The sequence below is a fragment of the Aquicoccus sp. SU-CL01552 genome, assembly GCF_040365005.1.
Lineage (GTDB): Bacteria > Pseudomonadota > Alphaproteobacteria > Rhodobacterales > Rhodobacteraceae > Antarcticimicrobium.
On record NZ_BAABWV010000006.1, the window covers coordinates 165,798 to 247,442 of the forward strand.

74 protein-coding genes and 1 pseudogene (1 of these 75 cut by a window edge) are annotated in these 81,645 nt (G+C 66.3%); 30 read left to right on the top strand and 45 right to left on the bottom strand.

Features of this window, described 5'->3' with window-relative positions; all coding sequences use genetic code 11:
- Positions 1 to 544, top strand: the 3' end of a protein-coding gene (locus ABWV23_RS09165; RefSeq protein WP_353347142.1) for a helix-turn-helix domain-containing protein. It extends 857 nt beyond the left edge of the window; only the last 544 of its 1,401 coding nucleotides appear in the window; its start codon lies off the left edge, out of view; its stop codon occupies positions 542 to 544.
- Between the two features lie 19 nt (positions 545 to 563).
- Here the strand turns inward: ABWV23_RS09165 and ABWV23_RS09170 are convergent, their stop codons facing one another.
- The 8 genes from ABWV23_RS09170 to ABWV23_RS09205 all read right to left on the bottom strand — a co-directional run bounded on the left by ABWV23_RS09170 (position 564) and on the right by ABWV23_RS09205 (position 7,056).
- On the bottom strand, positions 564 to 1,055 hold the full coding sequence (locus tag ABWV23_RS09170; RefSeq protein ID WP_353347143.1) for a cupin domain-containing protein: 492 nt from the start codon (positions 1,053 to 1,055) through the stop codon (positions 564 to 566).
- A gap of 112 nt (positions 1,056 to 1,167) precedes the next feature.
- Complete coding sequence (locus tag ABWV23_RS09175) at positions 1,168 to 1,677, bottom strand: GNAT family N-acetyltransferase (protein ID WP_353347144.1); 510 nt, start codon at positions 1,675 to 1,677, stop codon at positions 1,168 to 1,170.
- A gap of 206 nt (positions 1,678 to 1,883) precedes the next feature.
- Entirely contained in the window at positions 1,884 to 2,123 is a 240-nt protein-coding gene (locus ABWV23_RS09180; protein ID WP_353347145.1) for an HP1242/YdcH family protein, read from the bottom strand.
- 121 nt (positions 2,124 to 2,244) lie between these two features.
- Positions 2,245 to 3,753, bottom strand: coding sequence for a choline-sulfatase (betC, locus tag ABWV23_RS09185; RefSeq protein WP_353347146.1), 1,509 nt, complete (start codon positions 3,751 to 3,753; stop codon positions 2,245 to 2,247).
- Entirely contained in the window at positions 3,750 to 4,325 is a 576-nt protein-coding gene (gene betI, locus ABWV23_RS09190; protein WP_353347147.1) for a choline-binding transcriptional repressor BetI, read from the bottom strand. Before betI ends, betC begins: the two co-directional genes overlap by 4 nt.
- A gap of 87 nt (positions 4,326 to 4,412) precedes the next feature.
- Positions 4,413 to 5,444: a DUF1036 domain-containing protein gene (locus ABWV23_RS09195; RefSeq protein WP_353347148.1), complete on the bottom strand. Its 1,032-nt coding sequence runs from the start codon at positions 5,442 to 5,444 to the stop codon at positions 4,413 to 4,415.
- A 63-nt stretch (positions 5,445 to 5,507) separates the two neighbouring features.
- Positions 5,508 to 6,419: a DMT family transporter gene (locus ABWV23_RS09200; protein ID WP_353347149.1), complete on the bottom strand. Its 912-nt coding sequence runs from the start codon at positions 6,417 to 6,419 to the stop codon at positions 5,508 to 5,510.
- 40 nt (positions 6,420 to 6,459) lie between these two features.
- Positions 6,460 to 7,056: a LysE/ArgO family amino acid transporter gene (locus ABWV23_RS09205; protein WP_353347150.1), complete on the bottom strand. Its 597-nt coding sequence runs from the start codon at positions 7,054 to 7,056 to the stop codon at positions 6,460 to 6,462.
- Between the two features lie 96 nt (positions 7,057 to 7,152).
- Between ABWV23_RS09205 and ABWV23_RS09210 the strand changes: the two genes are divergently transcribed.
- From ABWV23_RS09210 to ABWV23_RS09220, 3 genes are all read left to right on the top strand, one after another.
- Complete coding sequence (locus ABWV23_RS09210) at positions 7,153 to 8,037, top strand: LysR family transcriptional regulator ArgP (RefSeq protein WP_353347151.1); 885 nt, start codon at positions 7,153 to 7,155, stop codon at positions 8,035 to 8,037.
- Positions 8,038 to 8,059: 22 nt separating this feature from the next.
- A complete protein-coding gene (locus tag ABWV23_RS09215; RefSeq protein ID WP_353347152.1) occupies positions 8,060 to 8,752 on the top strand; it encodes a nitroreductase family protein in 693 nt (230 codons plus the stop codon).
- Positions 8,753 to 8,909: 157 nt separating this feature from the next.
- Positions 8,910 to 9,320, top strand: coding sequence for a GFA family protein (locus ABWV23_RS09220; RefSeq protein WP_353347153.1), 411 nt, complete (start codon positions 8,910 to 8,912; stop codon positions 9,318 to 9,320).
- 207 nt (positions 9,321 to 9,527) lie between these two features.
- On the opposite strand, the gene ABWV23_RS09225 is transcribed toward ABWV23_RS09220, so the two are convergent.
- Positions 9,528 to 10,268: a YebC/PmpR family DNA-binding transcriptional regulator gene (locus ABWV23_RS09225; RefSeq protein WP_353347154.1), complete on the bottom strand. Its 741-nt coding sequence runs from the start codon at positions 10,266 to 10,268 to the stop codon at positions 9,528 to 9,530.
- Positions 10,269 to 10,373: 105 nt separating this feature from the next.
- Between ABWV23_RS09225 and ABWV23_RS09230 the strand changes: the two genes are divergently transcribed.
- Positions 10,374 to 12,155 carry an SLC13 family permease gene (locus tag ABWV23_RS09230; RefSeq protein ID WP_353347155.1) on the top strand — a complete coding sequence of 594 codons (1,782 nt, stop codon included), beginning with the start codon at positions 10,374 to 10,376 and terminating at the stop codon, positions 12,153 to 12,155.
- Positions 12,156 to 12,194: 39 nt separating this feature from the next.
- Here the strand turns inward: ABWV23_RS09230 and ABWV23_RS09235 are convergent, their stop codons facing one another.
- Positions 12,195 to 12,515, bottom strand: a complete 321-nt coding sequence (locus ABWV23_RS09235) for a DMT family transporter (RefSeq protein ID WP_353347156.1) — start codon at positions 12,513 to 12,515, stop codon at positions 12,195 to 12,197.
- Between the two features lie 224 nt (positions 12,516 to 12,739).
- Here ABWV23_RS09235 and ABWV23_RS09240 point away from each other — a divergent pair, with 224 nt between their 5' ends.
- Positions 12,740 to 14,395, top strand: coding sequence for an FAD-binding dehydrogenase (locus ABWV23_RS09240; protein WP_353347157.1), 1,656 nt, complete (start codon positions 12,740 to 12,742; stop codon positions 14,393 to 14,395).
- Between the two features lie 9 nt (positions 14,396 to 14,404).
- Here the strand turns inward: ABWV23_RS09240 and ABWV23_RS09245 are convergent, their stop codons facing one another.
- The 6 genes from ABWV23_RS09245 to mgtE all read right to left on the bottom strand — a co-directional run bounded on the left by ABWV23_RS09245 (position 14,405) and on the right by mgtE (position 21,133).
- Complete coding sequence (locus ABWV23_RS09245) at positions 14,405 to 15,580, bottom strand: TPM domain-containing protein (protein ID WP_353347158.1); 1,176 nt, start codon at positions 15,578 to 15,580, stop codon at positions 14,405 to 14,407.
- 85 nt (positions 15,581 to 15,665) lie between these two features.
- The gene (locus tag ABWV23_RS09250; RefSeq protein WP_353347159.1) at positions 15,666 to 17,444 is read right to left on the bottom strand and encodes an SLC13 family permease; all 1,779 of its coding nucleotides are present in this window, start codon (positions 17,442 to 17,444) and stop codon (positions 15,666 to 15,668) included.
- A gap of 137 nt (positions 17,445 to 17,581) precedes the next feature.
- Positions 17,582 to 18,394 (bottom strand): TIGR00282 family metallophosphoesterase, encoded by an 813-nt coding sequence (locus ABWV23_RS09255; protein ID WP_353347160.1) that lies wholly within the window; start codon positions 18,392 to 18,394, stop codon positions 17,582 to 17,584.
- A 96-nt stretch (positions 18,395 to 18,490) separates the two neighbouring features.
- Positions 18,491 to 18,976 (bottom strand): fasciclin domain-containing protein, encoded by a 486-nt coding sequence (locus ABWV23_RS09260; protein WP_353347161.1) that lies wholly within the window; start codon positions 18,974 to 18,976, stop codon positions 18,491 to 18,493.
- 187 nt (positions 18,977 to 19,163) lie between these two features.
- On the bottom strand, positions 19,164 to 19,730 hold the full coding sequence (locus ABWV23_RS09265) for a 5-formyltetrahydrofolate cyclo-ligase (protein WP_353347162.1): 567 nt from the start codon (positions 19,728 to 19,730) through the stop codon (positions 19,164 to 19,166).
- On the bottom strand, positions 19,727 to 21,133 hold the full coding sequence (gene mgtE, locus ABWV23_RS09270) for a magnesium transporter (protein WP_353347163.1): 1,407 nt from the start codon (positions 21,131 to 21,133) through the stop codon (positions 19,727 to 19,729). The genes ABWV23_RS09265 and mgtE overlap by 4 nt, the downstream gene beginning before the upstream one ends.
- A 136-nt stretch (positions 21,134 to 21,269) precedes the next feature.
- On the opposite strand from mgtE, the gene guaD reads away from it, so the two are divergent.
- Positions 21,270 to 22,562, top strand: a complete 1,293-nt coding sequence (guaD, locus tag ABWV23_RS09275; protein ID WP_353347164.1) for a guanine deaminase — start codon at positions 21,270 to 21,272, stop codon at positions 22,560 to 22,562.
- Positions 22,563 to 22,796: 234 nt separating this feature from the next.
- Here guaD and ABWV23_RS09280 read toward each other — a convergent pair whose 3' ends face one another.
- The 6 genes from ABWV23_RS09280 to ABWV23_RS09305 form a co-directional block, all read right to left on the bottom strand.
- Positions 22,797 to 23,135 (bottom strand): carboxymuconolactone decarboxylase family protein, encoded by a 339-nt coding sequence (locus tag ABWV23_RS09280; protein ID WP_353347165.1) that lies wholly within the window; start codon positions 23,133 to 23,135, stop codon positions 22,797 to 22,799.
- 69 nt (positions 23,136 to 23,204) lie between these two features.
- Positions 23,205 to 23,867 carry a DUF938 domain-containing protein gene (locus ABWV23_RS09285; protein ID WP_353347166.1) on the bottom strand — a complete coding sequence of 221 codons (663 nt, stop codon included), beginning with the start codon at positions 23,865 to 23,867 and terminating at the stop codon, positions 23,205 to 23,207.
- A 129-nt stretch (positions 23,868 to 23,996) separates the two neighbouring features.
- Positions 23,997 to 25,727 carry an FAD-binding protein gene (locus ABWV23_RS09290; protein WP_353347167.1) on the bottom strand — a complete coding sequence of 577 codons (1,731 nt, stop codon included), beginning with the start codon at positions 25,725 to 25,727 and terminating at the stop codon, positions 23,997 to 23,999.
- The gene (locus ABWV23_RS09295; protein WP_353347168.1) at positions 25,724 to 26,401 is read right to left on the bottom strand and encodes a ferric reductase-like transmembrane domain-containing protein; all 678 of its coding nucleotides are present in this window, start codon (positions 26,399 to 26,401) and stop codon (positions 25,724 to 25,726) included. The genes ABWV23_RS09290 and ABWV23_RS09295 overlap by 4 nt, the downstream gene beginning before the upstream one ends.
- 2 nt (positions 26,402 to 26,403) lie before the next feature.
- A complete protein-coding gene (locus ABWV23_RS09300) occupies positions 26,404 to 26,613 on the bottom strand; it encodes a 4Fe-4S dicluster domain-containing protein (RefSeq protein ID WP_353347169.1) in 210 nt (69 codons plus the stop codon).
- A 276-nt stretch (positions 26,614 to 26,889) separates the two neighbouring features.
- Entirely contained in the window at positions 26,890 to 29,103 is a 2,214-nt protein-coding gene (locus tag ABWV23_RS09305; protein WP_353347170.1) for an NADP-dependent isocitrate dehydrogenase, read from the bottom strand.
- A 319-nt stretch (positions 29,104 to 29,422) separates the two neighbouring features.
- On the opposite strand from ABWV23_RS09305, the gene ABWV23_RS09310 reads away from it, so the two are divergent.
- Entirely contained in the window at positions 29,423 to 31,780 is a 2,358-nt protein-coding gene (locus ABWV23_RS09310) for a Tex family protein (RefSeq protein WP_353347171.1), read from the top strand.
- A gap of 47 nt (positions 31,781 to 31,827) precedes the next feature.
- On the opposite strand, the gene cueR is transcribed toward ABWV23_RS09310, so the two are convergent.
- Both cueR and ABWV23_RS09320 read right to left on the bottom strand, forming a co-directional pair.
- Positions 31,828 to 32,235 (bottom strand): Cu(I)-responsive transcriptional regulator, encoded by a 408-nt coding sequence (gene cueR, locus ABWV23_RS09315; protein ID WP_353347172.1) that lies wholly within the window; start codon positions 32,233 to 32,235, stop codon positions 31,828 to 31,830.
- 14 nt (positions 32,236 to 32,249) lie between these two features.
- Positions 32,250 to 34,760 carry a heavy metal translocating P-type ATPase gene (locus tag ABWV23_RS09320; protein ID WP_353347173.1) on the bottom strand — a complete coding sequence of 837 codons (2,511 nt, stop codon included), beginning with the start codon at positions 34,758 to 34,760 and terminating at the stop codon, positions 32,250 to 32,252.
- Positions 34,761 to 34,922: 162 nt separating this feature from the next.
- Between ABWV23_RS09320 and ABWV23_RS09325 the strand changes: the two genes are divergently transcribed.
- On the top strand, positions 34,923 to 35,123 hold the full coding sequence (locus ABWV23_RS09325; RefSeq protein ID WP_353347174.1) for a heavy-metal-associated domain-containing protein: 201 nt from the start codon (positions 34,923 to 34,925) through the stop codon (positions 35,121 to 35,123).
- Positions 35,124 to 35,143: 20 nt separating this feature from the next.
- On the opposite strand, the gene ABWV23_RS09330 is transcribed toward ABWV23_RS09325, so the two are convergent.
- On the bottom strand, positions 35,144 to 35,821 hold the full coding sequence (locus ABWV23_RS09330; protein WP_353347175.1) for an FCD domain-containing protein: 678 nt from the start codon (positions 35,819 to 35,821) through the stop codon (positions 35,144 to 35,146).
- Positions 35,822 to 35,964: 143 nt separating this feature from the next.
- Between ABWV23_RS09330 and ABWV23_RS09335 the strand changes: the two genes are divergently transcribed.
- The 10 genes from ABWV23_RS09335 (at position 35,965) to ABWV23_RS09380 (ending at position 49,728) form a co-directional block, all read left to right on the top strand.
- Positions 35,965 to 37,086 (top strand): cupin domain-containing protein, encoded by a 1,122-nt coding sequence (locus ABWV23_RS09335; protein ID WP_353347176.1) that lies wholly within the window; start codon positions 35,965 to 35,967, stop codon positions 37,084 to 37,086.
- Between the two features lie 10 nt (positions 37,087 to 37,096).
- On the top strand, positions 37,097 to 38,038 hold the full coding sequence (locus tag ABWV23_RS09340; RefSeq protein ID WP_353347177.1) for a fumarylacetoacetate hydrolase family protein: 942 nt from the start codon (positions 37,097 to 37,099) through the stop codon (positions 38,036 to 38,038).
- A 10-nt stretch (positions 38,039 to 38,048) separates the two neighbouring features.
- Positions 38,049 to 38,681: a flavin reductase family protein gene (locus tag ABWV23_RS09345; protein WP_353347178.1), complete on the top strand. Its 633-nt coding sequence runs from the start codon at positions 38,049 to 38,051 to the stop codon at positions 38,679 to 38,681.
- Between the two features lie 278 nt (positions 38,682 to 38,959).
- Positions 38,960 to 40,015 (top strand): HlyD family secretion protein, encoded by a 1,056-nt coding sequence (locus ABWV23_RS09350; RefSeq protein ID WP_353347179.1) that lies wholly within the window; start codon positions 38,960 to 38,962, stop codon positions 40,013 to 40,015.
- 4 nt (positions 40,016 to 40,019) lie between these two features.
- Positions 40,020 to 42,731, top strand: coding sequence for a ribosome-associated ATPase/putative transporter RbbA (gene rbbA / locus ABWV23_RS09355; RefSeq protein WP_353347180.1), 2,712 nt, complete (start codon positions 40,020 to 40,022; stop codon positions 42,729 to 42,731).
- 1 nt (position 42,732) lies between these two features.
- A complete protein-coding gene (locus tag ABWV23_RS09360; protein ID WP_353347181.1) occupies positions 42,733 to 43,851 on the top strand; it encodes an ABC transporter permease in 1,119 nt (372 codons plus the stop codon).
- A gap of 149 nt (positions 43,852 to 44,000) precedes the next feature.
- The gene (locus ABWV23_RS09365) at positions 44,001 to 44,570 is read left to right on the top strand and encodes a TetR/AcrR family transcriptional regulator (RefSeq protein WP_353347182.1); all 570 of its coding nucleotides are present in this window, start codon (positions 44,001 to 44,003) and stop codon (positions 44,568 to 44,570) included.
- The gene (locus ABWV23_RS09370; protein WP_353347183.1) at positions 44,571 to 45,623 is read left to right on the top strand and encodes an efflux RND transporter periplasmic adaptor subunit; all 1,053 of its coding nucleotides are present in this window, start codon (positions 44,571 to 44,573) and stop codon (positions 45,621 to 45,623) included. It begins immediately after the preceding gene.
- Positions 45,620 to 46,684, top strand: coding sequence for an efflux RND transporter periplasmic adaptor subunit (locus tag ABWV23_RS09375; RefSeq protein ID WP_353347184.1), 1,065 nt, complete (start codon positions 45,620 to 45,622; stop codon positions 46,682 to 46,684). Before ABWV23_RS09370 ends, ABWV23_RS09375 begins: the two co-directional genes overlap by 4 nt.
- Positions 46,681 to 49,728, top strand: coding sequence for an efflux RND transporter permease subunit (locus tag ABWV23_RS09380; protein WP_353347185.1), 3,048 nt, complete (start codon positions 46,681 to 46,683; stop codon positions 49,726 to 49,728). The genes ABWV23_RS09375 and ABWV23_RS09380 overlap by 4 nt, the downstream gene beginning before the upstream one ends.
- Before the next feature lie 235 nt (positions 49,729 to 49,963).
- On the opposite strand, the gene ABWV23_RS09385 is transcribed toward ABWV23_RS09380, so the two are convergent.
- From ABWV23_RS09385 to ABWV23_RS09415, 7 genes are all read right to left on the bottom strand, one after another.
- On the bottom strand, positions 49,964 to 51,109 hold the full coding sequence (locus tag ABWV23_RS09385) for an iron-containing alcohol dehydrogenase (protein ID WP_353347186.1): 1,146 nt from the start codon (positions 51,107 to 51,109) through the stop codon (positions 49,964 to 49,966).
- Between the two features lie 61 nt (positions 51,110 to 51,170).
- Complete coding sequence (locus ABWV23_RS09390) at positions 51,171 to 52,553, bottom strand: aldehyde dehydrogenase family protein (RefSeq protein ID WP_353347187.1); 1,383 nt, start codon at positions 52,551 to 52,553, stop codon at positions 51,171 to 51,173.
- An 8-nt stretch (positions 52,554 to 52,561) separates the two neighbouring features.
- Positions 52,562 to 53,923, bottom strand: coding sequence for a glutamine synthetase family protein (locus ABWV23_RS09395; RefSeq protein WP_353347188.1), 1,362 nt, complete (start codon positions 53,921 to 53,923; stop codon positions 52,562 to 52,564).
- A gap of 73 nt (positions 53,924 to 53,996) precedes the next feature.
- Positions 53,997 to 55,031 (bottom strand): TRAP transporter substrate-binding protein, encoded by a 1,035-nt coding sequence (locus ABWV23_RS09400; protein WP_353347189.1) that lies wholly within the window; start codon positions 55,029 to 55,031, stop codon positions 53,997 to 53,999.
- 54 nt (positions 55,032 to 55,085) lie between these two features.
- Positions 55,086 to 56,408 carry a TRAP transporter large permease gene (locus ABWV23_RS09405; RefSeq protein WP_353347190.1) on the bottom strand — a complete coding sequence of 441 codons (1,323 nt, stop codon included), beginning with the start codon at positions 56,406 to 56,408 and terminating at the stop codon, positions 55,086 to 55,088.
- Complete coding sequence (locus ABWV23_RS09410; protein WP_353347191.1) at positions 56,408 to 57,004, bottom strand: TRAP transporter small permease subunit; 597 nt, start codon at positions 57,002 to 57,004, stop codon at positions 56,408 to 56,410. Before ABWV23_RS09410 ends, ABWV23_RS09405 begins: the two co-directional genes overlap by 1 nt.
- Entirely contained in the window at positions 56,997 to 57,788 is a 792-nt protein-coding gene (locus ABWV23_RS09415) for an N-formylglutamate amidohydrolase (RefSeq protein ID WP_353347192.1), read from the bottom strand. The genes ABWV23_RS09410 and ABWV23_RS09415 overlap by 8 nt, the downstream gene beginning before the upstream one ends.
- A 147-nt stretch (positions 57,789 to 57,935) precedes the next feature.
- Between ABWV23_RS09415 and ABWV23_RS09420 the strand changes: the two genes are divergently transcribed.
- A complete protein-coding gene (locus ABWV23_RS09420) occupies positions 57,936 to 58,799 on the top strand; it encodes a MurR/RpiR family transcriptional regulator (protein WP_353347193.1) in 864 nt (287 codons plus the stop codon).
- 10 nt (positions 58,800 to 58,809) lie between these two features.
- Here the strand turns inward: ABWV23_RS09420 and ABWV23_RS09425 are convergent, their stop codons facing one another.
- The 7 genes from ABWV23_RS09425 to ABWV23_RS09455 all read right to left on the bottom strand — a co-directional run bounded on the left by ABWV23_RS09425 (position 58,810) and on the right by ABWV23_RS09455 (position 67,350).
- Positions 58,810 to 60,207, bottom strand: a complete 1,398-nt coding sequence (locus tag ABWV23_RS09425) for a hypothetical protein (RefSeq protein ID WP_353347194.1) — start codon at positions 60,205 to 60,207, stop codon at positions 58,810 to 58,812.
- 97 nt (positions 60,208 to 60,304) lie between these two features.
- Positions 60,305 to 60,523 (bottom strand): formate dehydrogenase subunit delta, encoded by a 219-nt coding sequence (locus tag ABWV23_RS09430; RefSeq protein WP_353347195.1) that lies wholly within the window; start codon positions 60,521 to 60,523, stop codon positions 60,305 to 60,307.
- On the bottom strand, positions 60,513 to 61,337 hold the full coding sequence (gene fdhD, locus ABWV23_RS09435; RefSeq protein ID WP_502901641.1) for a formate dehydrogenase accessory sulfurtransferase FdhD: 825 nt from the start codon (positions 61,335 to 61,337) through the stop codon (positions 60,513 to 60,515). Before fdhD ends, ABWV23_RS09430 begins: the two co-directional genes overlap by 11 nt.
- Entirely contained in the window at positions 61,334 to 64,234 is a 2,901-nt protein-coding gene (gene fdhF, locus ABWV23_RS09440) for a formate dehydrogenase subunit alpha (protein ID WP_353347196.1), read from the bottom strand. The genes fdhD and fdhF overlap by 4 nt, the downstream gene beginning before the upstream one ends.
- A gap of 97 nt (positions 64,235 to 64,331) precedes the next feature.
- A complete protein-coding gene (locus tag ABWV23_RS09445; protein WP_353347197.1) occupies positions 64,332 to 65,849 on the bottom strand; it encodes a formate dehydrogenase beta subunit in 1,518 nt (505 codons plus the stop codon).
- On the bottom strand, positions 65,846 to 66,322 hold the full coding sequence (locus ABWV23_RS09450) for a formate dehydrogenase subunit gamma (protein WP_353347198.1): 477 nt from the start codon (positions 66,320 to 66,322) through the stop codon (positions 65,846 to 65,848). Before ABWV23_RS09450 ends, ABWV23_RS09445 begins: the two co-directional genes overlap by 4 nt.
- Positions 66,323 to 66,420: 98 nt before the next feature.
- Positions 66,421 to 67,350, bottom strand: a complete 930-nt coding sequence (locus ABWV23_RS09455; protein ID WP_353347199.1) for a LysR family transcriptional regulator — start codon at positions 67,348 to 67,350, stop codon at positions 66,421 to 66,423.
- A gap of 202 nt (positions 67,351 to 67,552) precedes the next feature.
- On the opposite strand from ABWV23_RS09455, the gene ABWV23_RS09460 reads away from it, so the two are divergent.
- The 3 genes from ABWV23_RS09460 to arsJ are packed head-to-tail and all read left to right on the top strand — an operon-like array spanning position 67,553 to position 70,652.
- The gene (locus ABWV23_RS09460; RefSeq protein WP_353347200.1) at positions 67,553 to 68,401 is read left to right on the top strand and encodes an arsenate reductase/protein-tyrosine-phosphatase family protein; all 849 of its coding nucleotides are present in this window, start codon (positions 67,553 to 67,555) and stop codon (positions 68,399 to 68,401) included.
- On the top strand, positions 68,398 to 69,396 hold the full coding sequence (locus ABWV23_RS09465) for an ArsJ-associated glyceraldehyde-3-phosphate dehydrogenase (RefSeq protein WP_353347201.1): 999 nt from the start codon (positions 68,398 to 68,400) through the stop codon (positions 69,394 to 69,396). Before ABWV23_RS09460 ends, ABWV23_RS09465 begins: the two co-directional genes overlap by 4 nt.
- Positions 69,393 to 70,652 (top strand): organoarsenical effux MFS transporter ArsJ, encoded by a 1,260-nt coding sequence (gene arsJ, locus ABWV23_RS09470; RefSeq protein ID WP_353347202.1) that lies wholly within the window; start codon positions 69,393 to 69,395, stop codon positions 70,650 to 70,652. The genes ABWV23_RS09465 and arsJ overlap by 4 nt, the downstream gene beginning before the upstream one ends.
- Positions 70,653 to 70,655: 3 nt before the next feature.
- Here arsJ and ABWV23_RS09475 read toward each other — a convergent pair whose 3' ends face one another.
- A complete protein-coding gene (locus ABWV23_RS09475; RefSeq protein WP_353347203.1) occupies positions 70,656 to 71,132 on the bottom strand; it encodes a MarR family winged helix-turn-helix transcriptional regulator in 477 nt (158 codons plus the stop codon).
- Between the two features lie 250 nt (positions 71,133 to 71,382).
- Between ABWV23_RS09475 and ectA the strand changes: the two genes are divergently transcribed.
- The 5 genes and pseudogenes from ectA to ABWV23_RS09500 form a co-directional block, all read left to right on the top strand.
- Complete coding sequence (gene ectA / locus ABWV23_RS09480; protein WP_353347219.1) at positions 71,383 to 71,913, top strand: diaminobutyrate acetyltransferase; 531 nt, start codon at positions 71,383 to 71,385, stop codon at positions 71,911 to 71,913.
- A 51-nt stretch (positions 71,914 to 71,964) separates the two neighbouring features.
- Positions 71,965 to 73,260 (top strand): diaminobutyrate--2-oxoglutarate transaminase, encoded by a 1,296-nt coding sequence (gene ectB, locus ABWV23_RS09485; protein ID WP_353347204.1) that lies wholly within the window; start codon positions 71,965 to 71,967, stop codon positions 73,258 to 73,260.
- An 8-nt stretch (positions 73,261 to 73,268) separates the two neighbouring features.
- Positions 73,269 to 73,661 carry an ectoine synthase gene (locus tag ABWV23_RS09490; protein WP_353347205.1) on the top strand — a complete coding sequence of 131 codons (393 nt, stop codon included), beginning with the start codon at positions 73,269 to 73,271 and terminating at the stop codon, positions 73,659 to 73,661.
- Positions 73,662 to 73,720: 59 nt separating this feature from the next.
- Positions 73,721 to 75,220 (top strand): aspartate kinase, encoded by a 1,500-nt coding sequence (locus tag ABWV23_RS09495; protein ID WP_353347206.1) that lies wholly within the window; start codon positions 73,721 to 73,723, stop codon positions 75,218 to 75,220.
- Positions 75,221 to 75,751: 531 nt separating this feature from the next.
- A pseudogene (locus tag ABWV23_RS09500) lies at positions 75,752 to 75,919 on the top strand (helix-turn-helix domain-containing protein); the annotation flags it as partial.
- A 79-nt stretch (positions 75,920 to 75,998) separates the two neighbouring features.
- On the opposite strand, the gene ABWV23_RS09505 reads toward ABWV23_RS09500, so the two are convergent.
- The 5 genes from ABWV23_RS09505 to ABWV23_RS09525 all read right to left on the bottom strand — a co-directional run bounded on the left by ABWV23_RS09505 (position 75,999) and on the right by ABWV23_RS09525 (position 80,606).
- Positions 75,999 to 76,646 (bottom strand): DUF1826 domain-containing protein, encoded by a 648-nt coding sequence (locus tag ABWV23_RS09505; RefSeq protein ID WP_353347207.1) that lies wholly within the window; start codon positions 76,644 to 76,646, stop codon positions 75,999 to 76,001.
- Positions 76,647 to 76,675: 29 nt separating this feature from the next.
- A complete protein-coding gene (locus ABWV23_RS09510) occupies positions 76,676 to 77,149 on the bottom strand; it encodes a metal-independent carbonic anhydrase family protein (RefSeq protein ID WP_353347208.1) in 474 nt (157 codons plus the stop codon).
- Positions 77,150 to 77,232: 83 nt separating this feature from the next.
- A complete protein-coding gene (gene thrS, locus ABWV23_RS09515) occupies positions 77,233 to 79,155 on the bottom strand; it encodes a threonine--tRNA ligase (protein ID WP_353347209.1) in 1,923 nt (640 codons plus the stop codon).
- 86 nt (positions 79,156 to 79,241) lie between these two features.
- Positions 79,242 to 79,460: a membrane protein insertion efficiency factor YidD gene (yidD, locus tag ABWV23_RS09520; RefSeq protein WP_353347210.1), complete on the bottom strand. Its 219-nt coding sequence runs from the start codon at positions 79,458 to 79,460 to the stop codon at positions 79,242 to 79,244.
- A gap of 3 nt (positions 79,461 to 79,463) precedes the next feature.
- Positions 79,464 to 80,606, bottom strand: coding sequence for a CobW family GTP-binding protein (locus ABWV23_RS09525; protein WP_353347211.1), 1,143 nt, complete (start codon positions 80,604 to 80,606; stop codon positions 79,464 to 79,466).
- 97 nt (positions 80,607 to 80,703) lie between these two features.
- On the opposite strand from ABWV23_RS09525, the gene hisI reads away from it, so the two are divergent.
- Positions 80,704 to 81,177 (top strand): phosphoribosyl-AMP cyclohydrolase, encoded by a 474-nt coding sequence (hisI, locus tag ABWV23_RS09530; protein ID WP_353347212.1) that lies wholly within the window; start codon positions 80,704 to 80,706, stop codon positions 81,175 to 81,177.
- Between the two features lie 128 nt (positions 81,178 to 81,305).
- The gene (locus tag ABWV23_RS09535) at positions 81,306 to 81,560 is read left to right on the top strand and encodes a hypothetical protein (RefSeq protein ID WP_353347213.1); all 255 of its coding nucleotides are present in this window, start codon (positions 81,306 to 81,308) and stop codon (positions 81,558 to 81,560) included.
- The last annotated feature ends 85 nt before the right edge of the window (positions 81,561 to 81,645 follow it).

The window sequence follows — 81,645 nt, forward strand, 5'->3', positions numbered from 1 at the left end:
CCTGGAAGTGCTCAGCGCCCGCTTCGGCGCCTCGATCGAGCAGGTGGCGCATCGGCTCTCCACCCTGCAACGCCCGGGCGCCAAGGGCATCCCGTTCTTCTTTGCCCGCGTCGACCAGGCCGGCACCATCACCAAGCGGCACAGCGCCACGCGGCTGCAATTCGCCCGCTTCGGCGGCGCCTGCCCGCTGTGGAACGTGCACCGCGCCTTTGAGACCCCGGGCCGTTTCCTGCGGCAACTGGCCGAGACCCCGGACGGGGTGCGTTACATCAACCTGGCGCGCGACGTGTCCAAGCCCGGCGGCAGCTTCGGCGCGCCGGTGCGCCGCTATGCCATCGCGCTGGGCTGCGAGGTGCGCCACGCCGGCGCGCTGGTCTATGCCGACACGCTGGACGTCACCAACGCCGAAGCCTTCGAGCCGATCGGCATCTCTTGCCGGATCTGCGAACGCAAGACCTGCCACCAACGCTCGGTGCCGCCGCTGGAACGCAAGCTGAGCATCGACGCCAACCGGCGCGGCGTGCTGCCCTACGAGGTGAACTGAACGCCCGCGCGCCGCCCGGTCACTTCTTGCCGACGCTGCCGCCCGGGTTCTCGATCGCATCGAGATCGACCAGGTCCCAAGGCATCCCGGCATTGCGATAGATGCGCTTGCCCAGCCGGGGGTAATCGCCCACGTCATGCGCCAGCCGCTCACCCACCACGATGCAGCGCAGCGTCTCTGTGCCCGTGTTGGTGATCGAATGGGCCACCCCGCCCTTGCGGTAGCCGAGGAAATCGCCGGCTTTGATCTCCACCGCCTCGTCGCCGTGATAGGCGGTCGCCCGCCCGGACAGCACATAGACGCATTCGTCCTCAAAATAATGCATGTGATGCTCGGTGGTGTCATGCCCGGGCTCCACCTCGATGATGTGAAAGCCAAAGCCGCTCAGCCCGGCCGCATCGCCAAGGGATTTGTTGATGCGCTTGGCGTTGGGATTGAGGAAATGGGTCTTGCGCACCCCCTCCATCGCCGCGATCTCCTCGCCCCGGATCAGGTAATTGTCCTCGCCCATGGTCGGTCTCTCTCGCTAAAGTCTCGATCGCGGCGAGCCTAGCCGATGACACCGCCCGCGCACAGGGGGGCGTTCATCGACCGAAGCGGGTGTTACCAGCCGCGAGACAGGATCAGGGCAAGCGGTATGAGTACACGTTGTTGAGGTATCCTTCGTCACCGATACGAAAGTGGGTCTCCCCGACGTGCTCGAAACCCTGCGCCAGATAAAACGCGATCGCAGGCGCGTTTTCCGCATTGGTTGTCAGCCAGACAGACCGGGCGGAATGGTCCCTGCAATGCGCCAGCGCGGCACTCAACAAACGCTTGCCGATGCCTTTTCCATGATGACGCGGTTGAACATAGAACGTCGCGATCTCCGTTTCCGAACAGCCCGCCAATGGCGCCGCGCTCGTCGAGGAAACCCGTATGAACCCGTCGATCCCGTCTTCATTCTGGGAAACGAGAAGGAACTGGTCGGGGTCGGCGATGAGCGCCTCGATCTTCGCGGGGGTGAACGCGTTCAAGGCGTAGTCGGCGAAAAAAGCAGACACGCCATGTTTGAGATAGGTTCCGATCCACACCTCGATCGAGATCGCCGCAATGCTTGAGGCATCCGACTGTCTTGCCCTGCGTATCTTCATGACCGATTCATGCCCGTTTTCAGGTGCGATACAAGCGCATCCTTGCCGCAAGTCCGGTATACTCATGACATTCCCCCCGAACGAAAAACACCCCCGCAGATCCCTGCGGGGGTGTTCGTTTTTTGAACACTGGCTTGCACCGTAGCCCTGCGCTGCCCCCGGTCAGGGGCGGGAACCGCTGCGGCGCTTTTACCGAATGAACCGGCTCAGGCTTCGGACAGGATCGTCCAGATCTCGTCCTTCAGCGCCGCGCGTTTCTTGCGCATCTCGCCCTCGACCAGATCCTCGACCGGCTCCACGTTGGTCTCCGCGCGGTGCACGGCGCGGTTGATCTCGTGGTACTCGTCGGCCAGCTTGGCGAAATGCGGGTTGCTCTGCTTGAGTTCGCTGATTTTCTCGGCCTGCTCGGGGAATTCCTCGGACAGCTCATGGGGGGTATGGGTCATCTGTTCTCTCCTACCATTTTGCGTTGCGCTATACCGTATGGAGCGCCCGTGTCCACCACATTGACGCGGATCAAGCCCGCCGTCCGCGCCGGGGTCTTTTTCACCCGGGGCCGGTCGCGCCTCACTCCCCGCGCGGGAACCGCTGGCGCTCTTCCAGGTCGTTCAGGTCCATGTGGTTGCGCATGTAGCGTTCCGAGGCCTTTTGCAGCGGCTGGTAATCCCAGGGATAGTATCCCCCCTGCCGCAACGCCTCGTAGACCACCCAGCGGCGGGCCTGGCTGGCGCGCACCTCGGCGTCGAAGCGGGCCAGGTCCCAGCGCGCCTCGGACTTGGCCCGCAGGGTCTGCAGCGTGCCCGCGTGTTCCGGCACCTCGGCCAGGTTGGTCCGTTCCTGGGGGTCGGCCTCGAGGTCGAACAGCTGGTCCGGGTCCAGCGTGCAGCGGTTGTACTTCCACTTGCCATAGCGCAGCGAAACCAGCGGCGCCTGCGACGCCTCGGCGGCGTATTCCATCGCCACCGGGCTGCTCCGCTCGCCGCCCCGCGCCAGTTCCACCAGGCTTTCGCCATCGGTCCAAGGGGCCAGTTCCTCCATCGGGACACCGGCCAGATCGCCCAGCGTCGGGGTCACGTCGAGGGTCGAGACCGGCGCGTCGATCCGCCCCGTCGGCAGATCCGGTGCGGCGATCATCAGCGGCACCCGCGCCGAGCCCTCGAAAAAGCTCATCTTGAACCAAAGCCCGCGTTCGCCCAGCATGTCGCCGTGGTCCGAGACGAACAGCACGATCGCCTCCTGCCCGGTCTCCTCCAGCACCTGGAGGATCTGGCCGATCTTGTCGTCGAGATAGGAGATATTGGCGAAATAGGCCCGACGGGACCGGCGGATATCCTCTTGCGAGATGTCGAAACCGCGCCAGTCGTTGGCGTCGAAAATGCGGCGCGAATGGGCGTCGTGATCGGCATAGTCCATCGCCGGCACCTCGGGCAGAAGGTGATCGCAATCCGCGTAGAGATCCCAGTACTTCCGCCGCGCCACGTAGGGGTCATGCGGATGGGTGAAACTGACGGTCAACGCCCAGGGGCGGTCGTCCTTGCCGCGCGCCAGATCGTACAATTTCGCGGTCGCATTGTACGCCACCTCGTCATCGTACTCCATCTGGTTGGTGATCTCGGCCACCCCTGCCCCGGTGACCGACCCCATGTTGTGATACCACCAGTCGATCCGCTCGCCCGGTTTGCGGTAATCCGGGGTCCAGCCGAAATCGGCCGGGTAGATATCGGTGGTCAGCCGGTCCTCGAACCCGTGCAGCTGGTCGGGACCGACGAAATGCATCTTGCCCGAGAGGCAGGTGTAATACCCCGCCCGCCTGAGGTGATGGGCATAGGTGGGGATGTCGCTGCGGAACTCGGCGGCGTTGTCATAGACGCCGGTCCGCGAGGGCAGCTGCCCGGACATGAAGCTCGCCCGCCCCGGCGCGCAGAGCGGCGAGGCGGTATAGGCATTGGCGAACCGGGTGGAGCGCGCCGCCAGCCTCTTGAGGTTCGGCGCATGCAGCCAGTCGGCGGGACCGTCGGGAAACAGCGTGCCGTTGAGCTGATCGACCATCAGGATCAGGATGTTGGGCCGGGTCATCGCCTGCGCCCGCCGCACAGCCCCTCCAGCACGCCCAGCGCCTGTGACGCCGCCTCTTCCGGGCTCAGGCGCGGATCCAGCGCGGCACGGATGTAAAGCCCGTCGATCAGCGCCCCCAAGGTGTCGGCGGCATCCTCGGGTCGCGCACAGAGTGGGCGCAGCGCATGGATCAGGTTCGACCGCAGCCGCCGGTGATAGACTTGCCACAGATGCAGCGCCTCGGCGTTCTTCTGCGCCATGCCATAGAAACACATCCAGGCCCCGACCGCCTCGGAGGTGAAGCTCGATTTCGAGAAACTCGCCCGCACGATGGCCGCAGCCCGGTCGGGCGGCGCCGTGCCCGCCAACTCGCGCCGCACATCGCCGGCGAAATCCGCCAGGATGGAGCGCATCGCGGCCAGGAATATCTGGTCCTTGCCGCCGAAATAATGATGCGCCAGCGCGCTGGAGACCCCGGCGCGCCGGGCGATCTGGCTGACGGTGACGTCCAGCGTCCCCGCCCGCCCCAGTTCGGAAATCGTCGCGCGCACCAGCGCCTCGCGGCGGATCGGTTCCATTCCAAGTTTCGGCATAGCCCCCCCATCGCCGGCTGAGGCCGCGACGCTACCGCTCGGAAACTGACCCGTCAATCAAGAACCCGGCCCGCCACAGCCGGCGGCTCAGTCGAGCTTGCGATAGCTGTGGAAATTCGCCCGCGGCAGGTACATCAGCTCCATCTCGAAGGCACTGAGTTCCTCGATCGTGTAGCACAGCAGATCGCCGCTCTCTTCGTCCATCCGCACCAGGATGTTGCCGCCGTCGAAATGTTCGCAGCGGTCGCGCATGCTGAGGTATTCGCGGGCGCCGAAGGCCCCATCATAGATGTTTTCCAGTTCCGAACCGATGATGTTGATCTGGGACTTGGGGTCATCGACCGAATACCAAGTGCCTTGCATCTTGGTCAGCGTGCTGTCCCAGCTGTTGAATTGGCGCGGCAGAACGTGGCGCAGCACCACATCGGCGGTCCGGTCGTGGATCTCTTCGAGATCGCCGCGCACCTCGATCGGGGTGCCCGGAATGTACATCCGCATGGACTTCAGCACCCCCGCCGGCGTGCGCCCGTCGTCATAGACAAAGAACTTGGTCCCATCCGCGTGAAAGGTGCAGAACGGCGCCTCGGTCTCGCTCACGCAGTCCTGGAAGATGGCGGTGTTGGAGGCATAGGGCTCGCCCCAGGTTCCGGGGCCGTCCGCGGGGGCCGCCGCCTCGACCTCGGGCGCGGGCGGGTCGGCCTTGGCCGGGGTCATCACGCTGACCGCGTCGGTAAAGGAAAAGGAGAAATCCCGCGCATCACCGGCGTCGATCTGGCGGAACCCGCCGTTGGAGTAGCCACGATCGGCGCAGTCCTTGTCGCCCTCGATGGTGAAGGCCGCCGTCTGGGTGCAGAACCCGTATCCCTCATGCTCGAAGCTGCGGCCCTTGGCCAGCAGGCGGTAGTAGTAGAAGCGGTGTTTCAGATCGCCGTCGATCAGGGTGGTGCATTTGCCGGGGTCGATGTTCCACCAGCCCTCGGACACCCATTGATCGCCTGACTTGTAGCCCACCGCGACCGATTGGCGGGCGCTGGACTCGTTGCACAGTTTCAGACCTGCCGTCGCAGCCGCTGGTAAAAGCGTGCAGGCCAATGCCGCCGCGCCGATCACGCCCTTCATGCCATGTCCCCTTTTGGCCGTTCGGGTCAGCCTAGGCGCAGGGGGGACGTTGTTGCAAGGGTCTCAGACCTTGGTGGCCGGCGTCGTCGGGGTCACCCCGCGGCGTCGGACCACCGCCTCGCGCCAGGTGATGAACCCGATCGAGGCCAGGATCAGCCCGCCGCCCAGCACCACCCAGATGTCCAGCGCCTCGCCGAACACGACGGCGCCCAGCGCCATCGCCCAGACCAGTTGCAGGAAGGTGACCGGCTGGGTCACCGTGATCGGCGCCGCGCGCAGCGCCAGTGTCATGGTGAAATGCCCCGTGGTGGCGAAACAGGCCACCGCGAACAGGATCGTCAGTTCATGCAGGGTGGGCGCGACCCAGACCGCCAGCGCAAAGGGGGCCAGCCCCAGCGTCACCCAGACCGACAGCATGCTGACCACCACCGCCGGGGACACCTCGTCGGCCAGCACCTTGGCCAGAAGGTAGGATCCGCCGAACACCGTCGCGGTGCCGATCATCGCCAGGTGGCCCGGCGACACCTCGCGGAAGCCCGGGCGCAGGATGATGATCGCACCGACCAGCGCGGCGGCGATCGCGGCGATGCGACGGATCGCCAGCTTTTCGCCCAGGAACAGCGCCGCGCCGATGGTGACGAAGACCGGCGAGAGGTAATTGAGCGCGGTCAGCTCGGCCAGCGGGATCCGGGTCATGGCGAAAAACCACATCATGACGCCGCAGGCATGCAGACCACCGCGCGCGGCGAACAGGCCGACGCGACGGCGGGTAAACCGGGTATTGAGGATCGGCCGCAGCATCGGCAAGAGGAACACCAGCCCCAGCGCATAGCGCAGGAAGGCGGCCTCGGGCGCCGGCACGCGCGGCCCCAGGACCTTGACCAGCGCGGTCACCCCGACGAAACACAAGCCGGTAAACAGCATCCAGAGGACACCGGCAACAGGGCGTGCGGGGGGCGGGGCCATACGGGTCATGTCCCCGGTTCAACACGGTATCGGGGCCGCGCACAACCCTTCACATGGCAATCAGTTTCGCCGCGATCGCCCACATGGTCAGCCCGATCGCCGCGTCCAGCGCCCGCCAGGCGCCGGGCCGCGCCAGCAGCGGTGCCAGCAACCGCGCCCCGTAGCCCAGCGAGAAGAAGAAGACGAAGCTGGCGCAGCCGGCGCCAAGGCCAAAGGCAAGCCGGTCGTCGTATTGCGCCGCGATCGAGCCGATCAGCACCACGGTGTCGAGATAGACATGCGGGTTCAGCCAGGTCAGCGCCAGGACCACGGCCAGCGTGCGCGGCAGCCCATGGCCCGCCCCCTGCCCCGCGGCAAGGCCCGACCCGCCCCGCCAGGCCGTGCGCAGGTTGAGCGCGCCGTACCAGAGCAGAAATCCCGCGCCGCCGAACCGCATCATCGGCGCGAACCAGGGCGCCGCCCCGGCCAGCGTTCCCATGCCGGTGACCCCGGCGGCGATCAGCACCGCGTCGGAGAGCGCGCAGGTCAGCACCACGGCCAGCACGTGATCGCGCCGCAACCCCTGGCGCAGGACAAAGGCGTTCTGCGCGCCGATGGCGAGGATCAGCGAGAAGCCGAGGGCGAAACCGGGGAAAAAGGCGTTCAAATCGTACACTCCATTCCGACGAGGGGGCGGGATTTGACTAGGCCGGATATCCGGATTACTCCAGTTAAACTTTCTTGTCTTGAATTAGAGTTCCTAATGCAGTTCGACGCCCCCCAGCTTGCCGCTCTTGCCGCCGTGCTGCGCCGGGGCAGTTTCGAGGCCGCCGCCGCCGATCTCGGGGTGACCCCCTCGGCGGTGTCGCAGCGGATCAAGGCGCTGGAGGAGCGGGTCGGCGCGGTGCTGGTCAACCGGGCCAGCCCCTGCACCGGCACGCCGGCGGGCAACCGGCTGGCCAAGCACGCCGAGGACGTCGGGCTGCTCGAGGCGCAGCTCAGCCGCGATCTGGCGCTGGACCCGGCACCGCGCCCGGCGCGGCTGCGGCTGGCGGTCAATGCCGACAGCCTGGCGACCTGGTTCGTGGACGCGATGGCGATGGTGCCCGAGATGCTGTTCGACCTGGTGCTCGACGACGAGGAACACAGCGCCGACTGGCTGCGGCAGGGCGCGGTGAGCGCGGCGGTCTGCGCGCTGGGGGCGCCGGTGACGGGCTGCGACGCCGATCCTCTGGGCGCGCTGCGCTACGTGGCGACCGCCAGCCCGGCGTTCATCGCCCGCTGGTTCCCGCACGGGGTGACGGCAGAGGCGCTGTCGCGCGCGCCCTGCCTGACCTTCAACGCCAAGGACCGGTTGCAGCGGCGCTGGATCGAACGGGTGAGCGGCGCGCGGCTGGCCCCACCAACGCATTTCCTGCCCTCCTCTACCGCCTTCGTCGCCGCCGCCGAGGCCGGGCTGGGATGGGGCATGAACCCGCTGCCGCTGGTGGCGGCGGGGTTGCGCGCCGGGCGGCTGGTGGCGCTGCTGGACGGGCAAACGATGGATGTGCCGTTGACCTGGCAGCGCAGCCGGGCGATGACCGGGGCACTGGAACCGGTTACGCGGGCGGTGCGCGCCGCCGCGCGCGACGTGCTGGTACCGGGTTGAGATCGCAGGGAGAAGAGACAGGATGTTTGCCAAGGAAACGCTGAGCTATCGCGCGCTGCCGCTGCCCGACCGCAGCGAGATGACCGATGCCGAGATGATCGCCGCCGCACGGGATTTTCACGACACCATGCGCCGCCGCCATTCGGTGCGCGACTATTCCCCGCGCCCGGTGCCGCGCGAGGTGATCGAGACCGCGATCCGCACCGCCGGCACCGCCCCCTCGGGCGCCAATCACCAGCCCTGGCATTTCGCCGCCATCTCGGACCCGGCGATGAAGGCGCGCATCCGCGCCGCCGCCGAGGAGGAGGAGCGCCATTTCTACGACGGTGGGGCCAGCGACGAGTGGATCAAGGCGCTGGAGCCGATCGGCACCGACGCCAGCAAGCCGCACCTGACCATCGCGCCCTGGCTGATCGTGGTCTTTGCCCAGCGCTGGGGCGAATTCGACGACGGCACCCGCTACAAGAATTACTACGTCCCCGAGAGCGTCAACATCGCCACCGGCTTCCTGCTGGCCGCGCTGCATCACGCCGGGCTGGCGACGCTGACCCATACCCCCAACCCGATGAAGTTCCTCGGCGAGGCGCTGGGGCGGCCGGCCTCGGAGAAACCGACGATGATCATCGCCGTCGGCCACCCGTCCGAGGATGCCACCGTGCCCGAGGTGGCCAAGATCAAGAAACCGCTGGACCAGATCGCCAGCTTTTTCGACTGACCAAGCAGTGCGGGCGGGGATGGCCGGGACAGGTTGTGCCCCGCCGCAACCGCTGCTTGGAGCCCACTTTGACCGTGATCCGGCACGCGGACACAAGGGGGCACTGAAATTGCATGAAACCGACCGCAAGATATTATCATGTCGAGAGGGGGAGTGAATGGACAACAATCTGGCCACCGGACAGTGCCTGTGTGGCGCTGTGACATTCCGCATATCGGGAGAGTTCGAGAGCTTCTTCCTGTGTCACTGCTCCCGCTGCCGCAAGGACAGCGGTTCGGCCCATTCGGCAAACCTGTTTTCGTCCACGGCCAGGATCACCTGGGTGACAGGCGAGGAAAACATCAAGACGTTCCGGCTCCCCGGGTCACGCCACGTGAAGAGCTTTTGCACCCATTGCGGGTCCGCGCTGCCTGTTTCCCAGCCGGAGATTGGTTTGCTCGTGGTGCCGGCCGGGTCGCTTGACAGCCGGATCGACATGCGACCGAACGCGCATATCTGCTGTTCCAGCCGCGCGAACTGGGACAACGATCTGGCCTCCATCGAAAGGATCGACGGGCTCCCGGGTTGAACGGTCCAGCCGGCGATCGTGTATTGAACAACAGCCAGACGACTAGCACGCGACAGTCGGCTTCGTCCGCAAAGCGGCCATGAGGCACGCCCGGGTGGTTGGCTCCCCGCTTTCGCGGGGACGACAGGGGGGCAGACCAAGGGGCACGAAAAACGCCCCTGCGGACCTCCGCAAGGGCGTTCTTTCAGTCTCGTCGGCGCGGCCGGATCAGAGCTGTTCCATCACCTCGTCGGAGGCTTCGAAATTGGTGGTGACGCGCTGCACGTCGTCGTCATCCTCCAGCGCGTCGATCAGCTTCATCAGCTTTTGCATGCCTTCGAGGTCCATCTCGGTGGTGGTGGTGGGTTTCCACACCAGCTTGGTGCTTTCGCTTTCGCCCAGCTCGGCCTCGAGGTTGGTGGCAACCTCGTTCAGGTCGGTATCGGCACACCAGATCACGTGGCCGTCCTCGGAGCTTTCCACGTCCTCGGCGCCGGCCTCGATCGCGGCCATCATCACCGTGTCGGCGTCACCGGCATCGGCGGGATAGCTGACCTCGCCCTTGCGCTCGAACATGAAGCCGACGCTGCCGGTCTCGCCGAGGTTGCCGCCGTTTTTGGTGAAGGTCGAGCGTACGTTGGAGGCGGTGCGGTTGCGGTTGTCGGTCATCGCCTCGACGATCACCGCGACGCCGTTGGGGCCATAACCCTCGTAGCGGATTTCCTCGTAATCATCGCCCTCGCCGACCTGCGATTTCTTGATCGCCCGTTCGATCACGTCCTTGGGGACCGACTGGGATTTCGCCTCTTTCACCGCGAGGCGCAGGCGCGGGTTCTTGTCGGGATCGGGATCGCCCATCTTGGCAGCGACGGTGATCTCCTTGCTGAGCTTGGAAAACAGCTTGGCGCGGACCGCGTCCTGCCGCCCTTTGCGGTGCTGGATATTTGCCCATTTAGAGTGGCCGGCCATGGTGCATCCTTGTGCTGAGTTCTGGGTTGCGGGTCATATAGCCGCTTGGCCCGCCCCTGTTCAAGCGGCGCTTGTCCCTGTGCCGCCAACAGGTAAGGTGCGGCCATGACAACCGATCAGATCCTGCTCTTCGCCGTCTTCGTCGCCGTCTTTGCGCTGCTGCTCTGGGGGCGGTTCCGCTATGACCTTGTCGCCTTCGGCGCGCTGCTGGTCGCGGTGGTGCTGGGGCTGGTGCCGGCCGAGGCGGCGTTCTCGGGCTTTGGCCACCATGCCACCATCATCGTGGCGCTGGTGCTGGTGGTCTCGGCCGGGCTCACACGCTCGGGCGCGGTGCAGTTGATCACCCGGACGGTGATCGACAGTTCGCGCTCGGTCAGCCAGCATGTTGCGCTGATGGGCGCGGTCGGCGCGGTGCTGTCGGGGTTCATGAACAACGTCGCCGCGCTGGCGTTGCTGATGCCGGTCGACATCCAGACCGCGCGCAAGGCCAAGCGGTCGCCGGGCAGCACGCTGATGCCGCTGTCCTTCGCCACCATCCTCGGCGGCATGGTCACGCTGATCGGCACGCCGCCCAACATCATCATCGCCGCGATCCGCCAGGAACGGTTGGGCACCTCGTTCAGCATGTTCGATTTCGCCCCCGTCGGCGGCATCACCGCGCTGGCCGGGCTGGGGTTCGTCACGCTGGTCGGCTGGCGACTGATCCCCCGCGCCGCGCGTGAGACCGACCCGGCCGAGCAGCTGCGCGACACCTCGGCCTTCATCGCCGAGTTGGCGGTGCCCGAGGGCAACGACTGGATCGAGCGCAAGGTGGGCGACCTCTATGACCTGGCCGACGAGGCCGACGTTGCGATCATCGGGCTGATCCGGGGCGGCAACCGCCGCTATGGCAGCGCGCGCGGCACCCAGATCAGGGCCGACGACATCCTGATCCTCGAGGCACAGGCCGACGCGCTGGACGCGTTCCGCTCGTCGGTGGGGTTTTCCTATACCGATGCGGACCGCCGCGAGGTGATCGAGGGCGAGGCGCAGGGGCTGGCGCTGACCGAGGTGGTGGTGCCGCGCGATGCGCGCATCGCCGGGCGCTCGGCGCAGGCGGTGGGGCTGCACTGGCGGCAGCGGGCGGTGATCGTCGGCATCTCGCGCCAGGGCCGTCGCATCACCGAGCATCTGCGCCGCGCCGTGATCGAGCCCGGCGACATCCTGCTGTTGCTCAGCCCGGCGGAAACCGGGCCGCAGGTGGCCAGTTGGCTGGGCTGCCTGCCGCTGGCCGAGCGCGGGCTCTCGGTCACGCAGGAGAGCAAGACCTGGCTGGCCATCGGATTGTTCGCCGCCGCCGTGCTGCTGGCCAGCCTGGGCTGGATGTCGCTGCCGGTGGGGCTGGGTCTGGTGGTGGTGGGATACGTACTGACCGGGATCGTGCCACTGCCCGAGCTTTATGACCAGATCGAATGGCCGGTGGTGGTGCTGCTTGGGTCGATGATCCCGCTGGGCAAGGCACTGGAGGCCAGCGGCGGAACCGAGCTTTTGGCCGGATCCCTGGTCGGGCTGACCGGCGGGCTGCCGCCCTGGGCGATCCTGACCGTGCTGATGGTGGTGACGATGTCGCTGTCGGACGTGCTGAACAACACCGCCACGACCATCGTCGCCGCCCCGGTGGGGATCGAGATGGCCCATGCGCTGGGGGTGTCGCCCGACCCGTTCCTGATGGCGGTGGCGGTGGCGGCCTCCTGCGCCTTCCTCACCCCGATCGGGCACAAGAACAACACGCTGATCCTGGGGCCGGGCGGCTATCGGTTCGGGGATTACTGGCCGATGGGCCTGCCGCTGGAGGTGCTGGTGATCGTGGTCTCGATCCCGGCGATCCTGGTGTTCTGGCCGATGTGAGGCAGGTCGGGAACTCGGCCACGATCTCGCGGAGCGCCTTCAGGAGGTGGAGGAGAGTTTCATCAGGATGATCCCGCCGAGAATCAGCAGCGCCGCGATCACCCGCCCCGCGCTCAGATGCTCGCCCAAGACCGCGACCCCGACGACAAAGGCCCCGAGCGCGCCGATGCCCGTCCAGATCGTATAGGCCGTGCCAAGTGGCAACGTCTTCATCGAGACCGAAAGGAGCGCGAAACTGCCGAGCATGAAGGTCACGGTTCCGACGGTCGGCCAGAACCGCGTGAACCCAAGCGATTGCTTCATCAGGTAGGACCAGATGACTTCGGTCAGCCCGGCGAGAAAGAGTAAAATCCAAGGCATGATGCCCCCCATCGTTTTCGAACCGCCGGGCCGTCCCGGACCTGTCGCCCCGATCGGGGGGAGGTCGTTGCCTTCCGCGGTGGTAATAAATCACCTGCGCCGCGCGTGCAAACCCAAGCGCGGCCATCCGGACGGCCCCGGCGACCCGGCGCAAACACCCGCCGCCCCGTTGCCCCGGAGCGCATCTCCGCCCTAAGCTGGCCCGAACAGGGAGGGGACGGGCAATGAACAGCGCCGATGCAATCGTGGTGGGCGGCGGCTTGGCAGGGCTGGCCGCCGCGGCGGAACTGGGCGACCGAGGCAAGCGGGTGATCCTGCTGGAGCAGGAGCCGGAACAGTTCCTCGGCGGGCAGGCGTTCTGGTCGCTGGGCGGGCTGTTCATGGTGGACACCCCCGAACAGCGCCGCATGGGCGTGCGCGACAGCCACGACCTGGCCCTGCTCGATTGGATGGGCAGCGCGCAGTTCGACCGCGACGAGGACGCCTGGCCGCGCCGCTGGGCCGAGGCCTATGTCGCCTTTGCCGCCGGCGAGATGCGGCCCTGGCTGCGAGCGATGGGGCTGCGCTGGTTCCCGGTGGTCGGCTGGGCCGAGCGCGGCGGCTCTTATGCCACCGGCCACGGCAACTCGGTGCCGCGGTTCCACGTCACCTGGGGCACCGGGCCGGGCGTTATCGACCCCTTCGTGCAGCGCGTGCGGGAGCATGTGGCGGCGGGGCGCATCGTGCTGAAGTTCCGCCACCAGGTCAGCTTCATCATCATGCAGAATGGCGCCGCGCGCGGTGTTTCGGGCGAGGTGTTGGCCCCCGACGATGCGGCGCGGGGCAGACAGACCAACCGCGACGAGATCGGCGAGTTCGAGGTCTATGCCCCCTCGGTCATCGTCACCTCGGGCGGGATCGGCGGCAACTTCGACCTGGTGCGCCGCGCCTGGCCGCGCGACCGGCTGGGCGAGCCGCCGAAAACCATGATCAAGGGGGTGCCGTTCCACGTCGACGGGCGGATGATCGGCATCGCCGAACATGCCGGCGGACAGGTGATCAACGGCGACCGGATGTGGCATTACACCGAAGGAGTGCAGAACTGGGATCCGATCTGGCCCGATCACGGCATCCGCATCCTGCCCGGCCCGTCCTCGCTCTGGTTCGATGCGATGGGCAACCGGCTGTTGCCGCCCTGCCTGCCCGGGTTCGACACCCTCACCACCCTGCGCGAGATCCTCAAGACCGGGTATGACTACAGCTGGTTCGTGCTCAGCCAGAAGGTGATCGAGAAGGAATTCGCGCTCTCCGGGTCGGAGCAGAACCCGGACCTGACCTCGAAACGCTGGCGCGAGGTGCTCAAGGCGCGGCTGATGTCGCGCGGCAAGGCCCCGGCCCCAGTCGAGGCGTTCAAGACCCACGGGGCCGATTTCGTCGTCGCCGACGGGCTGACCGAGCTGGTCTCGGGGATGAACCGGATCGGCGAGGTGGCGATCGACGCGGAGAAACTGCACGCGCAGATCGCGGCACGCGATGCGCAGGTGGCGAACCCGTTTTCCAAGGATGCGCAGATGATGGCGATCCATGCGGCGCGCAACTATCGCGGCGACCGGTTGATCCGCACCGCCCGACCGCACCGGTTTCTCGATCCCGGCAACGGCCCGCTGATCGCGGTCAAGCTGCACATCCTGACGCGCAAGACGCTGGGCGGGCTGCAGACCAACCTGGACAGCCAGATGATCGGGGCGGACGGCGAGGTGATACCCGGGCTGTTCGCAGCCGGCGAGGCGGCCGGCTTCGGCGGCGGTGGCTATCACGGCTACAACGCGCTCGAGGGCACCTTCCTGGGTGGCTGCATCTTTTCGGGGCGCAATGCCGGGCGGTCGCGCGCGGTGGCGTGACGCGCGCCCTTACCAGCTGCCGCTGGCACCACCGCCCGAGGACGACCCGCCGCCGAAGGAGAACCGCCCCGAGCCGGAGGAGGATTTCGAGACCTTGGGGATCACCCGCTGCTCGGTGTCGTGGTAATCGCAGTTCTTGCAATCATAGGTCAGCCGCTTGAGGCCGCTTCTGCTGGTGGTGGCGGACCGCAGGATCTTGGTCGTCGTGGCCAGCGCGCGATAGCCGCATCGCGGACAGGGGCCGTAACCCGAGAGCCAGTTTCGATAGCGCAGGATGTCCATGTGATCGCAGCTCGGGCAGGCCCAGACATCGTAATCCACCGATTTCAGGTACTCTTCCAGCGTCTGGCCGCCGTCGAGATGGGCGTCGTCGGCCTCTTCACCCAGGCGGACCATCATGGTGCCGCATTCGGGACAGGCGCGCGGACGGTTGCGCAGGTAGCGGCGCAACCAGAAGCCAGCCCCGGCCAGCGGCACCGCGACGAGGCCCCAGATCCAGCCGCCCAGCGCGCTCAGCCGCCAGAAGATCCAGCTCCAGCCCTGTCGGAACGTGCCGGCGTCATAGGCGCCGGGATAGCGACCGGTCAGCTCGTGGATCGTCTCGCGCACCCCGGTCTCGATCCCCGCCTGATAGGCATCGGAACGGAAATCGGGCAGAAAGCCCTCGTCGATCACCCGCTTCATCCGCGCGTCCCAGGACGGGTCATAGCCGGCGCCGATCTCGATCCGCATCTCGCGGTCCAGCAGCGAGACCAGCACCAGAACCCCATCGTTGCGCGTCGCATTGCCGATGCCCCAGGCGTTGAACAGCGCGGTGGCAAAGGGTTCGATCGGGCCATAGTGGGAATAGGTGCCGAGGCTGGGGATGGTCAGCACCGTCATCTCGATACCGGTGTGATCGTAAAGCTCGATCAGGTCGTCGCGGATCCGCGCCTCGGCCCCCGCCTCCAGCAGGTCGGCGTAATCGTTGACATAGACGTCGCGGTACCCCGGCAGGCTGCCGCCGGCGGGGTTGGGCAGCGTCTCGGTCGGCGGCGCGGCAAATCCCGCCGGTGCCTGCGCCGGGGCGCCGGGCAGATCGCCCTTGCGCGCCACCAGCAGCCCCGCGCCATAGCCCAGCGCCAGCCCGAGGGCGATGACCACGAGGGCGATCAAACCGGCGATCTTCAGGTCATGTCGTGTCATCGGGTTGCTCTGCCTGCCCAGGAACGCGCGCCCAGCCTAGCAGGCCACGGCGCTCAATCCACGGGGGAAAACCCCCGGCGCCGGATCACAGCGGCCAGATCAGCGGAATGAGCGCCGAAGCCAGTATCCCCACCGTCAGGTTCAGCGGGACGCCGACGCGCAGGAAATCGGCGAACTTGTAACCGCCCGGACCGTAGACCAGCATGTTGGTCTGGTAGCCGATCGGTGTGGCAAAGCTGGCCGAGGCGGCGATCATCACCGCCACCACCAGCGGGCGCGGGTCCAGCCCCATCGCCTGCGCGAGGCCGATGGCGATGGGGGTGACCACCACTGCCACCGCGTTGTTGGACACCAGTTCGGTCAGCACCGAAGTCAGCAGGTAGACCGCCCAGATCACCAGGAACGGCGGCATCATGCCCAGGTAAGGCGCGACCGCGTTGACGATGAGCCGCACCGCGCCCGAGTTTTCCAGCGCCGCGCCGATCGCCAGCATGGCAAAGATCAGCGCCAGCAGCCGCCCGTCGACAAAGGAAAACGCCTCGTCCGCGTCGATGCAGCGCGTCAGCAGCACAATGGCCACCGCCAGCACCGACAGTAGCAGGATCGGCGCCACGCCGAAGGCGGCCAGCCCCACGATCCCGATCAGCGCTGCGATGGCGATGGGCGCATGGCCCCGCCGGAACGCCCGCGCCGAGGGATGCGAGACGTCGACCATCTCCATATCCGCCGAGAGCCTCTGGATATCCGCCGGTGCGCCCTCGAGCAGCAGGGTATCACCGACCCGCACCACCAGGTCGTCGAGTTGCCGGCCGATGTTCTGGTTGCGCCGGTGCACCGCCAGCACGTAGACGCCGTAGCGCCGCCGCAGGCGCATCGCGCCCAGGCTGCGCCCGACCATCTTGCAGCCGGGCGAGATCAGCGCCTCGACCGTGGTGGTCTCGACCGCCGAGATCTGGTCGACGCGCCGGAGTTCCTTGTTGTTCTGCAGGCTCAGAAGTTCGGTCATCTTGGTCCGCAGCACCACCCGGTCCCCGACCTGCAGCGTCACCCCCTCGAGCTTGCGCCGCAGCGACTGGTCGCCGCGCACCACGTCGATCAGCCGCACGCCCTCGCGCTTGAACAGCTGAACCCCCAGCACCTCGCGGCCGATCAGGTTGCTCTCGGGGGGGATCACCGCCTCGGTAAAGAACTTCATCCGCGACTTGTCGCTGAGCAGGTTCGCCATGCTGTCGCGATCCGGCAGAAGGCGCGGCGCGATGAAGCGGATGTAGATCATCCCGTAGGCCACCAGCGCCAGCCCCAGCGGCGTCACCTCGAAGATCGAGAACGCCGGCAGCCCGTGGCTGCGCGCCACGCCGTCGACCAACAGGTTGGTCGAGGTGCCGATCAGCGTCAGCGTGCCGCCCAGGATCGCGGCATAGCTGAGCGGGATCAAAAGCTTGCTGGCAGAGACGTCAAGTGTGCGGGCAATCTGGATGAACACCGGGATCATCACCACCACCACCGGCGTGTTCGACACCACCGCCGAGGCGACCAGGACGAACCCCATCAGCAGGGCGATGGCAAAACGCGGCCGGGTGGCGGCCTGGCTCTGGGCCACGCTGGTAAAGGCATCCAGCGCCCCTGTCCGCACCAGCGCGCCCATGATGATGAACATCGCCGCGATGGTCCAGGGTGCCGGGTTGGCAAGCACCGGCAACGCCGCCTCGTAGGGCAGGACGCCGGTGACCAGCATCACCGCCACCCCGCCGATGGCGACGACCTCGGTCGGAAAGACCTCGCGCAGGAACATGATGAACATGCCGGCCACGATCAGCAGGGTCAGGATCGCGCTTCCGGTTTCGGATAGGGCTAAGAGCTGCATGTCAGGTGATTTCGACGCCTCTACCAAAGCGGCCCCCGCGGGCCGGCGGCCAGTTTCGCCGATCGGCCCGGGCGGGGCAAGCGGTACATGGGGTCGCAGGGAAAGACATGTTCAGCGCCGCCGGAGATCGCCCGGTATCACGGCGCCGCCTGCTCAAGACGACCGCCGACGCGCACCATGCGGAAATCCTTGGCCTTGCCGGTGCGGTCGTCGGTCTCGACGAAGATGCCGGACAGGGTGGCCGGCCCCCTTGCGGGCGAAAACCGCTCCTTGCCCATGCCGGTGACAAAGCGGCGCATCGGCTCGGCCTTGTCCATGCCGATGACCGAATTGTAATCGCCGCACATGCCGGCATCGGTCTGATAGGCGGTGCCGCCGGTCAGGATCTGGGCATCGGCGGTGGGAACATGGGTGTGGGTGCCCACGACAAGGCTGGCACGACCGTCGCAGAAATGTCCCATCGCCATCTTTTCCGAGGTCGCCTCGCAGTGGATGTCGACGATCACCGCCTGTGCCAGCCCGCCCAGCGGATGGCTGCGGAGCACCTGATCGATGGCCGAGAACGGATCGTCGAAGGCCCGCTTCATGAACACCTGCCCCAGTACCTGCGCGACCAGCACCTTGCGCCCGCCGGGAGCCGAGAACAGGCGAAAGCCCTTGCCCGGTGCGGATTTGGCAAAGTTGATCGGACGGATGATACGCGGCTCGCGCTCGATATACTGCATCATGTCCTTCTGGTCGAAGGCATGGTCGCCCAGCGTGAGGCAGTCGGCGCCGGCATCGAGCAGGAGCTTGGCGTGCTCACCGCTCAACCCCATGCCGTTGGAGGAATTCTCGCCGTTGACCACGACGAAATCCAGACGCCACTCTTCGCGCAGGCGCGGGAGGGTCTCGGAAATCGCCGCGCGGCCCGCGCGGCCCATCACGTCACCAAGGTACAGAAGTCTCATGCCCGCTTGGTAGGGCGTGGCGCGACCAAGGGCAAGGGGCGCGCCACGCAGGTCAAGCGATTTGCACCCGCCCGATACGGGCGGGCGCAAGCGGCCTTACTTGGGCAGGATCACCTGGTCGATCACGTGGATCACCCCGTTCGAGGCCATCACGTCGGCGCTGATCACCTTGGCGCCGTTCACCGTGACGCCGCCTTCGGTCATGATGGTCAGGTCACCGCCCTGCACGGTCGGGGCCATCATGTTGTCGGACAGATCCGTGCTCATCACCTTGCCCGGCACAACGTGGTAGGTGAGGATCGCGGTCAGCTGATCCTTGTTCTCGGGCTTGAGCAGGGTTTCGACGGTGCCCTCGGGCAGCGCGGCAAAGGCCTCGTCGGTGGGGGCAAAGACCGTGAAGGGCCCCTCGCCCTTGAGGGTCTCGACCAGCCCGGCGGCCTGAACGGCCGCGACCAGTGTGGTGAAGCTGCCGGCGCTCACGGCGGTGTCGACGATATCCTTGGAATGGCCCCCGGCAAAGGCGGCGGTGCCCGCGGTCATGGCGGCGGCGGTGGCGATGGACATGAAGGTGCGACGAAGCATTGTACGGTCTCCCATTGATTTTGTACGAATGCCGAAGTGACATTCCCCCCTGCTACGCCCCTGCCCCGCGGTTGGATCTGACGAAAAAACACCCCGCGCGCCCTTGACCCGCCGCGCCGCGCGCTAAGCCGGGACACCGCGAATAGTCACGACACGATCATGTGACCCCGCGTGAGGAAAACGCCGCCTATCCGCGTGGAATCGTGAGCACCCGGGTCTCGGTGACGATCATGTCGAGCGGCTGGTCGGTCGGCTCCAGCGGCAGGTCTTGGGCCTGTTGCGCGTCATAGGCAAAGCCGATCGCCAGCGTGGCGCGGCGCGCGCGCAGCCGTTCCAGCGTGCGGTCGTAAAACCCGCCGCCATAGCCCAGCCGATTGCCGGCAATATCGAAGGCGACCAGCGGCACGATCAGGATCTCGGGTTCGAAAAACGCTTCGACCGCCGGGATGCGGGCACCGAACGGGCCATCGACCAGCGCGCAATCGGGGGTCCAGCGGCTGAAGCGCAGAGGCTGCCCCTCGCCCGCGATCACCGGCACGCCCACCACCCCGTGCGCGGCGGCCTCGGCCATCGCCGGGCGCGGGTCGATCTCGGTGCGGATCGGCATGTAGCCGGCCAGCGGCACCGCGCGATAGCCCGCCAGAACCGCGCTGAGCTGCGCCGCAGCACCCGGCCCCGCCGCCGCATGCGCCGCCTTGCGCCGGGCAAAGGCGGATTTGCGCGCCGCCGCCTTGGCTGCGGCCAGGTCGCTCACAGCAGCACCAGCGAGGCAAGCCCGAGGAAGGCGAAGAAGCCCACGACATCGGTCACCGTTGTCACGAAGGTGCCCGAGGCCAGCGCCGGGTCGACGCCGAACCGCTCCAGCGCGATCGGGACCACCGTGCCGGCGACCCCGGCCACCACCATGTTGATCACCATTGCCGCCGCGATCACGTAGCCAAGGTCGAGCGTGCCGAACCAGACCAGGCTGACCCCGCCCATCACCACGGCAAAGACCAGGCCGTTGATCAGCCCGACCAGCAATTCGCGCCGGACCACCCGCCAGACGTTGGCGCGGGTCAGGTCGCGGGTGGCCAGCGCCCGCACCGCCACGGTCAGCGACTGGGTGCCCGCGTTGCCCCCCATCGAGGCGACGATCGGCATCAGCACCGCCAGCGCCACCAGCACCGCGATGGTCGCCTCGAACTGGGCGATCACCAGCGACGCGAGGATGGCGGTCAGCAGGTTCACCGCCAGCCAGGGCAGGCGTTGCCGCGCGGTGGCCGCCACCGTGTCGGACAGCGAGCTTTCCTCGCCGACCCCGGCGAGGCGCAGGATGTCCTCTTCGTGCTCCTCGTCCAGCACGGTCATGGCATCGTCGATGGTGATCATCCCCACCAGCCGCCCCTCGGGGTCGACCACCGGGGCGGAAATCAGGTGATACTGGTTGAAGGCATAGGCGACGTCCTCCTCGTCCTGGTCGACGGGAATGACCTGGAACACCTCCTCGGTGATCTCCTGCAACGCCACCTCGCGACGCGAGCGCATCAGCTTGCCCAGCGTCACGTTGGCGGTGGGGTGCATGCGCGGATCAACCAGGACGACGTGATAGAACTGTTCCGGCAGATCCTCGGAATCACGCAGGAAATCGATCGCCTGGCCGACGTTCCAGTGATCGGGCGCGAACACCACCTCGCGCTGCATCAGGCGGCCGGCGGAATTTTCGGGATAGGCCAGTGCCTGTTGCACCGCGACCCGGTCGGCGGCCTCGAGCGCGCCCAGGATCGTCGCCTTCTGCGGCTCTTCCAGGTCCTCGACCAGGTCGACCACGTCATCGCTTTCCAGCTCACGCACGGCCTCGGCCAGGACGTTCGGGTGCAGCATGCCGATGACGTCCTCGCGAACGCTCTCGTCAAGCTCAGACAGGATGTCGCCGTCGAACGCGCGCCCGTAGAGCCGGATCAGCCGACCCCGGTCATAGGCGTTGATCTGCTCCAGGAGGTCGGCGATGTCGGCCGCGTGCAGCGGCTCCATCAGTTCGATCAGCCGGTCACGATCCCTGGCATCGACCGCGTAGAGAATCGCGGCCACCGCCCGGCGGTCCAGCTCATAGGCAGAGTCATGGCCGCCCTCGTCGGGCAGCTGGTCGTCTTCGCGCTGATCGTCGCCTGTATCCATGGCCCGCCCAATACCCCGAAATGTGCGCAAAATAGAAGAAGGTTCTACGCGAAAACAATGACAATGGCGGAATTTACCAGTTCCTGCGTGCACTCTAGTCTGGCGGCGACATAATGGACCGAAAAGCGGATTTCCGATGAGCGCAGTGACGATTCTGACCGGGCGGGTGCTGTCCTTTGCGACCACGCCCTTTGACGGGGCGCCGGGCGCGGCGGCCCGGCTCGACGAGGCGGTGGCGTTGCAGGACGGGCGCATCCTGGCGCGCGGCACGGCGGAAGAGCTGCGCGCGGCCCATCCGCAGGCGGTGCGACACGCGTACGGCGACAAGGTGATCTGCGCCGGTTTCGTCGACCCGCATGTGCACTACCCCCAGACCGCGATGATCGCGAGCTGGGGCAAGCGGCTGATCGACTGGCTCAACAGCTATACCTTCCCCGAAGAGATGAAATTCTCCGACCCCGCCTATGCCGCCGAGATTGCCGCGCGCTATCTCGACCTGACGGCGGCGGAGGGGACGACGACCATGTGTTCCTTCTGCACCATCCATCCGGGCAGCGTCGACGCCCTGTTCACCGAGGCGCAAAGGCGCGGTCAACGGGTGGTGGCGGGCAAGACCTGCATGGATCGCAACGCGCCCGAGGGGCTCCGCGACAGCGCGCAATCTGCCTATGACGACAGCAAGGCGCTGCTGGAACGCTGGCACGGGGTGGACCGCATTGCCTATGCCATCACGCCGCGGTTCTCGCCGACCTCGACGCCGGAGCAGCTGGAGGCCCTCGGCGCGCTCTGGGCCGAGCATCCCGGCTGCCTGATGCAAACCCACCTGAGCGAGCAGACCGACGAGATCGCCTGGGTCAAGGGACTGTTCCCCCAGGCGCGCGATTACCTCGACACCTATGAGCAGTTCGGGCTGCTGGGGGCCAACGGTCTCTATGGCCACGCCATCCACCTCGAACCACGCGAACGGGATCGCTTGCGCGAGGTGGGCGCGGCGCTGGTGCATTGCCCGACCTCGAACACCTTCATCGGGTCGGGCCTGTTCGACATGGCCGGGCTGATGGCCGGTGGGCATCGCATCGGACTGGCCACCGATACCGGCGGCGGCTCGTCGTTCTCGATGCTGCGGACCATGGCGGCGGCCTATGAGATCGGCCAGTTGCGTGGCACGCCGCTGCACCCGGCGCAGCTGATGTGGCTGGCGACCGTCGGCTCGGCGCAGGCGCTGCGGATGGACGACCGGATCGGCAATATCGCCCCGGGTATGGAGGCCGACCTGGTGGTGCTCGACCTCGCCTCGACCGCCGCCATCGCCCAGCGAGAGGCCGAGGCTGATGACCTGTGGGAGGCGCTGTTCCCGACCATCATGATGGGCGACGACCGCGCGGTGGCCGAGGTCTGGATCGGCGGGCGCCGCGTGAAGGGCGGCTGACCGGCCTGTGAACGCCCCCCCCGGGGGGAGGGGCGTGCCTCCGGCGGGGATATTTCCGGAGAAAGGAAAAGGGGGGGCACAAGGCCCCCGCCCCGAAAAAGAGGTCAACCTCTTCCTCTCACACGGCCATCGGCGTCCCCGCCTGTACCGCGGGACAACCGTGCCGATGCTGGGTTACGATTTCCTTGCTTCCGTTCTCTTCAAATACCCCGCCGGAGGCTTCGGGGCAGAGGGTCACGCGGCGCTCAACTCGTCGAAACATTCCAGCGCCTTGGCGGCGTACATCATCGACGGACCGCCGCCCATCTGGATGCACATGCCCAGCACGTCGGCAACCTCTTCGCGGCTGGCGCCGGCCTTGATCAACGACTCGACATGCAGCCCGATGCAGGATTCGCAGCGATCCGCCACGGCGATGCCGAGAGCCACGAACTCCTTGGTCTTGAAGTCGAGGACGCCGCCCTCCTTCACCGCCTTGCTCAGCCCGCCAAAGCCGCGCGTGGCCTCGGGGTTGGCGCGGTTCAGGTTGCGCAGCCCGTCGCGGATCTTGGGCAGTTTCTCTTTCCAGCTCATTTTCATGCCTTTCATGGTCCGGTTTCGCGGCCAGTGACCACGCGCCGGACCGAGCGGCATTGATCTTGATCAGAAAGAGGGTTTTTCCGCGATCAGGGCAAGGTTGTTCGCCGGCATTTCGACCACCTCGGCCAGGTCCAGCCCGGCGGATTGCAACAGGTCGATCACGTCGAAATCATCCTTGTAGCCGATGCGCGAATCCTGCGCCGTGAGACTGGCGTGAAAGGCTTCGTCGCCGGCACTGGTCAATTCGCCGGCGCGCATGAAGGGACCATAGATCACGAACCGGCCACCGGGGGACAGCGCATGCGCCGCCTCGGCGATCAGCACCTCGACCCAGTCCATCGGGACAAGGTGCAAAAGGTTGATCACCAGGATCAGCGACTGGCCCTGCATCCGCGCACCCCAGCCGGGTGTGCAGGCGTCCAGTTCCAGCGCCGGCGCGATATTGGCGCAGCCGCTTTCGGCGGCGTGGGCGATGATGCTGGCGCGCCGCGCCGCGTCCGGTTCCGTCGGCTGCCACTGCAGGTCGGGGAACCGCGCCGCAAAGGCCACCACGTGCTGGCCGGTGCCGCTGGCGATCTCCAGCGCACGCCCGGTGCGGGGCGCCACATGCTCCAGCAGATCGCAAAGCGGCGCCAGGTTGCGTGCCGCCGAGGGCGCGATCAGCTTGTCGCCCTCGCCCTTGTTGGCAACGCTGGCGGTATCGGGCAAGTTCAGATGTCCGGTCATGGCGGCCCCCTCTTCCCCCTTCGGTCACGAGGGGGATCACAGGCTTGATAGTCGCCGGGGCCGGGTTCGGCAAGCGTGCCGGGCGCAGCCCGGGAAAGGCGGCCCGGGAAAAGCCGGGCCTCCGATCCGCTATGCCGGCCAAGTGCCGAAAGGTTGCTTTTCAAGCTCCATCGCACCGTCCGGTCCGCGATAGATATTGATCCAGGCGCGCCAGTTCTCGTCGTCGACCTCGGGGTAATCCAGCCGGAAGTGGCTGCCCCGGCTTTCGGTCCGCATCAGCGAGGCGCGCAGTTTCATCTCGGCCGAGAGGATCATGTTCCGGGTCTCGAAGGCCAGGCGCAATTCATGCATGTTCGCCGCCCGCAGCATCGGCGCGTGATGGTCGCGCAGCTCCTCGACATAGGCCAGCGCTGCCTGCATCATCGGAGCCTTCTTGATGTAGAGCACGAAGTTCGGGATCATGATCCCCTGCAGCGTCTGCGTCACCCAGGCCGGACCATAGCCCGCCTCGCGGCGCAGCGGTGCAAGGATCTCGTCCTTGATCTGCTCCAGCCGCGCGTCGGTGATCATCGGCGCCTCGACGCCATCGGCATAGCCTGCCGCCGCCTCGCCGGCGATGGCACCCTGCACCGCCGAGCCGGCCAGCGACGAGCCGATCTGGGTATAGATCCCGCCGGCCATGTGGCTGCCCAGCGCATCGCCCGCAGCATAAAGCCCCGGGACGTTCGAGGCGCAGCGGTCGTCATGGGGCACCAGCCCCTCGGACTTGTGGATCGCCATGCCCGCCGAAGCCCCGCCGACATTCGCGCCGGCGCCAAAGCCCGGCGGCGGACCGCCCGGCGCGCCGCCCTTGCCCGAGGGGGGCGGCCCCTCGCCGCCGGGAGGGGGGAAGCTGCGCTGGAACTCTTCCGGCACGAAGGGGCCGCCGGCGATCTCATCCTCGGGCTGTTTCGCCCCCGGCCCACCCTCCACCGGGTTGCCCAGCTTGTAGGCGCGGTAGTTCATGTCGACGCCAAGGTCGTGATGCACCTCGACCCCGTTGGTGCTCGGCGTCCGCTCGAACATGTCGCCCCAACCGTCGAAACAGGCGGCCGGGTTCTCGGCGCGGGTGCTGTGGCCGTCGTTCCATTCCTTGCCGGTCACCTTGGCGCCGATCTCATAGGCCATCACCGTGCCGTCATGGGTCAGGTCGCAGACCGGGAAACCGCTGGGTTTGAACCCGCCTGCCCCGGTGCACAGGATCACCGATTTCGCCCGGATCGTCACGACCTCCTCGGCGTCGAGCCGAAAGCCCGCCGCGCCGGCGATCCGGCCACCTTCCTTGATCAGATGGGTCACCACCACCCGCTCCAACAGCGGGATGTCCCGCTCCTCGATGGGTTTCATGAAGGGACGGTTGGCCAGGGTCTGGTCGAAAAAGCCCCAGTCGCGCAGTTCGCGCGCGCGGTCCAGCGAATGCTCGGCCAACTGGCGGGTATAGACCGCGTTGTTGGTGCCCAGCGCCGAGCGCGAAACCGTATCGACGAAATCGTCGATGGTGCCGCTCTCGGTCTCGGGATCGAACACGAAGAACCCCTTGCCAAAGGGCGTCAGCCCGGAGGAGCCAAGCCGCCCCTTGGACACGATCATGGTGCGTGCACCGGCGTCATGCGCCTTGACCGCCGCGAACAGCCCGGCCATGCCGCCGCCGATCACGAGGACATCGGTGGAATGGTCGGTATTGGAAATGGTCTCGACGTCGATCTCGACCTTGTTGTCGGCCCAGGCGGCCATCCCGAGCGAGGCGACCCCCGCCGTCGCGCCCGACAGCGCCAGGAATTCACGGCGGGTTCGCCCGTTGGTGTCATGCGGTGCGGTCATGTCTGCGCTCCTTTGGAAACCGGGGTGGAACGGGGCGTTTTCGGCATCGCCGCCAGGTACATCCGGGCCAGCATCCCGAAACCGACCAGCGCCAGCGTGACGAACAGGGCCGACATCGCCACGTCGGTGTGACGCCCCAGTTCGATCGAATGCCAGAGGGCCAGCACGGTGAACACCACGGCCAGCCCGCCATGGAAATACCGCCAGCCGCGATACCGGTTGGCGAACCGCGGGATCAGGCGCTTGCGGAAATAGGCGGTCCCCCCCAGCACCAGCATCAAGACCCAGGCGACCAGGCCCAGAACGATGCCGAGGCTGTCGAAATCGGTGATCATGGTGACGAAGGCATCCCAAGGCCGCACCCCGCCCTCAAGATAGCGCGGCAGCACGATCAGCGCGGGATGCAGGAAAATCGCGGTGATCGCCGAATAGGCGATGTACTTGTGGACCTTCTGGACCTGCGGCGGCTTGAACAGGGACAGCAGCGTCAGATTGCTGCGGGCCAGAAAGAACTGGCCAAGCATCAGGACGAAGGCCAGCAGCGTGAGGAGCGACAGCGCCTCTTTCAGGACCGAGCGGCGCGGGGTGTCGCCGAGGGCATAGAACAGCAGCGGAAGGCCGATGAAGACCGCCAACGTGGCAAGAAAGGTATAGGTGCGGGCAGAGAGGTTCATGGTTACCCCCAGGGAACGATGACGGGGATGGATTTTTCCGGCGCCATCTCGATGGCGTCGACCGGGCAATACATCCGGCACAGGTGGCAGATCTGGCAATCGGCCGGATAGGCGATTACAGCCTTGCCCCGCTCCATCCGGATCACGTCGCAGGGGCAGCTTTTCACGCATTCCTCGCAGCCGATGCAGCCGTTGATGCTCTTGATCGTCATGGTCTCGGTCCAATCCAATGAAAACGTGCCCCTAGACATGGGCGGGTAAAGGTTTGCATCCGCAGCTTACTTAGGATGCTAAGCATCAATGTGCAAGTTGCATCTGCACGATTTTCACGGCCGCCTTGACGGTGCCGACCGCGGCGGGGCGGACCTTTGCCGAAAACGGGCGTTGCCCGGGATCCCGGCACGGTGGTTCGGCGCAGCCAGGGCAGGAACGAAAAACACCCGGAGCGGTTACGCTCCGGGTGCTTTGACCAGTCGATGTTGCCGGGATCAGTCGACGATGGCGTTGAACGTGGCGCTGGGACGCATCACCGCAGCCTTCTTCTCGACGCTGGGCAGGTAGTAGCCGCCGATATCGGCCGGCGCGCCCTGTGCGGCGGCCAGTTCGGCCAGGATCGCCTCTTCCTTCTCGGCCAGCTCTTTCGCGATGGGGGCGAAATGCGCCGCCAGATCGGCATCGTCGGACTGTGCCGCCAGTGCCTCGGACCAGTAACGGGCGAACCAGTAGTGGCTGTCGCGGTTGTCCGGCTCACCGACCTTGCGCGAGGGCGAGCGGTTGTTGTCGAGGATTCCCTGCGTCGCCACCTCGGCCGCGTCGCCCAGAACTGCGGCCTTGGCGTTGCCCTTGGCCTCGGCGAGGAACTTGAGCGATTCGCCCAACGCGCAGAATTCACCCATCGAGTCCCAGCGCAGGTGGCTTTCCTCGATCAGCTGCTGCACGTGCTTGGGAGCCGAGCCGCCGGCGCCGGTCTCGAACATGCCGCCGCCGTTCATCAGCTTGACGATCGACAGCATCTTGGCCGAGGTACCCAGTTCGAGGATCGGGAACAGGTCGGTCAGGTAGTCGCGCAGCACGTTGCCGGTGATGGCGATGCTGTTGTTGCCCGCCGTGATGGTCTCGAGCGAGGCACGGGTCGCCTCGCGCGGGGCCATGATCGCGAACTTGTCGGCCACGCCGGCGGCCTCCAGCGCGGGACGCACGTATTTGATCAGCTCGGCGTCATGGGCGCGGTTCTCGTCCAGCCAGAAGATCGCCTGGAACCCGGTCAGGCGCTGGCGGTCGATGGCCAGCTGGATCCAGTTCTCGATCGGGGCCTTCTTGGCGGTGCAGGCGCGCCAGATGTCGCCGGCCTCGACGTCCAGCGAATGCAGCGTCTCGCCATTGGCCAGGACGATGCGGATGGTGCCATCGGCGGGCGCCTCGAAAGTGGTCGGGTGGCTGCCGTATTCCTCGGCCTTCTGGGCCATCAGGCCGACGTTCTGCACGGTACCCGCGGTGGCGGGGTTCAGAGCGCCGTTCGCCTTGAAGAACTCGACCGCCTCGTCATAGACCGGGGCATAGCAATTGTCGGGGATGACGCAGTTGCTGTCACCCTCTTTGCCGTCCGGGCCCCAGCCCTTGCCGCCGGCGCGGATCAGCGCCGGCATCGAAGCGTCGATGATCACGTCGCTGGGCACGTGCAGGTTGGTGATCCCCTTGTCCGAGTTCACCATGTACATCGCCGGGCGATCGGCGGTGCAGGCCTCGATCGCGGCCATGATCTCGGCGTTGTCCTTGACCCGCTCCAGCACGTCACCCATGCCGGAGTTCGGGTTGACGCCCAGCGCCTTCATCTCGTCGCCGAACTTGTCGAACACCGGCGCCAGCCAGGCCTTGACCGCGTGGCCGAAGATGATCGGGTCCGAGACCTTCATCATCGTCGCCTTGAGGTGCAGCGAGAACAGCGTGCCCTCGGCCTTGGTCGAGGCGATTTCCTCCGCGAGGAAGGCATCGAGCGCCTTGGCCGACATGTAGGTCGCGTCGACAACCTCGCCCTCGATCAGCGGCCAGCCGTCCTTGAGCACGGTGGTGGCGCCGTCCTTGCCGACGAACTCGATCTTGGCCGGACCGGCTTGGTCGGCGGTCAGGGTGGCGGCAACCTCGTTGGCATAGAAGTCATTGCCCGACATCGAGGAGACGCGGGTCTTGCTGTCCTTGGACCAGGCCCCCATGCGGTGCGGGTTCTTCTGGGCATAGCTCTTGACCGCGGCGGCGGCTCGACGATCAGAGTTGCCTTCGCGCAGCACCGGGTTCACCGCCGAGCCCTTGATCGCGTCATAGCGCGCGCGGATCGCCTTTTCCTCATCGGTGGCAGGGGTTTCCGGGTAATCCGGCAGGGCATAGCCCTTGTCCTGCAGTTCCTTGATCGCGGCGGTCAGCTGCGGCACCGAGGCCGAGATGTTGGGCAGCTTGATCACGTTGGCGTCCGGCGACTTCACCAGTTGGCCCAGCTCGGCCAGGTCATCGCTGTGGCGCTGCGCCTCGGTCACGGCCTCGGGAAAGGTGGCGATGATGCGCCCGGCCAGCGAGATGTCCTTGGTGCCGATGTTGATTCCCGCGGCACCGGCAAACGACCGGATGATCGGCAGCAGCGAGGCGCTGGCCAGTTCGGGCGCTTCGTCTACGACGGTATACACAATATCGGGGTTGGAGCTGTCTGCCATGGTCTTCGTACCTTTTCTGCCTGTCTGGTGGCGTGAGATCTGAATGTGGCGGGCACGCCGCAGCGCACCGAGAGGGAAATGCGGCGGGCGTCCCTTGGCGATCTGCCGTGGTGGCCCGGTTTTCCCGCCCCCTCTAGCCCACCGCGCCGGGGTAATCAATCAAGGGACCGCGCGCGATTTGCCCCAGTTGGCGCAAACATGAACCACGTGCCGCATCCGGCAGCTGCCGGCGCCACGCCGCCGCCGGCACGACTTCGGTCTTGGCGGGGGCCGGCGAACCGGGCAATAAGAGCGTCCGAATTATGCAATGGAGTCGCCCTTGGACACGGACCCGCAGACCGCCGCCCGCATCGCCCGCACCATCGCAAGCGAGATCGGCGCCCGAACCGAACAGGTCGGCGCCGCCGTCAAGTTGCTGGACGAGGGGTCGACGGTGCCCTTCGTCGCGCGCTACCGCAAGGAGGCCACCGGCGGGCTGGACGACACCCAGCTGCGTACCCTGTCGGACCGGCTGGCCTATCTGCGCGAGTTGGAGGCACGGCGGCAAACGATCCTGGGCTCGATCAAGGACCAGGGCAAGCTGACCGGGGAGCTGGCCAAGTCCATTGCCGGGGCCGAGACCAAGGCGCAGCTCGAGGACATCTACCTGCCCTACAAGCCCAAGCGCCGCACCAAGGCGATGATCGCGCGCGAGAACGGGCTGGAACCGCTGGCAGATGCGATCCGGGCCGACCGCGCCGCAGATCCCGAAAAGCTGGCCGAAGGGTTCCTCACCGAGGCGGTGCCGACAGTCAAGGACGCGCTGAACGGCGCCCGCGACATCATCGCCGAGGGGCTGGCGGAGAACGCCGCGCTGCTGGGCGATCTGCGCGCCTTCATGCAGGCCGAGGCCCGGCTGACCTCCAAGGCAATCGAGGGGCAGGAGCAGGCGGGCGCCAAGTTCAGCGATTATTTCGACCACGTGGAGCCGTGGTCCAAGGTGCCCTCGCACCGGGCGCTGGCGATGCTGCGGGCGCAGAAAGAAGGGGTCGTGACACTCGACATCGCGCCCGAGCCCGAAGAGGGCGCGGCGCGGGCCGAGGCGCTGGTCGCCTCCTACCTCGAAACCCGCACCGATCAGCCCGGCGACAAATGGCTGCGCAAGATCGCCGGCTGGACCTGGCGGGTGAAACTGAGCCTGACAATGATGGTCGAACTGATGGGCGACCTGCGGGCACGGGCACAGGACGAGGCGATCGCCGTCTTTGCCCGCAACCTCAAGGACCTGCTGTTCGCGGCGCCGGCCGGCGCGCGCCCCACGCTGGGGCTCGATCCGGGCATCCGCACCGGCGTCAAGGCGGCGGTGGTCGATGCCACCGGCAAGCTGGTGGCGACCGAAACGCTGTACCCGTTCCAGCCCAAGAACGATCTGCGCGGCGCGCAGGCGGCGATCATGGGGATGATCGCCAGGCACGGAGTGGAGCTGATCGCCATCGGCAACGGCACCGCCAGCCGCGAGACCGAGCGGCTGGTGGCCGATACGCTGGCGATGCTGCCCTCGGGCGTGCAGAAACCCACCAAGGTGGTGGTGAGCGAGGCCGGCGCCTCGGTCTATTCCGCCTCGGAACTGGCGGCGCGCGAGTTTCCCGATCTCGACGTCAGCCTGCGCGGCGCGGTCTCCATCGCGCGGCGGTTGCAGGACCCGCTGGCCGAACTGGTCAAGATCGAACCCAAGAGCATCGGCGTCGGCCAGTACCAGCATGACGTCGATCAGCACAAGCTGGGCAAATCGCTCGAGGCGGTGATCGAGGACGTGGTCAACGCCGTGGGGGTCGACCTGAACACCGCCTCGGCGCCGCTGCTGTCGCATGTCTCGGGCCTCGGGCCGGGGCTGGCCGAATCCGTGGTGACACACCGCGACCTGAACGGCGCGTTCAAGTCCCGCAAGGAGCTGTTGAAGGTCGCCCGCCTCGGGCCACGCGCCTTCGAGCAATGCGCCGGCTTCCTGCGCATCCGCGACGGCGAAGAACCGCTGGACGCCTCCGCCGTGCACCCCGAGGCCTATGCGGTGGCGCGCCGCATCGTCTCGGCCTGCGGCCGCGACATCCGCCAGATCATGGGGCACGAGGGCGCACTCAAGGGGGTCCGCGCCGAGCAGTTCGTCGACGACACATTCGGCCTGCCCACGGTGCGCGACATCCTGAGCGAGCTGGAAAAGCCCGGCCGCGATCCGCGCCCCAGCTTCAAGACCGCGACATTTGCCGACGGGGTCGAGGAGATCACCGACCTGAAACCGGGCATGGTGCTGGAAGGGACCGTGACCAACGTCGCCGCCTTCGGCGCCTTCGTCGATATCGGCGTGCACCAGGACGGGCTGGTCCATGTCAGCCAGCTGGCCGACCGGTTCGTCAAGGATCCGCACGAGGTGGTCAAGGCGGGCCAGGTGGTCAAGGTGACGGTGGTCGAGGTCGATGTGCCGCGCAAGCGGATCGGGTTGACCATGCGCAAGGATGGCGGCGCCAGCGCCAAGTCCGACCGCAACGCGCGCGGCCAGGACAATTCCCCCCGTGGCGGCGCAAAGGTCAAGCCGCGCGGGCCGATGTCGGCCAGTCCGAAAGGGGGCGGCAAGGCAGGCTCAAGCGGCGGGCAGACCGGGGCACTGGGGGCCGCGTTGCAGGACGCGATGCGGCGCAAGTAAGCCGCGCTCAGAGCCGGCGCAGCAGGGCGAGGTCGACCTGCTGCGCCTTACCCGTCATGGGGCGCGCCCACGCCGGCGCTCAGGTCGTCGAGGATCGGGCAGTCGGGCCGGTCATCCCCGGCACAGCAGGACACCAGATGCGCCAGCGTCGCGCGCATTGACTGAAGCTGCGCGATCTTGTCGTCGATCCGGGCCAGGTGGTCTTCGGCGATCTGCTTGACCTGGGCGCTTTCGCGGCCGTCGTCCTGGTACAACGCCAGCAACGCGCGGCATTCCTCGATGGTAAACCCTAGCGCCCGGGCGCGGCCGAGAAAGGCCAGCCGGTGCAGATCGCTCTCGCGAAAGCTGCGATAGCCGTTGGGGCTGCGCGCCGGTCGGATCAACCCGATCTCCTCGTAGTACCGGATCGTCTTGGCCGGCAGCCCCGAGCGGCGGGATACGTCGCCGATGTTCATGGTGATCCCCTTTCCTATTCCGCCGGTACCGTCCGCGGCGCCACCGCCGCGGCACTGTTCAGCGACGCCTCGTCCATCGCCGGGCGCACCCGGCGCAATCGCAGTGCGTTCGACAGCACGAAGACCGAGGACAGCGCCATCGCCCCCGCCGCCAGCACCGGCGACAGCAGAACGCCGAAGGCCGGGTACAGGATGCCGGCGGCCACCGGGATCAGCGCGGTATTATAGCCGAAGGCCCAGAACAGGTTCTGCCGGATGTTGCGCAGGGTCGCGCGCGAGATCTCGAGCGCGTTGACCACGCCGCGCAGATCACCCGACATCAACACCACGTCGGCGGATTCGATGGCCACATCGGTGCCGGTGCCGATGGCGATGCCCACGTCCGCATGAACCAGCGCCGGGGCATCGTTGATGCCGTCGCCGACAAAAACCAGCCCACCGCCCTCGCCCCGCAGCCGGTCCAGCGCGGCGACCTTGCCCTCGGGCAGCACACCCGCGATCACCGTGTCGATGCCGGTCTCCTGCGCGATGGCCTCAGCGGTGGCCTGCTTGTCGCCGGTGATCATCGCCACCTTGAGCCCCATCTCGTGCAGGGCGGCGATTGCGGCGGCGCTGCTCGGCTTTACCGGATCGGACACCGCGATCACCCCCGCGATCTTGCCATCGACGGCGGCGAACAGCGCGCTTTTCCCGCGCGCGGCCAGATCCGCCTCGACCTTTGCCAGCGGCCCGGTCTCGATCCCCTCGCGCGCCATCAGCCGGTCGGCGCCCACCAGCACCTCGCGCCCGGCCACGGTGGCGCGCACGCCGTAGCCGGTGATCGAGGTGAAATCCTCGGCGTCCGGCATTCCCCCCCCTTCGGCACGGGTGGCGCGCAGGATCGCCGCGGCAATCGGGTGCTCCGAGCGCGCCTCGACCGCCGCGACCAGCCCCAGCAGATCGGCACGTCTGAACCCTTCGGCCAGCACCAGATCGGTCAGCTCGGGCCGCCCCTCGGTCACGGTGCCGGTCTTGTCCAGCGCCACCACGTCGACCGACGACAGCTGTTGCAGCGCGTCGCCCTTGCGGAACAACACGCCCATCTCGGCGGCGCGGCCGGTGCCCACCATGATCGAGGTCGGCGTCGCCAGCCCCATGGCGCAGGGGCAGGCGATGATCAGCACCGAGACCCCGGCAACCAGCGCCAGTGTCAACGCCGGATCGGGACCGAAGATCAGCCAGATCAGCACCGTCAGCAGCGCCGCCGACATGACGGCGGGCACGAACCACAGGGTGATCCTGTCAACCAACCCCTGGATCGGCAGCTTGGCGCCCTGTGCCTGTTCGACCATGCGGATGATCTGGGCCAGCGTGGTATCGGCGCCAACCCGGGTGGCACGGAACCGGAAGCTGCCGGTGCCGTTCACCGTGCCGCCGGTGACCGGATCGCCCGGCTGCTTGGTCACCGGCAGCGGTTCGCCGGTGATCATGCTTTCGTCTACATGGGCGCCGCCCTCGGTCACCTCGCCGTCGGTGGCGATGCGTTCGCCGGGACGCACCAGCAGGATGTCACCGGGACGGATCGCGGCGATCTCGACCTCGACCGCCTCCCCGTCCCGGATCACCCGCGCGGTGCGGGCCTGGAGCCCCAGCAGGTTCTGGATCGCCGCGCCGGTGCGCCCCTTGGCCCGCGCCTCCAGGGTGCGGCCCAGCAGGATCAGTACCACGATCACCGCCGCCGCCTCGAAGTAGACGGCGCGCACCGCCTCGGGCAGGACGCCGGGCAGGAAAGTGGCGGTGACGGAATAGAGATAGGCCGCCGCGGTGCCCACTGCGACAAGGCTGTTCATGTCCGGCGCGCCGCGCAGCAGCGCGGGGATCCCCTTGGCATAGAACCCACGCCCCGGCCCCGCCAGCACGAGGGAGGTCAGCACGAATTGTACGATCCAGCTGGTGTTTTGCCCGATCGTGGCGGCGATCAGGTGATGGAAGGCCGGCACCATGTGACCGCCCATCTCCAGCACGAAGACCGGCAGCGCCAGCGCAGCGGCAAGGATCGCCTTGCGCGCGGTATCGCGGGCCTCGCTCTGTTTGCGGGTGGCGCGATCCTCGGTGCCGGTCTCATTGGCCAGCGTCGCCGGGTAGCCGGCCCCGGTCGCCGCCGCGATCAGCGCGTCGGGCGTCACCGCCCCCTCCAGGTAGGTCACCATCGCGGTCTCGGAGGCGAGGTTGACGTTCACCTCCAGCACGCCGGGCAGCGCCGCGAGCGTCCTGTCCACCCGCCCCACGCAGGAGGCGCAGGACATCGAGGCCACGTTCAGCGTGACGCTGGCGCGGCGGGCGGGATAACCGAGCCCGTCGAGCGTCGCGACCACCTGTTCCAGCCGGTCCGGCGCATCCAGCGAGAGCTGCGCGGTCTCGGCGGCAAGGTTCACGTTGACCTCCGACACCCCGTCCAGCGCGGCCAGCGCCCGGTCGACGCGACCAACGCAAGAGGCGCAGGACATGCCCTCGACGGCAAGCGTGATGGGACGATTCGCGGTCATGGTGACCTCCGTGGTTGCTGTCTTGCCCCGGAGATAGGGCCTCCAGTCACTGGAGGGTCAAGGGCCGGAATGCGTTTTCTTTGTCGCACCCGGCGCGCTTGACCTTCCTGCGCAGGAGCGCGGAAAGCTGCGGGGGTATCGAATCGAGAAAGGAACCAGAGCATGAAATTCAGCGTCCCGGACATGAGCTGCGGCCATTGCACGGCGGCCATCGAGGCGGCGATCAAGGCCAAGGATCCCGGCGCGACGGTGGAATGCGACCTTGCAAACAGGCATGTCGCGGTCACCGGCACGCTGTCGGGCGCGGCGATCGAAAGCACGCTGGCCGAGGTCGGCTATCCGGCAACACCTGCCGTGGCCTGACACGCAGGCCCAGCGCAGCCTCAGGAAACGGGCGCCTCGTCCTGCCCGAGCACCTGTTCGAGGAAGAGTCCGGTTTCCCGGTAGTGCGCGTCCAGCAGGTCGGCGGCCCGGTCGGCGTCGCGCGCCAGCGCGGCGTCGAGCAGCGCCTTGTGCTCGGCATCCAGGTCGCGGTCGCGCCGCAGGGTGGCCGACCGCAGGGCAAGGGTGCGATAGCGTTCGGTCTCGGTGCCCAGCGTGCCGGCGAAATCCAGCAGCCAGGCCGAGCCGCAGGCCGAGATCAGCGCGGTGTGAAACTCCCGGTGGCGCCGCTCCAAGGCGTCCAGCGCCTCGGCATCCGCGCCGTCGCTGAGGCGCTTCACGATCAGCGACAGCGCGTGGAACCGGGCGACGAGGTCGGCCTCCCAATCGTCGCCGCCGGCCTCAATCGAGCGCTGCAGTGCCGCGCACTCGATCAGGATACGGCTTTCCACCGCATCCCACATCTCGGTGACCGAGAGCGCGCGGACGCGGAACCCGCGTTGCGCGGCGGACACCACCAGCCGTTCGCCCTGCAACCGGTTCAACGCCTCGCGCAGGGGGGAAAAGCCGACACCGTAGTGCTGTTTCAACTGTTCCAGCCGCAGCGGCTGCAACGGCGGGAACCGGCCCTGCACGATGTCGGCGCGCAGCCTTTCATAGACGGTATCGGACAGGGTCATGGCGCCTCCGGCATGGGGCCCGGCGATCCCGGGTGCCCCATGTTTGGCGTCAAAATCGGCGTTTGTCCAGATTTGCGATAATATGACTTTACATCGAAACTCGACTCCCGCAGGCTTTCCGCGACCGCACGAGGGAGGCCCCGATGTCGAGACATGACCAATACCGCGAAGAGGTGGCCGGCCGGGCCAATGTCGAGGACACGCCCGAGCTGGTCGCCTATTACGGCGACCTGAAAAAGAAGGGCGCCGGCGCGCTGTGGACCGTGGCGAACAAGATCGAGCCGTGGGAACCGGTCTCGAGCTCGGTGCCGATGTTGTGGCGCTATGCTGACCTGCGGGCGGATGTCCTGCGCTCGCTCGACCTTGTGACGCCGGAAAAGGCCGGGCGTCGGGTGATCTATCTCGACAACCCGGGGCGCTCGGACGTGGCCGCCGCCGTCGGCTGGATCTATGCCGGGCTACAGGTGATGCGCCCGGGCGAACGGGCCTCGGCGCATCGCCATTCGGCCAGCGCGATCCGCTTCATCATGGAGGGCACCGGCGCCTATACGGTGGTGGACGGGCACAAGATGACGCTGGGCGCCAATGATTTCGTGCTGACCCCGAACGGCACCTGGCACGAGCACGCGGTGGCCGAGGAAGGCAGCGAATGCATCTGGCAGGACGGGCTCGACATCCCCTTCGTCAACGCGATGGAGGCGAATTTCTACGAGGTGCACCCGGACCTGCAACAGGCGGTGACCTACCCGGTCAACGACATGACCCGGACCTGGGGCAATCCCGGCCTGACCCCCGGCGGGGGCACATGGGAAAAGGGCTACAGCCCGCTGTTCAAATACGAATGGGACCGCACCCACGAGGCGCTGTTCAACCTGGCCGGGGCCAGCGACGGTTCACCCCATGACGGGGTGCTGATGGAATACGTGAACCCGGTGACCAACGGGCCGGTGATGCAGACGCTGGGCGCCAGCATGCAGATGCTGCGCCCCGGCGAGAAGACCAAGGCCCACCGCCATACCGGTAGCTACCTGTACCAGGTCTGCAAGGGGTCGGGGTACTCGGTGATCAACGGGCAGAGGTTTGACTGGTCCGAGCGCGACATCTTCTGCGTTCCCAGCTGGGCCTGGCACGAACATGCCAATGCCTCGGGCAGCGAAGAGGCCTGCCTGTTCTGTCTCAACGACCTTCCGGTGATGCGGGCTCTGGGCCTGTACCGGGAAGAAGCATTGGCCGAAAACGACGGGCATCAACCCGTGACCGCCTGAGGAGATCTATATGAAACTGGTGACTTTTCGCGCCGCGCCCGATGGTGCGGGCCGGCTGGGTGTGGTTCTGGACGACATCGTGGTGGATGTCGCGGGATTGGGGGCGGCGATCGGTCAGCCCCTGCCCGGCGCCATGCTGGAGCTGATCGACCTTGGCCGCCCCGGCCTCGACGCGCTGCGGGCGGTGATCGACGCGCAGAACGGCCTCTGGCCGATGGGCACGGCGCGGCCGCTGGCCAACGTGACCCTGCTGGCGCCGATCCCGCGCCCGCGCAAGAACATCTTTGGCATCGGGCTGAACTATGCCGAGCATGTGGAGGAATCGAGCCGCTCGCTGGATACCGCCAAGGAGATGCCGAAGGAGCCGGTGATCTTTTCCAAGCCGCCAACCGCCGTCACCGGTCCCGGCGCGCCGGTGCAGCACGACATCACCATGACCAAACAGCTGGACTGGGAGGTGGAACTGGCGGTGATCCTCGGCAGCCGCGCCACCAAGGTGAGCGAGGCAGAGGCGATGGATCATGTCTGGGGCTACTCGGTGATGATCGACGTCTCGGCCCGCGACAACCGCCGCGCCGGGCAGTGGATCTATTCCAAGGGGATGGACAGCTATGCCCCCTTCGGACCCTGCATCGTGACGGCGGACGAGATCGCGGACCCGCACGGCCTTGACCTGTGGCTGACGGTGAACGGGGTCGAAAAACAACGCTCGAACACCAGGCACATGTATTTCAAGATCCCGGCGCTGATCGCGGATCTGAGCAAGGGCATCACGCTGGAGCCGGGCGACATCATCGCCACCGGCACGCCCGAGGGCGTCGGCGCCGGGCGCGATCCGCAGGAATGGCTCTGGCCCGGGGATATCATCGAGGCGGGCGTCGAGGGGATCGGTGCGTTGCGCAATCCGGTGGTGGCTGCCGGCCCGGCCGAGACCGGCGGGCAGCGCGGCTGAGCGGCGGGCCATGTATTACGACTGCGCCGCGCACCCCGAGCAATTCGTCTACAAGCTGATGACCGCGACGGTGACGCCGCGGCCCATCGCCTGGGTCACCACGTGCTCGGAGGCCGGCGTGATCAACGCCGCGCCCTACAGTTTCTTCAACGTCATGGGGCATGAGCCGCCGACCGTGGCGCTGGGGCTGTTGCGCGACCCGGACAAGGGGCTGAAGGACACCGCCGAGAACATCATCGCCACGGGGGAGTTCGTGGTCAACCTCGTGGCGCGGCAGATGGCCGAGGCGATGAACGTCACCGCGATCAACGCCCCCCGCGACGTGAGCGAGGTGGAACTGGCCGGGCTGGCAACCGCCGCCAGCGCCAAGGTGTTCCCGCCGCGCCTGGCGCAGGCGCCGGTGTCGTTCGAATGCAGGCTGCACGCAGCGGTGATGACCGGGCCGAAACAGATGATCGCCATTGGCCGGGTGGTGGCGATCCATATCGCCGACCGCTTCCTGCTGGACCCCGAGCGGGGCCACGTGGACACGCCCGCGCTGGACCTGATCGCACGGATGCACGGCAGCGGCTGGTACAAGGCCGGAGGCGAGATGTTCCAGATGGATCGCCCGGCCTATGCGCCGCCGGGACAGGACGGATAGGGCGCCAAATCGTCGCGGCGCCCCGAGGAGTTGCGTGGCATCGTGGCGGACGGCGCCGGGCCGGACCGCAACGGTTGATGGCTTGTACACGGCTTGTGCAGCCTGTCGCCCGCCGCGCGCCGGGGGGCATTTGTCCCACCGCCCGCCGCACCAGCACTTCCCTTTCCGGGGTGGCTTTCTTACCTTGAAACGGACTACCTCACCGGCGTGAGTCGCGCCGTGCGCGTTTCGCGATTTCTCGACAAACAACCGTTCTTTCAAAGGTGCGTCGACCCAAGATGGATACCACGTTTCCCCTCGTTCCCCGCCGGGCGCTGAACCGCCTCATCGCCCGCCCTGCCGTTGCCTTCCTCTGCGCGCTTGCGCTTGCCCCTCTGGGCGCCCCCCCGGCCCAAGCAGAATCCCGTTTCGAAGCGCTTCTGGAAAAGTTCGGGAAACCCAGCCCGGACGCCGACATCTATCATTCCAACGGCAGGATCGAGGCGCAGACGGTCGACGTGGCGACGAAATATGCCGGGCGGATTTCCACCGTATCGGTGGAAGAGGGAGACCTTCTGGCCGCCGGCGCGGAGATCGCGCAAATGGACACCGCCGACGCCGCCGCCAAGCTGAACGGGGCCAAGGCCGCGGTCCTGCGGGCCCGGGCCTCCAAGGCGGTCGCCGAGGCGACCCTGATGCAGGCCAACAGCACGCTTGACGTGGCGCAGACCAATTTCGAACGGGCCACCAAGCTGCACGACAGCGGCACCACCTCGCAAAGCGTCCTCGACGATGCCACCAATGCCCTGAACAGCGCCAAGGCCGCGGTCGCGATGGCCAAGGCCCAGATCAGCGATGCCGAGGCCTCGATCGCCGCCAGCGAGGCGCAGCAGCAACAGGTTCAGCTGATGCTGGACGACCTGACGATCCAGGCCCCGATCCGGGGCCGCGTGCTGTACCGGCTGCATGAGCCGGGCGAGGTGATCGCCGCCGGATCCCCGGTCGTGACCATGCTGGACCTGACCGACGTCTACATGAACATCTATCTGCCCGCGACGGTGGTGGGGCCGCTCGCCATCGGCGACGAGGCGCGACTGGTCCTCGACCCGATCCCCGACAAGGTGGTGCCGGCGCGGATCACCTTCATCTCGCCGCAGGCCCAGTTCACGCCGAAAAGCGTCGAAACAACCGAGCAGCGCGAGGACCTGGTGTTCCGCGTCCAGTTGACGGTTCCGCGCGCGCTGCTTTCGGAGTTCGAGACCCAGATCAAGACCGGGGTGCGCGGGATCGGCTTCGTGCGGACCAATCCGACGGCGGACTGGCCCGAGCACCTTCGGACCGTCATCGCGGACTGACCTGATGGACCACGTTGCCCTGCTTCGCGGCGTATCGCACATCTACAACGCGCATGCCGCGCTGGATGATGTGTCCCTCAGCCTGCCGGCGGGGCAGATGCTGGGGCTGATCGGCCCGGACGGGGTGGGCAAGTCCACCCTGCTGGGGCTTGTCGCCGGCGTGCGCAAACTGCAGCACGGCGAGGTCACGGTGCTTGGCCATGACATCGGCGACCGGCACGCGCGCGCGGCGCTGGGGGCCCGGATCGCCTATATGCCGCAGGGCCTGGGGCGGAACCTCTATCCGACGCTGACGGTGCGCGAAAACCTCGACTTCTTCGGCCGGCTGTTCGGACAGGGCGCGCGCGAGCGTGCCGCGCGGATCGACATGTTGCTGGAGGCCACCGGGCTGGCCCCCTTCCCGGACCGGCCGGCGGGAAAGCTCTCGGGCGGGATGAAACAGAAACTCAGCCTGTGCTCGGCGCTGATCCACGATCCCGACCTGCTGATCCTCGACGAGCCGACGACCGGGGTCGACCCGCTGTCGCGCCAGCAGTTCTGGGACCTGATCGACCGCATCCGGGCCAACCTGAGCGACATGAGCGTGGTGGTCGCCACCGCCTACATGGAAGAGGCCGAACGGTTCGACTGGCTGGCAGCCATGAACGACGGGAAAGTTATCGCCACCGGCACGCCCGCCAAGCTGCGCACCGATACCGGCAGCAAGACGCTGGAAGAGGCCTTTGTCAAACTGCTGCCCGGCTCTGCTGCACAGGACGCCGGCGTCACCCTGCGCCCCCGGGTCGCGCAGGACAACGCGGTTCCCGCGATCGAGGCGACGGGGCTGACCAAGCGCTTCGGCACCTTCACCGCCGTGGACGATGTCAGTTTCAACATTCCCGAAGGCGAGATTTTTGGCTTCATCGGCTCCAACGGCTGCGGCAAGTCCACCACGATGAAAATGCTCACCGGCCTGCTGCCGCCCAGCGCCGGGAGTTCCATGCTGTTCGGCAAGCCACTGCGCGCCGGCGACATGCAGGCCCGGCAGGACATCGGGTATATGTCGCAGAGCTTCTCGCTCTATGGCGAGCTGACCGTGCGCCAGAACCTTGACCTGCACGCCAAGCTCTATGACCTTCCCTCTGACCGCCGCGCCGCGCGGGTGGCCGAGGTCATTGCCGAGTTCGATCTTGCCGATGTCACCACGGCGATGCCCGAAAGCCTGCCGCTTGGCATCCGCCAACGGCTGCAGCTGGCCGTCGCGGTGATCCACCGCCCGCGCATCCTGATTCTGGACGAACCCACCTCGGGCGTCGATCCGGTGGCGCGTGACAGTTTCTGGCGCAAGCTGATCTCGCTCTCGCGGGACGATGGGGTGACGATCTTCATCTCGACCCACTTCATGAACGAGGCGGAACGCTGCGACCGGATTTCGCTCATGCATGCGGGGCGCGTGCTGGAGGTGGGATCGCCGTCCGAAATCGTCGAACACCACGGTGCGGCCACGCTGGAAGAGGCGTTCATCGAACGGCTGGAGGCCGAGGCCCCGCCGGACACAGGGACCGAGGAGGTCGCGGCCTTTCCGGTCACGGAAAAGTCGGAGGGGCGACTTCACACCGCCGCGACGCGGCTCTGGGCCTATTGCTGGCGCGAGGCGCTGGAACTGATGCGCGATCCGATCCGGATGTTCTTTGCGCTGGCGGGGCCGCTGATCCTGATGCTCACCATGGGGTTCGGGATTTCCTTTGACATCGACGAGCTCAGCTTTGCGGTCAACGACCAGGACCGCAGCCCCGAAAGCCGCGCCCTGGCCGAGGCCTTCACCTCGATCCCGCAGTTCGAGGAAAAACCGGCGTTCTCCTCCATCGACGAGTTGAACGACCGGATGGGCAAGGGAGAACTGACCGTCGCGATAGAGATCCCCGACGGGTTCGGCAAGGCGCTGCACCAGGGCACGACCGTTCCGGAGATGTCGCTGTGGATCGACGGGTCGATGCCGTTCCGCGCGGAAACCGCGCGCGGCTATGCCGTGGGGGTCCTGACATGGTTCTCGGACCTGGTCGCAACCGAAACCGGCCAGAGCAGCACCAGCAGCGTCTCGATCGAAACCCGGTACATGTTCAACCAGGCGTTCAAGAGCGCCTATGCCATGGTGCCCTCGATGCTGATGCTGATCCTGTTCCTGATCCCCGCGATCATGTCCACCATCAGCGTCGTGCGCGAGAAAGAGACCGGCACAATCGCCAATTTCCGTTCGACCCCGGTGCGACAAGTCGAATTTCTGGTCGGCAAACAGCTACCCTATATTGTGGTGGCGACCGTCAGTTTCTGGATGATGATGGCGCTGGGGCGCTGGATGTTCGAGCTTCCCTTCACCGGCTCGCTCGCGGCGCTGACGGTGGCCGCCCTGCTGTACGTCACCGCCACCACCGGGATCGGACAGCTGGTGTCCGCCTTTACCCGCACCCAGGTCGCCGCCGTCTTTGCCACTGCGGTCATCTCGATCATCCCGACGGTGAATTTCTCCGGCCTGATCACGCCGGTCTCGACGCTGGGGCCCTCGGCACGGGCCTTCGGCCTGTCCTTTCCCGGCGCGTGGTTCCAGCCGGTTTCGGTCGGCATCTACCTCAAAGGCTTTGGTTTCGGGGAAATCGCGCTGAACCTGGTGGTGCTGGCACTGTTCTGCCTCGCCTATCTGTTGCTCGCCGCGCTGGCGCTGCACAAGCAGGAGGCCTGAGATGCTCCGCTCGCTGCTCAACACCCTGCGCCTGACCATCAAGGAGTTGCGCGCCCTGCGCGGTGACAGGGTGATGATCGTGTTGATCATCTATATCTTCTCCCTTGCAGTCTGGATGGTATCGATGGCCGCCTCGACCGAGGTCAACGACCTCTCGGTTGCCGTGGTCGACGAGAATCACAGCCCGCTTTCGCTGCGGCTGATCGATTCGATCCAAGAGCCGCTTTTCGCCCCGCCCGCGCTGATCCCGCCGGAGACGGCAAAACAGGCGCAGATCGACGGAGAATACGTCATCGTCGTGAGCATCCCGCCGGATTTCGAACAAGACCTGCGCGCGGGGCATGCGACCACGCTGCTGCTGTCGGTGGATGCGACGGCCGTGGCCTTTGCCGGCACTGGCGCGACCTATATGGCCTATTTGCTGTCGCAGGCGATCACCGACTACCTGCAACCGGGGACCGCGGACAGTTCGCTGGTCGATGTCGTCTTCCGCAACCGCTTCAATCCCAATCTGCGCGCTGCGTGGTTCAGTTCGGTGATGCAGTTGATGAACAACGTGACGATCCTGATGCTGATCCTGTCCGGCTCCTCGATGATCCGCGAACGCGAACATGGCACCATCGAACATGTCCTGGTGATGCCGGTGCGCCCGCATGAGATCGTGCTGTCCAAGATCCTGGCGACGGGGCTGGTGATCCTGGTCGCCTCGCTGGCCAGTCTGATCCTTGTGGTCGAGGGGGCGATGGGGGTGCCGGTGGCCGGGTCGCTCGGGCTCTATATCTTCGGCGCGGCGATCTATGTCGTGGCGGTGGGCTCGCTGGGCTTGATGCTGGCCAGCTTCACTCACAACATGGGCCAGTTCGGGCTGCTGGTGCTTCCGGTCATCGTCATCCTTCTCCTGCTCTCAGGGGGGCTGACACCGCTTGAGTCCATGCCCGACTGGCTGCGTTTCGTCATGCTTTGGGTCAACCCTTCGGCCCATTTCGCATCCTTCGCGCAATCGGTCCTCTACCGCGGCAGCGGCCTGTCCCTGGTCTATCCGGACCTGTTGGCGATTGTGGCGATGGCGGCTGTTTCGCTGACGCTGGTGCTGTCGCGGTTCCGCAAGATCCTGTCCTGATCCGGACCGAACGGCGCCCGCCGAAAACGCCTGTTGATTGTGCAAACGCCGGGACCGGGAGAAACCAAGCCGCCCAATCATGCCCGGCGCGCCTTGACGGCATCACCGCCCGACTGTACCGACCAGACGGTACAGTAAAAGGCCGCCTCATGTCCCCTGCCCCAGACCGCAACGCCCGCGACCGGATCCTTCAAGCCGCCGAGGCGGTGGCCCTGCGCGAAGGGGCGCGGCACCTGACCCTCGCGGCCGCCGCGAAGGAAGCCGGGGTCAGCAAGGGCGGGGTGCTCTATCACTTCCCGTCCAAGCACGCTCTGCTGGACGGGATGCTGCAGCGGTTCGTCGAAACGGTCGGCACGGAGATCGAAACCCACCGCGCCCGGTTCCGCGACCTTGCCAACCCGACCCTGCGCGCCGTCAACGCGACGATGCGGGCGCGGATGCAGGGGCCGGACAGCGTGCGAATCGCACTGGTCGCTTCGCACGCCGAAAGCCCCTCGACCAACGCCAAGCTGCGCGAGGTGTTTGCCAATCACTGGGAGAGGATCAAGGCCGAGACCGCCGACCCCGAGGGCGCGCTGACCATCTGGTGCGCCATCGAGGGGCTCCAGTTCTTTTCCCTTTTCGACGTCTGGCCTGCCACCGACGAGCAGGCGCCAACCGTCGCCGACCGGATCGAGGCCCTGATTGATGCCCTGCCCGCCGCAACACGGAGCGCATGAATGACCCGTTTCCCCCTGATCCTCGCGCTTGTCTGCCTGGCGCTTCCCTGTTTCGCGGCGCCGCCGCTCTCGGTCGAGATCATCACCGTCGAGAAACGGATGGAAACACGCGAATTCTCGCTGACCGGCGAGATCGTCGCGCGCGACCCGGTCGAGATCTCGTTTCCGACCGGCGGACGCCTGGCCGATGTCCTGGTCGAGGCCGGCGACCGGGTGAGCGCCGGTGCGGTCCTGGCTCGGCTCGACGCGGTGCAACAGGAGCAGGCCCTGCGCGCGGCGCAGGCGGCGCTGGCCAGCGCCGAGGCCGACTATAACCAGGCGAAAGAGGATTTCGACCGGCAGGAAAGCCTGCTGGAGCGCGGCGCGACCACCCGCCTTGCCCGCGATGACGCCGAGGATGCCTTCAGCATCGCCGAGGGCAACCTGGCCCAGGCCCAGGTCCAGTTCGACCTGGCGCGCAAATCGCTGGACGACACGGTTCTGAAGGCCCCCAAAGACGCCACCGTGATCGAGAAACTGGGAGAACCGGGCGAAGTGGTCGGCGCAGCACAGTCGGTGGTTCGCCTCGCCCTGGGCGCTGAACTGGATGCCGTGTTCGATGTGCCCGAGGCACTGCTGATCGAGGCGAGGGATCAGACCGAGGTGCGCCTGGCCCTCCTCGACTACCCGGACACGCAGTTTTCCGGGCAGGGCCGCGAGGTGTCTCCGCTGGTCGATACCGCGCGCGGCACCGTCGCGGTGACGATCTCGGTGTTTGACCCGCCCGAAGTCGCCTCGTTCGGCGACGCGGTGATCGGCACCGTGAGTTGGCAAAGCCTGTCCCAGATCGCGCTGCCACATTCTGTCCTCGCCTCCACCCGCGAAGGACCGGCAGTCTGGGTCGTCGATCCGGAGACGATGGCCGTCTCGCTGCAGCCGATCGAGGTGGCGCGGTTCGAGACCACGCGGATCGTCCTGGCCGGCGGCCTTGAGCCGGGCACCCTGGTGGTCGGTCGCGGGGCTCATCTGCTTTTTCCGGGCCGCGTGGTGCGCCCTGCGGAGGATGTCGAATGAAACATCTGTTGATCCTCGCCCTCGTCGCGGCCTCGCCGACCCTGGCGGAAACCGACGGCGCCGCACCGGCCTCCGCGCCGCGCCCCGTGGTCTCGGAGATCGTGGAATTGCAGCAGGACGGCGCGACCGGCTATGTCGGCACCGTTTCCGCCCGGATCGAGGCGGTCCTGGGCTTTCCCCTGCTGGGCACGGTTGCCGCGCGGCCGGTTGACCGGGGCGACATGGTCACGGCCGGTGAAACGCTCGCCCGGATTGATCCCGAGGACTTCGAGGCCGATCTGCGCGCGGCCCAGGCCGGGATCAACGTCGCCGGGGCACAGTTGCGCTCGGCGCGCAACGCACGCGAGCGTGCCGACGCCTTGTTCGCGCGCTCGGTCGGCAGCCAGACCCGGCTGGAGGATGCCGAGCGGGCCTATACCGCCGCAAAGGCACAAATGGAACAGGCCGAGGCGACACTGGCGCAGGCCAGGGACCGGTTGAAGGACACCGCGTTGATCGCGCCGCATGACGGGGTGATCACCGAGGTTTACGCCGAGCCGGGCACCACCCTGTCGGCCGGGGAACCGGTGCTGCAACTGGCCGCGACCGATCACCTGGAAATTGCGATCGACGTCACTGAGCGCGAGGTCGCCCGGCTCAGCCCCGGCATGCCGTTCGACGTCTCGCTGATCGCGCAACCGGACATCACCGCGCGCGCCACCTTCGACCGAGTCGACCCCGAGGCCGAGCGCAGCACCCGGACCCGCCGCGTGCACCTCAGCCTGATCGCCCCCCCGCCGGAGTTCCGCCTTGGCGCGCTGGTCGGCGTGCGCCCCGCCGAGGACGCGACCTCCGGTGTCAGCCTCCCCTATTCCGCCATCCTGTCGCGCGGGGATGACCCGGCCGTCTGGGTGGTCGATCGCGCGACCGATACCGTCGAACGCCGCGCGGTCACCCTTGGCGCCCGGTTGGGCGACGAGGTTCGGATCGCTGACGGGCTGTCGCCGGGCGAAGAGGTTGTCATCAAGGGGATCCACTCTCTCAAGGACGGGCAGAGCGTCGGCCCGCGGGTGCAGAAATGAACGGTTTCAATCTTTCCGACTGGGCACTTCGCCACCGGTCTTTCGTCTGGTTCCTGATGGTGGTCTCGGTCGTGGCCGGGGCGCTGGCCTACGCCGGCCTTGGCCGCGAAGAGGACCCGAGCTTTTCGATCAAGACGATGATCGTCTCGGCGGCGCTGCCCGGTGCGGATGTCTCCCAGACGCTGACCCAGGTCACCGAGCGGATCGAGAAGAAACTCGCCGATCTGCCGGAACTGGACTATACCCGCTCGATCACGCGGCCGGGCCAATCCATCGTCTATGTCGAGTTGCGCGACAACACCGATGCCGACGAGCTGCCCCGGATCTGGCAGAGCGTCCGCAACATGATGTCGGACATCCGCGGCGACTTCCCGCAGGAGTTCGCCGGGTTCCAGTTCAACGACGATTTCGGCGATGTCTTCGGCAATATCTATGCCTTCACCTCGGACGGGTTCACCCCGCGCGAGGTCCGCGATTACGCCGAGGACGTCCGGCGCGAGGTGCAGCGGCTGGATGATGCCGGCAAGGTCGAGTTGTTCGGCACCCGCGACGAGGTGATCTATCTCGACTTCGACACCGACCGGCTGGCCGCCCTTGGCCTCAACCCGCAGGCGGTTCAGGCCACCCTGGCGGCGCAGAACGCGATCCTGCCCTCGGGCGAGATCGACGCCGGGTCCGAGCGGGTTCTGGTGCGTGTCGGCGGCGCCTTTACCGGGGCCGACAGCCTGGAAGAGATCAACCTGCGTGTGAACGGCCGTTTCTTCCGCCTGTCGGATGTCGCCGATATCCGCCGCGCCTATGTCGATCCGCCCAGCACGGTGTTCCGCTACATGGGACAGGACGCCGTCGGGATGGCGATCGGGATGCGCCAGGGCGCCAACATCCTGGATTTCGGCGAAACGCTGAACGCGCTGATGGAGCGGATCCAGGCCGAGCTACCGGTCGGGATCGAGATCCACCAGGTCGCCGATCAGCCCCACGCGGTGGATGAGGCCGTGGGCCATTTCATCCAGGCGCTGGCCGAGGCGATCCTGATCGTTCTGGCGGTCAGCTTCATCAGCCTCGGGCTGCGCGCCGGGCTGGTGGTGACGCTGGCGGTGCCGCTGGTTCTGGCCATCACCTTTGTCGTCATGCAGGTCTATGGCATCACGCTTCAGCGCATCTCGCTCGGCGCGCTGATCATCGCGCTGGGGCTGCTGGTCGACGACGCGATGATCGCGATCGAGACCATGATCTCGCGGCTGGAACAAGGCGACAGCCTGCGCAAGGCGGCCTCTTACGCCTGGACGTCGATCGCCTTTCCGATGCTCTCGGGCACGCTGGTCACCGTGGCCGGGTTCATCCCGATCGCCTTCAACGACTCGGCGGCCGGGGAATTCACCTTCTCGCTCTTCGTGGTCATCGCGGTGTCATTGGTGGTGTCCTGGATCGTGGCGGTCCTGTTCACGCCACTGATCGGGGTTACCCTGCTGCCCAAGACGATGAAGGCCCACCATGCCGACGGCGGCGCGGTGCGTCGGGCCTTCCGCGCCGCGCTGCGCGGGGCCATGCGCGCGCGCTGGCTCACCATCGGGGTGACGCTGGCGGTCTTCGCCGCCTCGATCTGGGGCATGCGGTTCGTCGAACAACAGTTCTTTCCCAACTCGGACCGCCCCGAACTGCTGATCGACATCACCCTGCCCCGCAACGCCTCGATCAGCGAAACGCGCGCCGAGGTGGAGCGGCTGGACGCCTATCTCGACGGACATGAACACGTGCTGTTCTGGTCCTCCTACGTCGGGCGCAGCGCGCCGCGCTTCATCCTGTCCTACCACGTGATGACACCGGGCCCGAACGTCGGCCAGATCGTGATCCAGACCCCCTCGCTCGAGGCCAGGGACGCCCTGCGGGCCGAGCTTGAGGACCTGGTCAAGACCGCGTTCCCGGGGGTCGACGCCTATGTCAAGCTGCTGGAGATCGGCCCGCCGGTCGGTCGGCCGGTGCAATACCGGGTCAGCGGCCCCGACATCGACCGCCTGCCCGAGCTTGGCCGGCAGCTTGCCGCCATCGTCGCGACCGATCCACGCCTCGATTACATCGTGATGGACTGGAACGAACCGGCACGCGTGGTCAAGGTGAACCTGCTGCAGGACAAGGCCCGGCAGTTGGGCGTCACCTCCAGCGATATCGCCACCGCGCTCTACCAGATCTATGACGGCGGACAGGTGACCGAGTTGCGCGACTCCAAGTACCTCGTCGACATCCTCGCGCGCGGCGACGCGGAGTCCCGCAGTTCGATCGAAAGCATCGAGAGCCTGCAGATCGGCACCACCTCCGGGGTCACGATCCCGCTGCGGGCGGTGGCCACCTTCGAGTTCTTCACCGAACAGCCCGAGGTGCACCAGCGGGACCGGGTGCCGCGGATCACGGTCGAAGCCGCCGTCGTTACCCACGATCAGGCCGCGACCGTGGTGGCGGCGCTGTCCGACAAGATCGCGGCCTTCGAGGCCTCGCTGCCGCCGGGATATGCGGTCGACCTGGGCGGTTCGGTCGAGGAAAGCGCGGCCAGCCAGGGTCCGATCGCGGCGGTCGTGCCGATCATGCTTCTGGTCATGCTGACCCTGATCATGATCCAGATGCAGGGGTTCCGGCTGACCTTCATCGTGCTCTGCGCCGCGCCCCTCGGGCTGATCGGCGTGGTCGCGGCGCTAGTGCCCTCTGGCGCACCGCTCGGCTTCGTCGCGATCCTCGGCGTGCTGGCACTGGCCGGTATCCTGATCCGCAACTCGATCATCTTGGTCAGCGAGATCGAGGTCCTGCGCGCCGACGGGATGCCGCCCTGGCAGGCGGTCTACCAGGCCAGCGACAGCCGCGCCCGGCCGATCCTGTTGACGGCGGCGGCGGCCAGCTTTGCGCTGATCCCGATCTCGCGCCAGATCTTCTGGGGGCCGATGGCCTATGCGATGATGGGGGGGATCGTCGCCGGCACTCTGATCACCCTGCTGTTCGTCCCGGCGCTCTACCTCGCCGTGTTCGGGGTGAAGGACACCGGGCCGGCGGATTGATCGCCGAGCACGCGCGGGACCGGCCCGGGTCGGAATTTGGGGGAACTCGGACTTCGCTGATGGTCGATCAGATTGGCGGCGTCTCTGTGCGGGCGGTCATGACCGCGCATACGCAGACCACCTGGGCCCTGATGCAGGGGCACAGGAGGCAGAGATGGCCAAGCGGTTCATTCCAGAGTGAAAACAGGCACCGCGACCGCCCCTTGCAGGCCGCCGCGGTGCCGGGAAATCACCCTCAGAGCGCGGCGTTGAACAGCGCGGTGAGGTTTTCCGTGGTCAGCTCGACCGGGTTGCCGCCGCAGGACGGATCGGTGAGCGCATCCTTGACCAGCGCCGGGATGCTCTCGCCTGTCACCCCCAGGTCGGAAAGCTTGCGCGGGATGCCGAGGCTGTCGTTGAACGTCTGAACAAAGGCACGGAACCCGTCGAAACCGCCCTCGATCCCCAGGTAGGCCGCCGCGCTGTCGAAGCGCGCCGCGATGACCGGGGCGTTGAGGTCCAGAACGGCGGGCATGCAGACCGCGTTGGTGGTGCCGTGGTGGGTGTTGAAATGCGCGCCGATCGGGTGGCTCATGGCGTGGATGGCGCCCAGCCCCTTCTGGAACGCGGTGGCCCCCATCGCCGCCGCGCTCATCATGTTGGCGCGGGCCTCGAGATCGGCGCCATCGGCATAGGCGCGCGGCAGGTACTCCTTGACCAGCCGCATCCCCTCGAGCGCGATACCCTGGCTCATCGGATGGTAATGCGGGCTGGAGAAGGCCTCGACGCAATGGGCAAAGGCATCCAGCCCGGTGCCGGCGGTGATCGCCTTCGGCATCCCCACGGTCAGCTCGGGATCGCAGATCACCACGCTGGGCAGCACCTTGGGGTGGAAGATGATCTTTTTCGCGTGGGTCTCGGAATTGGTGATGACACTGGCGCGGCCCACCTCCGAGCCGGTGCCGGCGGTGGTCGGCACGGCGATGATCGGTGCGATCACATCGGCGTCGGCACGGGTCCACCAATCGCCGATATCCTCGAAATCCCACACCGGGCGGGTCTGGCCCGCCATGAAGGCGACCATTTTCCCTAGGTCGAGGCCGGAGCCGCCGCCAAAGGCGATCACGCCATCATGACCGCCGGCGTTATAGGCCGCCACACCCGCCATGAGGTTCTTTTCGTTCGGGTTCGGATCGACCTCGGCAAAGAGGCCACGGCCCAGACCGGCGGCCTCTATCACGTCGAGCGTGGATTGCGTCACCGGCAGCGCGGCAAGGCCACGGTCGGTCACCAAGAGCGGCTTGGTGATGCCCGCCGCCGCGCAGGCCTCGGGCAGTTCCTTGATACGCCCGGCACCGAACCGGATCGCGGTCGGATAGGACCAGTTTCCAACGAGAGACATTTTCTCACCTTTTCTCAGAGGGGCGCCCGCCCCCGCATCGGCACGAACGGGCGTGGCAGGATCAGCCGGTCACCTTTTTCAGGTGATAGGATTTCGGACGGGTCAGGTTGTGATAGCCGATCACCGAAAGCCCGCCGCCGCGCCCGGTCTGCTTGCAGCCGGTCCAGCACAACCCGGGATCGAGGTAATCGGCGCGGTTCATGAAGACGGTGCCGGTCTCGATCCGGTCGCCGACGCGTTCGGCGCGCTCCAGGTCGCGGGTCCAGAGGCTGGCGGTCAGGCCGAAGTCGCTGTCGTTCATCAACGCCAGCGCCTCTTCGTCGTCCTTGACCGGCATGATGCCGACCACGGGACCAAAGCTTTCCTCGCGCATCACCCGCATGTCATGGGTGACATTGGTCAGGATCTGCGGCGTGAGATAGGTGCCGCCGTCATCCCCGGCCATGGTGTCGATATGGGCCTTGGCGCCGGCCGCCACCGCCTCGTCGATCTGGGCGCGGACCTGTTGCGCAAAACGGGCATTGGCCATCGGTCCGATCGTGGTTTCCGGGTCGAGCGGATCGCCCAGCGTATAGCCGTTGACGATGGCGACCGCCTTTTCGAGGAAGGCGTCGAACAGGCTTTCGTGGACATAGATCCGCTCGATGCCGCAGCAGCATTGGCCCGAGTTGAACATCGCCCCGTCGATCAGGGTTTCGACCGCTGCGTCCAGGTCGGCGTCCTCCATCACGTAACCCGGATCCTTGCCGCCCAACTCCAGCCCGACACCGGTAAAGGTGCCCGCCGCCGCGCGTTCCATCGCCTTGCCGCCACCGACCGAGCCGGTGAAGTTGACGAAATCAAAGGCACGTCCCGCGATCAGGTCCGCGGTGGTGTCATGGTCGAGAAAGACGTTCTGGAATACCTCCTCGGGCACCCCGACGGAGTGGAAGGCCTGGGCCATCCGCTCGCCCACCAGCAGGGTCTGCGTGGCGTGTTTCAGCATCACGGTGTTGCCCGCGATCAGCGCCGGCGCCACCGTGTTGATCGCGGTCATGTAGGGATAGTTCCACGGCGCGATCACCAGCACCACGCCCAGCGGCACGCGGCGGATGTAACGTTTGAAGGTCTCGTCCTCGCCCACGTCGATATTGGCCAGCGCCTCGCGCGCGATCGAGGCCATGTGGGTGGCGCGCTCCTCGAAGCCGCCGAACTCGCCGCCATAGCGGATCGGGCGGCCCATCATCCGCGCCAGTTCCGGCACGATCTGGTCGTTCATGTCGCCGACGGCGGCGACGCCGGCCATCACCAGGTCGATCCGCTCTTGCAGCGGGCGGGCCGCCCAGGCGGCTTGCGCCGCACGGGCACGGGCGGCGGCGGCGCGCGCGGCGTCGGGGCCGAGCGTTTCGCGTGTCGCAAAGACCGATCCGTCGATCGGCGAGATGCAGGTCAGGGTTTGGGTCATGTCAGTCCTCAGGCCAGTTCGAACCCGCGCGTCACCTCGTAATCGGTGACCACGCGATTGAATTCCTCGATCTCCCACTCGGCGGCGCGGGCGTAATGCTCGATCACGTCGTCGCCCATCGCCGCGCGCAGCATGTCCGACGCCAGCAGCGCCGCGCGCGCATCGCGCAGGGTATGCGGGATATGGGCGCTTTCGCCCTCATAGGCATCGCCCTTGAACGGCGGCTCCAGCTCCAGCCCCTCTTCGACGCCCTTGATCCCGGCCGCCAGCAGCGCCGCCATCGCCAGATAGGGGTTGATGTCCGATCCGCCGACCCGGCACTCGATCCGCACCGCCTTGCTGCCATCGCCGCACAGGCGGTAGCCCGCGGTGCGGTTGTCGATGGACCAAATGATGCGGGTCGGCGCAAAGCTGCCCTTCTGGAACCGCTTGTAGCTGTTGATGTAGGGGGCAAGGAAATAGGTATAGTCGGCGGCGTATTTCAGCAGGCCGGCGACATAGCTTTTCATCAGCGCCGACATCCCCAGCTCATCCTCGGGGTCGTAGAAGGCCGGCTTGCCATCCTTCCACAGCGACTGGTGCACGTGGCTGGACGAGCCGACCTTGTCGGCGCTCCATTTCGGCAGGAAGGTCACCGCGCGGCCCTGCTGCCAGGCGATCTCCTTGGTCGCGTGCTTGGCGATGGTGTGGTAATCCGCCGTGTTCAGCGCCGGGGCATATTTTATGTTGAGCTCTTCCTGCCCGGTCTCGGCCTCGCCCTTGGTGTTTTCCACCGGGATGCCGGCATCCCACAGGTGGTTGCGCAGCGGGCGCATCACGTGCTCTTCCTTGGTGGTCTGCAGGATGTGGTAATCCTCGTTCACGCCCGACAGCGGGGCCAGCTCGCGGTAGCCCTCCTTGCGCAGCTCATCAAAGCTTTTTTCGAACAGGAAGAACTCCAGCTCCGTCGCCATCATGGCGTCGAACCCCATCGCCTCCAGCCGTTTGAGCTGTTTCTTCAGGATCGCGCGGGGCGAATGGGGGATGTCCTGATGGGTGTGGTGGTCGAGCACGTCACACAGCACCATCACCGTGCCCTCGAGCCAGGGCATCGGGCGCAGGGTGGAAAGATCCGGCTTCATCACGTAATCGCCGTAGCCCGCGCTCCAGGAGGTCGAGGCATAGCCTTCGGGCGTGGCCATCGCCAGGTCGGTGGCCAGCAGGTAGTTGCAGCAATGGGTCTCTTCCCAGGCGCTGGCGATGAAATGCTTGGCATGGAACCGTTTGCCCAGCAGCCGTCCCTGCATGTCAACCAGGCAAGCCAGGACCGTGTCCACCTCGCCGGCCTCGACGCGGGCCTTCAGATCCTCGAAACTCAGTGTACCAGACATCGGCGGCTATCCTGTTCTCAATTGGGGGACCCCGGCGTTGCCGCCAGGGTCCGTTTCGTCACCTGTGGTCGTCTCAGCCGTAGCGATAGGGGCGCCCGGCCTTCTGCATGTCCGCGTTGTACTTCTTGAAGATCTCGACGACCTTGGCCTTTGTCGCGGACTCGGCCGCGATTTCGTCCCAGAAGGTATGCGCGGCGGCCTCGACCTGGTCCCATTCGCTGTCGGGAATCGAGGTCAGTTGCATCTTGGAGCCGTCGACCCGCAGCGAAGCCTCGCCGCCCCAGTACCACCACTGGCGGTAGTAGTGCGACTGCTCCATGCAGGTGGCCAGAAGCAGTTGCAGATCCTCGGGCAGTTCCTCCCAGCGACCCATGTTCGCAAAGAAGTGGCCGATCCAGGCCCCCGAGATGTTGTTGGTGAGGAAGTAGTTTGTCACATCGGCCCAGCCCACCGTGTAATCCTCGGTGATGCCCGACCAGGCAATGCCGTCCAGCTCGCCGGTCTGCACGGCAACCTCGATGTCTTCCCACGGCAGGGTGACCGGGACCACGCCGAACTGCGACAGGAAGCGGCCGGCGGTCGGGAAGGTAAAGACGCGCTTGCCCTTGAGGTCGGCCAGGCTGTTGATCGGGTCCTTGGTGGCAAAGTGGCACGGATCCCAGGACCCGGCCGAGATGTGCTTGACCCCGACCTTGGCGTATTCCTCGCCCCAGATCTCGTTCAGGCCGTACTGGTTGAACAGCACCGGCACGTCGAGCGAGTAGCGCGAGGCAAAGGGGAAGTAGCCGCCGAACACGGTGACCTCGGTGGGCGAGGCCATCGAATCGTCGTCCGACTGCACCGCGTCGATGGTGCCGCGCTGCATGGCGCGGAACAGCTCGCCGGTGGGCACGAGCTGATCGGCATAGTAAAGCTCGATCTGCATGCGGTCGCCGGCGATCTTGTTGAAGGTGTCGATCGCGGGTTTCACCACGTGCTCGGCCAGCGCGGCACCGGCATAGGTCTGCATCCGCCACTTGATGGTGGATTGCGCCAGGGCCGGGGTGGCCAGCGGCGCGGCGGCTACGCCCACGCCGGCGGTTTTCAGGAACTTGCGTCTTGTGGTCATTGTCGTTTCTCCTTGGTGGATCTCTTGGCCCCCTGTCGAGGCTCTTCTCTCTGGTTACTTTGCATAAACCGTTTCGGGCAGCCAAAGGGCGATTTCGGGAAAGACCATCACCAGCATCAGCGCGACCACCATGACCAGCGCGAAGGGGATGATCGAGACATAGATGTCGCGCAGCCCGATCTCGGGTGGGGCCATGGCGCGCATCAGGAACAGGTTATAACCGAACGGCGGGGTCATGTAGGCGATCTGCGTTGTGATGGTATAGAGGACACCATACCAGATCAGATCAAAGCCCAGCGCGTCCACCAGCGGCACGTAGAGCGGCGCCACGATCACAAGCATCGCAGTGTCGTCCAGGAAGGTGCCCATGACGATGAAGCTGAGCTGCATCAGGATCAGGATCATCCATGGCGAAAGTCCCAGCTGCTCGGTGAACAGATCCTCGATCGCCTTGACCGCGCCCAACCCGTCGAACACAGCTCCGAACCCCAGCGCGGCAAGGATGATCCACATGAACATGCAGGAGATCGCCAGGGTTTCGCGCACCGAGGTCTCGAACACGTCCTTGGTCATCCGGCCCTTGAGCACGGCGGCGACAAAGGCCGCCATTGCCCCGATGGCCGAGCTTTCCACCAGCGAGGTCCAGCCTTTGACGAAGGGCACCATCATCACCGCGAAGATCACCAGCGGCAGGATGCCCGCGCGCAGCAGTCGCAGCTTCTCGGCGGTGGAGACGTTGCGCTCCTCCTCCGAGAGGGCCGGGCCAAGCTCGGGTTGCACCCGGCAGCGGATGTAGATGTAGAGGATGAACATCCCGGCCATCATCAGCCCCGGAAGCACCCCCGCGAGCCACAGCTGCCCGACCGGCTGGCGCGCGATCATCGCGTAGAGCACCAGCACCACCGAGGGCGGCACCAGGATCCCGAGCGAGGAGCCCGCCTGGATCACCCCGGTGACCATGATCTTGTCATAGCGCCGCTTCAGCAGTTCCGGCAGCGCGATGGTCGACCCGATCGCCATACCCGCCACGCTCAGCCCGTTCATCGCCGAGATCAGCACCATCAGCCCGATGGTCCCGATCGCCAGCCCGCCCCTGACCGGCCCCATCCAGACATGGAACATCTTGTACAGATCGTCGGCGATCTTGGATTCCGACAGCACGTAGCCCATGAAGATGAACATCGGCAGGGTCAGAAGCGGATACCATTTCATCAGCTTCATCGCCGCCGCGAACGGGATCTCGACCCCGCCGGTCCCCCACAGCAGCAGCGCCGACGCGGCACCGACGAACCCGATGGCCCCGAACACGCGCTGGCCGGTCATCAGCATCAGCATCATCGAGCTGAACATCAGCAGGGCAATCATTTCATAGGGCATCAGATTTCTTCCCCGCGGATGATCGCGATGTCGCGGAACAGTTCGGCCAGGCTCTGCAAGAGCATCAGCGTGACGCCAATGCACAGCAGCGTCTTGACCGGCCACAGATGCGGCCGCCAGGCGGTCGGGCTGCGTTCGAGAAATCCCAGTTTTTCACCTGCCGCATCGAAGCCGCCGGTCACAAGCGTTTTCAGCAGATCCCAGAAAAAGGCAAAGGGCTCCATCCCGAAATAACCCAGCGAATAGGCGGTGGACCCCACCGCGCCATAGAGCAGGATGCCGAGATATCCCATCAGGAACAGCACGGTGAAACTGTCAAACCAGGCCTTGGTCCGGGTCGACCAACCGCCATAGAACAGGTCCATCCGCACGTTGGAGCCGAGCTGCAGTGAATAGGGTCCGCCAAGCACGTAATAGGCGACCATAACGAATTGCGCGGTTTCCAGCGTCCAGAGCGAGGGGGTGAACACCGCCTTGGAGACCGAGGACCACAGCAGAACGCCCACCAGCACGAAGATCAGGTACATCGCGACGCGCCCGATGAACCGGTTGAGGCGGTCGATGGCGCGGACATAGCCGCGAATGGCTCTAGGCATGGGCCGTCTTCCCGCCCGGCGAGGCCAGCGCATCGAGCGCCGGAGCGATCAGCGCCATCAGGTCCTCGACCATCGCCGCGACGGCGGATGCGTCGGCGATGAGGTCGTTGCGCAGCTCGATCATCACGTTGGGCAACCCGTTGGCGATGCCATGCAGCTTGAGCGAATGGGTCACCCCATCTTCGGGGCCATAAGGATCGTTGCGGGCAATGCGCCGGTTCGGCAGCGTTGACGCCCGCTCCAGCATCGCGTCGGCCAAGCGGCTTTCGGTATCGTGCAGGATGCCGATCTCGGTCTCGCGCGGCTGACCGTAATAGACCGGGGTAAAGCTGTGAACGGTGATCAGCACGGTCGGAAGGTTGCGGGCGCGACGGTCGGCAATCGCGGCGGAAACCGCTGCGCAGAACGGCCGATAGACGGTTTCGACCCGCTCGGCGCGCGCCTCGGGGGCCAGGTCGCGATTGCCGGGCACCTCGACCAGCTCGGATTTTTCCGGCGTCGCGCTGGCGGCCTCGGGCGGACGGTTGCAGTCGTAGACCAGCCGCGACACCCTGCCGGCGACCAAGGGCGCGTCAAGCGCCCGGGACAGCGCCAACGCCACATCCCGCGCGCCGGGATCCCAAGCCGCATGGCTGTCGCGCGCCCTGGCAGAAAGGCCCAGCCCATCGTATCGTGCCGGTATGTGATTGGCCGCGTGTTCGCACAGCAAAAGCGCCGGCCCGGCCCCCTGCGGATTGATCAGTTCGACGGTGTCCATTTCGGCGTCCGACCTGCCCTCGGGCATATGCGATCCCCCATGTTTGGAAAAATCTTTTCACATTGGCGGACTATGTGTCAATATATCTCCAATGACAGACGTCGGGGAAATCGTCCGCTGCATCATGCGGTGGGTCGCCTGCCCGAGTTTCAAGCAGGAGGCACAGCCCGACCGGTGACCAAACCCGCCCCGACCGTCCGCGAACTGATCCGTCAGCATTATTCCGAACTGACCCAGTCAGAGCGCAAGTTCGCCCAGGCCCTGCTGGCAAATTACCCGGCGGCCGGGCTGGCCTCGATCACCATCGTCGCCTCCAGCGCCGAGGTCTCGACGCCCACGGTCGCGCGCATGGTGCAGAAACTGGGGTACAAGGGCTATCCGCAATTTCACCAGGCGTTGCGGACCGAGTTGGAGGCCAAGGGCTCCGGTCCCACCAAGCGACGCGAGAAATGGGCCGCCGAAGCCCCCGAATCGCACCTGCTGAACCGGTTCGCCCAGACCGTGACCGGCAATATCGAACAGACCTTTTCCAACATCGACACCGAGGCCTTCGAATCCGCGGTCCGGCAACTGGCCGATACCGAGCACCAATTGTACGTGGTCGGCGGGCGCATCACCCGCGCGCTGGCCGACTACGCCTTTACCCACTTCCAGGCGGTGCGACCCAAGGTGACCTACATGACCGCCTCCTCGGCGACCTGGCCGCATTACGTGCTGGACATGGAAAAGGGCGATACGCTGCTGCTGTTCGACGTGCGTCGCTACGAGGCCAACCTCGAACGGCTCGCTGAACTGGCCGCCGAGCGGGGCGTCAAGCTGATCCTGATCACTGATCAATGGTCCAGCCCGATCGCGCGGGTGGCGCATTACAGCTTCAACTGCTGGGTCGAGATCCCCTCGGCCTGGGATTCGAACACCTCGACGATGATGCTGCTCGAGGCGCTGATCGCCGCAACCCAGGAAAGCTGCTGGCCCGAGACCCGCGATCGCTACGAACGGCTTGACGCGCTGTTCGACCTGACCCGGCTGTTCCGGTAAGGGGCGCCCCCTAGCCCCCGATCACGAAGGCAAAGACCAACACCCAGCCGGAGAGCAGCGCCCCGACCGTCAGCGCGTAGCCTCCGTTCCAACGCAGCCCGACATGCGTGGCGCTCACCTGCCCGAACGAGCCGATCATCAGGGTCGTCGCGGTAAAGGGCGAGGTGGCGCCGCCCATCGCCCAGCCGGCGGCGATCGCCGTCACCACGGCTGCCGGTGTCACCCCCATCGACGCCGCCTCCGGGATCAGCGGCGCCAGCAGGGTGACCGTCAGGATCGGGTTCATGCCGAGCTGGCCCAGCACCGGGATGATCCAGACCAGCAGCACCAGCACCACCCATCCCGGCAGCAACGCCGGATCGAGCCCCGACCGCAGCACCAGCGGCAGCAGCAGTGGCGCGCCAATGGTCCCGATATAGCCCGCCATCATCAACAGCGTGATCTCGCCGCGATAACCGGGCAGGTCGGTCACGAGGTAGTCACGCAGACGCTTGCCGAGCGAGAAATCAAGCCCCCCTCCCCCATGCTGCAGGATCGCCCAGGCCAGCGCGATCGCCGGCACCACCACCATGACCACCCCGACGACCCGGATGCCGGTCAGCATGTGCAGCCCGCCGACGGTCAGGCCGAACAGCACCAGCAGCAGCACCAGCGGCGAGATCGCCATCCAGGACCCGGCGCCGCGCGCCCCCGCTCGCGGCGGCAGCGTCAGCCTCGGCTTGAAGAGGGTGTCGAGCGCCCAGCCGGTGCCGGACAGGATCGCCGCCGTGACCAGCCCGGGCGCGACCGCATCAGCCCAGCGCGCGCCGGGGATCAACGCGGTGGTGATCGCCATGGCGAAGGCCAGCGGCGACCACGGCAGCGAGGAGACGAACCCGCGCTGGATCGCCAGCAGCATGCGCCGGCGACGGTGGCCGCGGATCACCGGATCGGCCTCGGCGGCGGCGCTGGTGGTGGCCAGGCTTCCCAGCAGGGTGATGGCGCCGTAATTCAACAGCAGCGCGAACAGAAGCCCGCCCAGGGTCAGCGCGCCATAGCGCCGCCCCGGCGGCTGGCTGGCAAGGAAGCGCCCGGCGCGACCGATGGCGGGCGAGGTTTCCGCGACGTTGCGCAGCGTCGAAAGCGCGGTGAAAAAGGCGCCGATGAATCCCGCCGAGTAAAGACCCCGCAACGCCACCGCCTGCCAACCAGTTCCGGTGAGCGCCAACGCCAGGGTCAGGGCTGCCCCTACCGCCACGAATGCGCGGCGTGAGGACCGCACGCGCGGGGTCAGCAGGGCCACGACCGCCAGCACCAGCCATGGCACCGGCGCCGAGGCCCAGTCAGCGCCCCATTCGGCGCAGGCAACAAGGCCGGTCAGAACGACCAGCAGGCAGGAGGTGATCCAGTTCAGGGGGGAGTGTGGCATCGGGCGGGCATCCTCGCAGCCCGAATTCCGGGCCTGTCGACCCCTCCGGCCTACTCCAACACCGAAGCTGCGGCAAGTCGGCGACGGGAACCGCCGGTCAGGACACCGGTTCGCGCACCTGCGCCGCCGCCTCGATCACCACCGGGTCGAGCCCCGCGCCGCCGCCGGCGACGTGGTCCAGCAGTTGCCGACGCATGCGCGGATCCCAGAAATCGTTGAGGTGGGCTGCCACCTTGCCGGCCTTGTCCGCCTCCGGCTGGGTGTTGAAGAACGTGGCGATCTGGTTGGCCATGTAGATCATCTTGTCAGGCGACATCGGAGGCTCCGGTCAGGATACGGTCGGGATGGGCATAAAGGTCAAAGGCACCACTGCGGGCAAAGGCGGCGAGGGTCACGCCCGCGCCCTCGGCCAGCCGCACCGCATGGGCGGTCGGGGCCGACACGGCGACCAGCACCGGACAGCCGGCGATGGCGCATTTCTGCACCAGTTCGACCGAAATGCGGCTGGTCATGACGATGGCGCCCTGCCCCGGGTCGATCCCCTGGCGGGCCATGGCACCGATCAGCTTGTCGAGCGCGTTGTGCCGCCCGACATCCTCGCGCGCCAGCACGATGCCCGCGCCGGGGCGCAGGAACCCGGCGGCATGCACCGCCTGGGTCTGGTCGTGCAGCGGCTGATGTGCGCGCAGCGCATCGGCAGCCCGCGCCAGATCCGATTGGGCAATCTGCACCGCGCTGGAGACCCGGGGCAGCGGCCGGATCGCCTGGTCGAGGCTGTCGATCCCGCACAACCCGCAGCCCACAGGCCCGGCCATGGTGCGGCGGCGGGCTTTCATCGCCTCGGCCCGCTCGGGTGCCAGCCAGAAGCGCACCTCGGTTCCCGCTTCGTGCTCGACGATCTCGGGGCCCTCGAGCTGGCCCGGATGCGCGACGATCCCCTCGCTCAGCGAGAAGCCCAGCGCGAAATCCTCCAGGTCGGCGGGGCTGGCCATCATCACCGCCTGGGTGCTGCCGTCATAGACCAGCGCGACCGGCCATTCCTCGGGCAGGGTCCGGCTGACGCCACGCGGGCCGTCCTGGCGCACCGCGAGGCCCGGCAGGCTCTGGGCGGGGCGGCGGGCCATGGTCATTCCGCCGCCGGCAGGATGCGGCGCGACCGCGCGGCCTGCGCGGCATAGCTCTCCTGCCATTCGGTCGGCCCGTTCGAGGCGCTGACCTGCACCGCCGTCACCTTGTACTCGGGACAGTTGGTGGCCCAGTCGCTGAAATCGGTGGTGATCACGTTGGCCTGGGTGTCGGGGTGGTGGAAGGTGGTATAGACCACGCCGGGGCTGACCCGGTCGGTGATCTTCGCCCGCAGCGCGGTATCGCCGGACCGGCTGGCCAGCTTGACCCAGTCGCCGTCCTCGATGCCGCGCACCTCGGCGTCATGCGGGTGGATTTCCAGCACGTCCTGATCATGCCACACCACGTTGTCGGTGCGCCGGGTCTGGGCGCCGACGTTGTACTGCGACAGGATGCGACCGGTGGTCAGCAACAGTGGGAACCGCGGGCCGGTCTTTTCATCCGTGGCCACGTACTCGGTGACGATGAACCGCCCCTTGCCGCGCACGAACCCGTCCACATGCATCAGCGGCGTGCCGTCCGGGTGCGCCTCGTTGCAGGGCCATTGCACGCTGCCCTTCTCTTCCAGCATCTCATAGCTGACGTTGGCGAAACTGGGTGTCGTCGCCGCGATCTCGTCCATGATCTGGCCTGGGTGGGTATAGTGCCAATTCGCCCCCATCGCGTTGGCCAGCAACTGGGTCACCTCCCAGTCGGCATAGCCGTTACGCGGCGCCATCACCCGGCGCACGCGGTTGATCCGACGCTCGGCATTGGTGAAGGTGCCGTCCTTTTCCAGGAAGGTCGAACCGGGCAGGAAGACGTGGGCGTAATTCGCCGTCTCGTTCAGGAACAGGTCATGCACGATGACACAGTCCATCGCGGCAAGGCCGGCGGCAACATGCTTGGTGTCCGGGTCCGATTGCAGGATGTCCTCGCCCTGACAATACAGCCCCTTGAAGGTGCCGTCGACGGCGGCGTCCAGCATGTTGTTGATGCGCAGCCCCGGTTCAGGGTCCAGCTCCACGCCCCAGGCCCCTTCGAAGACGGCGCGCACGTCGTCGTTCTTGAGGTGGCGATAGCCGGGCAGTTCATGCGGGAACGACCCCATGTCGCAGGACCCCTGCACGTTGTTCTGGCCCCGCAGCGGGTTCACGCCGACCCCCTCGCGCCCGACGTTACCGGTCAGCATGGCAAGGTTGGCGATGCCGATCACCGTGGTCGAGCCCTGGCTGTGCTCGGTCACGCCCAGCCCGTAATAAATCGCACCGTTGCCCCCCGTCGCGAACAGGCGGGCGGCGGCGCGCAGCTCGTCCGCCGGTACCCCGGTCAACATCTCGGTCGCCTCGGGGCTGTGGCGCGCATCCGAGATGAACTCGGCATAGCTCTGGAACTCGTCCCAGTCGCAGCGCTCGCGGATATAGGCCTCGTCCATCAACCCCTCGGTGACGATGACATGCGCCAGCGCCGAGACCACCGCCACGTTGGTGCCGGGCCGCAGGGCAAGGTGATGCGCGGCCTCGACATGGGCCGATTTCACCAGGTCGATGCGGCGCGGGTCGATCACGATCAGCTTGGCGCCCTGGCGCAGCCGCTTTTTCAACCGGCTGCCGAACACCGGGTGCGCGTCGGTCGGGTTGGCGCCGATCACGATCACCACGTCGGTCTTTTCGACACTATCGAAATCCTGGGTGCCGGCCGAGGTGCCGAAGGTCTGGCCAAGGCCGTAACCGGTGGGCGAATGGCAGACCCGGGCGCAGGTGTCGGTGTTGTTGTTGTGGAACACCGCGCGGGCCAGTTTCTGCACCAGGTAGGTTTCCTCGTTGGTGCAGCGGCTCGAGGTGATCACCCCGATGGCGCGGCGGCCGTGGGTTTCCTGCAACGCGCGCATCTTGGTCGCGGCAAAGCCCAGCGCCTCGTCCCAGCTCACCTCGCGCCAGGGTTCGTCGATGTGATCGCGGATCATCGGGTTCAGGACCCGGTCCTTGTGATTGGCATAACCATAGGCGAACCGCCCCTTGACGCAGCTGTGCCCACGGTTGGCCTGGCCGTGCTTGTAGGGAACCATGCGGACCAGCTGATCGCCGTTCAGCTCGGCCTTGAACGAACAACCGACGCCGCAATAGGCGCATGTGGTGATGACCGAGCGTTCCGGCGTACCCAGCTCGATCACCGATTTTTCCTGCAGGGTGGCGGTCGGGCAGGCCTGCACGCAGGCGCCGCAGCTGACGCAATCGGACGACAGGAAATCGTCGCCCGCCATGCCCGGCGAAACCCGGCTGTCGAAACCGCGTCCTTGAATCGTCAGCGCGAAGGTGCCTTGCACCTCTTCGCAAGCGCGCACGCAGCGCGAGCAGACGATGCACTTGGACGGGTCATAGGTGAAATAGGGGTTGCTCTCGTCCTTGGGCAGCCACTCGACGTTGGCCTGCCCGCTGGTGTCGCGCGGCTCGAAATGGTTGGCCAGCGGCGCCTGCTCCGGCGCCTGGTAGCGCACGTCGCGCAAACCGACCATGCCGGCCATGTCCTGCAACTCGCAATCGCCGTTGGCGGCGCAGGTCAGGCAGTCGAGCGGGTGGTCGGAGATATACAGCTCCATCACCCCCTTGCGGATCTTGCGGACCTTGCTGGACTGGGTGTGCACCACCATGCCCGAATGCACCGGCGTGGTGCAGGAGGCCGGCGTGCCGCGCCGCCCCTCGATTTCGACCACGCAGAGCCGGCAGGAGCCGAAGGCGTCAAGGCTGTCGGTGGCGCAGAGCTTGGGCACCGGGATGCCGGCCATCGCGCTGGCGCGCATCACGCTGGTGCCCTCGGGCACCGTGACCTCGACCCCGTCGATGGTCAGCGTGACCGGCCGGCCCGTTTTCGCGGGCGTGCCCATGTCGCGGTCGTCGTCCCAAGGGATGATGAAATCTTTCATGACGTGACCTCCTTGGCGGAGCGGGAATAAGACATATCGGGTTGCGCACCATACGGGCCGAGGGGCCCGGCTGCGTGATGCATGTTATCACGCCCGCTCATTCCGCCGCCTCCTTCGCCGTGGCGAAATCGTCGGGGAACAGCGTCAGCGCCGACATCACCGGATAGGGGGTGAACCCGCCCAGCGCACAGAGCGAGCCCTCCTTCATCGTCTCGCACAGGTCGGTCAGAAGCGGCACCGCATCGGCGTCGCCCTGCGCGATGCGGTCGATGGTCTCGACCCCGCGCACCGCGCCGATGCGGCAGGGCGTGCACTTGCCACAGCTTTCCACCGCGCAGAATTCCATCGCGAACCGGGCCATCTTCAGCATGTCGACGGTCTCGTCGAACACCACGATCCCGGCGTGCCCGATCAGCCCGCCGGCGCCGTCGAACTCCTCGTAGCTGAACCGCGTGTCGAATTGCTCTGGCGCGAAATAGGCCCCCAGCGGGCCGCCCACCTGCACCGCCTTGACCGGGCGGCCGCTGGCGGTACCGCCGGCAATGTCATTGACCAACTCGCCCAGCGGCATGCCGAAGGCGGTCTCGTACAACCCGCCGTATTTCACGTTTCCGGCGATCTGGATCGGCATGGTGCCCTTGGACCGGCCCAGCCCGAAACCGGCATAGAACCCGGCGCCCTTCTCGAAGATCACCGGCACGGTGGCCAGCGACAGCACGTTGTTGACCACCGTGGGTTGGCCAAAGGCCCCTTCGAGCGCCGGCAGCGGCGGCTTGGCGCGCACCACCCCGCGCTTGCCCTCGAGCGAGTTCAACAGCGAGGTCTCCTCGCCGCAGACATAGGCCCCGGCCCCGACCCGGACCTCCATGTCAAACCCCTTGCCCGAACCCAGCACATCGGCGCCCAGGACCCCGGCCGCGCGGGCGATCTCGATCGCTTCTTCCATCACCGCGATCGCGTCGGGGTATTCCGAGCGCAGGTAGACGAACCCCTTTGTCGCCCCGGTTCCGAGGCCGGCAATCGCCATCCCCTCGATCAGGCAGAACGGGTCGCCCTCGATGATCATGCGGTCGGCAAAGGTGCCGCTGTCGCCCTCGTCGGCATTGCAGACGATGTACTTGCGCGCCGATTTGGCCAGCCGCACGGTGTCCCACTTGATCCCGGTGGGAAAGCCCGCACCGCCGCGACCGCGCAGCCCCGACAGCTTGATCTCGTCAACGATCGCCTCGGCACTCATGCCCAGTGCGCGGCGCAGGCCGGCCAGACCACCCAGCGCCTCGTAGTCGACCAGGCTCAGCGGATCGGTCACGCCGCATCGGGCAAAGGTCAGACGGGTCTGGCGCGCGAAGAACGGGATCTCCTCGACACGGCCCAGCCCCGGGAGCGTGCCGTCAAGCAGCGCCGGCGCATCCCCCGGCGCGACCGGGCCGAACCCCTCGCGCCCCTCACCCCGGTCGATCTCGACCAGCGGTTCCAGCCAGATCATGCCGCGGGTGCCGGTGCGGATCAGGTCGATTTCCAGTCCGCGCCTGTCGGCCTCGGCCCGGATGGCGGCGGCGATGTCATCGGCGCCCAGCGCCTTGGCCGCGCTGTCGCGGGGAACGTAGATCTTCATGCGCCCGCCTCCGTCAAAATCTCGTCCATCCGCGCGCTGTCGACGCGGCCCACGACCCGGCCATCGACCATCGCCGCCGGGCCGCAGGCGCAGAGCCCGAGGCAATAGACCGGCTCGATCGTTACCGCGCCGTTGGCGGTGGTCCCGTGCCATTCCACGCCCAGTCGCGACAGCGTCTCTTCGGCCAGCGCGTTGGCGCCGACCGACTGGCAGGCCTCGGCGCGGCAGATCCTGACCACGTGGCGCCCGGCGGGCACCTCGCGGAAGTCATGGTAAAAGGACATCACCCCATGCACCTCGGCACGGGTGATGTTCAGCGCCTCGGCGATCAGCGGCAGCGCCATCTGCGGCACTTGCCCATAGGCAGACTGGATCGCGTGCAGGATCGGAAGCAGCGGACCCTCAAGCGCCATCTGGCTGTCGATCAGGGCCTGGATCTCTTCGGCGGTCGGGTCTGGCGGGCTCTGGGGCATGTGTCCTCCCATGGCATGTCTCTCGACTGGGTGGAGGATTCGGGATACCGATTCAATATCGTTGTTTCGTTGAACGATAGCAGATCTCTATCGAAAAGTCACTCCGCGCGCGCCGCCTTGGCGGCGGTCAGCCGCCGTTTTCCGCGCCCTGCGGCCAGCTTGTGCGCCATCTCCAGCAGCGCCTTGAGCACCGGCGTGTGCGGTTCCTGGTAGGGCGCGACAAGGCCGACGGCGTGGCCCTCGGGCTTTTGCCGGATCGGGATCACCTTCAACCCGGTGCCAGCGGTCAGGAAATGCGCGATGTCGTCGGGCAGCACGGTGACGCTGCTGCCGTGCTGCACCTGCGAAACCAGGACAACGGTGGAATTGGATTCCAGGTAGGCTGCCGGCGTGATCCCGGCCTCGGTGAAATTCTTGTTGATGATGCGCCGGTTCTGCATATCGGGCGTCAGCAGGCACAGCCGTTCATCGCCCAGTTCCGCCCAGTCGACGCCATCTCGCGCCGCCAGCGGATGCGCGCCGGAACAGACCAGCGTATAGGTTTCGCGGTACAGTTCGGCGGTCGAGACCCGGCCCAGCGGCTCGTTGTCGAGATAGGTGATGCCGGCATCGATATCGAGATTGTCCAGCATGTTCAGCACGTCGATCGAGGTGGTCGAGCGGATGGTAAAGCTGACGTTGGGATGTTCGGCGTTGAAGGCCGCGGCCAGCCGCGAGGCGGTGGTCAGCGCGGTGGGGATCACCGCGATCCGCAGGTGCCCCGACAGCCCCGCGTGGGTAAAGCGCATCTCTTCGCGCAACCGTCGGGCGTCGCCGACGATCTGGCGTGCCCAGTCCAGCGCGCGCTGCCCCTCGGGCGTCAACCCGCCATAGCGCGAACCGCGCTGTACCAACTTGACGCCGAGTTGATCCTCAAGCTGCCGGATTCCGGTCGACAGCGTGGGCTGGGTCACGCCGATGCTGGCGGCGGCGCGGCCAAAGTGTTGTTCCTTGGCCAGCGCGATGAGCATTTCAAGTTTTCCGATCATGATTCGATATTGGCACGGCGAAAACCGATAGGAAATATCTTTCAATCAGGGCGCCCCGCCGCCGGGTTCACATCCCCGCGACGCGGACCGCCACCATCCGCCGCCTGTCATCCGCGCCCCTCCCCCGTGACAAAGCGCGGATCTGTTCCCATGACCCGCTTCCGGTCTTGCAAACCGCATATATTTCATTCATTCATGAAATATGGAAAAAGAATCGCTCACCCAGCTTGCCACCCTCAGCCATCCACAGCGGATGCAGGTGTTCCGCCTGCTGATGCGGCGCTATCCCGATGCGGTTCCCGCCGGCGAGATCGCCGCCGCGCTGGGGCTCAAGGCCAGCACCAACTCGGTCTATCTCTCCGCCCTGCTCGAGGCCGGTCTGGTCGAGCAGCACCGGCAGGGAACCTCGCTGCGTTACCGGGCCAATGTCCCGGCAGTGCAGGACCTGATCGGTTTTCTCTTCCTTGACTGTTGTCGCGGGCGCCCCGAGTTGTGCCCGCCGCAGCCTTCCTCCACTGCTGACGGAGCCACCGCCATGGCCAACCGGAAATACAACGTGTTGTTCCTCTGCACCGGCAATTCCGCCCGCTCGATCTTTGCCGAGGCGCTGCTGCGCGCCGAGGCGGGCGATCGGTTCAACGTCTATTCGGCGGGTACCCATCCCTATTCCGAACTCAACCCCCTCGCCGTCGAGATGCTGGCCTCCAAGGGGCATGACACCACGAAACTGCGCGCCAAGACCATCGCGGAATTCCAGCGCCCGGAGGCGCCGGTGATGGATTTCGTCTTTACCGTCTGTGACCAGGCCGCCAACGAGCACTGCCCGACATGGCAGGGGCAACCGGTCAGCGCCCATTGGGGCATGCCCGACCCGGTCAAGGCCGAGGGCACCGACGCCGAGAAACGGCTGGCCTTCCAACAGGCCTATGGCGCGCTGCGCAACCGCATCCGCGCCTTCGCCGCCCTGCCCCTCGACACGCTCGACCGCATCTCGCTTCAGGCGGCGGTCGACGGGATCGGGGAAACCGCACCGGAAGGAGCCACCAAATGACCACTTACGCACTCAACGGCCTTGGCCGCATGGGCAAGCTGGCCCTGCGCCCGCTGCTGGAACGCGGCGCGCAGGTGGCCTGGATCAACGACGCGGTGGGCGACGCGGAAATGCACGCGCACCTGCTGGAATTCGATTCCGTCCACGGCCGCTGGCCCGCCGCGTTTGCCCATGACGCGGACACCCTCACCATCGACGGCACCCGCCTGCCGGTACACGGGGCCAAACGGCTGGAGGATCTGCCGCTGGACGGGGTCGACGTGGTCATCGACTGCACCGGCGCCTTCAAGACGCAAGCAAAACTCGCCCCCTATTTCGCCGCCGGCGTGAAGAAACTGGTGGTTTCTGCCCCGGTCAAGGACGGACCGACCGCCAATATTGTCTATGGGGTCAACGACCACATCTACGACCCCGCCGCGCACACCATTGTCACCGCCGCAAGCTGCACCACCAACTGCCTCGCGCCGGTGGTCAAGGTGATCCATGAAAACCTCGGCATCCGGCACGGCTCGATCACCACGATCCACGACGTGACCAATACCCAGACCATCGTCGACCGCCCGGCCAAGGACCTGCGCCGCGCGCGGTCTGCGCTGACCTCGCTGATCCCCACCACCACCGGCAGCGCCACCGCGATCACGCTGATCTATCCCGAACTGACCGGCAAGCTGAACGGCCATGCGGTACGGGTGCCGCTCTTGAATGCCTCGCTCACCGATTGCGTGTTCGAGGTGGAACGGGAAACCACGGCGGAAGAGGTCAACGCCCTGTTCAAAACCGCCGCCGAGGGCGCACTTGCCGGTATCCTCGGCTATGAGACCCGCCCGCTGGTCAGCGCCGATTATACCAACGATCCGCGCTCCAGCATCATCGACGCCCCGTCGACCATGGTCATCAATGGCACCCAGGTGAAGATCTACGCCTGGTATGACAACGAATGGGGCTATGCCAACCGCCTAGTCGATGTCGCCCTGATGGTCGGGGCCAGCCTGTGAGCCAGACCGCGACCGACCGGGGGCTGGCCGCCTACGTGGCGGTCACCGCCGCCTACTGGGCCTTCATGCTGACCGACGGGGCACTGCGGATGCTGGTGCTCCTGCACTTTCACACGCTGGGCTTCTCGCCGGTACAACTGGCCTATCTCTTCGTCTTGTACGAAATCGCCGGTGTTTTGACCAATCTGTCAGCCGGCTGGATCGCGGCGCGGTTCGGTTTGACCCGCACGCTTTACGCCGGGCTTGGATTGCAGGTGGCGGCCTTGCTGGCGCTGGCCCGGCTCGATCCCGGCTGGGCGGTCTCGCTCTCGGTTCTTTACGTGATGCTGGTGCAGGGCGCCTCGGGCGTGGCCAAGGACCTCGCCAAGATGAGCTCCAAGTCGGCGGTCAAGCTGCTGGCGCCAAAAGAGGACGGCGGGCTGTTTCGCTGGGTCGCGCTGCTGACCGGGTCGAAGAACGCGGTCAAGGGACTGGGCTTTCTGCTGGGGGCGGCGCTGCTGGCTCAGGTGGGGTTTCATGCCGCCGTTCTGGGCATGGCCGCCGCGCTGGCCGCGATCCTGGTCGCGGTGCTGTTCGGCATGCCCGCCGGGCTGCCGGCGGGCCGCAAGGACGCAAAGTTCCGCGAGGTGCTGTCGAGGAACCGCAACATCAACTGGCTGAGCTTTGCCCGCGTGTTCCTGTTCGGCGCCCGCGACGTCTGGTTTGTGGTCGGCATCCCGATCTATTTCCATGCGGTGCTCTCGGACGGGACCGGGGCGGGCGACCGCGCGGCGTTCTTCATCATCGGCGGCTTCATGGCGGTCTGGATCATCCTTTACGGCGCGGTGCAGGCCAGCGCGCCGAGACTGCTGCGCGCCGCGTCACGGGGCGAGGCGGCGATGGTGACAAGCGCACGGAGCTGGGCCGCCGGGCTGATCTCGGTGCCCGCCGCGCTGGCGCTGCTGACGGCGCTGGCCGGCACGCCGACGCCCTGGCTGACCGCGACGCTGATCGCCGGGTTGCTGGTGTTCGGCGCCCTCTTCGCGGTCAATTCCGCGCTGCATTCCTACCTGATCCTTGCCTTCAGCGAGGACAGCCGCGTGACCATGGACGTGGGTTTCTACTACATGGCCAATGCCGCCGGGCGGCTGTTGGGCACGGTTCTGTCGGGGGCCAGCTACCAGTTGGGGGGGCTGCCGCTGTGCCTCGGGACGGCGGCGGCGATGGTGGCGCTGAGCGCGCTGGGGGCGGCGCGGCTGCGCCCGGTCACGGCCTGAAACTCAGCCGGCGGCGGTGAAATCGCCGGTATCCAGCACCGGCGAGGCGTCTATATCCTCGGCATCCAGCATCGAGGCGACCCGCTCCAGCGCGGCGACCAGCATCGCCTGCTCCCAATCCTCCAGCGCCTCGAACTTGCGCACGTAACGCTGTTGCAGCGCATCCGGCGCCCGCACGATGGCAGCGGCCCCCTTTTCGGTCACCACGATGTTGGTCTGGCGCCGGTCCTTTTCCGAGCGCTGGCGTTCCACCATGCCCTGGCGCACCAGCTTATCGACCAGCGAGGTGACGGTCGCCTGCGACACGCCCATGCGCTGCGAAATCTGGGTCGCGGTGCAATGGCCGCGCTCGCTGACAAGCTGCAACACGCGGAACTGCACCGCCGTCAGACCCGCCGCCTGCGCCAGCTCGCGGCCGAACAACTCGGTCGCGCGAAGGATCCGCCGCAAGGCGATCAAGCTGATATCGGTGCGGTCCATCTCCCCCTCCCGGCTGCGAGTTTTCCAATGATGACAGAGCGTTAGACGCCCATCAATAGCCATGCACCCGATGCCGGGCAAGTCAAACTATATTTCATTAAATCAAAGGATTTTCACCCCTAGAACAAAGCATTTTTCGCCAAAATCGGCCGATTTTCGCGCCAATGGCAGTATTTTACTTTTACATGTTGAAGTTTTTCACGGCGACGTTACTTTGACAGTCGAAGCAAACGGAGGAAGCAAATTCGTCATGTCACAGGCAAAGAACATGCCGCACGAGGACCATCCCGCCCTGCGCAAGCCCGTCTCAGAGGACGGCGGCGCGATCTGGGACCTTGTCCGCGCATGCAAGCCGCTCGATGAAAATTCCATGTATTGCAACCTGATCCAGTGCGACCATTTCCGCGACACCTGCGTGGTGGCGGAGCGCGATGGCGCGGTGCTGGGCTGGGTTTCGGCCTATGTCATGCCCAGCCAGCCCGACACGCTGTTCGTCTGGCAGGTCGCGGTGTCTCCGCAAGCGCGGGGCATGGGCCTGGGCACCAAGATGCTGGCCGATATCCTCGACCGCGACGATTGCGACGAGGTCACGCGCCTGCAAACCACGATCACCCGCGACAACGAAGCCTCCTGGAGCCTGTTCCGCCGTTTTTGCGAGCGCCGCTTCGGCCGCTTCGATTCCCAGCCCCATTTCATCCGGGATGATCATTTCATGGGGCTGCACCCGACCGAGCACATGGTCACCATCACCCTGCCGGAGCGGATGAAGAAAGCGGCATAATCCATGCTGCGCCCGCCCGTGCTCCCCCATCTCTTCCTGGAAGGACTTACCATGTCGACTGACACGTCAGCCGAAATCAAGATCTTTGAACGTCGCGAATCCGAGGCCCGCAGCTATTGCCGGGGCTTCGACACCGTCTTTACCTCGGCCCGGGGCTCGGAAATGACCGATGCCAAAGGCCGCAGCTATATCGATTTCCTCGCCGGCTGTTCCTCGCTGAACTATGGCCACAACGACCCGGACATGAAGATCGCGCTGATCGAGCATCTGACCGATGACGGGCTGGCCCATGCGCTGGACCTGCACACCGATACCAAGGCGAGCTTTCTGAACGCGTTCGAGCGCCATATCCTCACGCCGCGCAACCTGGATCACCGGGTGATGTTCACCGGCCCGACCGGCGCCAACGCCGTCGAGGCGGCGATGAAACTGGCGCGCAAGGTGACCGGGCGGAGCAACATCATCGCCTTCACCAACGGGTTCCACGGGGTGACTCTGGGCGCGCTGGCCGCGACCGGCAACGGCTATCACCGGGGCGGCGCCGGCATCGACCTGCATGGCGTGACGCGGATGCCGTTTGACGGCTTCTTTGGCGAGGGCACCGACACCGCCGATTTTCTCGAGGCGATGCTGCGCGATACCTCGAGCGGCATCGACGCCCCGGCGGCGATCCTGCTGGAAACCGTGCAGGGCGAAGGCGGGCTGAACGCCGCGCGCCCCGAATGGGTCAAGCGGGTGGCAGAACTGGCCCATGACCACGGCGCGCTGCTGATCGTCGATGACATCCAGGCCGGCTGCGGCCGCACCGGCAGCTTCTTCTCCTTCGAGGAGATGGACATCGTGCCCGACATCGTGACCATGGCGAAATCGGTGTCCGGTTTCGGCCTGCCGATGGCGCTGACGCTGGTGCGCCCGCAATACGACGTGTTCGGCCCAGCCGAGCACAACGGCACCTTTCGCGGCAACACCCACGCCTTTGTCACCGCCCGCGTGGCGATCGAGAAATTCTGGGCCGACGACACGTTCCAGGAATCGCTGGCCGAAAAGGCGATGATCCTGACCACGGCGCTGTCCGAACTGGCCGAGATGATCCCCGGCGCGCGGCTCAAGGGGCGCGGGCTGATGCAGGGGGTCGATGTCGGCTCGGGCGACCTGGCCGGGCGGATCTGCGCCACCGCCTTCGGCAAGGGGCTGGTGATCGAGACCTCCGGCTCGGACGACGAGGTGGTCAAGGTGCTGGCGCCGCTGACCACCCCGGACGAGATGTTCCGCAAGGGGCTGAACATCCTGCTGGAAGCGGCCCGCGAAACCCTGACCGAAGAACCCAAGAGAATTGCAGCGGAGTAACAAGACCGATGATCGTACGCGACTTCAACGAAATCACCAAGAACGAGCCCGAACGCGTGGTGTCCGACGCCAAATGGTCCAGCGTGCGGATGCTGCTGGCCGATGACGGGATGGGTTTTTCCTTCCACATCACCTTCCTCGAAGCCGGTTCGGAGCATACGTTCCACTACAAGAACCACTTCGAGAGCGTCTATTGCATGCAGGGCAAGGGCTCGATCACCGATCTGGCTACCGGCGAGACCCACGAGATCAAGCCGGGCGTGATGTATGCCCTCGACCAGCATGACAAGCATATCCTGCGCGCCGAGGAAGAGCTGGTCATGGCCTGCTGCTTCAACCCGCCGGTGACCGGCAACGAGGTCCATCAGGCCGACGGCTCCTACGCGTTGGAATCGGCCTGAGCCACCTGACCCGGAACCGAGAAAAGGAGGCCCGGCGCAACCCGCCGGGTAATCCCCCTGTGAGTTTTCCAGACCATACCGTCGAGAAGATCGGCGGCACCTCCATGAGCCGTATCCGCGAGCTGCGCGATACGCTTTTCATCGGCACCCGCACGGGCGCCGACCTGTATCACCGCGTGTTTGTCGTCTCTGCCTTCGGCGGCATCACCAACCTGCTGCTGGAGCACAAGAAGACCGGCACGCCCGGTGTCTATGCGCTGTTTGCCAATGACGACAACGGCCACGACTGGCTGGACGGGCTGACCCGCGTGGCCGACGCCATGCGCGAGGCGCATTCCGCCGTGCTCGAGCACCCCGCCGACCTGACCGCCGCCGACGAGTTCGTGCGCGAGCGGATCGAGGGCGCGCGGTCGTGCCTGTTCGACCTGCGGCGGCTGTGCTCCTACGGCCATTTCCGCCTGTCGAGCCACATGATGGTGATCCGCGAGTTGCTGTCCGGCCTGGGCGAGGCGCATTCCGCCTTTGTCACCACGCTGCTGCTGCAACGGGCCGGGGTGAACGCCCGGTTCGTCGATCTCAGCGGCTGGCGCGACGAGGAGGAGCACAGCCTGAAACAGCGCATCACCGCCGGTCTGGAACAGGTCGACCTGACCTCCGAACTGCCCATCGTCACCGGCTATGCCCAGTGCACCGAGGGGCTGATGCAGGAGTTCGACCGCGGCTATTCCGAGGTGACCTTCTCGAACATCGCCGCCCTGACCCAGGCGAGTGAGGCGATCATCCACAAGGAATTCCACCTCTCCTCCGCCGACCCGATGCTGGTGGGCGAAGAGGCCGTGCGCAAGCTGGGGCACACCAATTACGACGTGGCTGACCAGCTGTCGAACCTGGGGATGGAGGCGATCCACCCCAACGCGGCCAAGACCCTGCGCAAGGCGGGCATCCCGTTGCGGGTGACCAATGCCTTCGACCCCGGCGATCCGGGCACACTGATCGACGACGCCCCCGCCGAGGCACCGGCGGCCGAGATCGTGACCGGGCTGACCACCTATGCGTTGTCGCTGTTCGAACAGGACATGGTGGGCGTGAAGGGCTATGATCAAAGCGTGCTGGAGATCCTCGCGCGGCACAAGGTGCACATCGTGTCCAAGGGCACCAACGCCAACACGATCACCCACTACCTCGACGCGCCGCTAAAGGCGGTGCGCCGGTCCGAGCGTGACCTGACCGAAAAGTTCCCCAATGCCGACGTGACGGTGCAGGGGCTGGCGCTGGTCTCGGTGATCGGTCGCGACCTGAACGGGCTGAACGCCACACAGGCCGGGCTGGCCGCGCTGCAGACGGCGCAGATCACGCCGCTGGCGGTCCAGCACCTGCCGGGCAGCGTCGACATCCAGTTCCTGGTCGCCAAGGACGACCGCGACAAGGCGATCAAGACGCTGCACCGCGCCCTGATCGAAAAGCCTGCGGCAGGCGGGTCGCAGCCGATCCGGCTGGAACGCAAGACGCCGCCGGCACAGGCGCCCGAGACCGAGTTCCAGCTGTCCAACGCCAGTTGAGCGAACACCAGAGATGACGGAGCGGCCGCAAGGCCGACCCGTTTGCTTCGGGGGCGGGCCGCAGGGCCTGCCCCCTTTCTGGATGGGGCGATGGTCGCGCCCCGATTTGGGTGCGGGCATCATCACGATGATTGACCGCCCTCAGCCCACTGTCCCGATCGAGCAGTTGCAGCAATTGGCAGTCGGCGCGAAATCGCGCGAGAAGGGCCGACCAAAGGCGGCCATTCCGATTCCCGGCAAATCATGCGCGGCGCGGGAATGGCACGACTTGCGCGTGCTCCCCGTCCCGCCGCTTCACTGAATTTTTCCATCGGTACGAAGCAAGACATCATGCTGGCAATGACGCCGGAACGTGTTCAGGAACTGGGCCGCGCCGGAGGGATGGGCCGGACCAAACGGGCAAAGCTCTCAGGGTTGGCCGATGTGCTGACTTCGAGGACCGAGCGGCGGGATCGACGATTGCCCTCTCACGCCATCGCCAAGGACCCGGGCATGAGCCTCCGTAGTCTGAACTGAACATTTGCGGCCGAGTTCGGGACCTCGCCCATGACCACGCTTGAAGCGCTGCGGTGTGATCGGGCCAAGGCTCGACCGCTCGATACGGTCCTGCCACTCGAGACCGTGGCGTACCGTGCCGGGTTTCAGTCGGACGAGCAAATGCGTAAGACCTTTCACCGTCGTTTATTCCTTTCGCCTCGCGACGACCGTGCGCGGTTTGCGCCCCGTGGCACGCAGCAAGGGGAGCGCCCCGCGGCCCAATGGCCACAGGGTGTCGAAGTCAATTTATGTACGCGGTCTCGGCTTCTGCCGCCGGGCCCTCAATCGGGTCGAGCACCAGCACCAGCCGTGTTTCGCCCGTGCCGTAAATGGGTGGCGACCGGTGCAACAGGCCCGAAAGCGGGGTTTCCGGCCAACGCGTGCCGCGCAGGAGGATCGGAGATCCGATCGGCACGGTCATGATCCGTTCCGGGTCATGGCCGTTTTCGGAGAGCCCATACTGCGTGCCGGTACCGCGATAGGTGCAGACCAGCCGGGCTGTCACGGCATCGACGTGGAACTTGCGGCAGGCATTCGTGTCGATCACGTCAAAACGTAGCCTGAGGTACGGGCTGTTCATGACGCTCCCAAAGATGGATGCCAGGGCAGAGGCATCTTCGATCAGGAGATCGCGCTCTGAACACTCCGGCGTTCCATGCTGGCGGGCGATATCGAGCAGCGCGTCACAAACCGCCTCCGGCCGCAGGATCATCCGCGCTTTTGGCAATTGGTCTGGCGGCAGCGCATCAATCCAACGCTGGAAACGGGGGAGCGGATCACGCGTCCAAACCATCGCGGCACAGGCCGGCCGGTGAATGGCAGACAGGTCGTCCAGCGCGGATGAGAACGTCATGCAGTCGTCGAGTTCGGGGATCTTGTCGAGGATCATCGGGCGGTCTCCGTTGTCAGGTTCGGATACTAGGGCTGGTAGGGCAGTGATGAATGGTGCAGAACGATGCGCAGAGCGCCGGTCTCGTCCTTCTTGTAGCCAAAGCTCTTGTCGACCGTGGTGACGGAACCGTCCTTGTTGGTCAGCTTGATCCAGCCCATCCACATCGCGACATCGCCCTGGATGAAGGTGCCGGAGGTAATGTTCTCCGTCGCACGCCAGCCCATGATCGCGAAACCGTTGTCGAGCGGATAGTCTTCGGAGTGGCCACAGAAATAGGCCAGCGCACCTGCCTTGGTCGGGCGGAACGTCTGCTCGCCGCTCGCCATGGTCGGCTTGAACAGGACCGGCCCCAGATTGTAGCCATAGTAAGCGTCGATATTGGCGGAGGCGACCATGCGGGCCGCCTCGATGCCGCCCTCCTCGAATGCCTTTGAAATGCTGATTTTGCCGTTGCCCCAGATGGTAAGGGCCGTTTCGATCTCGTCCTGGGTGATCTGCAATGGATGTTCCTGTTTGCTGTTCTGTCTCAAGTGGTCGCAGTCGCATTGCGCGTTTGCGCGCCCTTTGGCCGTTGGCGCCGCCATCAGCGCCGCCCGCCGGGCGGTTGCGCCTCGGCGACCAGCGCCTGCACCGCCTCATCCAGTGACACGGTTTGGGTCTTGTCCGTTCCGTGGCGGCGGATCGTGACGGTGCGCTCTTCGGCCTCCCGCCCCCCGAGCGCGATCTGCACGGGGATCTTTTGCAGCGCATGCTCGCGAACCTTGTAGCCGATCTTTTCGTTGCGCAAATCGGTCTCGATCTTCAGCCCGGCGGCCTTCAACGCCCCGGCGACCTCGTTGGCCCAATCATCCGCAGCGCCGGTCACTGTGGCCACGACCGCCTGTACCGGCGCCAGCCAGAGCGGCAGGTGCCCCGCGTGGTGTTCGATCAGAATGCCCGTGAACCGTTCCAGAGAGCCAAAGAGCGCGCGGTGCAGCATGACCGGCACCAGCTTGTCGCCCGAGGGGGCAACATAGGTCGTGCCGAACCGTTCCGGCAGGTTGAAGTCCACCTGAAGCGTCCCGCACTGCCAATCCCGCCCGATGGCGTCGCGCAGGACATATTCAAGTTTTGGTCCGTAGAATGCGCCTTCGCCCTCGAAGATCGTATAGGGATGGCCTGCCTGATCCAGCGCCCTGCGCAGCGCATCTTCCGACCGATCCCAGCTTTCATCGCTGCCGATGCGGTTCTCGGGGCGAGTCGAGAGCTTGATCCGCACATCCTCGAACCCGAAGTCGCGGTAGATCGACAGGACCAGATCGTTGACCTTGAGGCACTCCTCGGTCAACTGCTCGGGCGTGCAGTAGATATGGGCGTCGTCCTGGGTGAAGCTGCGCACGCGCAGCAGACCGTGCAAGGCACCCGACGGCTCATAGCGATGCACCTTGCCGAATTCGGCGATTTTCAGGGGAAGGTCGCGGTAGCTCTTGGTGCCTTGCCCGTAGATCAGCATATGACCGGGGCAGTTCATTGGTTTCAGGGCATAGTCGCGGTCATCCTCGGTCTTGGCGAGGAACATGTTCTGCCGGTAATTCTGCCAATGGCCCGAGGTTTCCCAAAGGGCGCGGTCCATGATGTCGGGGGAGTTGACCTCGACATAGCCTGCCTCTTCCTGGCGATCCCGCATGTAGCCGATCAGCGTCTGGAACAACCGCCAGCCTTTCGGGTGCCAGAAGACAGAGCCGGGCGCGACCTCTTCGAAATGGAACAGGTTCATTTCGCGCCCCAACCTGCGGTGATCGCGCTTTTCCGCCTCGGCCATCATCGTCATATGCGCATCCAGCGCAGCCTTGTCGGCGAAGGCGACCCCGTAGATGCGGCTGAGCATCTGGTTGTTGCTGTCGCCGCGCCAATAGGCCCCTGCCACGCGGGTCAGTTTGAAGGCGCTGCCCGCGTCGCCAGTGCTGCGCATATGCGGCCCCCGGCACAGGTCGAGCCAGTCGCCTTGACGATAGATCTTGACCGCCTCTCCTTCGGGGATCGCGTCGAGCAGCGCCAGTTTGTAGGGTTCGCCCGCCGCCTCGAAGTGCTGCCGCGCCTCTTCGCGGGACCATTCCTCGCAGGTAAAGGGCGTCTTGGTGGCGATGATCTGGCGCATCTTCTTTTCGATGACGGGCAGATCTTCGGGCGTGAATGGCGTGTCGCGTTCGAAGTCGTAGTAAAAGCCGTGCTCGATGGCGGGACCGATGGCCGTCTTGGTGCCAGGCCAGAGCGCCTGCACCGCTTCGGCCAGAACATGGGCGAGGTCGTGGCGGATCAGTTCCAGCGCACGCGGGTCATCGCGCGACATCAGTTCAACCGCCGCCCCATCGGGCAAGGGCGCGGACAGATCACTGACCTTGCCATCAACGACCGCAGCCACCGTACGTTTGGCAAGGCTCGGGCTGATGGATGCCGCGAGGTCGGCAGCAGTGCTGGCGGGGTCAAGCGCACGGGTCGCGCCATCGGGCAGGCGGATATGGATCATTCGGGGGTCTTTCTTTCGGAGGGCGGGGGCACCGGGTCCTATCCGGTTCGCCCCCGTGGATTGCAGCGAATGAGGTGGCAGAGCGTCTACCATGGCCCGCGCAACGGACCATGTATCTCCGGCACCTCAATGGCATAGGCGGAACAGGCGGGTTGAAAGTGGGATGCATGGCCGGACCAAGGCCACGGCAGCGGGCGGTATCCACGCACCGGCAGGGTCAGCAACCAAGTGGTAAACCCGGCAATCAGGTCGCGCCGGACCTCTGGCGCAGCGGGGCGCGTTGATTGGGGAACGCAGATCGGCATGGCTCAGAACGGCATCTCGATGGTATCGACCATCATGCCACCAGGCAGATCCTGTGACGCCGCCCCTTCCTTTGGCCGCATCAAGAGCATGTCCAAACTGGCCTTGAGGTCGGCCTCCTCCATGTCCCGTGCGATGACAACGACGCGGCTGTTGGTGTCCTGACCCGACCAGCTTTTCAATGGCACGGGCGCATCGAAGATGTGCTGCACCCCGTGAAAGACGAATGGATACGGAAGCCCTTCGACGTGAAGGATGCCTTTCATGCGCAGGATGTTCGGCCCCTTGAGCGCGATCAGCGTATCCAGCCAGAAGTCGAAGACAGTCGCGGGAATGGGCTCTGTCACTTCGATGGATGCAGAATTGATCCGGTGGTCATGCCGAACATGTTCCACTGGCATCGTCGGGCTGACGCCCATTGGTGCTGCGGGCTTTGCCGCGAAGCCTGAAAGACCGGCCAGCGGATCGGGCTTGGTCAGCTCCGGCACCTTCCCCAGCCAACTGTCCACATCAGAAGACGTCACGCCTTCGCGCATGGCCGACAGCCCGAAGAGCGACCCCACCGGCACGCTCCCGTGGTGCGCAGGGATGCGCCGAGCCGAGGCATTGAGGCCTTCCAAACGCTTCTCAAACCTGGACAGATCAAAGGGGTCGACCAGATCGGTCTTTGAAAGGATCAGCACGTCGGCCATCGCCACCTGGTGAACCGCCTCGAATTGCCGGTTGAGCGTTTTCATGCCCGTTGCCGCGTCAGCCAGCGTCACGACACCATCGAGCCGGAATGCCTGCGCAATCTGATGATCCGTCGCCAGGGTGTGGACGATCGGACCCGGATCGGCGATGCCGCTGGTTTCAATCACGACCCGGTCAAAATCCACCTTTCCTGCGGTACGTTTTGCGATCAAGGCCGCAAGTGTCTTGGCCAGATCCCCCAGTATCGCACAGCACAGGCACCCCGATTGCAGCAATACGGTTTCTTCGGTCGCCTCCTCGATCAGGTCGTGATCGAGACCCACATCACCGAATTCATTCATGATGACGGCAATCCGCCCGGCCTCCGGATCGCGGATCAGGTGGTTGAGTAGCGTTGTCTTTCCTGCGCCGAGAAACCCCGTCAACAAGGTGACCGGAACGCGTTTGTCCTCCAAGACCATTCTGGCGCGGACCTCTTTACAATGCACTTGCTTTTGACCTTGATCGTTATGTTATAACATACGCATTTGCAAGGGATCCGAAGAGGCCGAGATGACACAATTGAAATTTCAATCCCGGCAGACCGTGGAACAGGTCGAAGAAAGCACTGACCTCGCACCCAAGTTCGGCGACGATGGCCTGCTGCCCTGCATCACCACCGATGCCGCCACGGGCGAGGTGTTGATGCTCGGCTGGATGAACGCGGAGGCCTTCCGCCTGACCATCAAGACCGGTGAGGCGCATTACTTCAGCCGCGCGCGGCGGGTGCTGTGGCACAAGGGCGCCACCTCTGGCCTGATCCAGAAGGTGGTCGAAGCGCGCATCGACGACGATCAAGATGCGCTGTGGCTGCGCGTCGATGTCACCGGGTCCGGCGCGTCCTGCCACGTTGGCTACCGCTCCTGCTTCTATCGGGCGGTGCCGCATGGCGCGCGGGCCGGAGATCCGCTGACCTTCCTCGAAGACCACAAGACATTCGATCCGCTGGCTGTGTATGGCGATGCGCCGAACCCGACCCAACTCTGACCTCGTTTGGATGCAGCGCGCCCTTACGCTGACCAAACCTGTGCGCGGCCATGTCCGGCCCAATCCGCCGGTGGGGTGCGTGCTGGTCAAGGATGGAGCTGACGTCAGGCAGTTGGATTGGAGACGGTATGGCAGAACGCAGTCCCATGCAGGCCGCACGGGCCTTGTGGCACACGCAGCGCGTCAAGCGACTGGTGAGGGACCGTCTCGGCAATGGTGCGACCTACCTCGTTTCGGTTCGCGAGACGATTTGCACCGATCCGGACTGCGCAGGACCGGCGACGGAGGTTCGGATCACGAGCCTGAGCTTCCGCGAAACCCGTCTCACCATCCACAAGCCCGTTTCCAAGGTGTCCTATGCCGACATCGCCGAGGTGTTTTGAACGCCTATGCTTCAGCGACCGACCACCGCCCGAGGCATCGGCCCCCGTAGCCAGGACCGATGTCCGCCGAAGTATGCTCGAAGCT

Excerpts from the sequence above, each read along its gene's own strand:
- ABWV23_RS09335 (WP_353347176.1), top strand. The coding sequence starts at position 35,965 with ATGTCGAGACATGACCAATACCGCGAAGAGGTGGCCGGCCGGGCCAAT.
- ABWV23_RS09425 (WP_353347194.1), bottom strand. The coding sequence starts at position 60,207 with ATGCCACACTCCCCCCTGAACTGGATCACCTCCTGCCTGCTGGTCGTT.
- ectA (WP_353347219.1), top strand. The coding sequence starts at position 71,383 with ATGTCACAGGCAAAGAACATGCCGCACGAGGACCATCCCGCCCTGCGC.
- ABWV23_RS09295 (WP_353347168.1), bottom strand. The coding sequence starts at position 26,401 with ATGAACCTCTCTGCCCGCACCTATACCTTTCTTGCCACGTTGGCGGTC.
- ABWV23_RS09305 (WP_353347170.1), bottom strand. The coding sequence starts at position 29,103 with ATGGCAGACAGCTCCAACCCCGATATTGTGTATACCGTCGTAGACGAA.
- yidD (WP_353347210.1), bottom strand. The coding sequence starts at position 79,460 with ATGCCGATCTGCGTTCCCCAATCAACGCGCCCCGCTGCGCCAGAGGTC.
- ABWV23_RS09230 (WP_353347155.1), top strand. The coding sequence starts at position 10,374 with ATGACAACCGATCAGATCCTGCTCTTCGCCGTCTTCGTCGCCGTCTTT.
- ABWV23_RS09320 (WP_353347173.1), bottom strand. The coding sequence starts at position 34,760 with ATGACCGCGAATCGTCCCATCACGCTTGCCGTCGAGGGCATGTCCTGC.
- ABWV23_RS09465 (WP_353347201.1), top strand. The coding sequence starts at position 68,398 with ATGACCACTTACGCACTCAACGGCCTTGGCCGCATGGGCAAGCTGGCC.
- ABWV23_RS09235 (WP_353347156.1), bottom strand. The coding sequence starts at position 12,515 with ATGCCTTGGATTTTACTCTTTCTCGCCGGGCTGACCGAAGTCATCTGG.
- betC (WP_353347146.1), bottom strand. The coding sequence starts at position 3,753 with ATGACCCGGCCCAACATCCTGATCCTGATGGTCGATCAGCTCAACGGC.
- ABWV23_RS09245 (WP_353347158.1), bottom strand. The coding sequence starts at position 15,580 with ATGACACGACATGACCTGAAGATCGCCGGTTTGATCGCCCTCGTGGTC.
- guaD (WP_353347164.1), top strand. The coding sequence starts at position 21,270 with ATGAGCGCAGTGACGATTCTGACCGGGCGGGTGCTGTCCTTTGCGACC.
- ABWV23_RS09380 (WP_353347185.1), top strand. The coding sequence starts at position 46,681 with ATGAACGGTTTCAATCTTTCCGACTGGGCACTTCGCCACCGGTCTTTC.
- ABWV23_RS09225 (WP_353347154.1), bottom strand. The coding sequence starts at position 10,268 with ATGGCCGGCCACTCTAAATGGGCAAATATCCAGCACCGCAAAGGGCGG.
- ABWV23_RS09535 (WP_353347213.1), top strand. The coding sequence starts at position 81,306 with ATGGCAGAACGCAGTCCCATGCAGGCCGCACGGGCCTTGTGGCACACG.
- hisI (WP_353347212.1), top strand. The coding sequence starts at position 80,704 with ATGACACAATTGAAATTTCAATCCCGGCAGACCGTGGAACAGGTCGAA.
- ABWV23_RS09325 (WP_353347174.1), top strand. The coding sequence starts at position 34,923 with ATGAAATTCAGCGTCCCGGACATGAGCTGCGGCCATTGCACGGCGGCC.
- ABWV23_RS09350 (WP_353347179.1), top strand. The coding sequence starts at position 38,960 with ATGGATACCACGTTTCCCCTCGTTCCCCGCCGGGCGCTGAACCGCCTC.
- ABWV23_RS09400 (WP_353347189.1), bottom strand. The coding sequence starts at position 55,031 with ATGACCACAAGACGCAAGTTCCTGAAAACCGCCGGCGTGGGCGTAGCC.
- ABWV23_RS09395 (WP_353347188.1), bottom strand. The coding sequence starts at position 53,923 with ATGTCTGGTACACTGAGTTTCGAGGATCTGAAGGCCCGCGTCGAGGCC.
- ABWV23_RS09255 (WP_353347160.1), bottom strand. The coding sequence starts at position 18,394 with ATGAGACTTCTGTACCTTGGTGACGTGATGGGCCGCGCGGGCCGCGCG.
- ABWV23_RS09210 (WP_353347151.1), top strand. The coding sequence starts at position 7,153 with ATGCAGTTCGACGCCCCCCAGCTTGCCGCTCTTGCCGCCGTGCTGCGC.
- ABWV23_RS09385 (WP_353347186.1), bottom strand. The coding sequence starts at position 51,109 with ATGTCTCTCGTTGGAAACTGGTCCTATCCGACCGCGATCCGGTTCGGT.
- ABWV23_RS09290 (WP_353347167.1), bottom strand. The coding sequence starts at position 25,727 with ATGACCGCACCGCATGACACCAACGGGCGAACCCGCCGTGAATTCCTG.
- ABWV23_RS09390 (WP_353347187.1), bottom strand. The coding sequence starts at position 52,553 with ATGACCCAAACCCTGACCTGCATCTCGCCGATCGACGGATCGGTCTTT.
- ABWV23_RS09215 (WP_353347152.1), top strand. The coding sequence starts at position 8,060 with ATGTTTGCCAAGGAAACGCTGAGCTATCGCGCGCTGCCGCTGCCCGAC.
- ABWV23_RS09330 (WP_353347175.1), bottom strand. The coding sequence starts at position 35,821 with ATGACCCTGTCCGATACCGTCTATGAAAGGCTGCGCGCCGACATCGTG.
- ABWV23_RS09180 (WP_353347145.1), bottom strand. The coding sequence starts at position 2,123 with ATGACCCATACCCCCCATGAGCTGTCCGAGGAATTCCCCGAGCAGGCC.
- ABWV23_RS09405 (WP_353347190.1), bottom strand. The coding sequence starts at position 56,408 with ATGCCCTATGAAATGATTGCCCTGCTGATGTTCAGCTCGATGATGCTG.
- ABWV23_RS09260 (WP_353347161.1), bottom strand. The coding sequence starts at position 18,976 with ATGCTTCGTCGCACCTTCATGTCCATCGCCACCGCCGCCGCCATGACC.
- ABWV23_RS09250 (WP_353347159.1), bottom strand. The coding sequence starts at position 17,444 with ATGCAGCTCTTAGCCCTATCCGAAACCGGAAGCGCGATCCTGACCCTG.
- ABWV23_RS09300 (WP_353347169.1), bottom strand. The coding sequence starts at position 26,613 with ATGACGATCAAGAGCATCAACGGCTGCATCGGCTGCGAGGAATGCGTG.
- rbbA (WP_353347180.1), top strand. The coding sequence starts at position 40,020 with ATGGACCACGTTGCCCTGCTTCGCGGCGTATCGCACATCTACAACGCG.
- ABWV23_RS09340 (WP_353347177.1), top strand. The coding sequence starts at position 37,097 with ATGAAACTGGTGACTTTTCGCGCCGCGCCCGATGGTGCGGGCCGGCTG.
- ABWV23_RS09285 (WP_353347166.1), bottom strand. The coding sequence starts at position 23,867 with ATGACCGGACATCTGAACTTGCCCGATACCGCCAGCGTTGCCAACAAG.
- ABWV23_RS09365 (WP_353347182.1), top strand. The coding sequence starts at position 44,001 with ATGTCCCCTGCCCCAGACCGCAACGCCCGCGACCGGATCCTTCAAGCC.
- ABWV23_RS09455 (WP_353347199.1), bottom strand. The coding sequence starts at position 67,350 with ATGATCGGAAAACTTGAAATGCTCATCGCGCTGGCCAAGGAACAACAC.
- ABWV23_RS09410 (WP_353347191.1), bottom strand. The coding sequence starts at position 57,004 with ATGCCTAGAGCCATTCGCGGCTATGTCCGCGCCATCGACCGCCTCAAC.
- ABWV23_RS09490 (WP_353347205.1), top strand. The coding sequence starts at position 73,269 with ATGATCGTACGCGACTTCAACGAAATCACCAAGAACGAGCCCGAACGC.
- ABWV23_RS09220 (WP_353347153.1), top strand. The coding sequence starts at position 8,910 with ATGGACAACAATCTGGCCACCGGACAGTGCCTGTGTGGCGCTGTGACA.
- ABWV23_RS09475 (WP_353347203.1), bottom strand. The coding sequence starts at position 71,132 with ATGGACCGCACCGATATCAGCTTGATCGCCTTGCGGCGGATCCTTCGC.
- ABWV23_RS09240 (WP_353347157.1), top strand. The coding sequence starts at position 12,740 with ATGAACAGCGCCGATGCAATCGTGGTGGGCGGCGGCTTGGCAGGGCTG.
- ectB (WP_353347204.1), top strand. The coding sequence starts at position 71,965 with ATGTCGACTGACACGTCAGCCGAAATCAAGATCTTTGAACGTCGCGAA.
- ABWV23_RS09195 (WP_353347148.1), bottom strand. The coding sequence starts at position 5,444 with ATGAAGGGCGTGATCGGCGCGGCGGCATTGGCCTGCACGCTTTTACCA.
- ABWV23_RS09370 (WP_353347183.1), top strand. The coding sequence starts at position 44,571 with ATGACCCGTTTCCCCCTGATCCTCGCGCTTGTCTGCCTGGCGCTTCCC.
- cueR (WP_353347172.1), bottom strand. The coding sequence starts at position 32,235 with ATGAACATCGGCGACGTATCCCGCCGCTCGGGGCTGCCGGCCAAGACG.
- ABWV23_RS09280 (WP_353347165.1), bottom strand. The coding sequence starts at position 23,135 with ATGAGCTGGAAAGAGAAACTGCCCAAGATCCGCGACGGGCTGCGCAAC.
- ABWV23_RS09505 (WP_353347207.1), bottom strand. The coding sequence starts at position 76,646 with ATGATCCTCGACAAGATCCCCGAACTCGACGACTGCATGACGTTCTCA.
- ABWV23_RS09175 (WP_353347144.1), bottom strand. The coding sequence starts at position 1,677 with ATGAAGATACGCAGGGCAAGACAGTCGGATGCCTCAAGCATTGCGGCG.
- betI (WP_353347147.1), bottom strand. The coding sequence starts at position 4,325 with ATGCCGAAACTTGGAATGGAACCGATCCGCCGCGAGGCGCTGGTGCGC.
- ABWV23_RS09430 (WP_353347195.1), bottom strand. The coding sequence starts at position 60,523 with ATGTCGCCTGACAAGATGATCTACATGGCCAACCAGATCGCCACGTTC.
- ABWV23_RS09450 (WP_353347198.1), bottom strand. The coding sequence starts at position 66,322 with ATGCCCCAGAGCCCGCCAGACCCGACCGCCGAAGAGATCCAGGCCCTG.
- ABWV23_RS09170 (WP_353347143.1), bottom strand. The coding sequence starts at position 1,055 with ATGGGCGAGGACAATTACCTGATCCGGGGCGAGGAGATCGCGGCGATG.
- ABWV23_RS09375 (WP_353347184.1), top strand. The coding sequence starts at position 45,620 with ATGAAACATCTGTTGATCCTCGCCCTCGTCGCGGCCTCGCCGACCCTG.
- ABWV23_RS09445 (WP_353347197.1), bottom strand. The coding sequence starts at position 65,849 with ATGAAGATCTACGTTCCCCGCGACAGCGCGGCCAAGGCGCTGGGCGCC.
- thrS (WP_353347209.1), bottom strand. The coding sequence starts at position 79,155 with ATGATCCATATCCGCCTGCCCGATGGCGCGACCCGTGCGCTTGACCCC.
- ABWV23_RS09345 (WP_353347178.1), top strand. The coding sequence starts at position 38,049 with ATGTATTACGACTGCGCCGCGCACCCCGAGCAATTCGTCTACAAGCTG.
- fdhF (WP_353347196.1), bottom strand. The coding sequence starts at position 64,234 with ATGAAAGATTTCATCATCCCTTGGGACGACGACCGCGACATGGGCACG.
- ABWV23_RS09200 (WP_353347149.1), bottom strand. The coding sequence starts at position 6,419 with ATGACCCGTATGGCCCCGCCCCCCGCACGCCCTGTTGCCGGTGTCCTC.
- ABWV23_RS09460 (WP_353347200.1), top strand. The coding sequence starts at position 67,553 with ATGGAAAAAGAATCGCTCACCCAGCTTGCCACCCTCAGCCATCCACAG.
- ABWV23_RS09360 (WP_353347181.1), top strand. The coding sequence starts at position 42,733 with ATGCTCCGCTCGCTGCTCAACACCCTGCGCCTGACCATCAAGGAGTTG.
- ABWV23_RS09415 (WP_353347192.1), bottom strand. The coding sequence starts at position 57,788 with ATGCCCGAGGGCAGGTCGGACGCCGAAATGGACACCGTCGAACTGATC.
- mgtE (WP_353347163.1), bottom strand. The coding sequence starts at position 21,133 with ATGGATACAGGCGACGATCAGCGCGAAGACGACCAGCTGCCCGACGAG.
- fdhD (WP_502901641.1), bottom strand. The coding sequence starts at position 61,337 with ATGACCATGGCCCGCCGCCCCGCCCAGAGCCTGCCGGGCCTCGCGGTG.